A 115,343-nucleotide genomic window follows, 5' to 3' on the forward strand; every position below is an offset into this window, starting at 1 on the left:
ACGCAATTGGAATACCGCTGGCAGCGCTAGGCTGGATACCGCCCTGGGCAGCGGCGGTGGGTATGTCTTTGAGTTCCCTGCTGGTTGTGGGGAACTCCAGCCGTCTCCGCCGTCTGAACGCAGCTCTGGATCGCTAAGCGTGGAAAGTCTGTATCTCCTCATCCCGGTCGCAATCATTTTTTGCGTTATCGTCGTTCGCCTCCTCCTCTGGGCTATCGACAGCGGGCAATATGATGATCTGGACAAGGAGAGCTGGCGCATATTGGCTGACGAGGATTTTGAAGAAGAAAAGCCGGAGAGCAAAAGCGAGGATGATTAACGCCGATTTAGCTGCTGCCTTCGGCATTGGACTCGCCGGCGCAGGTCACTGCCTCGGCATGTGCGGAGGGATCGCAGCGGCGATCAATCTGGGAGGAAATCGAGGCACGTTAACTACCGTCGCCTATCACACGGGACGCCTGAGTAGTTACGCCGCTCTCGGCGCACTGCTGGGCGCACTGGCCGGCAGCATCAATTTGGCCCAATGGACCATGGTCCTGCGCTACCTGGCAGCGCTTCTGCTCATTGGAATGGGTTTGTCCATCGCCGACTGGTGGCGTGGCATGTCCGTGCTTGAGAGTGTTGGCGCAAAGCTCTGGAAACCCTTGCAACGCCTGTCCTCTCGGCTACTGCCGGTGCGGCATTGGTTTCAGGGTTACCTACTGGGACTGTGCTGGGGGCTAATGCCCTGCGGACTCATCTATAGCGCTTTGGCCTGGTCTGCCACCGCGCAGGACGCCGCACGCTCTGGACTCTTGATGCTCGCCTTTGGGGCCGGAACACTCCCGGCTATGCTCAGCACCAGTTTCGGTGCAGCAAAGGCGCAGTCACTTCTCAGGCGTCGCGGTTTAAAGCTATTGATTGCGATATTTTTGATTCTTTCGGGAATCTGGTCGCTTTTAATGACCTGGAACCACGGCAGCCACCTCAACCGTCCGATCTCGGCCGAGATACGGGGACAAACAGACAGCGCCATCCCTAGCGACGCGACCATGGATCATGCCAAACACTAATCGGAGTTACGCTCTGTATTCTCCTCTGAACTTTCCTCTGGACTTTCCTCTGCACTCTGCTCTCCACGCTGCTGTTCACGCGCCTGCTTACGCATTGCCTGCTTCTTGCGGATAGGCCCTAAAGTAGTACTCATCCAAAAGACGGTTCCGATAACGAACAGAACCAGAAAAACAGTGAGTCCAAGCGGCACAAGATTCATAGCGATTTCCAGCGTTTATGAGTGGCGTTTTGTACCCCTAAATTACCACGAAATGTTCACCAGGCAGTGCTCGGGTTCTCCAAAGAAATCTACGATGCTCAGGCAAAAAAAACCCCGCCAGAGGGCGGGGAATCACAGGGGGGCGACGTGCATGACGCCGCCTCATTCAAACCATCAGAACTTGTAAGCAACGCCTACGTTGTAAACCCAGGGATCGATGTCCACATCAAAACTTACCGTCGCATTCGCACCGCTCCCGGTGGTCACATCGATGTCCGCCGTCGTGCCAATGTCAATGTACCAAACACCCACATTCAAGGCCCATTGGTCGTTCAAGGGGATGTCTACGCCCGCTTGAGCCGCCAAGCCCACGGAATCCTCCAACGATAACTTTGCAGAGGTCACATCAAGTAAATCATCCAGTACCGCGCCAAGCTCACTATCCACCTCCTCGCTAAAGAAGATCGTGTAGTTCACACCCAAGCCCAGATAAGGCTGCCAGCCTTCCATACCGCCGCGGGGATACCACTGAATGCTCACCGTGGGCGGCAAGTGTTCTGTAGAACCCGCCGCGATTGGCAGGCCGGCAAGATCAATGTCGTGCTTAAAAGGAGCTGCTGCCAGAAGTTCCACACCCCAGTTATCCGACATCATCCAGGTTGCAATGAGGCTCACTGAGGTCCCGTCATCGACATCTACACCGCCGGGTAAAACCGTCGGTGGATCCGTGGGCAACTCGATTGCATCGCTGTCACCGCTGGGAGCAACAGTCGCGATACCAGCACGAAATATAATATCGCCTTGCTCGTAGGCCTGGGTCCCCAACGATGCAAGACTGATTCCTGCCGCGGCGACCGCAATGACAAGCTGTTTCTTCATATGATCTAACTCCTCTACCTGAAATTGATGCCCTTTCAGCACCGTAGGAGTCCATGGTAAGAGTCCTTCGAAATAGAAGCATTGATGTCAATCAAGGTTATGGTTTTGCCGTGTATAGTGCGTCTGGCATCGCTTTATTAGAGCCATGCGCAACACCACAGGGACACCAGCAACCGCTCATGCTTTTCAGAAATTCTAGAAGTTACTCAGTGTTGAACAATGCTGCATTGCTAGTGCTGACTATTGCATGTGGAGCAAGCGGCGCAGGTGCTACAGACACGCAAACAACGACTAGCCATGACAAGGTTCTTTTGAGCGTAGGCAAACTCCATGTCCCGGGACAGCGTTATGAGAACGGTTATGCCCGCCACTATGATGAAGACTGCTCGGCAACCCTCGTTAGCGACAGAGAGCACGCACCATCTTCATCGCTCATTGTGAGCGCCTGGCACTGCCTTGAGTTTTATCGCGACATCAGCAAGCCCCTCACCTTTGAAACATCTCGTGGTGACACCAGGAAGGCGCAGCTGATCAGCAGTGGCGGAGGCATGCACAGCGACTGGGCGCTCTTGCGGTTAGACGCCCCCTTACCCTCGCCGGTTGTCCTGGCCGACCACAAAGATCAAGCAGCCGAAGCACTGCTCATGGCAGGCTTTCCCCGGAGAACCTCATCGCAAACCAAGATTCTGGAGACCGCGTCTAACTGCTCGGTGACAGGCTCAGACGGTCGCGACACACGAAGTAATTGTGTCCTGCAAAAGGGCGCTTCGGGTGGCGCGGTTTTTTCCCGGGGGACTGAAAGTCAGTATCTCGGAGTGATCTCCCGCGGCGATGGAGAGTCCCAGAGCATTTATGTGCCTCTGAGTAGATTCCGCGCCAACATCAACGCCTATCTGAAAAGCGTCCGGCTACCCTAGTTAGAAAAGCCGTTCAATCCACACGCTGCACGGGATGGGCGACATCGTCCTCAGGGCTTTCACTGACATCTTCTCCACCGTGACTTGCAGCGCGTTCGCGAGCGCGAGTCTTTCCTGCCGAACCATCGCCCTGCGCCGCCCTGACGATTTCCTCTAGTTCATCTACCGCCCGGTCTATGGTCAGCTCACCACTATCAGCGTGATCGTCAAACAAATTGATCATACGATCCGAACGCCTTCCCAGAAGCATCAAACGCAGATAAAGACTCTTTTCGACTTTTGGCTTGGTGACAACATCAATAGCAAAAGCTGCAAGGCTCAGGGGACTCAACAAGAAGTCGCGTAGCGCATCGGCTGCAAGCTTTAGCTGGAAAACAAGTACGTGGCGGAAAGCAGCGGACGTGCTTACGTGCCCGTCATCATTACCATCTTCATTACTGAACATATTGGCTCTCTCCGGCGTGCGCGCCGTCAGTTAATACCAGCCCTTGACTGCGGCGCTAAGAAAAGACGACTCCGGCAACTCCAGCACCGTTGGGCGCCGACTATCCAGAGCGGTCCTCAGTGCAGCTTTGAGCGACTCCAGAGAATCCACCCGCAGCGCCAGACAACCCAGCGCAGAAGCCGCAGCCACAAAGTCGGGAGCGTCGATATCGACGCCCACCGGCTTAATATCGCTGGCCAACATACCCTCGCGAATTTCTCGATAACCGTTGTTGTTCCAAAGCAAAACAATAACCGGCAAATCTTCCTGCACCGCAGCTGCGAGCTCCATAAAGGTAAACTGCGCCGCGCCATCGCCAATCAGCGCCAGCACCGGGACCTCCTCCGGCAGCGCCCTGCGCGCACCCATGGCAGCTGGCAATGCATAGCCGAGAGTGCCCCCGCCTGTGGCTGAGTGAAAGTACCGTCGCGGTGCAGACGCTTCATACTGCCAAACGGCGTAATAGGTGGGCAGCGTGCTGTCGCCCACTAAGCAGAGCTCCGGCATCTCGCTTTGCAAGCAGTCAAACACTGCCTGCACCTCAGTGTTCCAATGGGGTTCGCTACCCAGCTTAGCGCGCGTCGCCGCGACTCGTTGAGCACCGTCTTCTGCCGGGGATACTTTTTCCTCAAGTAATTCCAGCAATGCAGCAAGGCTTTCCCTGGCATCACCACAAAGCGCGAGGTCGGGTCGTTGATTGCGGCACAGCTGCGCCGGATCAATGTCGATCCGCCCCAGCCAGAGAGGACTCGGCAAATCGCCCAGAAATAGCATGTCGTAGTCGGTCTCACCAAACTCGGTACCCACCGCAAGTACCGTGTCCGAGTCGGCAATCAGTTCTCGCACTGCGCTCAGGCTGGGACTCCCTCCTACCAGTAAGGGATGACCCCGGGGCAATAAGCCCTTGGCATTTATCGTCGTCACCACGGGCAGAGCCAGCGCTTCAGCGAGCGCCCGTGCTTCTTGCGCTGCGCCAACGGCGCCGCCGCCGAGTAACAATAGTGGTCGCTTCGCACTACTTAAGCGATCCGCAAGCAGCTTAATACCCGCAGCACTCGCGCAAGGCGCTAAGACCTTGGGCCAGGGTACTGTGGGAACGTCGCTAGCGTCCTGCGTGATGACATCCAGAGGAATCTGGATATGCACAGGGCCGGGTCGAGCGCTTGAGAACACGGCAAATGCACGAGCGAGTACTTTGGGTAACTCCTCGGGGCGCATTAGCGTATGACTGAAGCGACTGCATTGGCTGGCAAGGGCCGACTGGTCAGGAACCTCGTGCAGACGCCCCTCCCCCATGCCTAACTCCGAGCGAGCCGCTACCGCCGTCACAACCAACATGGGCACCGAATCCGCCAGCGCTTGAATCATAGGGGTAATCGCATTACCCAAACCGGGTCCCGAAATCAAAAAGCAGGCTGCAACCTTGCCACTTGCCCTCGCGTACCCGTCCGCCATAAATGCCGCGCCCTGCTCATGCCGAGGCGATATGTGACGGATATTACTGTTACCCAAACCGCGATATAACTGCACGGTGTGATTCCCGGGAATGCCGAAAACCGTATCAATCCCATAAGCCTCAAGCAGCTCTACCAGCCGTTCCCCGCAACTCACCGATGATGGTGTGTTCAATTTATAGTCCCTCGGCCTGCTCGGGATGGGGCTGGATCATGGGTGCCTCTCCAATGTGTTGTTCACCACGGGCTTTCGCCAACTCTACCTGGTGCTGCCTTTCCGCAAACCGTTCGCGCTGCTCATCCGACTGGATAGCAATGCAATGAGGGCAGCTAACTCCTTTTACGTAGTCAGGAGATTGCAGGTCTTCGTGACTCACAGGGTGGCGGCAGGCGAAGCATTGGTCATAACTCCCCCGTTCCAAGGCGTGATTAACAGCCACACGGTCATCAAATACAAAGCACTCTCCCTCCCAACTGCTGGACTGCTCCGGCACCTCTTCGAGGTATTTCAAAATCCCGCCCTTTAGATGGAATACTGTCTCGAAACCCTGTTCAAGTAGATACGAAGACGCTTTTTCACAGCGGATTCCACCGGTACAAAACATCGCTACTTTCGTATTCTTCTCGGGGTCAAGATTTTCCGCGACCCATGCCGGGAAGTCGCGGAATGTCGTTATCTCAGGATCCACGGCACCGCGAAAGCTACCGATAGCGCATTCGTAGTCGTTACGGGTATCGATCAGCGTGACCTCGGGATCCGCAAGGACTTCGTCCCAGTCAGTCGGCGCGACATAGGTACCCACGACTCGCCTGGGATCAACCTGAGGAACTCCCATGGTGACGATCTCTCGCTTCAACTTCACTTTCATGCGCAAAAACGGCTGTTCATCGTGCAGCGACTCTTTGTGCTCAAGATCCACGAGTCGGGGATCAGCACGCAACCAGTCAAGAACAGCATCCAGAGCTTCGCGGCTTCCGGCGACCGTGCCATTAATCCCCTCCTCTGCGAGGAGCAAAGTCCCTTTGAGTCCATGCTCTCTGCACTGCTCAAGCAAGGGCTCACGCAGGGATTCGTAATCTTCCAGGACAACAAATTTGTACAGTGCCCCTACCACTACAGACATTAGGACGCGTCCTCCGCTTCTGCCTTGCTACCCCCAAGACAGTTAGGTGAAGCAGGCGCCTCGTGGGTCTTGGCCTGCCATTCCTGCGGGTCGTAAAGATGCATAGCCAACGCATGAATCGGTCCCGCAAGTAAATCGGCGAGCTCCCCGTAAACCAGCTGATGGCGCGCAACCGCCCGCTTGCCGGAAAAAGCCTCTGAGGACATCACCAAGCGAAAGTGTGTTTCGGAATTTGCGGGCACACTGTGCTGATGACTTTCGTTGTCTAGTTCGAGCCAGTCGGGCGCAAAGGCTTTATTAAGACGGTCCTGCAACTGTTCTTGAACGCTCATAGCTTCTCCTGCGGTAGGCCGGCGATTATACGCCCGGCGGCCGCGTCTTTCAGCCGACTACGGGAAAGGATTTCCCAGGTCGCGGGGAAGCTCTATACTCACCGTATGGCTACTGAAACTGACGAGCGTTATGACATCGCCTTCGCTGGAGAGTGTCTCGAAGGGCACGACCCCCAAGCGGTACGCCAGGCGCTGGGTGACTTGTTTAATGCCGACGAAGGGACTCTCGAACGCCTGTTTTCGGGCACCCGCCAGCGCATCAAACGAAACTGCGACAAAGCCACAGCTCTCAAGTATCAAAAAAGTTTGGGCGCCGCTGGCGCTAAGGCCATTATCACAAAGGCCGACAACGCCAGCGTAGCTAGCAACAGCGCAACGGCAGTTCAGGACGCGGCTCCTACCGCCAATGCAGCGGCGTCCGACACCGCGAATACCGGCGGCAAAGCAATCGACGGTAGCGCCTTCGAGTTACTTCCCGGAGGCAGTGACGTTTTGCGGCCAGAGGAGCGAGCATCTCGGGAAGATGTCGCAATAGATCTGAGCCACTTGTCCCTGGGAGAAACTGGCGATCGACTTAGCGATGAAACTACAGGCGCAGAACCTGCCGTCACCGCACCCGACTATGACGTTGCTGAACCCGGAGCACGCATGGGCCCCGTCGATACCAGCACGGCGCCCGATGCCCCCGACATCTCATCACTGGATCTCGCGCCGGCAGGCGTGGATCTGGTCGATAGCAGCCTGCATACCTCTCCTGCTACGCAGGTGAATATTGATCACCTAAATCTGGCGGAGTCGGGGAGTGATTTACTCACCGAAGACGAGCGTAGCGTCAGTGATGCACAGGCTCCAGACACCAGCCATCTTAAGCTCGATGGCCCGGCGAATCCCTTCGACAGCTAATCACGACTATGACCACACCCGCTCTTCCTGCGCCGGCCCTACCCCGTCGTCTCGCCGCCATCGTCTACGACACACTGCTGGTGCTGCCATTGATCATGGTCTGTGTTGCCATAGGCCTGGGTATCCGTCATTTACTGGGAAGCGCAGCGGACAGTTTGCTTCCCTCCACGTTGGTGCAAACCATTGCTGTGCTGAGCTGCATCGGTTTTTTTGGCGTTTTCTGGCTTAAAAGTGGCCAGACCCTGGGCATGCAAGCCTGGCGAATAAAGCTTGTAGCGATGCCTGGCAATGAAATGACCTTTGGTCGAGTCGTAACGCGCTGCGTCTCAGCACTGCTATCAGCGGTTTGCCTGGGCATGGGTTATTGGTGGTGTATCTTCGATAAACGCAAGCGCTGCTGGCATGATTATCTTTCAGGAACCGAGCTCGTCTTACTGCCGAAAAAATCAAAGAAAAACAAAACAGCCGAAGAATAAGCCTTAAGCGACTCCGTTTAGGCCCGGCGAAGCAGATACAGACCCACGAGCACGCAAGCCAGAACCGGCGCGAGTGCCGCATAAAGCGGCGGAAAGCCAAACACCAGGCTCGCTGGCCCCAACAAGTCCTGGCTTAGCTGAAACAGTATCCCCACCATCACACCGGCGAAAATCCTGAACCCCAGAGTGCCATCCCTCAGCGGACCAAAAACAAAGGAAATCGCAATCAACACCAGAGCCGCTACAGCGGCGGGCTGCATCAGCTTGCGCCAGGTGGCCAGTTCGAAGTCAGCGACATCCTCGCCCTGGGAACGCAGGAATGCCGAATAGTCTATGAGGTCGACGAGGGGCAGCTGTGACGGCGCCACGTTCTCCAGCGAGAGTATTTTCGGCGTGATATTACTGGGGACAAAAATCTCGGACTCACGTCCTTTTGTGACGCCATCTTTCGAAAACTCGCTGCTTACAACATCGTTCAGAACCCAGCCTTGCTCCTCATAACGACCACTATCTGCAAACATCGCCCGGCGCATCCAGCCACCGGTCTCAAACTCATAAACCGTCACACCAAAGACTTCGTTATCACCAGATACGGCCTGCACATGCAAAAACACCGCACCATCGCGCCTCCAGATACCCTTCCCGGTATCAACCTGCTTACCGGCGTAGCGGGCAAGGGCTCGACCACTCTGCGCTTGCTGCTCCGCTGCTGGCGCGACATATTCGCCCAGAAGAAAGCCCAGAATGGCGATGAGTGCCGCCTGCTTGAGCACCATCCAGGCCAAACGGCTATTGGAAATGCCCGCCGCACGCATCACCACCAACTCACTTGTGGATGCCAACTGGCCCAGCCCGATAAGGGCGCCAATCAAAGCCGCAAAGGGGATAAATTCGTAGACGCGACGCGGCATCGTCAACATCACGTAGCGACCGATTTCGGCAAAGCCATAGCTGGCGCTGCGGCTATCGGATTCATCAATGAACGCCGACAAACCATCGATCCCTACGATCACCAGTAAAACGAGCAAGATCGACAACCAGACGGTGCGCGCTACATAACGATTAAGCTTTCGCACTCAGGAGCCCCGCAGGCGTCTGATGCGATCAGGGCCGAATAGCATCGCCAAGGCGAGAGCAAAGAAACCAAGATGCAAAAGATAAATCTGGCTCACCGCCGCATCACCCTCCGCGACACTCGTTCGGATACTGGCGAGCGCGAAAAGGTAGCCAAGATGCAGTAAGAGTGCAGGCGCCAGCTTGATATACCGCCCGCGGCGGTGGTTGGTCTTACTCAGGCTCAGCGCAAGCAGCGCCACAATCGGAACCATAAGCGCGACGGAGATTCGCCAGTGCAAGGCGGCTGTGTCCTCCGCATTCTGCGAGTCTAAAAGCTCCAGTGTGGACTTGGCATCAACCGGCTCGCTGCGTGCCAGCGAGGGCCGGTCAGGGAGCAGCTGTCCGAACTGCTCAAACTGCACAACGCGATAGTCGGCTCTCCCGGGGGTGCCGCTGAATCGATAGCCATCACTGAGCTCCAGATAACGCGCACCTGTCGTTTCATCGACAACTACCGAACCGCTTTGCGCGACGGTTACTCCCGCCACGTCGGAAGCACTGTCGGAGTCTCCGGGAGAGTACAAAAAGACTTGCTTAAGAGCTCCGGCGTCCGGGTCGATATCACCTGCATAGGTCACGGCACCCTCATCCCCTCGAGGCTGAAAGCGACCCGCGGCAAGGAGTTGCAAACCCTGGAGCGCCTGGGGCGCATTCAGTAGTGCCTCTGTCCGCGCTACGCCCTGCGGCGTTACAAAGAGCGACAAGCTGGCCACAACCAGCATCACCAGCAGCGCCGGTGCAAGGGTAAAGCGCGCCAACTTTGCGGGACCAACACCACAGGCACTGAGAATGACCATCTCACTCTCCACATATAGGCGGCCATAGGACATCAAAATGCCGATAAACAAGCCTAAGGGGAGAAGTAGTTCTAAAAATCCGGGGAGGCGATAAAACATAACCGGCAAAAGAATTTCTGCTGCAAGCTTTCCCGATGCCGCTTCTGCGAGATACTTCACAAAGCGGCCGGTAAGAATGATCGCCAATAAGACCGAACTCACCGCCAGGGTGTGCCCCAGGACGTCACTGGCCAGATAGCCGCGCAATCTCACCGGACAGCCCGTCCCGGCGAAAGAATAGAGTGTCTGGAGAGTTCAGTTTGCACGCTGTTCATCTTACACTAGCGCCTCTGATCTTTTAGAGAGAAATACCATGGCAGCACTTCGTTTTTCTACCAGCGATCCACAAAAAGTCTCGGGCAAGCGCACGGCATGTGCAATCCTGCCGGTTGGCAGCGCTCTCAAGCTTAACGATGCCGGCCGCGCCCTCGCGAAGGACAGTGCCGGTGTACTGGGAGCTGCGCTGAAGGCAGGCGAGTTTAACGGTGCCGTTGGTGAAACTCAGCTGTTGCACTGCCCGGGAATGGCCCAGCGGATTCTGCTCGTTGGCGTGGGCGATGGAAAACTGGGTAAAGACGACTATCTCAAGATGAGCCGATCCCTGGCTCGCGCCCTTCTCGCCAGCAAAGCGGGCGACGCACAGATGCATCTTGGGGCTTTGAAAGTCAATAATGGCGACTGGGATTGGCTTTGCCAACGCCTGGCAACGGATCTCGTGTATCACGGCTATCGCTACGCGCTAACGCTATCCAAGCCAAAAGAGGCGCCTACTCTCAACCGCTTTGCTCTGTTGTGCGCAGATAGTGCGCTAAGCCGCCGCGCAAAGTCCGCTCTCAAGCGTGGAGCTGACGCGGGCGCAGGTATCAATCTTGCGCGGGAGCTGGCCAATACTCCCGCAAACTACTGCACCCCTGAACACCTTGCCAAAGAGGCACGCAGATTAGCCCGAGGTCATGAAAAGGCCAGCTGCAAAGTGCTCAACGAGAAGGCTATGGCTGACCTGGGTATGCACTCCTTACTCTCCGTGACAGCAGGCACCGCAACCCCGGCCAAGCTCATCGTGATGGAATACAACGGCGGTAAACGCGGCGATGCTCCACACGTGTTAGTCGGTAAGGGAATCACCTTTGATAGTGGCGGCATCTCCCTAAAGCCTGGTGCCAAGATGGATGAGATGAAATTCGATATGGGCGGTGCTGCCAGTGTGCTGGGCACCATGCAGGCTGTAATGGCCATGGGACTGCCACTGAATATCGTGGCGATCATCGCAGCGGCAGAAAACATGCCCAGCGGGACTGCCACCAAGCCCGGCGACGTCGTCACATCAATGGCTGGAATAACCATCGAAATACTTAATACCGACGCCGAGGGTCGCTTGGTTCTCTGTGATGCGCTGACCTACGCGGAGCGTTTCAAGCCCGCAAGCGTCGTTGACATAGCCACACTCACCGGAGCCTGCGTCGTTGCTTTGGGAAGTCACGCCTCCGGCCTCTATGCGAACGACGAGAGTCTTGCTGCACAGTTACTGGATGCGGGTACCACCAGCCACGATCGCGCCTGGCGCATGCCACTTTGGGACGACTACCAGCGACAGCTCGACAGTAATTTTGCGGACATGGGCAACATTGGAGGCCCAGGGGGCGGAAGCGTCACTGCTGCATGCTTCCTGTCGCGCTTTGCCACCAAGTACCAGTGGGCACACCTGGACATTGCAGGATCGGCCTGGGACTCAGCGCCAAAAGGCGCTACGGGACGTCCCGTAGGCCTGCTCACGCAATACCTTTGTGACAGAGCGGCCGGCGGTTGACCCGCGTCGGCTTTTACATTGTTGAAAACACCGATGCCGACAGTCGGACGCGTTTGGCGCTTCGCCTGACGGAAAAGGCACATAAACAGGGGCATCGGATTTTTATCAACAGTGAAAACGAGGAACAGGCCAGGCAGCTCGATGAGCTGCTCTGGACGTTCCGTCCCGCGAGTTTTCTCCCCCATGCACTGAGCTGCGATGACGCCGAGGAGCAAATCTGCATAGGTTGGGGACAGGAGCCCAAAGGCCACGACGACCTGCTTATCAATCTGCAAAGCTCCGTACCAGAGTTTATTGGCAGGTTTCAGCGTGTGGCAGAGCTCGTCAATCAGGAGCCCGCCAGACTGGAAGCCCTGCGTCACTCCTGGAGACACTATCGCGAGCGAGGTTATGCATTGGAAGAACATCGGCTCCCCAGCGTATAATTCTCCACCGTTTTAAGATGTACCTGTATTTGCAAGTTCTCAAGCGCCCTCGACACGCCAACATACGCTCAAGCCGCAGCACCTCCTAGGTCTGCGCTTTAACCTCCTGTGAGACGAACACGTTAACTATGGACAAAACATTTCAACCCGCTGAACTGGAGCAACGCTGGTACAAGAGCTGGGAAGAAGCGGGCTACTTCGCCCCGCGAGGTGGCGACGAGCCCTACTCCATCATGATCCCTCCTCCCAACGTCACGGGCAGCCTGCACATGGGACATGGTTTTCAGGAAACCATCATTGATGCCCTCGTGCGCTATCACCGCATGGTTGGCTATGACACGCTCTGGCAGGTCGGAACAGACCACGCGGGCATTGCCACGCAAATGATAGTGGAGCGTCAGCTCGTAGCCGAAGGTAAAGACCGGCACGAAATGGGCAGAGACGCTTTCATAGAAAAAGTTTGGGACTGGAAAGCCAACTCCGGTGGCACTATCACACAGCAGCTTCGTCGTCTGGGCGCTTCTCCTGACTGGTCACGAGAACGTTTCACCATGGATGACGGCCTATCCGCTGCTGTGCAGGAGACATTTATACGCTTGTATCGCGAAGGCCTGATCTACCGCGGTCAACGTCTGGTTAACTGGGATCCGGCGCTGCACACAGCCATCTCGGATCTCGAGGTCGTTTCAGAAGAGGAACAGGGCAAACTTTGGCACTTCCGCTACCCCCTCGCTGATGGCTCAGGACACCTCACCGTCGCTACCACTCGTCCCGAAACAATGCTCGGCGATGCAGCGGTAGCCGTGCATCCGGACGACGAACGCTACAAGCACCTGGTCGGCAAAGAAATCGAACTACCACTGTGCGACCGCAATATTCCGATTATCGCAGACGATTATGTTGATCCGGAGTTTGGTACTGGCTGCGTGAAGATCACGCCCGCCCATGACTTTAATGACTACGAGGTTGGGCAGCGCCACGACTTGCCACTACTGAATATTTTTGATGATGACGCCGCCATCAATGAACACGCGCCCGAGTTTTATCGCGGCATGGATCGCTTCACTGCACGCGAAAAGATCGTGGATGATTTTCGCCACTTGGGCCTCCTGGACAAGATCGATGATCACGTTCTTAAAGTTCCCCGGGGCGATCGAAGCGGCGTCGTTGTCGAGCCCTACCTCACCCAGCAGTGGTACGTGGATGCAAAAGCTCTCGCCGGCCCCGCGATACATGCGGTCGAGAGCGGGCAGATTGAGTTTGTACCCAAGCAATGGGAGAACACCTACTTCGCGTGGATGCGCGACATTCAGGACTGGTGCATCAGTCGACAGCTTTGGTGGGGCCACCGCATTCCCGCCTGGTTCGATACCCAGGGCAACATTTACGTTGGGACTGATGAGGCAAGCGTTCGCGCAGAGCACGGGCTGGATGACTCATTACCCCTACATCAGGACGAGGATGTCCTGGATACCTGGTTCTCATCAGCCTTGTGGACTTTCAGCACTCTTGGCTGGCCCGAAGACACGGAAATGCTCCAGCGCTATCACCCCACAAGCGTTCTCGTAACGGGATTTGACATCATCTTTTTCTGGGTCGCGCGCATGATCATGATGACGCTGCATCTTCGTGGAGAGGTGCCTTTCAAACAAGTCTATGTGCACGGGCTGGTGCGCGATGCCGAAGGGCAGAAGATGTCCAAATCGAAGGGCAACGTCCTGGACCCTATCGATCTTATTGACGGCATCGATCTTAAGAGCTTGGTGGAGAAGCGCACCTCCGGTCTGATGCAACCCAAGAAGGCCGAGCAGATTCGCGAAGCGACAAACCGACAGTTTCCCGAAGGCATTAATGCCTACGGCACGGATGCACTGCGATTCACTTTTTATTCTCTGGCGGCTACCGGACGTGATATCAAGTTCGACATCGGCCGGATTGAAGGCTTTCGAAACTTCTGCAACAAAATATGGAATGCGGCGCGCTACGTGCTCATGAATTGCGAAGGTCAGGACTGCGGATTAGACCCGAGCTTGCCGGTAACACTGGGCACCTCGGAGCGCTGGATAGAAAGCGAACTGCAACGCGCTATTGCGCGATTTAGACAGTCCATCACCAGCTATCGCTTCGACCTCGCGTCGCAGGCGCTGTACGACTTTATATGGAATGAATACTGCGACTGGTATCTCGAATTGTCCAAAGTAGCCTTGCGTGACGAGAGTGATCCCGCCGCTGCCCGGGGCACACGCAGAACCTTGATCCGAACACTGGAACAAAGCCTCCGGGCACTGCACCCTTTGATGCCCTTCATCACCGAAGAGATTTGGCAAAGCGTAGCGCCTCTTGCCGGGGCAACGGGCGCATCTATCATGCTCCAGGAGTTTCCAAAAGACGACGCAAACCTTATTGACGAAAGCGCAAGCGCCGACATTAACTGGCTGAAAAGCTTCTCTTTGGCTGCTAGGACTATTCGAGGAGAGATGAATATCCCTCCCGGTAAACGGCTTCCCGTTCTATTGCGCGAAGGCGATTCAGAAGACCCCGCTCGCCTTGAGGCACTGGAGCCACAACTGAAACAGCTCGCGGGGCTTGCGACCATAGAATGGCTGGATGGCGAAGCACCTGCCAGTGCCACCGGCCTGTGTGGCACACTGGAGATCCTTGTGCCGATGGCTGATCTTATAGATCGCGACGCCGAACTGGCCCGCCTCGACAAAGCCATAGAAAAACTTCAGGGAGAGTTGAAACGCATAGAAGGAAAACTGAATAATGCAGGCTTCGTGGCAAAGGCACCCGCAGAGGTGGTCGCGAAAGAAAAAGAAAAGCTGCAGTCTCAGCAAGCATCGCTAGAAAAGCTGGTACAGCAACGAGAGCAGTTGGGTAACATTCCCACATAGACTGACCGGAGAGTCAGCTAAAAAAGTAATACCGGAGAAGCACGAATGAGCGAAAGAATTAACGGCACTGTTAAGTGGTTCAACAATGCCAAAGGATTTGGATTTATCACAGGCGAAAGTTTTGACGGCGATGTCTTTGTGCATTTTCGCTCGATTCAGGGAGATGGTTTTCGCACCCTGAACGAAGGCGAGGACGTTGAATTCACATTGACCGAAGGCCCCAAAGGTCTTCAGGCCGAAGACGTCGCCAAAATTTAGTTACTCGCCTCTCTGGGGCGACCACCTTCACTTTAAGGAGTCTCATGTCTATTCCAGGCAAAGTGCTGATCGCCCTGCTTTCAGCACTCGCGGTTTCAGCCATCGCAACAACATTCTACGAAAGCCACACCATCGGCAGTCTTTTTCCTGCTGCGGCGATCGCAGCAGTGCTGGCGGTAGTACTCAGTCACCGCGCACTACCCATGCCCGCCGGACTCAATAGCAATAGTCCCGCGGCAGAAAAACCGGCAAAGTCGACAAAGGCAAAAACCAACAAGAAACCTAAATCCGATAAGAAACCCGAAAAGAAAGCCAAGAAGGCCGTCGAGAGGTCGGTGGGCGAGGCTGAGAATGGCACGGTAAAGTGGTTCAATGGCACCAAAGGCTTCGGATTCATTATTCGCGACAACGGTGATGAAATCTTTGTTCATCACCGGTCCATAGTGGGAGAAGGTCGCCGAAGCCTCCGTGACGGTGCTGCGGTAAAATATCGCGTCGTAACGACTGACAAAGGTCCCCAAGCCGAAGAAGTTGAGGCTTTGGATTAGCCGTGGCAGCTCTTCAACAACACCGCTTTCGAGGCGTTGTACTTCCCACGTCCAGTCATCCGGAGATCCGACGCACAAAGCGTGAACAGGATGCCCCGTCTATCCACGGCAACAAACTCTGGAAGTCGAGTTGCTTGCTTATCGACTATCTCCACAAGAACCCTGACCCCGCCCCCAAGCGGGTACTGGATGTAGGCTGCGGCTGGGGCATTGGTGGCATTTGGTGTGCCAAAAAGTTTGGAGCTGCAGTGACTTCCGTCGATGCAGATCCCAACGTGTTTCCATTCCTGAACGTCACTGCTGAGCTAAACAAGGTCAGCACCGTGCCCCACGTTGCGCGCTTTGAAGCACTAAACGGTAAGTTTCTCGGTGGCTTTGACACCCTCATTGCTGCGGATATCTGCTTCTGGGATGAACTTGTCGGCCCCGTAAGTAACCTCGTCAATCGGGCCATCAAAGCCGGTGTAAAGCGCATCATCATCGCCGATCCCGAGCGCCCCACTTTTCATGAGATGGCTGCTCGCTGTGTGGATCGACATGGCGGTGAACTATTGGAGTGGAACACCAAGGGCACTCTCGCTGCCCGCGGTGCGCTTCTCGTGATCAACAACTATTAGAGAAGCACTCTGGGCTTTAGTGTGCATCAGCAGCGATGCGCACTGGATGCCCCTCTTGCTCTTTAATGAGTTCTAAGCAGTCCTAAATTAGCGCACAAACATCTTATAGCTTACGCTAAGGTCGTCGGCGGAAACTACTCGGCCGTCCTTCAATACCGGTCTGTAGCGGGTCGCAGCGATGCGTCGCTGAAGCCTGACGGCTGAGCGTTGCCAGCGCTTATCGGCCATAGAGACATCTGCAAAGGCCCGACCATCCTCCCGCACGCTTAGTCGTACCTCAATGGGACCCTCGCTCCGCTGCGAACCCGGCGGCAAGAAGACGCCGTTGTCCGGCAGAGGCACAGGCGCGGAGAACCACTGCTCAGCCACTGCTTGCATGCCCCCACTGTGAAGCTCACTCCAGATGCGCTCATACAGATCGCGAGCTTCTCTGGACGATCCATGCCATTGAAGCCAATCTGCCAAGGCAAGCAGGGCCTGTGCACGCAAACGATGTTCGTCGCCGGGAATCACCGCTAACAAGTCCGTTAAAAGCGTTCTGCCCGCGCCTCGCAGCGAGCGCTGTAGATTCTCCAAACGCTCCTGCTGCAGATTAAAGTTTCGTGGATCTTCAGAACCAGGAAATCCGTTTGATCGCTCACGGAAAACAGGTTGCGGCTGAATCAGGTCCTCAATCAGATACAGAGTTTTTACCTGACTGAAGGTCGCATCCGCGAGGAGCCTAAAATCCACACCTCCAACTTGAGAGACCAAGGTTTCAAGGGTGTCTTCGTGCAGGGCGTGTAAACGGAGCAAACGTTGCATTGGATCTCTGTCCAGTCGCAATCTGAGCGCCTCCCGCTGCCAGCGGAGGTACTCCAGTGTCGCGCTCCAGCGCAAACCGTCCCAGGGCGGCTGCCCTGAACCATAAAGCCGGAAAAAATAATCGTAGCGTTCATCAAGGGTTTCGAAGTCTCCTTCTCGGCGCAAGCTCTCCAACATTGCCCAAATCAGGGGGCGCTGCGCTGTGCTATAGAGCCCCTCATTCACACGAATCAAGTGCAGCGCCCTCGCTCGGCTGCGTCTGGCAAGCTCCACAGCACCCGCGGCATCCTGAGCACGCGCAAGCTCATCGAGGGTTTCTGCGAGACTCATGGCATAGGGCCCGTCTCGATACTCCTGTTCGACAAGTCGCTCACTGAGCGCTCGAATCAGCTCCTGGGCTTCAGCGCTTTCGAGTGGCTGTATCGCCAAGCTGGCTTCTGAAGGCGCCTCCTGGGGCCAAAATTGCCCTTCCTGTACGAAATACTTTCCGTATGGCTCGCCGGCTCCCCACACCGAGGCGGAGATGAGTAAAAGCTGGGCAAGGACGACTGACGGTAATAGACGCATAGAGTGGATATAATGACGGAACTTTATGCCCGACACACCTTTTGAAACCTCATGAGCAAAAAACAACGCCGGGAAATCCCTCGCTTCGCACACCCGATAATCGAAACCCACTGCCATCTTGACTACCTTGAAGCTGATGCCCTGGCCGATGAGCTGCAAAGCGCCCGGGACGTAGGCGTGGAAAGAATCATCACCATTGCTGTCAGTCCCGATAATCTCGATACAGTGAGGGCTATCGCTCAGCGCGAAGATCGTGTGTTCTGTACTCAGGGAGTGCACCCCCACGAAGCGGAAGCCTACTCCGTCGAGGTTGGCAACCGTATTCGTGACTTCGCTTCCAGCACAAAGGTTGTCGCCATCGGCGAGATTGGCCTGGATTATTACTACGATCACGCGGATCGCGCGGTTCAGCGTCGAGTGTTCGCGGATCAGCTGGCTATTGCCGCAGACTGCGATTTACCCGTTGTTATTCACAGCCGTGACGCAGATGACGATATGCAGTCGATATTGGCTGAGCACCTGGAAAGCCTCCCCAAGCGCGGCGTCATCCACAGTTTTAGCTCGGGACTTTCCCTCGCTGAATTCGCTCTGGATGCAAACTTTATGCTTGGCTTTAATGGCATGGTCACCTTTAATCGAGCTGACAACGTCAGGGAAGCTGTAGCGATAACTCCCGTGAAGCAACTCCTGCTTGAGACCGATGCGCCCTACCTCACTCCGGTTCCCTACCGGGGACGGAGTAATGGCCCGCGCTATATACCTTTTGTCGCCGAGAAGGTGGCTGAGATCAAAGATCTTCCCATCGACGATTTATTGAGGCAGTGCTACGTCAACAGCGAACGTCTGTTTTTCTCAAGGTCAGCAGAGGCGATCGCCTAATGAGTTATGCCATTGGGCAGCGTTGGCTGAGTCACGCAGATAGCGAACTTGGACTCGGTATCATTGTCGAACTGGACGGAAGACGCGTGAGCGTCCACTTTCCCGCGGTCGAGGAAGAGCGCACCTACGCTACAGAAAATGCGCCGCTAACCCGGGTAAGGCTTCGCGAAGGAGACGCATTGCAGACGCGAGATGGTCGCAAACTGCAGGTGCTCGCCGTACACGAAGAGCAGAATCTCCTCATTTACGAGGTTGCCGGCGAGGGCCAGCGGGAATTGCTGGCCGAGCTTGATATGGATGATCACATCGATCTCGCAACCCCCCGGCAGCGTCTATTAGCCAGCCAATATGATAGCCATGCGGCATTCGCTCTGCGCATGGCCACCTGCGAGCACATTCACAGACTCCAGCAGAGCGGCCTCCGTGGACTGCTGGGAACACGCACCGCCCTACTGCCGCACCAGCTGTACGTCGCCAATGAAGTTGGAAAACGTCATGCGCCAAGGGTGCTTCTGGCAGATGAAGTTGGCTTGGGCAAAACCATAGAAGCCGGCATGATCCTTCATCGACAGCTGCTCAGTGGTGACAGCCGTCGAGTGCTTATCATGGTTCCCGAGTCACTGCAGTTCCAGTGGCTGGTAGAAATGCGTCGGCGATTTAACCTGAACTTTGCGTTGTTCGATGAGTCCCGTCTCATCGAGGCCGACGAAGGCTTAAATCCCTTCGATGAGGAGCAGCTGGTCCTGTGTTCTACAACGCTGTTCCTGGACGCCAATGCGAGAGCTCTGGCACTCGACGCTGAGTGGGACATGCTCATCGTTGATGAGGTACATCGATTAGCCTGGAGTGCTGAGTCTGTCAGCGAGGAATTCGCGTTTCTCCAGAGCATGGCCGCCCAGGTTCCCGGTTTGCTGCTACTCACCGCCACGCCGGAGCAAGTGGGTCAGGAGGCGCACTTTGCGCGCCTGGCGCTATTGGATCCCGAGCGCTTTCACGACTACTCAAGCTTTGCAGACGAGGAATCGCAGTACAAACGTTGGAGCTTGATAATCGATGCACTGGATCGCGGCGAGCTCGCAGAGGGATTGCCGTCAGACATTGATCCCAGTGCGTCACCGGAACGGCAGATAGCGGCGCTTCTGGATCGCTATGGAACAGGTCGAGTGCTGTTTCGCAACGCGCGAGCGAGTGTTGGTGGCTTCCCGAACCGAGAAATGCTCCCGCACCCGCTTCCCGCCAATGACAACCCGGTGTATAAAAATCTCTATCCGGACTTGCACATCGATACAGAGCAGTGGCTGCAGGAAGATCCACGGGTAGCCTGGCTGGTAAGCCAGCTTAAGTCACTGCGGCCAGAGAAGGTTCTGGTCATTTGCGCCAAAGCAGAAACCGCACTGGCCCTGGAGAGTTATCTGCAACTGCGAGCGGGCATTCGCTCGGCAGCCTTCCATGAGCAGTTAAGCCTCGTGGAGCGGGACCGTGCGGCAGCCTACTTCGCCGAGCAGGAGCAGGGAGCTCAGGCACTGATCTGTTCGGAGATCGGCGGTGAGGGACGCAACTTTCAGTTCGCTCAACACCTCATCCTCTTTGATCTCCCGGAGCATCCGGACCAGCTGGAACAACGCATAGGACGTCTTGACCGCATCGGCCAAAGAGATCGTATTTTTATTCATGTCCCCTATATTGAGGGCAGCGCTCAGGAAACACTGATGCGCTGGTACCACGAGGGTATCGACTTATTCAGAGCGAGCTGCTCTGCCGGCGACATGATTCTGAATGAGTTCAGGACCGCGCTCGACGAGCAACTTATCCATCAAAGCGCGGGTTTTGACGCGCTGTTGGCAGAGACCGCACTGTTCACAACGCGCACGCGTAAAGAACTCAGCGAAGGACGAGACAAACTACTGGAACGCAGCTCCTGCAATGCGGAGGAAGGCACAGCGCTGAGCACAGCAATTAGCGACATTGAAGACCCGGAGATATTGAGCACCTATCTCGAACAACTCTGTGATGTTACCGGCGTGGAACATGAAGAGCACAGTGAGAACAGCAGCATCCTTCGTCGCGGCGAACAGGAGTCCCTGGAGGTTTTTCCGGAGGTTCCCGAAGATGGATGCACGGTCACTGTCTCTCGGGACCAGGCCCTGCAGCGCGAGGACTGGATTTTCCTGGGCTGGGAGCACCCCTGGATAGAGAGTGCCATGAGCACTGTCCTCGGGAGCGCTCTGGGGCAGGCAAGCGTCGGCGCCATGACCCTCAAAGGTGTTCCCGGTGGATCGCGTCTCTACGAGCTACTGTTCACCGTATCGCTCAGCGCCCCCAGGTCGCTGGGTTTGCATCGTTATCTACCACTGGCACCCAAGCGACTGCTGTTAGATGCCAATGGACGAGACCTGAGTCAGCTGTTAACGCACGAGCGCCTGAATGCGCGCGTGGAAAAATTACCACGAGGGACAGTAAGTAAAGTCGTGAAACAACTTCGGGAAGAAATCGAAACACGTATCGACGATGCCGAACAGCGTTTTGCGAGTGAGCTGGAGTCCCGTCAGGCAGAGGCATCCGCGCAGTACAGTGAGCAACTTGAAGACGAAATCGCCCGCCTCAGCTCCCTGCGAAAGGTAAACCCGGCTATTCGCGAAGAAGAGATCGAGAACCTGCGTGATCGCCTGGCAGCTGGCTTAGCTTCCCTGGGTACAGCTCGAGCGACGCTACAGGGCGTGCGCTTGGTGATTACGCAGTAAGGCGCGTCTGCGCGCCGATTTTCCTAGGAAGAAACGTCCTGCCCACCATCAAGGACGAGTACGTGGCCCGTGACAAACGCGGCCGCCCGGGAGCAGAGATAAATAGCAGATCCCGCCGCGTCTTCCGGCGTACCAATCCGGCGCCGGGGGATCGCCTTACTGAACTCCGCTTCGTGCTCCAACATATGCGCCGTCATCTTGCTCGGAAAAAATCCGGGGGCGATGGCGTTTACGTTGACATTGCCAGGCGCCAGATCGATCGCAAGCTGCCGCGTGAGATGGTGAACCGCCGCCTTGCTCGCCGCATAGGAATAGTTCTGGAGAGCCGCATAGGAGAGTCCGTTGATGGACCCGATGTTAATCACTCGTGATGGATCCTCGTCGCTGGCGGCAGCGCGCAAAGGCATCAGCAGTGCCTGAGTGAGAAAGAACACTGACTTGACGTTGAGATCCATGACTTTATCCCAGCCACTTTCGGGAAACTCATCCCCTGGAGCTCCCCAGGAGGCACCCGCGTTATTAACCAGAATATCGATTTTGGGCTCTCGGGCGAGCAATTCGTCCGCAAAGGCCTTAACACCATCGGAGTCTGCCAGATTACCCGCTATCGCGATGCACTCACCCAAGGCCGAGAGTTCCTCGGCCGTTGCCTGTAGCTCCTCTGCGCGGCGCGCTGTGATGTAGGTTTTTACACCGTTCTCCACCAGACCCTGAGCGATCATGGCACCGATGCCCCGAGACCCACCCGTGACGACTGCCACCTTTCCCTGAAGATTAAAGAGATCTTTCATTGCCGAGGAGTTCCTGTGCTTGCGGTTGCGGTTGCTCTGGTTGAACTTCTTCAACGGTACTCACTGTTACCTTAATGTTTAGTCGCAGGTGCATGGTACAGCGCGTGAATCAACTGTTCCCGCGTATCTGCGGGATCGATCACCGCATCGATTTCCAGATGCGCGGCGGCTTCGAGAGCTTTTCCTTTATCGTAGAGCTGGCCCAATAACTTGTCGAACAATTGTTGACGCTCTTCACCGTCGCTCACAGCTTCCAGTTCCTTGCGGAAGCCCAGCCGCACGGCGCCCTCCAGACCCATTCCGCCAAACTCCCCAGTGGGCCAAGCGGCTGCAAAATCGGGGACGGCAAAGCTACCTCCCACCAGGGCCATAGCCCCCAGGCCGTAGGCTTTGCGCAGAAAGACCGCGAGAATCGGTACACGCATGGAAGCCGCACTTTCGAACAAGGCAGACATGCGATGCACCGCCGCGGCGGATTCGCTGTCGGGACCCACCATAAAACCCGGTGTATCAACCAGTGACACCACGGGAATACCTGTACGATTGCAAAGATTCAGAAATCGCGATGCCTTGTCCGATGCCTCGCTGTCTACGGCGCCACCCAACTGCTGGCAATCACTGGCCAGGACACCCACGGCGCGGCCCCCAAGCCTTGCAAAACCAGTGATAACGCTGCGGCCGAATACGCGTCGTAACTCGGTAAAACTTTCAAGATCAAACAAACGCTCGATAATATCTCTTACCGGATAACCCCAGCGACGATCTTCGGGCAATGCATCACGTAAAGGCCTCTGATCCTGGGCATTACCCGGCGGAACGTCGCCCTGGAAATACCACAGAAGGCGTTTCGCCATAGCGGTCGCATCGGCTTCATTCTCCACAAGCACGTCGATGACCCCGTTTCGCCACTGTGTGTCTGCAGGACCAATCTCGTCGGGACGAAAACTGCCCAGACCGCCGCCCTCTATCATTGCGGGACCCGCCATACCAATGCTCGAGGCTTTAGTCGCAATGCGGATATCGCCCGCACCAAATAATGCGGCGTTGCCTGCAAAGCAGTATCCGTTATTCACCACAATGCGCGGCATGCCGGTGTTCAGAGAGGCCCAGCGAGCAAAGGTGTCCACATTCAATCCCGCAATCTGTGTGGTCACATCCGTATCGCCGGGTCGGCCTCCACCACCCTCGGTATACATAATCACAGGCAATCGCTGGCGCGAGGCAATGGACAAAAGCCGATCTATCTTTGCGTGATGGAAAAAGCCCTGAGTTCCCGCAAGCACACTGTAGTCGTAAACAATCAGAGCAGTGCGGGCCTCCCCGCTGGCAAAATGTTCGCTGTTAACGTCGCCAATCCCGGTAATCACTCCGTCGCCGGGGGTTTCCTGTTGCAACTCCACATAGTCTCGACGTTGGCGCTGCGCTGCCACCGCCAAAGCGCCGTATTCCACAAAGGATCCTGAGCCGAGTAAGTCTTCGAGATTTTCTCGCGCCGTACGAAAGCCCTTCTTCCGCCGCCGCTCTACGGCGTCAGGGCGCGCCGCATCACTGCCGCGAGCGACACGCTCACGAAGCTCTCGTAACGAGGAGCGTTCTTTAGAAGTCACAAGGCTAGATCTTGGCGATTAGACATTTGCAGATAAGCCCGGGTATACAAAGCGCTCAACACCGTTATCGGCCCTTAAAGGACGGTGGACGCTTTTCGAAAAACGCCATCACGCCTTCCATGGAATCCTCACTAGAAATGCAGATATTCTGCATAGCGGCCTCTTGAGAAATCATGTCGCCAAAGTTCAGCTCGGAAGCCATGGCAACAGCCTTCTTACTAAACTGCATCGCGAGGGGTGCCTTGCTGGAAAGCTCCGCGGCCCACTCAAGGCTTAGCTGCGTCTCCTCGCCCTCTTCTACAACGCGATTACAAAGGCCCCACTCAAGGCATTGCTCTGCGTAAATCCGATCTCCGCCAACAATCACTTCAAGGGCGCGCTTGCGACCCAGTGCACGTAACAGCTGCCAGGTTGCCCCACCGTCAGGAATGAGGCCAATCGCCGCGAATGCTTGATAGAGGTAGCTGCCCTTGGCCATCACCACGAGGTCGCAGGCCATCATGTAAGCGCTGCCAATACCCGCAGCAGGTCCGCTTACTTCTGCAATCCAGAGCTTGGGTGATTCGGTGATACCAAGAATGCTCGGCTTGTATTCAGTCTTAAGCATGTGCTCCGTGGCCGTTCCACGGTCTCCCGGGTCGCCGTCAAAGTCATCCTCTAAGTCAGCCCCTGCACTAAAAGCTCTTCCTGCACCGGCAAGTACGATGACTCTCAAGGCCGGATCGGCATTCAGCGCATTCACGGCGGCCAACATATCTCTGCGCAGCGCGGCAGAAAACGTATTTAGCTTCTCGGGCCTATTCATCACCAATCTGGCAACAGGTCCGTGTCTTTCGACCAAAACGGTTTCGTAAGCCTGTTCGCTCATAAACGTATCCTTTTTTGTTCTGCTATCTTTCTGAAAACCGCGTTAGGGCGACTCATCAGTTAATGGCGCCGGCATCGCGCAATTCGACAATCTCTTGCTCTGCAAACCCCATTGCCCCCAGTACCGACTGGGTGTCCGCACCGTTGGCATGGGCACTGTGGGCCACCTTGGCTACGGTGCGAGAAAAACGTGGCGCGGGTGCAGGCTGTACAACCCCATCTAGTTCAATATAGCTGTCTCGCGCGACCGCCGCTTGATGCTGAGCAGCTTCGGTAAAACGCAGCACTGGCGCAAAACAAACGTCTGTGCCTTCCATCAAGGCACACCATTCATCACGGGTTTTTTGACGTATAACTTCGCCCAGTGCCCGCTTTTGATCGGGCCATCGCTCAGGGTTGTTCTGCTCTCCGAAATCTTGTTCTGATAACTCGGCCTTCTCGATCAGCAGCGCGTAAAACTGAGGCTCGATTGAACCGATCGATACATACTCGCCATCTGAGCACTCGTAGGTATTGTAAAAATGCGTGCCGCCATCAAGCATATTTGCCTCTCTCTCCTCGGCGTTCCAGGCGCCGGCGGCGTGAAAGGTATGGAACATCCACATAAGCTGCGCAGCGCCATCCACCATAGCCACATCAATGACTTGCCCCTGACCGGAGCTTGCTGTTTCGAGAAGTGCCGCCAACACACCGTTCACCAGCAGCATGCCACCGCCACCCATATCCCCCACAAGATTCAGTGGTGGCATGGGGCGACCCGCACCTTCACCGTTCGCATACAAGGCCCCCGTGAGGGCAATGTAGTTTATGTCGTGACCAGCAGCAGTTGCCAAAGGTCCCTCCTGCCCCCAGCCCGTCATGCGCGCAAATATGAGCTTGGGATTCCGCGCAAGACAGTCCTCAGGCCCAATGCCCAACTTTTCGCACACACCAGGACGAAAGGGATCGATAATCACATCGGCGTTTTCCACCATGCGCAGCAGAGCTTCGACGCCCTCTGCCGACTTGAGGTTCAGGACGACGGATTTTTTACCTCTACCGCTGACGCTTTCCAGTGGGGAAGGCGCATCGGCAGCGGCCCTATCTACCCGAATGACCTCAGCACCCAAATCAGCGAGCATCATGCCACCCATCGGTGCGGGGCCAATGCCTGCCAGTTCAATGACGGTATACCCGTTAAGCGGTCCCATTCGCGCTGTCCCCCAGTCTAAAAGTTACGTGTGTTGAAGGGCTGATATTTGTCGCCCAAACAGTCTCTACTCACAATGATCTTCATCACCTCCGAGCTGCCCGCATACACGGTGGCAATTTTTGCGTCGGTGAACTGTCGACTGATGGGGTACTCGTCCATGTACCCCGCTCCTCCATGCAGCTGAACGCCTACATCTGCCACCTTGACCTGAAGCTCGCTGGTGACCAGCTTGGCCTTAGCAGCATCCACGGCCGTCAGCTCTCCAGCATTGAACGCCGCGACACATTGATCAACGTAGTTCTGAGCTATATCCAGGTCTGTCCGCAGCTCTGCGAGCTTAAACTGCGTGTTTTGAAAGGCTGCGAGCGGCTTGCCAAAGGCTTTGCGCTCCTTGACGTAATCGCAGGTAAGATCCCAGGACAACTGCGCGGCGGCCAGATAACCGCAGGCACCAATCAGGCGCTCCTCGGCCAGACCTTCCATGAGGTATATAAATCCTTTGTGGGGCTCTCCCAGTACATTCGCCTTGGGCACCTTCACGTCGTTGAAAAACAGTTCCGCCGTATCCTGGGCTTTCATCCCCATTTTCTCGAGGTTTCGGCCCCGTTCAAAACCTTCCATGCCACGCTCCACAATAAATAGCGTCATGGCGTGAGGATTGTTCTCCGGATCTGTTTTTGCAGCGACAATAACAACATCCGCGTTAATGCCGTTTGAAATATAGGTTTTCGAGCCCTTGAGCACCCAATGGTTCTCTTCTTCCACAGCGGTGCTGCGCATACCGGCGAGATCACTTCCCGCATCCGGCTCGGTCATGGCGATAGCCAGTATTTTCTCGCCACTGGCACAGGGGGGTAAAAAACGCTGGCACTGCTCCTCGGTACCAAACCGCGTAAAGTACGGCCCGACCAAACGGCTGTGGAGCGTGCTGTACCAGTCGCCCACTCGCGCATAGGCAGTTTCTTCGATAATCACCTGCTCAAAACGAAAGTCAGCATCTCCCATACCACCGTATTTCTCGTCCGGCCAAACCATGAGGAAACCCCGCTCCCCCGCCTTACGAAAGGCTTCCCGATCGACAATACCTGCCTCTCGCCAAGCTTCCATATGTGGCACAATCTCGGTGCTGAGGAATTTACGATAAGCATCGCGGAACATGACCTGCTCTTCGGTAAACGCGCGTGGCAACATTGGATTTTCCTTTGCTTTCCATTCCATAAATACAGCGCAGCAGTATGGTTTTCACGTCAAAGGGCAACAATGACTGTCATTAACAGAGAAATTGACCCCAGATGACAGCGCTAGGCGGACAGTTACACAGAGCACCCTGGGCAGCGATATGAGCGCCGCAAACAACAAGGTTTCTGTATCTGTTCACTTTGCCCGAGCGATCCTGAAACATTGCCTGGACGCCGGCATCGACACCCAGTCTCTCCTGCGCCGCCAGCGCATACCTCCGCGCCTGCTACTCGAACCCCAGGCGCGGATAAGTGTCCAGCAACTCGCCGATCTACAGACCAGTGCCATGCAGGCGCTGGGTGACGAGAGTCTGGGTTACGCCGATCAGTCAGTTCCCCTGGGCACCTGGGACATGATGTGTCACGCCGTTATCACCACCCAAACGCTGGGACAGGCGCTGCACCGTTACTGCCGTTTTTTTGAAATCATGGGCGGCGGTATGCCGGTCAAGCTAGTCATCGATGAAGACGCTAGCCGTATTGAGCTTGCGCCCTCCGCCAGTGCCCACGGTGCGTACTTTTCAGAACTCTGTCTTCTCAATACTCATCGCTTCGCTTGCTGGCTCGTGCAGGAAGAACTGCCCCTGCGGGAGGTCCACTTTCAACACCCCCCCAGCACACGAGCCTTCGATTACCGCTTAATGTTCATGGGTAACCCCGTGAGCTTTGAGCAAGCAGACACCAGTCTTATCTTTGGCACCTCACTCCTCGACAAGCCTGTGATGCAAACGCCGGAATCCCTGCGCCGTTATCTCAGGCACCCGGTGTTGACTATGCTCACCACTAGTTACGACTTTAGTTGGACCGCCCGGGTCAGAGCTCAGCTTCGTCAGAATCTCTTGTTTATGCCCGAACTTCCAGACGTGGCCGCCTCTCTGGATTTACACCCCCAAACCCTGCGGCGACGCTTGGCGGCCGAAGGCAATACATTTAAGCAAATCAAAAGTGATATTCGTCGTGATACTGCGCTACATTTCTTGGGTAAACGCGCTTTAAGTGTCGAAGAGGTCGCGCACCGTGCAGGGTTCTCCGAAGCCAGCGCTTTTATCCGTGCATTCAAGGGCTGGACCGGACTCACACCCTATGCTTATAGAAAAGGGCTATAACGGGACTGTAACAGGGCTTTAGTAACTCTCATCCAAGCTACCCGTGAAATGATCGTTTACAGGAACAGAACACATCATGCCATCAGCTTTTAGCACTCTGCTTCGTTGGATCTCTCGCAGCTATGCAGTCTATCTCTTACTGTGCCTTCTTGTGGTCATGCCCGCGCTCAACATTCTGGCGCCTCGCTTGGTCAATGATGCACTCAACAGGGAGTTACGCAGTGAGCTGCTGCTATTCAATCCCTTTACGCTGACCCTCGAAGCCCGGGGCGTCACGCTGACTGAGAGTGACGGTCACATCCCCCTGGGCTTTGATAAGCTGCAGATTAATCTATCGCTAGAGAGCATCTGGTATCCCGGCGTTGTGCTTGACGCTTTTTCCGTCGAGGAACTGGATATACACGTGTTGCGTCACGCGACGGGCGAGTTTCATTTTGCCGATCTCATGGATGACAACGACACGCCTGAGACCGAAACGGAACTTCCCGGAGTCACGATCCACGACCTCCTGATAGAAGCGCACACCGTGCGCTTTACGGATAAAACAAAACAGGTTCCCTACACAACGGTTCAGCGCGACTTCCGTGTGCGCACCCAAAACCTCACAACTGTGCCTGACCGTCAGAGCGATGGAGAGCTGGTGCTCACCAGTGATGGCGGTGGACTCCTGCGGTGGAGCGGTGAGATGCAGGTTGCGGCAGGCAACAGTTATGGGCGCATCACCCTGGAAGACATTGACCTTACCCACCTCTGGCGTTACGAGGCCGACACTCTGCCGTTTATCGTAAACAGTGCGAAATTCAACGCGGTTTTGAACTACCGCGTGGATTGGAGCGGGGCTCTTGAGGCCACCTTGAGCGACAGCGAGGTACAGCTTCGCGACACTGACATCAGCCCTGCGGATCCTCTCGGTATTCCAGATACTGCGCTAAAGCTGGGTGAAGTCGCTGTCACCGGAATCGGCCTCGACTTAGCCGCTCAATCAGTAGATGTCACAGCGATTACCGTAGATGGCTTGGACATCAGCGGTTATGACGTCGAGGGCGAACCCAGCCTCCTGCCTATGCTCACTCTGGATAGTGGCGAGGACAGCAGCGATGCGGTGACAAACGAAACGGCAGCGGCCGATGACACTGCAGCACCATGGACCGTCCGCCTTGCCTCTTTTGATCTGCAAAACAGTGGCCTCACATGGCGAACCGATTACCTCGCCCCGGAGGCACTTCGCGTGGAGCCGCTAACGGTGGGGGTAAAAGATATCCACTGGCCTGCGAAAGCGGGATCTGCCTACGAGGTCGCGCTGACGATCAATGACGATACAGCCTTTGATGCGGCGGGGAGTATCAACATTGGCAGCGGCGATGGTAACGCCAAGATTGCGCTCTCCGCCTGGCCCCTCCCCTGGCTAAACCCATTGGTGAACGAACAGGCGCGGGCTCATATTGGTCGTGGAGACTTTTCGCTGCAATCAACCGCCGACATCCAGGCCTTTGCACCGACGAGTATTCTTGCAGCGCTGCAAATCGCAGACTACAGCACCGTCCTTGACGAAACCGGTGAGGAAGCCTTCACCTTTGAGTCGCTAAAATTAGACGGTATTAGCGCCGATGTGAGCGAACAGTCTCTGGTGGTAGAAAGTTTTACTCTGCAGCGTCCGGCAGGCTCACTCCACATCCGAGAGGATGGCATCATCAACGTGAATGGCATCGTACGAAATGCTCCCGAGGCCGAAGCAGATCTCAACGAGCAAGAACCTGGAGAAGAGGAATCCCCCTGGCGAGTGCAGCTTGCCAACATCCACCTTCGCGACGGACGTCTGGACTTTGCCGATGCGTCCCTGCCTCTCCCGTTTAAAACACTCATCGATGGTATTGAAGCTGATATCAAGGACGTTGATACCGCCTCCGAAAAGCCACTCAACTTGGAGTTTAAAGGCGCGGTAGACGGCTATGCTCCCGTGGTCATTCTTGGCAGTGGAAAGCCCTTTGCCGAGCGTCGGGACGGTGAACTGCGATTTACATTTAGAGGCATGGATATAGCCACCATGTCACCCTACGCGGGCACTTATGCGGGCTATTCACTTGACAGTGGCACCCTGAGTCTTGACCTTCGCTACGCCCTTGACGGCCAGACCCTCGACGGCGACAACCGCATTGTTATTTCTCAAATGGAGCTCGGCGAACCGGTAGAGAGTGAGCTTGCCATAGACGCCCCCCTCAAACTCGGCATTGCCTTGCTCACAGATCGTGACGGAGTCATCGATCTGTCAGTGCCTATCAGCGGCGATGTGGATTCTCCGGACTTTTCTTTGGGCCCGATCATCGGCCGCGCCATAAGCAATGTTATTATCAGCGCGGTAACCGCCCCCTTTAGCCTGCTTGCAGGTCTCGTGGGGAGCGATGACGATCTTGAAAACGTCGCCTTCATGCCTGGCAGTAGCGTGCTGGATCCAGACGCAGGGCGAGCAGCCGAAGCATTGGGCAAAGCCTTAACCGAACGACCTCAACTCAACTTGCGCATCGCTGGCGGCGTGAACCCTGCAGACGACAGCATGGCCCTTAAAGAGCAGCTGCTGCGAGCATCGCTCTTGGCGGAGGGCATTGATGCAGCAATGATCGATGCACAGACTGAGGCGTTTCTGAGAACGCTGGAAGTGCGTTATCAGGCATTACCCCTATCTCAGGAAAGCGAAGACGCAGACAGCGCCGAGGAGTCTCCAGTGGAGCCCGAGGCTATGTGGCTAGCCCTGATAGATCATACGACCCTGCCCACGGGAGTTTTGCAGGATTTGGGCACCGCCCGCGCCGCAACAGCGAAACGCGAACTGGTGACCATCGGCGGCATTGATCCCGAACGTATCGCAATCAGCTTTGACGCCGAACTTGTCAGTAGCGGCGTGCAAATGATCGTGGACAGCCAGGCCTTAACCAGCATCGGCGAGAGCTAAAGAGTCCTGCAGCGCACGTTTTACAAACTTGCCGTTGGCATTGCGTGGCAGCGGCTCGTCAAGCAGCCAGATGTAACGCGGCACTTTGAAGGGCGCAACAATTGCTTTGCAATGCTCGCGCAGAGCTGCCGCTTCAAGTTGCTCACCGGGTTTCACATAAATAGCGGCGCCAACCTCTTCACCCAAACGCTCGTCAGGCACTGAGAACGCCACACACTCTGCCACGGCATCGTGGCTAAACAAGGCATTCTCAACCTCAGCGCAGTAAACGTTTTCACCGCCACGCAGCACCATATCCTTGGCCCGGTCCACCAGGTAAATAAAGCCGTCATCGTCGATGTACGCTATATCCCCCGTGCGAAACCAACCATCAACAATACTTTCTGCCGTAGCTTCAGGTCTGTTCAAGTAGCCCTTTATCACTGGGGCACCGCGCACCACTAGCTCACCGATTTCATTGGCAGGCAAGTCATTACCATCGACATCGATGCATTTTGCTTCGAAGGTTGGCATTGCCGGGCCAACGCTGGTGGGCCGGTCCAGAAAAAACTCCAGTGCCAGCGCTGCAATAATTCCCGAGGTTTCGGTCAAGCCATATCCCGTATTAGGACGGGTACCCGGCATCGCAGTGGGCACTTTGCCGACCAGGTCCGGCTGCATTGCAGCTCCGCCACCGCCAATGGTCTTGAGGGAGGAAACGTCACGCTCGGCAAAATCCGGATGGATAATGAGTTCTCGAGTCATCATGGGCACGGCGCTGAACGCAGAGATTTTCTCTTTCTCGATCAAACGCAGAGCCTCGCCCGCATCCCACTTGTACATGTGCACCAGGCAGCCGCCAACCAGCGTGGTGACCTGCGCCACGCAGTTGTTCGCGGTCACGTGGAACAGCGGCGTCGCAAGCAGAGCCCTGATGGGCGCATCGCTACCGGGAGCCGCTGGCTCCTCTCCTGCCGCATAGGCCAGCGCTCGAGGCTGTACTGAATTAATAAAGGCAACATTCATCACATTGTTCACACAACTGCGATGCGTCAGCTGAGCACCCTTGGGACGCCCCGTGGTGCCTGAGGTGTAAAAAATACAGGCGTCCGAGTCTGTATCGATCTGCACGTCCGGCAGCGCGCCCTCGCCCGCCGCCAAAGACTCCCAGGTTTTCGACCAATCCGGCGCATCGCCTTTAGGCCGCACCGCGATGGTCTGAAGGTCCATGAATTTTTCGCGAATCTCACTGAAACGCTGCAGCCGTTCTTCGTCAGCGATGAGCACCTTGGGGTCGGAGTCCTGCAGTGCGTATTCCATTTCATGGGGCACCCACCAGGCATTCATGCCCACGGCAACCGCACCCATAGTGGTGATTGCCCAGTAAGCCAGCATCCACTCGGGGTAATTGCGCATGGCAATTGCGACACGATCTCCGGGCTCTACACCCATTCCAGCGAGCGCGTTCGCAATAGCCGCAACGCGCCGATGCGCCTCGGTGTAACTGATACGCTCATCCTGATAGATCAGATAGTCGTTATCGCCGTGGCCCGCTGACGCCAACCAAAGATCGCGCAGGGAGTTTGGCGCATGCACATAACTAAGGATGTCAACGCCATGGACTTCCGCGCGCTGAACCTCAAACATTTGACCGGGAGAAGTAAACTCACCCCAAGCTCTCTTTAGCTCTGCGTACATGTGCTTATTCCTGTTTATTGTAATTTGACGATCAGGCGCTGCTACCGGCACCCGCATTCGGCCCGAGAGAATAGCGGCACGGCGGCACAGTGACAACTTTTCAGGCACTATCGCCAGCCACAAATTCCATGGCGTCTCAGGCATGAATTGCGTGCGAGGCCAAGCTGCGGCAAACTCGCCGGCTCGCGGGATAGACAGAGCTAAAGATGAGCACACAAACTCTTAACATTGAATCGCTTCAAAACTATCTGCAGGACAAGCTCCCCGGGTTTTCCGGGCAGCTGCATGCTGAGAAATTTGCGGGTGGTCAGTCGAACCCCACGTTCCTTATTAGCGATGACAGTCAAAAGTGGGTACTGCGCCGCAAACCGCCCGGTGAGTTGCTGGCGTCGGCGCACGCCGTCGATCGCGAATATCGCGTACTTACGGCCCTGTGGGAAACCGATGTCCCCGTGGCGAAGACTTATCTCCTCTGTGAGGACGAAAGCGTTATCGGCTCCATGTTCTACATCATGGAGTACCTTGAGGGTCGCGTATTTTGGGACCCGGAGTTACCGGAAGTTTCGTCAAATGAGGAACGGACCGCGATCTACAACGACATGAATCGGGTGCTCGCCGCGATGCACACTGTTGATCCCGTAAATGTTGGCCTGGAAGACTTTGGCCGTCCGGGCAACTACTTTGAGCGCCAGGTGGGGCGCTGGACCAAGCAGTATCGCGCCTCAGAAACGGAGCACAGCCCGGCGATGGAACGTTTGATTGAGTGGTTGCCGGCCAATATGCCAGAGGACGACGGTCTGGTAAGCCTGGTCCACGGAGATTACCGCCTAGACAACCTCATGTTTCATCCTACAGAGCCCCGCGTCATTGGTGTTCTTGACTGGGAGCTATCTACCCTTGGCCATCCCCTCGCCGACCTCTCCTATCAAGTCATGGCCTGGCAGATGCCCGTCGGCGATGGATTGCGGGGTCTTACAGGCTGCGATCGCGCCGCTTTGGGTATACCCTCGGATGAGGAATACATCGCAAGCTATTGCGAACGCACAGGACGCACCGAGATTTCTAACTGGAGTTTCTATCTGGTCTTTTGCTTCTTCCGCCTTGCCGCAATTCTACAGGGCGTCAAAAAACGCTCGCTCATTGGTACCGCGTCAAGTGCAGAGGCTGATGCCAAGGGTGCGCTCGTGGAACCCTTGGCTGAGATGGGCGTTCGCTACATCGACAGTTGATCAGGCGGCGTCACTCATCGACTCACCCTCTTTGGGTTTGCGCCCCGCAGCCTTAGATGCGGGGCCCTGACTTTTGGATGCCTTCTTGGGCGCCCTCTTCACCGGCTTCTTGCGCGCCACTTTAGCGGCTCCTGTCGCCGGGGGCTTGTCCAAACGCTGGGAGCCCGTCTCGCGCATCGCTTCACGGTCAGATCGGGTAGGCGCTGGACGCCTGCGCGAAGCTCTGGGTCGTTGATACTGGTCCCCCTGGGGACGCAGATCTCCGTATTCAAAGCGGTGCAGGATCTCTTCCATAGTCCGCGATATCTTGGTGCAGGTACGAATTGACTCCACGGCAGGAAACGCCGAACGCTCCCCCGCTTCCATCAGTTCCATGAGCTCTTTTTCTGAGAGGTGCGCCAGAATTTTGCCCGGGTTGTACCAACGAAAACTGGGCACAATGTTGATATCCCCGCTGTACTCCTGATCCATGAGGGCATGCACACCGTTGAGCAGCAGATTGAAACGCGGCCAGGTATCGCCTTGGCGTTGGGCAACACCGCGATAAAAGTTCAGCATCTCCCGGCCCATACCGACACCAAGAGATCCCAGAGCACGGGTCAACTGGCTGCGCTCTTTGCCACCATTTAGAAAGGGCGTGGCAATGGGGTTCACCATACTCACAATGTAGTGATTGGCACTGTACAAGCGCGAAAGACGCTTGGCAGGCAAGTCATCAGCAATACTGCCATCCACCCAACGACGGGTGGGGAGATAGGGCTGCGCTTCGCCGTGAACATTCCTCGCCATCAAGGTAACTGGCGGGAAAACCCCGGGAACCGCGCAGGAAGCCATCACCGCCGAGCGCACGAAGACATTCGGTGAGGTAATGGCATTGAGCAGTCGCGAGCGTTGATGCGGCTCGGCCGGCGCCACGGTGATACTGATCTGCCGGCCCGTCTTTTCATAGGCTTCCTGAAACGTCAGATCGGGCACAAGGCGCGCTACGATTTGCTCAAGGTCACCTACATCGATTTGCGGGTTAGCCCCCAAAAACATCCGCGAGAACACGCTGGCCTCGCGCTCAGCCTCAAAATGCACATTTGCAGGGTCGTAAAAGCGCGTGAGTTCCTTATCGGTGTGCGTACCAACGACCCCCGCCACCAAAGACCCGGCACTGGCACCCGAAATAACCCGAGGCAGCAGGTTTTGCTCTAACAGAGTCTTCACGACGCCAAGGTGATAGAAACCCAGCACCCCGCCGCCGCTGAGCATCAAGGCGGAACGTCCGAAACAGATGTTTGCCCGATAAAAGAAATCCATCTTCTGCTGAATATCGATCTCTTTGACATCGAGATCCGCAAGGTAACGAAGTGCGTCATCGATCTCATCGATGTACTGCTCAATGAGCTGTTTAGTGCCGAATTTGGCCCGACGGTAGAGAGAGCTACGCCCCATCCCTCCCATATTGCCGTGAATGCCTTCATTGAGGGTAAACAGCAGGCCCTGATAATCGTTGCGTACGCGCAAACTTCGCAGTCGATCAAGGCGCAAACGTATCTGTGCGTAGTCATACTGTCGGCTTTGATCGACGTTCCGCCAGCGTTTGGCGCCGCTCTGCTCATCGTGCTCTATTGCGGCTTCAGACCATTCCTCATAGGTGAGGGCAGCGTCCATGTTCTTTTCAATCTTCTTAAGCTTTCGCGACGACATCCGTTCTCCTACTGCGCGAACTGGTATGGGCGTAGCATAACGCACCTTCAGCCTCCATAAACATTACCTAAGGTAACAAATGGACGCGCTTGGGCTTGTGGCAATTGACTTTAGCGGGATGCATTTAGGGGCACCAGACTCTACACTCTGACGAATAACGCCGGGACTGCTCCACAGCCAATGACCGGCTATCGCAAAAAAAGGACACTGCTTTGCGCGCCTATCTCGTCGCAGCCGGACTACTGCTGTTCCTCCTGGGGGGCACGGCCTTCTATATCCAGCAACGTTTCGCCGCTGTGGCCTCGGGGAACTATGCAGCGCCTCCCGCGACCATAGCCGCCGGCACAGCGGAATCTCGACTATGGCGAGAGACCATCGATGCCGTGGGAACTATCAGAGCGGCGCAAGGGATATTGCTCACTGCGGAGACCACGGGCGATATCACGGCGATGCATGCGGGATCCGGTGACAATGTCGAACTCGGCGCGCCCTTAATCGGCATCGACGAAGAGTTTGAAGTCGCCACCCGCAAACGCCTGGAGGCCAGGCTACTCCTCGCTGATCAACTGTATCAGCGTGATGCGCGTCTCATTAAGGAAAACTCGATCCCCCAAAGTCAGCTGGACCAGTCCAGGGCTGACCTGCAATCGGCCGAGGCTGAACTCGCCGAGATCGACGCCATTCTCAAAAACAAGCGTATCAGTGCGCCTTTCCAAGGACGGCTCGGTATCTTTCAAGTCCGCCTTGGCGATTACGTAGAGGCGGGAACGCCCCTGGTGACGCTTCAGGATGTCTCCCAGCTGGAGGTTGATTTCTCGGTACCCGATCGCTACGCACCCCTCATGCAGCCAGGACTGAGGATCACCCTTCGCACTGCGGCCTTTCCAGAGCGACTCTTTAGCGCGACGTTGCAGGCAGTAGATTCACAGATTGACGAAAACACCAGAAACCTTCAGATACGGGCGACTATCAGTGACGGTGAAGGTTTGCTGCCTGGCATGTTTGCCAGCCTGATCATCGACCTCAATCAAGAAACAGAGCGCGTTTTCGTACCAGAGACCGCCGTCAGTTATTCACTTCAGGGCAATCTTGTCTACGTGATCGAAGAGGATGATGACGGGCTCTTTGTCAGCCCACGGGTAGTGAAGACGCTTGCCGCCAACAATGGGGACGTGGCTATTGTTAGCGGTATTGCCGACGGAGAGCGAATAGTTATCGCGGGGCAAAATAAGCTTTATCGCGGGGCTCGGGTTGAAATTGACCCGAATGCAGGCATCTGATCATGCGTTTCACCGATGTATTCATACAGCGCCCCGTACTCTCTATCGTACTTAGCGCCCTCATTCTCATTGCGGGTCTGGCGTCTCTTGGAAAAATTACGCTGCGTGAGTTTCCGGAACTGGAACGCAGCGTTATATCCGTCACCACCGTATACCCGGGTGCCAACTCCCGAACTATCCAGGGCTTTGTCACCACCCCTCTGCAGGTCAATATTGCCGGCGCCAGGGGTGTCGAGTACATCAGCTCTTCCAGTAACCCGGGCGTATCTTCTATTCAGGTGCACGTGCGCCTCGGCGAAAATACTTCGAACGTGCTCACCGAAGTCATCGCAAAGGTCAACGAAGCGCGGGACGAGCTTCCGGATGATGTACTCGATCCGGTGATCTCCACCGCGGGCAGCGGCGATGCCATGATGTATCTCGCCTTTGTCAGCGATCAAATGACGCCCTTTCAAGTGACGGACTATCTTTTACGCAGCGTCCAGCCAGAACTTGCGACCATTGACGGTGTCGGTAAGGCTGGCATTTTCGGCCGTTATCTTGCCATGCGCATCTGGCTTGATCCCGTCCGTATGGCAGCCCTTAATGTAACCGCCAATGATGTGAACTCGGCCATTCGCCGGGACAACGTGATTAGCACCGCGGGCGCCACCGAGGGTGAATGGGTGCGCGTGACAGTCGATGCTGTAACCGGCATGCGCACAGCCAAGGAGTTCCAGGCGCTCGTGGTACGCCAGGATGAAGATCGGCAGGTACGCTTGGGGGATGTAGCCGAAGTAGAACTGGCTGCAGAGAACAACCAATCACGCCAGTCCACCAGCGGCCGAGACACCGTATTCATGTCTATTACCACCGCTCCCGACGCCAACCCCCTTTCTGTCTCCGGTGCTGTGCACGATATTCTTCCGGCGATTGCTGCAAACCTCCCCGCGGACATGGAGCTCATCATGGACTGGGACAGCTCCGTAGCCATCGACGATGCGCTCCAGGAAGTTGTCAACACGCTGCTGGAAGCCGGAGTTATTGTGATCCTCGTGATCTTCCTGTTTTTGGGCTCACTGCGCGTTGTACTGATTCCCCTGGTCGCTATACCCCTGTCGCTTATCGGCGTGGTTTTTATCATGCTGAGCATGGGATTCTCACTGAATCTGCTGACACTGCTCGCCATGGTGATCGCCATCGGCCTGGTCGTGGATGACGCAATCGTAGTCGTCGAGAACGTCCACCGACATATCGAAGAGGGAGCGACGCCACTGCAAGCGGCTATCGATGGCGCGAGAGAAGTCGCATTACCCGTGATCGCAATGACCTTAACACTGGCGGCCGTTTACGCACCTATTGCCTTCATCGGCGGCCTCACCGGCGCCCTCTTCAGCGAGTTCGCTCTGACACTCGCCGGCGCAGTCCTGGTGTCCGGTGTGGTCGCACTCACCCTGAGTCCGATGATGGCGTCACGTTTTTTACAGGGACACGAAGAGCAGGGTCGCCTGGCCGACTCTCTTGACAGTTTCTTCCACCGCATGAACAACGGCTACCAAGGCGCACTACAGCACTGCCTCAACAATCGCGGCGCAGTGCTGATGTTTACCGGAGGGATTTTACTCAGCCTCCCCGCCTTGTTTCAAATCAGCCAGCGTGAGCTCGCCCCGGAAGAAGACACAGGATCGCTCTACGTTGTGGGCGCCGCGCCAAGCTATGCCAATCTCGACTACGTCAGTGTGTTTTTAGATCAGGTCGTGGATATCTGGAAGGGCATCCCGGAGATTCAGTCGTCCTGGCAGGTCGCACAACCGGACAGCAACTTTGGCGGCCTGAACATGACGAGCTGGCGCGAACGCAGCCGATCGCAGCAGGAGGTACAGCGGGAACTGCAAGGCAAGCTGAGCGCTGTGTCAGGCATGGAGATGTACACCTTCGGTAACCCCTCACTTCCCGGGTCTGACTCAGGACTACCGCTAAGCTTTGTGGTTGCGTCTACTGCGGCCTACGACGAGGTGGAGCGCGTTGGAGAAGAGCTGTTACGCGCAGCTCGTGAGTCGGGTTTGTTCATTTTTGTGAATCAAAGTCTCGACTTTAATCGACCGGAAATCAGCGTAGATATTGATCGGGAACTGGCGTCACGCCTGGGTATTTCCATGCAGGACATCGCAAACACTCTCGCGGTGATGCTCGGCGAGGCCGAGGTCAATCGATTTACCCGGGAGGGTCGCAGCTATAAGGTTATACCCCAGGCGGGAAGAGACTTTCGTCTGACCCAATCCGAACTCGAGAAGTACTACCTGCGCACCACTGGCGGCGATCTGGTGCCACTGTCCAGCGTCATTAGTCTGCGTACCCGAGTCGAGCCCAATACACTCTCACAGTATCAGCAGCTGAACAGTACAACGCTTCAGGGGATGATGATGCCGCCCAACACCCTGGGCGACGGCCTTGAGTTTCTGGAACTCAAATTGCAGGAGATTGCCCCCCGAGGCTTTCGTGTCGGCTACACCGGAGCGTCAAGGCGATACGTGCAGGAAAGCGCAACCTTCCCCATCCTTTTTGGCATGTCACTGCTGCTGATCTTTCTGGTGCTAGCCGCGCAGTTCAACAGCTTTCGCGATCCCTTTGTCGTGTTGGTCGCCGTCCCGCTCTCGATTTTTGGTGCCATGCTACCCATTGCCATGGGAGTCATGACGCTCAATATCTACACCCAGATAGGTCTGCTGACACTTATAGGGCTCATCGCCAAACACGGGATTCTTATCGTCGAGTTTGCCAATCAACTGGTGCAGCAAGGGGCCGATAGACGCAGCGCGGTACTGCAAGCGGCAACCTTACGCCTGCGTCCGATTCTTATGACAACCTTTGCTACGGTACTGGGTGTGCTACCGCTGGTGCTTGCCAACGGACCGGGGGCAAACGCACGATTTGGAATTGGCCTGACCATCACAGGGGGCATGCTCATCGGAACGCTGTTTACGCTGTTTGTCCTGCCTGTTTTTTACCTGCCCTTTGGGAAGGAAGCGCTTAGTGATGTCGCCACAGACACAGCTGTCCCCCAAAGCGCTTCATAAACTGCTTAGGTCTGGAGTGGGAAGCTTTACCCCGCTCGGTTATTCAACTCCAGAGTCATCTCTCGCCGCCGCTCGATACTCTTCGACGAGGTGGCGCTTGTAGAGCTTGCCGTTATCGAGGCGCGGGAGCTTTTCATTGAAATCAATGGAACGGGGAATCTTGATATGAGAGAGCCGTTCCCTCAGCCACTCCATCAATTCAATAGCGACTTCATCGGTAGCATCCACCCAGTTTTGAGGCTGGATCACTGCTTTCACTTCCTCACCAAACTCTTCGTGGGGAATACCAAAGACCGCGACGTCTGCTACTTTGTCGTGGGTAAGGAGCAGGTTTTCGACTTCCTGTGGGTAGATGTTCACGCCGCCACTAATGATCATAAAGTGCTTTCGATCCGTCAGATAAAGATAGCCCTCCTCATCCAGGTAACCCACATCGCCAGTGCTGGCCCAGCCCTGCTCGTTGTAGGATGCAGCGGTCTTCTCCGGCTCCTTGTAATACTCGAAGGTCGCCTGTGGTCCACTGAAGTAAATCGCGCCTATATCTCCCGGCGGTAACTCACGACCCTCATCATCCACGACATGTACCGTGCCAAGCATGGCTCGACCGACGGACCCTTTGTGAGTCAGCCACTGAGGCGAATCGATAAGCGTCGCCCCAACAGCTTCGCTCGCCGCGTAATATTCAACGATGACAGGCCCCCACCAATCAATCATGCGCTCTTTGGTTTCGATGGGGCATGGTGCGGCAGCGTGAATCGCAAACTGCATGGAACTCAAATCATATTTGTTACGAATGTCTTCGGGCAGTTTTAGCATCCGTACGAACATGATCGGCACCCACTGACTGTGAGTCGCGCGATGCTCCTGAATCAGAGCGAGCGCCTGCTCAGGATCAAATTGCTCCATCACTACGGTGGTACCGCCCATGTACAAAGTCAGCATGTTGTAGTGCAGCGGCGCCGCGTGATACAGCGGCGCTGGCGAAAGATAGACTGTCTCTTCGCTAAACCCAAAAGCCGCACCCAAAGATGCAGCGAGAAAGTGTGGTGCGTGCACATCATCCGATTCCGGTGCGACGAAAACGCCCTTGGGCTGCCCCGTGGTACCCGACGAATACAGCATCGGAACGCCATTTGCTTCATCGCCAATGGGCGTTGTCAACTGGCCATCGATCGCTTCTTCCCAGGACTCAAAATTCACGCGGATCCCGCCGACCATAAAGTGGTTGTCCACGCCCTGAGCAGTCTCAATGGCTGCTTCCGCCACTTTTGCAACCCTGGGGGAGGCAATGAACAACTTGGCTTCGCAGTTGCTGAGAATATAAGCCGTCTCCTCGGCCTGAAGATGACTACTGATCGTCGTGTAGATCAAACCTGCTCGTTGAGCCCCCCAGCAAATCTCCAGGTATTCCCGCCGATTCTCCATCATCAGAGCAATGTGATCGCCCTTTTCCAGCCCCAGAGACCGAAACAACTGCGCCGCCTGATTGGATCGCTCATCGAGTTCCCGGTAAGTCACCATGGTGGTGTCACTCCCCGCCACAGTGCCGCTGCCCGCTACAATAATGGCCGGCTTATGAGGGTAAAGTTTGGCGGTTTCACTGGGATGAGGCATCAGAAACTCCTTGGGATTTTTAATTCGTATAGCTAGAGATACTATAGAAAAGATGCTCTCTCAGGTACTCTGCTTTTTGCTTTATTCTAGGCCCCATTCACGGACACAACCCCAGCTCATTGTAAGGTCGTCATATTGAAAGCACAGGCAGACTTGTCACCCTCCGCGCTCCGCGAAAGCATCCGCAGCGGAAACTTTACGGGCAACACCTCCGGCCTCGCGCCTGGGTACGTTCAGTGCAATATCGTGATACTGCCCTCGCAATGGGCGTCTGACTTTTTGCGCTTTTGCCAGGCTAACCCAAGACCCTGCCCGCTCATTGCCTGCAGTGCTGCGCCGGGGGACGCTGGACTTCCAAAGCTTGGCGATATTGATATACGTCGCGACGTTCCGTCTTACCGGGTCTTTCATGATGGTGCATTTGTGGAAGAGCGCGCTGACATTGTTGATCTTTGGAGCGACGATTTCATGGCCTTCGCATTGGGCTGCTCCTTTTCATTCGAGGAGGCTCTGATGGGCGCTGGGCTTGATGTTCGTAATCTCAGTGAAAACGTGAACGTACCCATGTACCGCACCAACATCCCCTGCGAAAAAGCAGGCCCTTTCAAGGGAGACATGGTCGTGAGCATGCGCCCCTTTTTGCCAGCCGATGCGATACGAGCTATTCAAATATGCAGTCGTTTTCCCTCGGTACACGGCGCCCCCGTGCATATTGGCGACCCGGCAGCTATCGGAATTGCGGATATAGGCTCCCCTGATTACGGCGATTCTGTGACCGTTAACGATGGCGAGCTGCCACTCTACTGGGCCTGTGGTGTTACCCCCCAGGTGGCGCTTGAAAACGCAGCGCCGCCATTGGCCATCACTCACAGCCCGGGTTATATGCTGGTCACAGACATGCTAAATACCGAGCTGGCTATTTTTTAGGAGATTGTTGTGCTGTTGAATTGCGACCTGGGAGAGAGCTTCGGCAATTGGCGCATGGGGCTGGATGAAGACGTCATGCCCTTTCTGGATCAAGCGAACGTCGCCTGCGGTTTCCATGCTGGCGACCCTCTCACAATGGAAAAGACCTTAAGGCTGGCTGCGCAGCACAAGGTGTGTGTCGGCGCACACCCCGCCTACCCTGATCTTGTGGGGTTTGGGCGCCGCAGTATGGCGCTGTCCGAGGACGAGCTGCGCAGCACCCTGCTCTACCAAATCGCCGCCATCGATGGCATGGCACAAACTTTAGGCGTGAGTATTCAATACGTGAAACCTCACGGCGCTCTGTACAACGACATGATGGCGAAGGACAGCGTGCGCGCCACGGTCATGCGCACCATCGCAGACTATGCAAAACCTTTGCATCTCATGCTTCAGGCCACTGCCGAAGCAGACCGACATGAAGAAGAGGCATCCGCGCTGAACTTACCCCTGTGGTTCGAAGCCTTTGCAGATCGATGCTATGACGATGACGGACGTTTACTGTCACGGCGTAAGCCCGGTGCCGTACATGACCGGAGCCGTATGCTGGCGCAGGTCGAACAGTTGGCACGCGACGCCACGGTAACAACGGTGTCGGGCACAACACTTGCCCTAAAAGTCGATACCCTCTGTGTGCATGGAGACAACGCCGAAGGGGTACAGGCGATTCGGGAAATTCGGCAGATGTTAGCGAATGCCTGATAAAGCGCGGATTCAGTGCGCCGGAGAATCGGCGCTCATTGTTTATCTGGGGACCGAGAGCTCACCCGCAGTTGCTGCAAAGGTTCAGGCACTGGGCGACGCGCTGCGCTCCGCGCTGGGTTCTGTGCTGGTTGATCTGATTCCCTCCTACGCATCGCTGCTCGTACTTTTCGACCCTCTACAGAGCGATCGCTACCACGTCAGTCAGTGCATTCGATCGTGTTTGCCAAAGCTCACCAGCACCGCTAGCAGTGGTGGTCGGCTGGTAGAGATTCCCGTGTATTACTCTCCGGAGAGCGGCGCAGACCTAGAGGCTCTCGCGCTGAGCAAAGGTCTCTCAACCCAGGAAGTAATTGATATACACAGCGAGCAGGAGTACCGCGTTTATGCCATAGGCTTTGCGCCTGGCTTTGCGTATTTGGGCGATGTCGATACCCGCATCGCGGCTCCGCGTCTTAGCACACCAAGACAAAGCGTTCCCCGAGGAGCCGTTGCTATCGCCGACCGGCAAACTGCCGTGTATCCATCGCCGTCACCCGGAGGCTGGAATCTTATCGGATTGTCGCCGCTAAAAATGTTTGACCCCCTGGCCGAAGAACCCATGCCGGTGCATGTGGGTGATCGGGTGCGTTTCACAGCTATCGATCGATCCGCATTCCTCCTCGCGGGAGGAAGTCTGTGAGTAGCATGGAAGTCCTTCAACCGGGCTTGCTGAGCCTGCTTCAGGACCGCGGTCGCTTCGCTCAGGCCGCAATTGGTCTCACAACAGGAGGGCCCATGGACCCTCTTGCAGCGTCTTTGGCAAACCGCTTACTCCAAAATCCCATCAACGCGACGCTCATCGAGGCAAGTTTTGGCGGCTTGTCATTACGGGCGTCTGCGGAAATTCAGATTGCTGTCACCGGCGCCACGCTGCCCCTCAGTGTCAACGGCAAAGAGCAGCCTTTGTGGACAGTGATCGACATTCCGGCTGGTGCAGAAGTTACCCTGGGCTATAGCGAGACAGGCTGTCGCAGTTATCTTGCCGTGCGCGGCGGCTTTGATATTCCCGAAAGTTTTGGCAGCAGCTCCACGGTTGTACGCGAAGGCATCGGCGGACTTAACGGGCAACGTCTCGGCGCCGGAGACAAGCTCCCGGTGCACCAAACTAATACTGTGCGTCGCCTTTGGCTGGCTCCGCGCATGCGTCCGAGTTATCACCATCGCGCTACTATCCGGGTGATTCCCGGCTATCAGCAGGAACACTTTCCGCGTCTTGAACAACGACGTTTTTTTGGCAGCGAATACACGGTGAGCGATCGCTGTGATCGCATGGGCTACAGGCTGGAGGGGCCAGCCATTCACTGTGATATTCAGGGCATTCTTTCTGAGGGTATAGCTCCCGGAGCCATACAGATCCCCGCCGACGGCCAGCCCATAGCGCTGCTTAACGATCGACAAACCATTGGCGGTTACCCGAAGATCGGCTGCGCACTGTCCCTCGATTGCGCGGCCCTTGCTCAGCTACGCCCTGGAGACACCGTTAACTTTTCGCCAATTTCTGAACACGGTGCGCATAACGCCCTGCACCTTGCGCATAACTTTGAGCGTTCCCGCATGCTGGAAGCCGCACCGCAATGAATCTCGCTGCATTCGCCGAGGCGGTAGAGTTGCTGCTGGTTGAGAGAGATCTCAGGCAAATGGCCGAGCTGCGCCCGGCCCTGACACCTGGATACTCGCTCCGAGCAGGGGAATTGCTTGCCAAGGGGCAACGCATCCTCATCGGTACGGGTTTCCCTGTATTGGACACCTTTGAAACCGACGGCCCCTTAGGTGCAATTGCCCTTTATCAGGCGCTGGAGCAACTGGGTAAGGACTGCCATCTTGCCTGCGCCGACCCCTTGGCCAGCGTCCTGTCAGCTGACTTTAAGGTCATTAAGCTGGAAGCCTTTGAGCTCGAACAGGGACGCGTCGAAGCGCAGAATCAGCTTGCCAAACACAAACCCGACGTCGTGGTGTCTATCGAACGACCAGGACTCGCCGACGACGATCGCTACTACAATATGCGCGGTGAGGACATCTCGCACCGCTGCGCAATATTTGACTATTATCTGTCCCTGGCAACTTGCCCAAGTATAGCGATCGGTGACGGGGGCAATGAGATTGGCATGGGTAAACTTCGAACAGCCGTCAGTGCTCTGGACATTCACCCTGCGGCCACCAGCTGCGACGAGCTTCTCGTCGCAGACGTCTCTAACTGGGGTGCTTACGCTCTGATTGCCATGTTAGAGGGGCTGACACAGGCCCCACTGCTGGCTTCGGTACGGCATGAGGAGACCCTTCGCTACCTCTCAGATCGGGGCAGCGTAGACGGCGTTACGCGGGAAAACACGCTGACAGAAGATGGTTTGCCCACCTCCGCTGGAGCGGATTTACTCGCTAATCTACAGCGTTTAGCAAATAAACTTGATGTATCAAGGGAGAGTCCAACAGCATGAATCAGGTGTATCTCAATGGCGCATTTATGCCCATGAGCGAGGCAACAATATCTCCCATGGATCGAGGTTTTCTCTTCGGTGATGGTATTTATGAAGTCATCCCGGTTTACAGCGGCAAAACCGTCGGACTTGGCCCCCACCTCGCACGCATGCAGGAAGGGCTGGATGCCATTGAGCTGGCTTTGGCTATTGATCACAGCGAGTGGCGTGAGATTGTCGAGGCGCTGGCGGCATCGCACGAAAGCGACAATCTCGGCATCTACATCCAGATTAGTCGCGGTGCCGACAGCAAACGCAATCACGCTATGCCCGTGGGACTAGAGGCGACTCGATTTGCCTACGCCTTTGAAATTCCCGCGCCCCCGGTCGCTGACAAGTCTAAAGCCAAACGCTATGAGGTATCAGCAACCCGGGATCTTCGCTGGCAGCGCTGCAATATCAAATCCACCTCCTTGCTGGGAAATGTTCTTCATTATCAGCACGGGCACTCTCAAGGCCACCACGAGACGATACTTTTCAACGCCAATGACGAACTTACCGAAGCCGCAGCCTGCAATGTTTTCATTGTCAAAAATGGCGCTATCTCAACGCCACTTCTTGATCATCAAAAGCTACCCGGCATCACGCGGCTGATGTTATTGGACATTTTAAGAAAGCACTCCTCCCGGGACGTACAGGAACGCGTGATCACCCGTGCGGAAGTCGACAGTGCGGATGAAGTCTGGCTAACCAGTTCCAGTAAAGAAGTCGCGCCTGTGGTCGCCATCGATGGGCAGCCGGTGGGCAGCGGCGAAGTCGGCGATGTGTGGCTTGAGGCCGAAACACTATTTAGCCAGCACCGTTACGAGTACTAGGGTGGCCCGTCCCACGCTGGCCAGAGTTTCTCCCGAGAACATTCGGCACAATGCACATCGCGTGCGTGAGCTGGCACCACAATCTCGCATCATGGCCTGCGTCAAAGCGGATGCTTACGGTCACGATATAGTCACTGCCGCCAAAGCACTGAGTGGGAACGTAGATGGATTTGCCGTTGCCTGCATCGAAGAGGCCTTGATTCTTCGCAGTCACTCCATTGATAAACCTGTCTTGTTACTGGAGGGACCGCAGAGCGCGGATGAGATCTCTGAAGCCGCTGCACAAAACCTTACCCTCTGCATCAACGAGTGGCACCAACTTGCGTGGCTCGAACAAAGTGCTTTGCCCGCTCCCCTACGTTGCTGGTTGAAAATTGATACAGGCATGCACCGACTGGGGTTCAAGCCGCAATCGGTTCCCGGGGTTCTGGCGCGCCTAGAAGCCAACAACAAAGCATCGGATCTTGTGCTGTGTACGCATTTTTCCAGCGCAGACTTACCCGGTGAAAACGGCGTCCCTGAGCAGCTTGAGTGCTTCGATAATGCGATTGTTGACACAAGCTATCCCCAAAGCACGGCCAATTCGGCGGCGATACTGCGTGCGCCGGCAAGCCACAGAGAGTGGGTAAGGCCCGGCTATATGCTCTATGGCGGCTCCCCCTTTGCCAACGTAAAGCCCGCGGAGCTAGGCCTCAAGGCCGCAATGGAGTTCAGTGCCGAAGTTATTAGTATCAGGGATGTGCCGGTTGGAGATTGCGTCGGCTACTGCGGCCGCTGGGAAGCTAAACGTCCCTCCCGAATTGCGACTATCGCAGCGGGCTACGGCGATGGATACCCACGGCACGCCCCCGATGGTACACCCGTATTCATTGAAGGAATCCGTCTGCCATTGGCCGGTCGAGTGTCCATGGATATGATAACTGTCGATGTGACAGAGCACCCCGGAGTACACATCGGGTCCCGAGCGGTGCTATGGGGCGATAATCCCGGCGTCGATGAGATTGCCCGGCTCGCTGACAGTATCGGCTATGAACTGTTGGCGGGGATGCCCAAGCGTGTTCCGCGAATCACATCGGGCTAGAAACGCTTGAAGTGTTGTCTTTTTAGGTGCGACCCAGCCTGCTCTTCGATAGACTGGGAACTGTTTAATAAGATGGGTTGACGCGGAATCTTGGACGAATCACAAACAGCTCAAAAAGACCCTTCCGACCCCAGCGATAACCCCGCAGCCCTTCGAGACGGTAGCCTACTAGCCGCTGTTGATTTGGGCAGTAATTCCTTCCATCTCCTGATCGCTCGCATTGAACAGGACGAGATTCGCCCTACCCAGGCGCTTTCCGAAAAAGTTCAGCTCGCCGCCGGTCTCGACGGCGACAAACTCACGCAGGAAGCCATCGATCGTGGCCTGGAGTGCCTGAGCCGTTTTGCCCAGTTACTCCAAAGCGTTGAGCCCCAGCGTATTCGCGTCGTGGGCACCAATGCCCTGCGCCGCGCCCGTAATCGGCGCAAATTCACCGAACCCGCCAGACGCATTCTCGGCGCTCCCGTCGATGTAATCTATGGCCGGGAAGAAGCTCGCCTGGTGTACCTGGGCGTTGCCCATACCCTGGCCGACGACACGCAGTCACGATTGGTGGTGGACATTGGCGGCGGCAGCACGGAGTTCGCCATCGGCGAACGCTTCGAACCGCGAAAGCTCGAGAGCCTGCAGCTGGGTTGCGTCACCTATAGTCGCGACTGTTTCAAAGATGGCTTGCTCAGCAAATCGAACTACAAGTCTGCTTACAATCGCGCCTGTGTGGAGGTCTCCCACATACGTAAGCAGTTCCGCAGCAAACATTGGGTAGAGGCCGTCGGCTCCTCTGGGACGCTGCAAGCCATAGAAGGCATTCTCACCACCCAGGAATGGTCCGAGGGCATGATCACCCGCAAGGGTCTCAACCGCATGCGCAAGGCGCTCCTGGAGTTTAAGCACTTTGATGACATCAGCCTTGACGGTCTGAATGATGCCCGTCGATCCGTCATTGCTTCTGGCGTAGCGATTACCGAGGCTATCTTTGATGTTCTGGAGATAGATGAGATGCGCAGCTCCCGGGGAGCTTTGCGCGAAGGCGTTGTCTATGACCTTGTGGGACGTCTCAGCCATGAAGACGTGCGTGAACGCAGCATTTTAGGGCTTATGCAGCGATATCACGTTGATGAAGAGTCCGCCCAGCTTGTGGCACGCCGCGCACGCATGCTCTTCGACGCCACTTATAAGTCATGGGATCTCGCACCCGGTGACAGAGAACTGCTCGTCTGGGCGGCACTGTCCCAGGAAATTGGCAAAGCCATCGCCCACAAGCATTATCACCGTCACGGCGCCTACCTTTTGCGCAACTCAGATCTCCCCGGCTTTCCCCAGGATGAGCAGGAGGATATGGCGACGCTGGTAGAGGGACAACACGGCAAAATCCGCCAGGGTTTGTTTGGTGACTGCGAAGGCGCCCTATTGCTGCGGTTACAACGGCTGGTCGCGCTCCTGCGGCTCGCGACACTGTTTAAATACGTCGAACCCCTGGAGCAACTGCCGGAATTCGCCATCAAAGCCTCGGCGAAGGGACTTCGGCTTGATTTCCCCAGCGACTGGCTGGAGCAACATCCGTTGACCGCTCAGGAGTTGGAGCAGCAACAGGAAATTTTTAAGCGCATGGATCTCCGTCTCGAGGTCAACTAAGCCCCTTTGCGATCCATCGCTTCTTCTTTGGGTTGATAGCGTTCGAGTTTAAAAGTTCGATTCCGAAATTGGGCCTAAAGGTTGACCCAACTATTCAGTGCCCGCAGTCTGAAGTCCGTGCTATCAAAGCGAAGAATCACTGAGTCCGAGAGAATTTCACGCACCTCCACACCCCGAGTGCGCTGTGTGGGCCTTAGATTCTCGCCATTGATCGTCACGGTCGACGTTCCCGCCGCGTTGTAGTCGTGACGAGAATACATCAGCGTCGGCACTCGATCTTTAAACTGCTTGCTCAGCTCTTCTAACAGCGGCACAGGATGCGGCTGTAAAGTATCTTTTGCCGCCTCAACACGAAGTTCGCGAAGTACGCGCTCGACATCAATCGCTTCTTCTACTACCGGCTCAACAACCACCGTGGGAATTGTTTCGGAGGCGACCGTCGCTTGAAGCTGCTGTGACTTCTGCACTGGCTCTGCCGCAGCTCGCTCCGGCTTTTCGGCATAGAGGGCTGCGACCGCAGCAGCGCTTTTCCGAGTTTCCTCTTGAGGCTCTGGCATCGAAAGAGGCTGCGACGAGGTGGTTACTGACGGCGGAGGCAAGGACGGTCGAGGCGGCGCTCTCTCCCGGGAAATCACCGCTGCAGCGGAGCGATCCTCTGACGCGTTTTTCGCCGCTCCCGGCTGGGGTCGCAGCGGTGGCTCTTCTCGAAACAGCCAGAATGAAAAAGCACCCGCAGCAATTATTACCAGCACAGTAAACGCAAGGATCCAAGCGCCCTTCCCTGCGCCTGCGCCTGCGCGCTCAGACTTGATCTCCTGGGATAAAATGCTCGGGGCTACCGCCGCCTGCTCACGTTTCTCCCGCTCCGCGCGACTCAAAGCGTCAAGTATCAGAGACATGAGTCATCACGTTTCAGATGGAGGACCAAGCCGCGTAGCCATAGCTTCATGAGCCAAGCCCCCCCTGCTCAAACTGCGTATCTGCCCAGGCACGGGCGTCAGAAAAACCCAGATCATCACCCACAGCCAGTGACAAAGCACGGAGTGTTTTTTCACCCAACACGCCATCTGCCCGCAAGTCGTGTTCCTGCTGAAACAATTTCACCCGCGACTCCAGTCGATCGTCAAAGACGGTATCTGTGAGTGGCTGATCTTGTCCGTCCAAGCGGGCAAAGAGCATCGCGACCCTGGCCACATCGTCTCCGGCATCACCGAGCTTAAGCGTTCGGTCGACGCCGATTGACGGCCGCCACAACTGCCAGACGGTACCGGTCCATAGCGGCGCAAGCTGCTCCAGAGACACCCGTCGTGTCCCTGACGATGTCCCCAAAAGAGCGGCATCACCCTCAATAGCCAGCAGAAGCGCTCTTTCCTCGAAGCGGCGCTCATCAAGCAGATTCAACAGCGCGGGCCGCCCCTCTCTGAGTAATTGATTCCAGCTATTGAGCTGGCGTTTCTCGCAGCGTAGTTCGACATCCAGATCCGTGGCACAGGGGTTGGCGAGCATCGGTCCTCGCGCACCATAAAGCGCTCCCAGAGCACGGGCTCCGTCCTCAGGCGATAGACGCCAAGTGTCTGGCTGCGGCCTTAGGATCTCCGGAGACGGCAGCTCTGCCTCGGGCCGAGAGCCGGAAACGGCTTGCTCCGACGGACGCGATGCGAGGTCACTCTCCACCTCATCATCCATCATGGGTATCAGTGCGGCTACCGCCAGCCAGCCGATGGCCGCGACACCCAGCACTCCAAGTGCTGCAAACAACAGACCCTGAGCGCCGCTGCGCTCTTGGCTATGCTCTACGCCCCCACTGCCAAGGACCTCTTTTACTGCCTGCCTAAGGAGCGCACGATCCAGCCGATCACTATCACGACCGTAGGCGCCTAAAAGCATCCGATCGCAAATGAGGTTAATGATACGCGGGATACCACGACTCTCTTTGTGAATTGCCCGTGCCAGTGCAGGAGAAAACAACTCCCGTCCCGCTGGCATACCGCCCACGTGGAGCCGGTGTCGAATGTAGGCTCTTGTCTCGTCAGCCGTCAGGGGCTGTAAGTCAAAGCGCGCTGTGATGCGTTGATTCAACTGTCGCAGTTCTGGCCGCGCGAGTTTCGCGGCGAGTTCCGGCTGGCCAATGAGAATAATGTGCAGCAGTTTCTCGTCGCTGGTTTCGAGGTTTGTCAGTAGGCGTATCTGCTCGAGCACGTCAAAACTGAGGTGCTGAGCCTCATCGATCATGAGCACCGTTTTGCGACCTTCCCCGTGGTTGTCGAGTAAAAAACGGTGCAGCGAATCAGTGAGCTCCTTCAAGCTCGGATGCTCTGCATCAAAACTGATCCCCAGTTCCTGACAAACCGTTGCCAGCATATCCTGAGAATCCAGCGCGGGATTCAACACAATTGCGATATCCGCGTTTTCGGGTAGTTGCTCGATGAGGCAGCGATTAATCGTGGTTTTGCCGGTGCCCACTTCGCCGGTGAGCAAAATAAAACCGCCCCCGGCTCCAACCCCATAGAGCAGGTGCGCCAAGGCATCGCGGTGCCGCGGGCTCATGTAGAGATACCGCGGGTTAACCGCAATTGAGAAAGGCGCTTCGCTTAAACCGAAATACTGGTAGTACATACCGGGCTCTGGAGGACAGTGGTTTCCGCCGGAAACCAAGGGGGCATTATGCCGTATCCGCCGCTCTGGTAGAAAGACCATGATCATCAACTGCTTCAGCCAGAAGCTCCAGGGCTTCGTCACACCAGGCCAGGTACTGCTTGCCGCCGTTTATGCCGCCCAGCAGAGCCAGATAAACGCCTTTTCGGCGCAGGGGCAGCAGCTTTGGATCGGCGTAATGTCGTCGCCGAATACGTTCGTAGAGGTACAGGCGTTGCATCATCGCTTCGCGGCGCTCCAACAACCGCGTACGCAGATAATCAATGTTGTTCTCGGAGAGGTTGTACAGCTTGATGTACAACTCATCCTTTGTCTCCTGCAGACGCATGCGATCTTTAGTGAGCACCCATTCGTCGAGTGCTTCTCGGCCAAGGTCTGTCAGTGCATACAAGATTCGATCAGGGCGCCCCTTTTGGCTCTCTGTTCGTCGAGTAACCCAGGCCCACTCGCTGAGCTTGCCCAGCTCGCGATAAATCTGCTGGTGGGAGGCGTGCCAGAAGAACCCCAGAGACTGGTCAAAGGACCCCGCAAGATCATAACCCGAGAGTTCGTCGTCTATTAACGCGGTCATAATCGCGTAGCGTAAGGCCATGCCGGTCCCTAATCACGTCGATGAGAGCTTATTGTGCACCCATACGACATGTTATGCAAAATGTTGCATATTGATCTTCCTTCTACTAATCTTTGCACCGTTTTTCGTTGACCACTTATTTCACACAAGGAGTTTTTCATGGCATTGCCAGAGTCACTGTCCTCACGCCTGCGTTTACCTGCTGTTGCGGCCCCGCTGTTTATCATTTCCAACCCTGATCTAGTGATCGAGCAGTGCAAAGCCGGCGTCGTGGGTTCGTTTCCCTCGTTGAACGCTCGCCCCCTGGAAGAACTGGACCGCTGGCTTGATCGCATCACCACGGAGCTGGCTGAGTACGATGCGGCAAACCCCGACACGCCTTCGGCGCCCTATGCGGTCAACCTGATTGTTCACGGCTCAAACAATCGCCTTCAGGAAGATCTTGAGATGTGCGTGAAGTACAAGGCACCCATCGTGATCACATCTCTGGGCGCAAAAGAATTCGTCAACGATGCTATTCATTCCTACGGTGGCATCGTTCTCCACGACATCATCAATAATCGCTTTGCGAAAAAAGCCGTGGAAAAAGGCGCCGACGGCCTCATCGCTGTTGCCGCAGGCGCGGGCGGACACGCAGGAACACTCTCACCCTTCGCATTGATTCAGGAAATCCGCGAGTGGTTCGAAGGTCCCCTGCTGCTCTCTGGTTCCATCGCCAGTGGTGATGCAGTCCTCAGTGCGCAAGCCATGGGCGCAGATCTTGGCTATATTGGATCTGCCTTTATTGCCACAGACGAAGCAAACGCAGAGGAGGCCTACAAGCAGGCAATCGTTGACTACAACTCCTCCGACATCATCTACAGCAACCTGTTCACCGGTGTTCATGGCAACTACCTGGCGCCGTCTGTAGAGGCTGCGGGGCTGGATCCTAAAAACCTTCCGGAGAGTGATCCATCGGCCATGGATTTCGGCTCCGGTGGAAACACCGATGCAAAAGCCTGGAAGAACATTTGGGGCTGTGGTCAGGGTATCGGTGCGGTTAAGAGCGTTGGCCCCACGGCGGCATTAGTGGAGCGCTTGAGAGCTGAATATGCATCCGCCCGATCACGATTGTTGGACGCAGCCTGAACAAAGTCGTGGAGACGGGAACCTATCCCCGTCTCCACTGCCAAAGATGTAGCTAATTGGAGAAAACGCATGTCCCGTCACGCTACACAATGGTCTTTGAGCAATACCCTCGCGTCTGTCGTTACGGCCCTGGGCCTGACATCAGCTGTTTTTCTGGGCGCCCCGGCTCAGGCCGAGGAACGCACTGCCAGCTTTGCCGGTGGCTGCTTTTGGTGTGTGGAGTCAGACTTCGCGAAACTGGAAGGCGTGATCGACGTGGTCTCAGGCTTTACCGGCGGAACGCTGCAAAACCCGACCTACCGAGGCAATCATGAAGGTCATTACGAAGCGGCAGAAGTGACCTACGACAGCGACAAAATCAGCTATAACGAACTGCTGGTACATTTCTGGCGTACGGTGGATCCTCTAGATGCTGGCGGGCAGTTCTGCGATCGCGGGTTCAGCTATAAAACCGCGATTTTCGTTGGCAATGATGAGGAGCGACTCGCCGCCGAGCGCACCCTGTCGGAGGTGGATGCCCTGTTCCCTGATGACGCTGTCGCCACGGTGATTTTGCCCGCGGGCCGATTTTGGCCTGTTGAGGAATACCATCAGGACTACGCGGAGAAGAACCCTCTGCGCTACAAGTACTACCGCTTCGGCTGTGGCCGTGACAAACGCGTCGAAGAGCTGTGGGGTGACAAGGACTGGGGGTTAGGTCAAGAGCCAACGCCACAGTAAAGAGCGCACGCACTTTATCGTGTTGAGCACTCCGTCTATCGCATAAGAGCGCGAGACGCTTGAGCGCATTACCCATTCATCACGATACTTCGCCCTTCTACAATTCATAACTTACTCAGGAATCGCACTAACGACACGCCGATCTTTACTAGAAAGGTGGTGAACGGAACAGGACTCTTTAACGCCCATGAACACATCTACCCAGGTACTGGTGTGCACTGCACTACTCTCTGCGCTTACCGCTTGCAACAAACCCCCTCAGGTCACAAAGCCCGCAAGTTCGGTCATGAAAACCAGTTTAGCCTCGGGGGTGGATATCGAAGGTATGAATCGAGAGGCTCGACCTCAAGATGACTTCTTCGAGTATGCCAATGGCCGCTGGCTAGCGGAAACAGAGATCCCCGCCGCGGAAATCGGTTGGGGGAGCTATATGACACTTCGCAAAGACTCGCTGGAGCAATCTCGAGTCATCGTCGAAGAGCTGTTATCCGAAGGGTCCGATCTTCCCCATGCAAAAATGCTCATTGATTTTTATCGGGCGTGGATCGATGAAGATCAGGTGGAAGAGCTTGGAATAACGCCTTTAGCAGACGATCTTGCACAGATTTCCGCCCTCAGTACCCACGATGATGTCGTCGCTTACCTCGCAGATATGAACGCCGCTGGACTAGACGGGCCTTTCAACTTTTCGGTCGGGCAAGATGCAAAAGACTCCACGCTTTACGTGGTCAACTTCACGCAGTCTGGCCTCGGCATGCCCGATAGAGACTTTTACTTTGACGATAGCGATCGAGGTAAGGAACTCATCGCCGCTTACAAAGACTATGTAAGCACATTGCTCAGCCTCGCAGACATAGATGACGCAGAACAAACGACGGAACGTGCCTTCGCGCTGGAGACCGCACTCGCAGAGCACCAATGGGACAAGGTAAAAAACCGCGAAAGAGAGCTCACCTACAATGCCATCGACCACGACGAGCTCGCGTCAAAACTCGAAAACATATCCCTCGATCGCTTCCTTCAAGGCATAGGTGTGAGCGCCCAGCCTTATTATGTAGTGAGACAGCCCTCTTACTTTGACGCTGTAAACACACTCTTTCGAGAAACCGATATTGCGACCTGGAGAGCCTATCTCTCTACCCGCTTGCTGACCGCCTATGCGGCCTACATGTCGTCAGACTTTGTCAACGCGCGCTTTAATTATCAAAAAGCCGTCTTTGGCCGCGAAGAACAAGTGGAACGGTGGCGAAGAGCCTTGAGCTCTGTAAACAGCCATATTGGAGAAACCCTGGGTCAACTCTATGTAGAAAAACACTTCTCTCCCGAAGCCAAAGAGAAAATGGATGAGATGGTCGCCTATCTCATCAAGGCTTATGAAGACTCGATCCGTAAACTCGACTGGATGGGCGAAGAAACGCGAGAAAAAGCGCTGCTAAAGCTTTCCAAATTTACACCCAAAATCGGCTACCCCGAGGAGTGGGAGGACTACACAGCGCTGACGGTGACCTCCGATGACCTGGTGGGCAATATCAAACGAGCGCGTGTATTCAGCCACAACGAAAATGTTGGCCAGCTGGGCAAGCCCATTGATAAGAACAAATGGTTTATGGCGCCGCAGTCCGTCAATGCCTACTACAATCCAGGACTTAACGAGATTGTGTTTCCTGCTGCCTTTCTTCAGCCACCAAACTATGACCCCGCCGTCGAGGATGCTTTTAATTACGGCGCGATCGGTGTCACCATCGGCCACGAAATAGGTCATGGCTTTGATGATCAGGGTAGTAAACTTGATGGCGACGGCAACCTTATATCTTGGTGGACCGAAAGCGATCGCAATGAATTTGAAAAGCGCACACAGGGGCTGGTAGCTCAGTTTAACGCCTACGAAGTTAAACCGGGACTGAGTGTTAACGGCGAGCTAACTCTTGGGGAAAACATCGGCGATTTGGGGGGCACAGCTATCGCCTTAAAAGCCTACCGCATGTCTCTTGAAGGCAAAGAAGCACCGGTCATTGATGGATTTACGGCAGAGGAACGGTTCTTCCTGGGTGGCGCCCAATCAAGTCGAGTGAAGTGGCGTGAGCAGTTTTTGGAATACCTGATCAAAAACGACCCCCACGCTCCCGACAAGATTCGCGTCAATGGCGTCCTGTCCAACTTCTCTGATTTTTACGATGTTTATGATGTCAAAGAAGGCGACGGGCTCTACATCGCTCCCGAAAAACGGGTTTCCATCTGGCAATAGAGCGCTATCCTACGATGCTATCGGGGCATGCACTAACTCAGATCTTTGAGCTGCAGTCCCTTTCCCCGCTTAGCGATGTGGGCAAGCAACAATTCGGCAGTCGCCATAGCGTCGCCCAAAGCGTTGTGCGCATTGTGCGTAGTAAGCCCGTAGCGCTCTCGGCAGACTCCCAAACGCAAATCCCCCTGGGCAACAGGTCTCTCCTGACGTTGCAGTAACTTTTGCTCCAAGAGCAGGGTATCAATGGTTGGGAGTAACAGTGGCGCGCCGTATACGTCTTTCGCCGCGCAATCTAAAAACGCGGTATCCAGAGCCGCGTTGTGAAAGACCAACACACAACCGGTCGCGGCTTCCAGCAACATGTTTAGCGCCTCTTCGACATCTTCTGCGCCGCTCAGCTCGCAGTCTCGCAACTGGTGAATGGCCGCACTTTGCCCCACAGACCGCTGGTTGCGAATGAGTTTGTGAGCGGCGCTACCCAAGGCAATCTCCAGCCCTTCAATACGCACCCATCCCAGGCTGAGTAGCTCAGCCTCACGGGGATCAAGTCCCGACATCTCCGCATCACAAACGAGAAACTTTACTTCCTCAACAGGCAAACCAAGAGACGGTAGCGGCGTCTTCCACACCTTCGCCATGATGCCTGGCAAATTCGTCCGTTGAGACCAACGCCAGCGACGAAGCTTAAGTCGCCACATCAGGCCATGCCGGCACGATAGTTCTGGCGAACCGATGCCTGCGCTTCATCAATAATGGTGAACGCATCGCGAAGTTGTTCCTTGGTGAGCCGTGGTAAAGCACGAGGGTTGATGTAGTTATCAACCGCATCGCCTCGTTGAATTTGTGCGCACTGATGATCCATGCGTATCCCCTGAATAAAATGCAGCGCATCCGTCAGGTTCCGCGAATCGACAATCGCCATATGCCCAGCTTCGTTCAAGGCCTTTAAGCGTGCGCTAGTGTTGACCTCAGGCAGCCTTCTGGCCAGTGCATGAAGTCGGGCAATCTCAGTGACGGGTAACACGCCGCGCTTTTTTATATCGAGACTATCGCGGTGTTCGCCATCACGATCCACAACAAAACGCCGAAATACCCCCAGTGGTGGTCTATTGTCGAGCACGTTCGCCGCCAGGGCCGCTAGAAATATGGAGTTACTACTCGCCTCATGGAGCATGGCACTTTGTATTGCTTTCCCTAAATCACGATCACCATAAAGGGGCCGGATATCAAAGAAAATACTCACGCGCATCACGGCGTCCTCCGTGGGGGTTCGGGCCCAGCTTCGAACGGTGTCTAACCAACCAGCCAAGGGTAATCGCCATTCGTCATTGCTCGCCATGATGTTGCCGGGGCAGTACTTGTAGCCACACAGTGCAAGACCATCGCATACCCGAGTCGCTAAACTGCGATACCAATCCAGTTGCCCATCCGTAACGCTATCCGCAATCACAATGCCATTATCCTGATCTGCGCCCAGCAACTGCTCACCCCTCGCCTGGGAGCCGAAACTGAGCCATGCCCAGGGAGCCGGCGCTTTCCCAAGATCAGCCTCCGCGAGTTGTATCAGGCGTATAGCCACCGCGTCGGAGATCGCGGTAAGAATCTGCGAGACCTGCGTTGCTCGCATACCGCCACTGACCCACTCCACCATAAGGTTGCCCATAGACCCAACGAGTGTCTGGATACCTTCAACACTGTCTTGACGGGCGATATGACTTACCAGGTAAACCGGGTCGTTCTTTTTCGCAACGATGAGATCAGACGTGGTTACGATTCCCGCCAATCGGCCATCCTCTAGCACCGGAAGATGATGGAAGCGCCGCTGGGTCATCATCAGAGTCGTCTCGAAAAGCGAATCATCGCTGGAGATCGTCTCGGGGTCCGGCGTCATGACCTCTCCTACGAGCACGCCCCCATCGAGGCCCTCCGCCAGAACGCGGGTGCGCAAATCACGGTCCGTTAATATCCCGACCAGGGCCTCGCCCCTAACAATGAAGGCGGACGATACTCGACGCTCAGCCATCAAAGTTGCGGCGTGCATGACCGTGTCATGGGGCGCCACGGACAAGATGTCGCGGGTCATCACCGAGCGCACCGGGGCAAGCATGGCATTGGGTTCGGGCTGGTAACGGGCCGCCCGACGTAATCGTCGACTGCGCTGCCCACTAAAGTATCGGTCAAAGGCACGGTTAGCACCCCGGAGGGATTGGTAAGCATCGTCGGGGAGCCGATAAATCAGCGCATCTTCTATAACCAGAGCACACACTTGCCCACCATCCGCATTTAAACCGCTAATGCTAAAACTCTCCCCCTCTCCAAGGCGATCTAATAGCTTGTTATCACCATCTCGGATGTCCACGGCCCCGCTTCGCAAAACCCTCAGGCCCGAATAAGCGTTGTCCCTGGAAAAGCGTTCACCATGGGGGTGATAGGAAACCTGTATAGCGGATACTGCTTCCGCTAGCTCTTCATCACTTAACTCGTTAAACGGAAGCGAGCCTCGAAGAAACTCCTCTGCCGCGTCCAATTCAGAGGAACCCGGGTTTTTCGGGGGTCTTGTCAAAACTAGCCCTCTTCCTGCATAAAGAGCGTGGAGGCATCAGCGAAATAGCCGCTATCCTCGATAGATACAACGACACGAATACGCTCATCAGCCCCGGGAATGTTTGTCAGGGGCAAACGCCACTTCAGACCTTCTGCATCGGCAGCCTGCATGGGCCGGGGACCCGGGTCGCTTTGAGGGTGAGACACCGACATCAGTACCGCTTCGACCGCATGAGAAGTGGTGAGCTCCAGCGCCAAGCCCACCGACTCATCCAGACGTAAGGCAAGCTTAACGTCCTGATTCTCAAGCTCGCACATACCGCTTGCATAACGGCAGTTACTTTTTTCCACCAGAGGATAAGCCACTCCGGGTTTGGCTGGTTCCGCTTGCTCGCCGGTTAAACTCCCCACCGCAAACCAGGCCATGATCGACAACACCGGTGCCACGAGAAGTGCAACTACCACATGCTTGTTCGTAAACATTCAAACTCCTTTGATCCTGGTTAGACACCCAGTCTACAGACAAGAAAACAAAAAAAGGGAGGCACCGTCACCGGGCCTCCCAACTGTGAACCTGTCAGTTACAACAGCCCTTGTTAATGATCAATCGCCGCTTCTGCCCCTGCGGGTACACGAATACTCTCGACCATGTCCCGGATTTCCGCTGGAGGCGCTGCTGTCACCTTGGACACTGCAATGGCAACTGCAAAGTTAACAATCGCACCTACAACGCCAAAGGCATTGGGCTCAATACCCAGGAACCAGTTAGGCGGCGTGTCGCCCAGGAACGCAGTCGACGCGATGAACATGATTCCCTTGTGCTGGAACACATAGAACAGCGTGATACCAATGCCTGCCAACATACCGGCGATGGCGCCCTCTTTGGTGATGGTCTTGCTGAAGATGCCCATCATAAGTGCCGGGAAGATCGAGGATGCCGCCAGGCCAAAGGCGAGAGCCACGGTGCCCGCGGCAAAGTCCGGAGGATTGAACCCCAGGTACCCGGCCCCTGCGATTGCTAGAGCCATGGCAATACGACTTGCCCGCAACTCCTGCTTCTCACTGATGTTGGGAGCAATAATTCCCTTTAGCAGGTCGTGGGAAATTGCCGAAGCAATCGCCAGTAGTAATCCGGCGGCTGTAGATAATGCTGCGGCCAGCCCACCTGCAGCGACCAGAGCGATAACCCAGTTAGGCAATTGAGCAATCTCCGGATTAGCCAGAACGATGATGTCCCGGTCGACCTTCACAAGCTCATTCTTACTTTCGTCCGCGGTGTACTGCATGCGGCCATCGCCGTTCTTGTCTTCAAAGGCAAGGAGACCTGTCTTCTCCCAGTTCTTAAACCACTGAGGACGCTCTTCGTAGACCAGATGGTTTCCGGCCTCAGGTTCGATGGTTTGCATGAGGTTCAGGCGCGCCATGGCTGCAACCGCGGGTGCAGTGGTATAGAGAATCGTGATGAAAATCAGCGCCCATCCAGCCGAAGAGCGCGCATCGCGTACTTTCGGTACGGTGAAGAAACGGATGATAACGTGCGGCAGACCCGCAGTTCCGAACATCAATGATGCGGTATAGGCAAACATGTTAATGCCCGAGATTCGAACGTCGGTGGTGTATTCGCGAAAGCCTAGTTCCACGACCACCTGGTCCAGCTTATCCAGAAGAAACGTGTCCGTTCCCACCAGCGTACTCCCTAACCCCAGTTGCGGAATGGGATTACCCGTAAGCTGAAGACTGATAAAAATCGCTGGAATCGTGTAGGCCAGAATAAGCACGCAGTACTGAGCTATCTGCGTGTAAGTAATGCCCTTCATGCCGCCGAGCACCGCGTAGAAGAATACGATACACATGCCGACCAGCAGCCCCGTGTTGTAATCAACTTCCAGAAAGCGGGAAAAAGAAACCCCGATGCCTTTCATCTGACCTATCACGTAGGTTACTGAACAGATAATCAGACAGACCACAGCAACCACGCGCGCAGTTTGCGAATAAAAGCGATCTCCGATGAACTCCGGTACGGTGAACTTCCCGTACTTGCGAAGATACGGTGCCAGCAGCATCGCCAGAATCACGAAGCCACCGGTCCACCCCATGAGGAATACCGAACCACCATATCCCATAAAGGCGATAAGCCCCGCCATACCAATGAACGACGCGGCTGACATCCAGTCCGCCGCAGTAGCCATGCCGTTGGAAATCGGATGCACGCCACCGCCGGCGACATAAAAGTCTTTGGTGGATCCGGCTCGAGCCCAGATAGCAATGCCGATGTACATGGCGAAGGTAATGCCAACTACGATGTAAGTGAGTGTTTGAAGTTCCATTGCGAGGCCCCCTAGTCTTCTTCGACGCCGAACTCGCGATCAAGTGCTTCCATTCGCGAACGGTAAATGAAGATCAGAACCACGAAAACGTAGATCGACCCCTGCTGTGCAAACCAGAAACCAAGCTTGTAACCACCGATTTGAATTTGATTGAGGACATCTACAAACATGATGCCGCAGCCGTAGCTAACAACGAACCAGACCATCAACAGCTTTACCATCAGCGACAGATTTCGCTTCCAGTACTGCTTAGCCTGCTCCTCGGTCATTTTCTTGACCATCTAACACCTCCCCGGTGCTCGTAAGTATTTTTATCGTTAGTGCCCGCGACTTTAACAAAGCACGAGCCCAGTGCCTCTTGAACTTTGGTCTATAGCCTCAGAAGACATACTTCGCCGCAAACTGAAGCCGGTACATGTCGCCGTCCCGTCCGTCTTCCAACTCCTTGACTCCGTACAACAGCTCTCCGCCCAGGAGCAGCTTTGGCGTAGGTAGATAATTAAGGTTGACGTGCATGGACCGATAGTACTTCGCAAGACTCCCCGCAGCATCATAGTCGGCGAGACTGGGGTTACTGGCCTGCGAGGCTGACAAGGAAATATTGCTGCGCCAATGATCTGACCAGTAGTGTCTGTATGCGATGAACCCACCCCACTGGTCAATGGTGTCGATATCGCCATTGGCATCGATATAGCCGTCGTTAAAAGAGTTGAGCCCCATATAGCGACCTAGTGCATCACCGTAACTCGCCATAAAACGCAGGTCATCGCGCCCGAGGTTCCATTTGCCCGCCAGAGAAAGTCCGTAGCCATAGGTCTCATCACTCGCCACCTCTTCACTCGCTATAGGCCTCTTCTCGTAGCTCAGTTGTCGGCCTATGGCTGCGATGGACCAATTCAATGTGCCCGCTTGCGCATCGTAGCGCGCCACAAGATCGGGCATCAGTTGACCATCCACCACAAGAGAGCCACCGCCGGGCATATTTACCCGGGTTGTCTGGTTCTCCACCGCAAGCTGCAGAGGGCCACTTGTCCAACGAATCATGGGCTGACGTTCAAACACCGTCCCTACAGGTCCTACAAAATCGATAAGGTCCGGGAGGGCCCCCACATTGAAAAATGTTGACCAGGCCTGACCCGCCAGGAGACTTTTGTTCTCTGCGTAGTCCCACTTCAGATAAGCATGACGGATCCGCGAGCTAAAGGAGTTCGATACACGCTCATCGCCCTGTCCCGAGAGAATGAAATCAAGCTCGATGAACGATGATATTTTTCCAGCGTCTGTCCCCGTTTCGGTACCAAAATAGAAACGTGAAGACTTCGCATGAATATTAGTACTGGTGTAGGAATCACCCGACCCTGTCAGAGGTTCGACCGGAATCAAAGAAGGGACAAATAAATCATCCATAACAGCGGCGGGCTTACCCTCACTGTAATCACTGGCAATCGCATCAAGCTGCACATAACCGCCGTATTTAAACTTTGTACCCTTTGCCATGGGGCGAGCTTCTTCGATGTCCTGGGTCTGAACTTTAAGCGTTTCAATATTGCTGGCGATGCTCGTTTTATTATTGACCACCAAAGACTTGAGCTCGGCGATCTGCCGCTCAAGCTCCGCGATGCGATCATCCACCTCCGCCGCTTGCGCTTGACCAAATACAGCGCCGACACCGACTAGTACGACTGCGAGACCCAGAGGCTTCTTCAAAAACATAGCTGCTACTCCAATTAGTGTTATTGAGCAGGCATGTTTTATCCCGCAAAACTGCCATGGGGCATTCGACCTTGGTCAAATTAGGGTCTTTTCTTCGACCAAAGTCAGTATAAAAACGAGGAACTTTTGATTTTTTAAGGCACCAACCCGTCATAGCTTTACTTCGGCCGGGAATACCTCACATTGTGGCTATGAGATAAAAACAGGTGTGTAACTCGATGAAATGCGTGATTGCAGACGACCACCCTTTGTTCAGAGAAGCCCTGTCGATGCTAGTCGCTGGTGGTGATATAGCCGCCGAGGTCGCGAACGCCGAAAACGTGGCCGAGCTCCATGAGCTTGTCGAAAAAAATGGTGCCCCGGATTTACTGCTCCTCGACCTACACATGCCGGGTGCAAGCGGTTTTTCTGCACTGAGCTGGTTTGTGGGCAACTTTCCGGATAAGCTGGTTATCGTCGTATCTGCCAATACCCAGCCGGACACCGTGCGACGAGCCATCGATCATGGTGCCGCAGCTTTTCTCTCCAAGTCTTCGGACACTGGGGTTATGACGCAGTGTATTCAGCAAGTGCTCTCCGGCAGCCGCGGAATGCACCCGGGACTCGATATCAGCAACACCGGCGCCAGTCTAAAGGCGCTGGATGTAGCTGAAGCCCTGGCAAGCCTCACTCCGCAGCAGTTTCGCGTCGCCTCGATGCTTGTCGAGGGTTTGCTGAATAAAAAAATCGCCTATGAACTCGGCGTAAAGGAAGCGACGATCAAAGCACATATGACTGAGGTTTTTCGAAAACTGGGGGTGCAATCCAGAACACAGGCAGTGCTGGCGATTGGCAACTTGCCCGTTACGCAGGGCGCGGAGGCGGAAGCGACTTCGTAAAAAATCCGAGGGCCGAAGAGACTCGCGGACAAAGCAATGAGGCTCACCCAACCGCTGTGCCCCTAAAGCGAAGTAGACGCCTCCGTCGCCAGGGCAATAATCAGCGCTTTAAGACGCTCGGGATTAACCAGCTAAGGCAGTGACCGATAGCCCGCCTCTCTAGCCAGTTCACGAACATTCGCACCGTCGTCCGCGCTTACCATAATGCAGGGGCTACTCCAGCCGAGGCTTTCAAAAGCCCATTGAAGAGCATCGACACCGGTATCGCCATCATCGAGATGGTAGTCAGCGACAATGACATCGGCGCGAAAGCGCTCCAGCTCCGCCAGCAACGCCTGTCGATCAGCAACGGCTCTGACGTCACAGGCTTCAGCGGATAGCATCGCCGTCATAGCCTCACGTACCCGAATATCGTTGTCGATACAGAGAACACGCAAGCCCTTTAGGCGGCCCTCTACGTCGCCTGGGCCCTTAAGGCTCTCATCAATAGTTATCGGTCGCCCTCTGGAAACTGTCAGTGAGAAGAGGCTTCCACGACCGGGTTCAGAACTCAGCCGTAGTGGTAAGTCGAGTAAGCTCGCATAGCGACTTACAATCGCCAAGCCCAATCCCAGGCCTTCTTCTGACTTGCCGCTACTCCCTGGCAATCGTTCAAACTCCGCAAAAACACGCGCTTGTGCCTCCGCCGGAATACCGGGACCCTGATCAATAACCTGGACCTCCAGGGCACCCGCGCGTCTTCGCGCTCCGAGTAGTACCGAGCCTCGCTCACTGTATTTTATCGCGTTACCCAGGAGGTTCTGTAAAGCGCGGTAGAGCAGATTTCGATCGCTGTGCACCCACAGCGATGTACTGCGCAAACGTAAGTGCAAACCGGCCAACTCTGCCGCCGGTTCAAACTCCGTATACAAATCGCGCAGAAGTGTATCCAGAGAGAAGTGCTCCATATCGATCTGCTGCTTGCCCGAATCCAGTCGTGCGATCTCGCGTAATTCAGCAATGAGGTTTTCGGCACGTCCCAGAGATTGATCAATCTTTTCTACCAACTCCGCTGTATCGTGTTCACTTTCCGTGCGCGGCTTTAACGCGGCAACAAACAGACGTGCAGCACTGATGGGCTGCAGAAGATCATGACTGCTTGCGGACATAAACCGGGTTTTCTATACGCCCGCATCCCTCAGCTTGCTTTCAGCCTCGGCGCGTAAGCGGTTCTCTCGCCGCAGCTCTGCGTTAGTGTCCGCAAGACTTTGACTGCCGCTCGCGACACGGTCCTCCAGCTCGAGACGCACTTCTTCGAGGTGTGTCACCATTTCACGATAGTCGGTGATATCAATGTAGGTCGTCACAAAACCACCTCTGGGCAGCGGAACCCCGTGGATATCAATCACGCGACCATCAGGAAGCCGTCGTTCAAGACGATGCGGATGCCCCTGGCGCAGCCAATCCAGTTTCTTCTCCACTTCGTGATCAACAGACTGCCCCTGCACTCCCATTACGCCGCGCTCAGCGTTAAAGCGGTACAGCTTTGCTATTGGCATTCCCACGTAAAGGAGACGCTGGGGATAGGCAAACATCGTTTCGTAGCGCGTGTTCCAAGCGACCAAACGCATCTGCGCGTCGACCACCGACACCCCCTGGAGCATCGACTCGACGGTTGTCTCCAGCAGATCACGATTGAAGGTCTGCTGCCTCCCCGCCTCGGACACCAGCGACGCAAGGCCTGCAAAGTCGACCTGCCGACTCTCCGTTAACTCAGAAAAAACCCGGCTCGATGAAGCTGCCCCAATAACACCGGCCAATAATGACTCGGCTTCGCGGACCGCAAACAAGGGCAGACGGTCGGCTGGCAGCAGGCGTTGCTGATAACGCTCTTCGAAAGAACGCCATAACTCTTGCAGACGGGCTTCTTCCAAAAATGGCGGCAGGAGTGCGCGAAGCTGTCCTGCTCTTACGGGAGAGAGATTGAAGTCATCGCCCTGCCCCTCGTTAGTATCATGGGTATTCATAAACACAGCGGCTTGACGCTCGTCGGCAGCCGTAGCCTTATAAAAACGTGATGTGGCTACCAGCAGAAGGACATTCACACCCAGACTCCAGAACGCGGCATAGCTTAGAGGGCCGGGGCCCTCCCAACCGAAAATAGCCTGGGGCTTCAGCCAGTTCAGTCCGAATGGGCCTGAGCTTCGAAGCGTACTCTGTGCCGATAAAACCTCCGGCAGCACCAAACAGTAAAACCACAGAAACAGGCCTGCAGCCAAACCTACCGTAACGGCAACGCCGTGGGCTCGACGCCAATAGAGACCCGCCAGAAGACCCGGTGCAAGTTGCGCGGCGGCCAGAAACGACATGAATCCGATTTCCGTGAGCCAGGGAATCCTGCTCAACTGAATCGAGACCAGCCAGGCAGCCGCCAATATGAGGAGGATGGTAAAAGGAAAGCCACTAACTTTACAACCGACTCCAGAGCGATGGCGCTCATCATTCCCCGATGCCTCTCGCGGCCGTCCAGCCTTCGCGCCCCAAAGAGTACGGTGAACGCTCCGAGCACAATCGCAATGGCAAGTCCCGAATCTGTGGGACTCAGGGAGGGTCCCGTCGCATCGCCCGCAATAATCGACCAGGCCTGCGTCAGCGCTCTAAACTGCAGCGCTACGTAGGGCAGCACCGCGGCGGTAGCGACTACGGTCACTAGAATCGACAGTTTCTGACGCTTGCCAAAGCGCGCACCGAAGTAATCGGCAATCGATGTTACCCGGTGCCGGGCACCGAGACGCACCAAGCGACGAAGCATGGGCCAACCCAGGATGAAAACAAGTATTGGGCCCAGAAAGATGGGTGCATGACTCCAGGGCGATGCCGTAGCGCTGCCTACCGCGCCATAGAAGGTCCAGGAACTGCAATGCACGCCCAAGGACATCGCATAAACGAGGGCCTGACGCCGCGGCGAACCCGAGGGTCGCGACACATCTGCGCGTCTGTCTACAATCCAGGCCAGGCCGAACAGCGCGCAGATATACAGCACTGCGAGGCTCAGCAAGTAGGACGGCGAATTCACAGTTACAGCGCTCCGAAACTGCCCCGAAGTGAGTTTATGACCCTAACATAGTGGTCCGTGCCACCGGCAAGCTACAGATTCTTTAACTAAGGCTGCGTCGCTGCCGTACCGCTTCTGCCAGCCCTTGCAGCACCTGTTCAGTGGCTGACCAGTCGATACAGGCGTCGGTAATACTCTGGCCGTAAACCAGCGGCTGGCCCGGCACGACATTCTGGCGCCCCTCAACGAGATTGCTCTCAATCATAATGCCAAAAATACTCCGGCTACCCCGCGCGACCTGCGTGGCGATATCTCCGGCAACATCTACCTGTCTTGCAGGAATCTTTCGGCTGTTAGCGTGGCTGGCATCTATCATGATACGGGCTGGCAATCCCGCTTTGCTTAACATCGAGCTCGCATCATCTACCGAAAACATGTCGTAATTTGGATGCTTCCCCCCACGCAGAATAATGTGGCAATCGTCATTGCCCGTGGTTTGAAAAATCGCGGAGTGCCCTTGCTTGGTGACTGAAAGGAATCGATGCGGCTGAGACGCTGAGTTAATCGCGTCAATCGCAACCTGCACATCGCCGTCCGTGGCATTCTTAAAGCCCACAGGACAGGATAAGCCCGAGGCCAGCTCACGATGAGTCTGGCTCTCTGTAGTTCGAGCACCAATAGCTCCCCAGGAAACCAAATCCGCCACATACTGCGGACTGATGAGGTCGAGATATTCAGTGCCCGCAGGCAAGCCCATCTCCGCAAGGTCTCTCAATAGCTCCCGCGCCAGATGCAGTCCCTTGTTAATTTGAAAAGTGTCATTGAGATCCGGATCGTTTATGAGCCCCTTCCAACCTACGGTAGTTCGTGGCTTTTCGAAGTACACCCGCATCACAATCTGCAGATCAGAGCCATGTTTTTCCGCCAGTTCCTTCAAGCCCCGGGCATAGTCCCGGGCCGCATTGGGGTCGTGGATCGAACAAGGGCCCACCACAACCAAAAGGCGATCGTCTGCTCCGCTGAGAATGTTTGAAATAGCACTACGGGCACCCGCGACCGTCTGAGCTGCTTCGTTACTCAGCGGAATATCGCTGACCAGCGACTCCGGAGAGATCAGCTCATTGGTTTTAAGAATACGTAGATCATCGGTCACGGAGGGCATGATTTATCACTGTCGATAGCTAAAAATGGCGCGCAAGTTTAGCACGGTCAACGCTAGACCTACTGTCTGCCGCGGCGCGCGTACTACTGCCCCCCGCGACGCCGTCATCTGCCTCCCACTACCATGGGGAGAGGCATTGTGCCGCCCTCGCAATTTCTAGCGACGGTGATAGCATCATCCACAATTCAAAAAAGAGATTCAGCATGCGCTCCCACACCTTCGGAAGATTCACTACAGCTATCCTCGCACTCTTGAGCACGGCGCTAAGCGCGTCCTTCACGGCAACGCTTGCATCAGCGCAGAACCCGCAAAGTCCGGAATTTTTTAGTGCACTGGATATTTTTGAGCTGGAATGGGCGCTAAACCCGCAGATTTCACCGGATGGGCAGTTAGTGGTTTACCGGCGCATGGGCTTTGACATCATGCAAGACAAGCGCCGCGGCGATCTTTGGCTGGCCGATGTCAAAAAGAAAACTCAACGCAAGCTCAGCAGTTTTGAGGGTAATGAGTCCAGCGCCGTGTGGTCTCCAGATGGCGCACGTATTGCCTACGTACGCAGTGCAGGAGAAGGTGAAGGATCCGAGATTTACCTCCATTGGCTCGCTGAAGGTCAAAGTGCGCGAGTCACTCGACTACCAGAGACGCCCAAAGATTTGCAATGGAGTCCCGATGGCAAACAACTCGCTTTTGTCATGGACGTCAAAACCGACGCTCCAAAAATTGCTACGCGACCGGAAAAGCCCGAGGGGGCCAATTGGTCAAAGCCGCCACGACTCACCGACAGGATGTATCACGAGCGAGATGGTAGCGGTTATCTTGAGGCAGCCTTCAGTCACGTGTTTGTCGTGCCAGCGGATGGCGGAACCGCAAGGCAAATCTCCTCCGGAAACTTTCATCATCACCAGCCCAGTTGGACAGCCGACGGCAGTGGCCTGATTGTCTCGGGAAACCGCGCTGAAGACTGGGAGTACGACTATCGCAACTCCGAGCTCTACCGCATCGCCCTCGCTGACGGCGAAACCACGGTCATCACTACCACCGACGGTCCGGATCGCCATCCAGAATTATCCCCAAATGGTAAACATCTTGCCTGGCTGGGCTACGCCGACAAAAAGGAGGCTTTTCAGGTCACCCGTTTGAGAATCGCTGATCCGGACGGATCCAATGTGCGGGAACTCCTGGGTGAGCTTGATCGCAGCGTGAAGGCCATTGTCTGGTCTGCAGACAGCTCCGGGCTTTACTTTCAATACGACGACAAAGGACGCACTAAAGTCGCCTTTGTCAGCCTTAAAGACAAACTGAAGACCCTCGCGGACAACCTTGGTGGCACGAGCATAGGCCGCCCCTACGCGGGCGGCTCCTTCAGTGTCTCCAACTCAGGTGTCGTTGCCTACACGCACACGCGCCCCGAATATCCTGCTGAGATAGCCATTTATCAGCGCAGCAAAGTGTCGTTAATCACTCAGCTCAATGAGGACCTTCTGGGCCAACGCAGCCTGGGAGAAACTCGAGAAATCTGGTGGAAGAGTTCCTACGATCAGCGGGACATTCAGGGCTGGATGGTGCTGCCGCCCGACTTTGATCCCGCGCAGAAATATCCGCTCCTGGTGGAGAACCATGGTGGCCCCATTCTGAACTATGGCGAGCGTTTCTCACCGGAGATGCAGCTGTTTGCCGCAGCGGGTTACGTTGTGTTTTATCCCAATGCCCGAGGCAGCACCAGTTATGGCGAAGAGTTCGCCAACCTCCTGTACCACAACTATCCTGGGCAGGATTATGACGACACCATGAGTGGTGTGGACGCGATGATCGATCAGGGCTTTATCGACCCCGAGCAACTGTATGTAACCGGAGGATCTGCCGGAGGCATAATGACAGCCTGGATGATTGGAAAAAGTGACCGTTTTCGCGCCGCTGCAGCTATCAAGCCCGTTATGAACTGGTACAGCAAAACCCTGAATGCTGATAACTGGTACAACTACTATCACACGCGCATCCCGGGAACGCCCTGGACCAATCCCGATGACTACCTTAGGTTCTCTCCCATCTCCCTGGTGGGCAACGTGAACACCCCAACCCTGGTTATGGTGGGATTGGATGATTTGCGCACACCACCATCACAGGCGAAGCAGCTTTACCATGCCCTCAAGTATCGTAAGGTTCCGACTACACTGGTAGAGCTACCCGGCGCATCGCACTTCATTGCAAAAAAACCCAGCCAGTTAATCGACAAGATCGGTCATATACTCGGCTGGTTTGAGCGCTATCGCTGATTACGACTGCGGGGATAAGCCCCGCGCTTAGAAGCCTTAAGCAGCAAACCGGGATTCAAGCTGTCTGGGTGTTGGTCACCCAGCGAATGATGTGTTCTTCGAAATCATCTTCCGCAACTTCATTTTCGCTGACGCTGCGGCCTCGCACCGACATGCCCGACAGATGTACCGAGTTGGGATCTCCCGTGACCAGCGGATGCCACTCTGGCAGCGGCTTACCTGCGTCCACCAAGCGATAAGCGCAGGTATCAGGTAACCAGGCAAGATTCTCACGATCGTCGGGAGTAAGCACAACGCAGTCGGGAACAAGCTTTTGACGCGTCGCATAGCTCGAACATTGGCAAGTAGTCTCGTCAAGAAGATGGCAAGCCACATCGGTGTAGTAAATACCCCCGCCATAAGCGTCTTCGAGCTTGTGCAAACAGCAGCGGGCACAGCCATCGCATAGCGACTCCCATTGCTCCCGGCTCATATCGCCAGGCGCTACAGATTCCCAGAACGGTGTTTCATTCATGACGCGGGCCCTCAGGTCCCGGGCTACTGCAAGGGTCACGGGCTTGAGTTCTACCCAATACCAAGCGCACGGGCTAGTTCCTGGGATCGCGCACAAGCATGCGATTGTTCTGGCGGTCGATTTCAAAGAGATCAGTGGCTTTCACCAGATCACTGAGCCGACGGTAGCCATAGTTCACAGAAGAAAAAGAGGCGTTGTTATTGGAGATGTAACTACCTACGCGGGACATCTCTGCCCAGCCATCGTCATCGGCCGTTTGATCAACCGCCGTACGCAGGAGTTTCACCAAGGCGCTGTTTTGCCTTAAACGTGCCTTGGGAGTACGTTCAGGAAGCGACTCAGTTTCACCGCTCCCCTTTTTAGAGGGGATGAGGTTTTCGATGAAAATAAATGGAGAGCAGGAGTCGACAAACGGTGAAGGCGTTTTCTTTTGTCCAAATCCGTACACCGGAAATCCGCTCTCGAGAATCCGCAGTACCAGCGGCGTAAAATCACTGTCGCTGGTCATCAGGGCAAAAGCATCTATATTGCCGCTGTAGAGTAAATCCATGGCATCAATAATCATTGCCGAATCCGTCGCGTTCTTACCCTTGGTATAGGCGAACTGCTGCATGGGACGAATGGCGTGGGGATGGAGCTTCTCAGCCCACCCTGAGAGCGACGGATTATTCCAATCACCATGGGCGTGGCGAACATTCACCGTCCCGTGCTTTGCCAGCTCCTCAAGGACACCTTCAATGGCAATGGGAGTGACGTTGTCACAATCGATGAGTAGCGCTATTCGCTTGGTTTCGGACACCACATCCCTCCTCCAGAAAAGACTAAGCAGATGAGCGCACTGTATCGACTTATTGAAGCAAAAACGAATAGTTACGATCTACGCGCGTGGCATCAGCGATAGAACCCTGTATCCTTCGCCGCCCACGAACTGAAGTAACCATAGGAAGCATTTTTCCGTGTTCGACACCATCCGCCAGGACTGGCTTGGCAATATTCGCAACGACCTTTTAGCAGGCCTGGTCGTTGCCCTAGCACTCATTCCCGAAGCTATCGCCTTCTCTATTATCGCCGGCGTAGACCCGAAAGTCGGGCTCTATGCGTCTTTTTGTATCGCGGTGGTCATTGCTTTTGCCGGCGGACGGCCTGGAATGATCTCAGCGGCCACAGGCGCGATGGCGCTGGTCATGGTGGTCCTGGTAAGAGAACACGGCCTGCAATATCTTTTGGCTGCGACGGTACTCACCGGCGTTCTGCAAATTATCGCCGGCTGGGTCCGACTCGGCAGTCTCATGCGCTTCGTCTCAAGATCAGTGGTCACGGGCTTTGTAAATGCTCTGGCGATCCTCATTTTTATGGCTCAGCTTCCAGAACTCATAGACGTTAGCTGGCATGTCTACGCCATGACGGCCGCTGGCCTTTGCATCATTTACGGCCTGCCGTACATCACCCGCGCTGTCCCCTCCCCGCTTATTACTATTGTCGTGCTAACCATCGTCGCGATATGGCTGGATCTGGACATACGTCGCGTAGGTGACATGGGGGAACTGCCCGACAGCTTGCCAATATTTCTTATTCCGGAAGTACCTCTGAACTGGGAAACGCTCGGCATCATTTTTCCCTACGCACTGACATTGATGGTGGTGGGACTTTTAGAATCCTTAATGACCGCCACTATCGTTGACGATCTCACGGACACCAAGAGCAACAAAAACCGCGAGTGTGTAGGACAAGGAGTTGCCAACATCGCCAGCGGATTCATTGGTGGCATGGCGGGCTGCGCCATGATTGGCCAATCAGTTATTAACGTGAAATCCGGCGGGCGAGGACGACTCTCTACGCTGGTCGCTGGTGTCTTTCTCTTGATCATGGTGGTATTTGCCGATGCCTGGGTGAGCCAGATACCCATGGCGGCCCTCGTAGCAGTGATGATCATGGTATCCATCGGCACCTTCAGTTGGTCCTCCATACGTGATCTCAAGGATCACCCACGAAGCTCCAGTGTCGTCATGCTCGCAACCGTCGCAGTGACGGTTGCCACCCACGACCTGGCCCGGGGTGTGCTCACCGGCGTTTTACTATCGGGCTTCTTCTTTGCCCACAAGGTCGGGCAAATCCTATATCTGCGCTCCATGGTGGATGACGATGGTCGTGCACGAACCTACCGCGTGTTCGGACAGGTATTCTTCGCCAGTGCGGATAGATTCATTGCCGCGTTTGATTATCAGGAAGTCATCGAGCGGGTTTGCATCGATGTAAGTCGAGCTCACTTTTGGGACATCACGGCGATCAGTGCCTTGGATAAGGTGATTTTGAAGTTTCGTCGTGAAGGCACCGAAGTCGAGGTCATCGGTCTTAACGAAGCGAGCGCCACCATGGTGGATCGCTTTGCTGTGCATGACAAAGACGGCGCTGATGATCTACTGATGGGGCACTAGGACGATGGCTATCAATGATTCAGAAAAAATCCTCGCCTGCATCGATCAGTCTCATTTCGCGGACTACGTCACCGATTACGCCGCCTGGGCCGCGCGACGTATTCAGGCTCCCATGGAGTTGCTGCACATTATCGATATTCACCAGACCCCCCCCTCGGGTGAGGATCACAGTGGCGCCATCGGCTTTGATGCACAGGAACAGTTACTGAGCAAACTATCCAGCGAGGACGAAGCGCGTACCCGCGCAGCCCGGGAAGCAGGCCGATTATTCCTGAACAAACTCAGGGAACGCGCGAGCGTTGTGGGTGCGCCACAGGTTGATACCCGGCAACGCTACGGACAGCTGGTAGAAACTCTTCATGAGCAGGAAGATGGGGTCCGCCTTATGGTCCTTGGTCGCCGCGGAGAGTCTGCAGAAGCGACCCAGAGGGACCTTGGCCGGAATGTCGAGCGTGTCGTTCGAGCCGTCAGCAAACCCATACTGACAGTCACCGAGGGTTTTCGAGAACCGGAACGGGTAATGTTCGCCTTTGATGGCAGTGCCGTTACCCGGCGGGGAATCGAAATGGTCGCAAACAGCAAGCTGTTCCGTGGCTTACCTATCCTGCTGCTGATGTCCGGCAAGGTAAACCCTGATGGATCCAAGAAACTCGATTGGGCAGAAAAGAAACTAAGCGATGCTGGCTACAGCGTTACCAAACGACTGCAACCAGGCGATGCCGAAGCGGTCATTGCCAAAACCGTACAAGACGAATCTATCGATCTTCTGATAATGGGTGCTTTTGGCCACTCGCCTCTGCGCACCTTGCTGTTTGGCAGCAAGACCGCTGACCTATTGCGCTCGTCGGGCATTCCCACTCTGCTTCTTGGCTAGCCACGCTCTCCAGACAAAACAGGAACGACGACCATGACAACGATCAAATACTACTCATGGAGCCAGATTTTCTTCAGATTCGTCGCTTTTGTCTTTAGCCTGAGTTTTACCGTCAGCATCGCAGCGCTGGAGCTCCTTCCCGTTGACGGACAGTTCACCATCGATAACTTCAGCTACGAAGATGGCAGCACCGAGTCCTTAACCCAACACTATCGTACTCTGGGGACTCCCCGACGTAACGCCGAGGGCGAAGTGACCAACGCCGTACTAATCATGCACGGCACTACGGGCAGCGGTGCAGGATTCCTGCGGGACAAATTTGCAGCTGTGCTGTTTAGCAGTGGAGGAATTCTGGACGCTTCCCGCTATTACATTGTGCTTACGGATGCGATAGGACATGGACAGTCGAGCAGACCCAGCGCCGGGTCCGCGGCAGCCTTTCCAAAGTACAGCTATAACGACATGGTGCGCTCGCAACACAAACTCCTGACGGAGCACTTAAACATCAATCACCTGCGCCTGGTCACGGGCACATCCATGGGTGGCATGTTGAGCTGGGTCTGGGGCTATGAACATCCGGACTATATGGATGCGCTCATGCCCTTGGCCAGCCTGCCGGTGGAAATCGCGGGCCGCAATCGCATGATGCGAAAGATGATTATTGATGGCGTGAAAAATGACCCTGACTACCAGGATGGGTTCTACAGCGCCCAACCCGCCGGTCTTCGCGAAGCGCTGTATCCCTTGATCTTTATGGTTTCCAGCCCGCTAAACTATCAAGCAGTCGCTCCCACACGCGTCGCTGCCGAAACCATGCTTGAGGCCGCTCTCGATCGCTATAGCGCCGCCATGGATGCAAACGATCTCATCTATGCCTTTGACGCGTCACGAGACTACAACCCCGCACCGCGGCTTAAGGACATCACAGCCCCGCTACTGGCTATCAACTCTGCCGATGACCAGGTAAACCCTCCGGAGCTTATGCTCCTGGAATCTCATATCAAACAGGTGCCCCAGGGCAAGGCTGTCACCTTGGGTATTACAGAGCTGACTCGCGGCCATGGCACTCATTCTCTGCCCAGTATCTGGGGGCCTTATCTGGCGCGTTTTCTTGAGGCAACGGAACCTGAACCCCGTTCGCCCAGAGACTATAGCGCGCTAGCAGACCCCAATGCCGAGATCTGGTCGGCACGCGCTCCCGATACATTCACGGCGCGCTTTGAAACCACAGAGGGTGGCTTTAGCGTTGCTGTTGAGCGGGATTTGGCGCCTCTCGGAGCCGATCGTTTTTACCAACTGGTGAGCGCGGGATACTACGATGGTGTCCACATTAATCGTGTTGTTCCAGGATTTATTGCGCAATTCGGTGTTCATGGCCAGCCGTCTATTCAGCAAACCTGGAAAGAGCAAATGATTCGGGATGACGAGGTTCGCAGCAGTAACGTGCGAGGCAGCATAGCGTTTGCCATGACCGGGCCAGATACTCGCAGCACGCAAGTGTTTATTAACACTGTCGACAACACGCGACTCGACGATGGGGGGTTCGCGCCCTTTGGTTCGATCTCAGATGGAATGGAAGTGGTAGATCGTCTGTACGGACTTTATGGCGAAAATGCCGGCGGCGGCCTTCGCGGCGGCAAGCAGGGTCCCATAGAAAGAGGCGGCAGCGAGTACCTGAACGACAACTATCCCCTCTTGGATTTCATTACCCGCGCTACGGTTCAGTAGACGCCGCGGAAAAGGCGAGATCTGGCTATCTCAGAGCGCTAGTCAGAAGGATAGATAGTGACCCGTCCGATTCGGTTACTGCTACTTTGATGTATCAGCAGTTCTCCTTCGCGTGTCACCCATACATGTCTCACGATGCCGACACCCGAAGGAATAGCCCAGCTCTGAAAACGCTCCGTCGAGGGATCAAAGCGCACCAGTGCGTCCGGCCGCATGCCCGATTCGTTGTACCAGACCACATCGTCAATGATCGCAATGGCATAGGGGTGGGACACGGCTGTTTCTTAAAATTGCTAAACTTCAGCGATTCACTTGTTTGGAGACCTGAATGCGCCCCCTACACTCACTCATGATCGGCCTGCTAACGCCGTTGCTCCTGGCCTCGCCCCTTAGCCACAGTGCCGATATCGAAATAGAAGTCGACTCGCCTAGTGCCGAAACCTCGATACCCGCAGCAACTGAGTTTGTCACCGAGCACAGCGGGACTTTTAACGGCCAAAAGCTGCGCTATCGCGCACGGGCTGGTGAGACTTATTTACAGGATGAGAACGGAGAGCCTAGCGCCGCTATCTTCAGCTTCGACTATGTTGCGCTCAACGATGGCAAGGACCGACCCGTAACCTTTGTCTGGAACGGCGGCCCCGGTAGCGCATCACTGTGGCTACACATGGGCACCTTTGGACCCAAACGCGTAGTCGTACCATCAGACGCCGGTCATGCCGGCGCCCCGCCCTACCCGATAGTGGACTCAACAGAGACCATCCTGGACGTCACAGATCTGGTGTTCGTAGATCCGGTAGGCACCGGCTTCTCTCGAACTTTGGGAGAACATGACGGCAAGGAATTCTGGGGATTAACCGAAGACGCGGAATCGATGGCCGCTTTTATTCGTCGCTGGCTGAATGAGAATAATCGCTGGAACTCCCCCAAGTTTTTATTAGGGGAGAGCTATGGAACTACCCGTGCCGCGCTAGTTGCCGACATACTCGAAACTGAACACCGCGTGGCACTCAACGGGATCGTGTTTATCTCGCAGGCGCTCGACTATGCTGGCTCTACCCCTTATGTCGCTGACAACCTCATTTCGCACATCACTTATGTGCCAACCATGGCGGCCACCGCCTATTACCATGAGCGTATTGATGCCCAGGGTGCCAGCCTTGAGGAATGGGTTCAGAGCGCACGGGAGTTCGCGGTAGATGAACTGCTTCCCGCTCTTTTTAAAGGCAACACCCTTGATGCTGAAGATCGATTGCGGGTCCGTGACGAGCTCGCTCGCCTCACCGGTCTGACGCCCGAGTACGTTGAGCGTGCCAACCTACGAGTTCGCGGCAACCGTTTTGCTAAGGAACTCTTACGCGATGAAGGGAAAATTGTCGGCACCCTGGATGGTCGCTATATCGGTGACCCGGTCGATGACCTGACGGCACGAGCCGACTTTGATGCGGCAAGCAATGCTATTTCCGGTGCCTACAAAGCCGCGATCATGAGCTATGTGCAAAGTGACTTGGCGGTTAATTGGGATCGAAGGTATCTTTCACCCGCTGACCCCAGGCTCAGTGACGAGTGGAACTGGAACCCCAAAGGACGAGATGCAGACTGGGAACCCCACTGGGTTAACACCTCGCACAATCTTGTAAGCGCGCTCGAAGCGAACCCAGGGCTAAAGGTGCTTGTCGCCTCAGGCTACTACGACCTGGTCACCCCGTTCTTCGATGCGGAATATACGCTGAATCGCTATGGCATCACGCCGGACCGTGTCGACTATCGCTACTACGGCGGCGGCCACATGATGTATGTCAACGAAGACGCGCGACTGGAGTTACTCAGGGATGTACGCGCGTTTCTGGAAGAGCAACTACGCTAGTCGCTATGCAGAAGCCGGCGCGAGAAATCGCTGCCGGCTTCCTCAAGCATGAGCTTTAAAGGCGACTGCAGCGTGTTAGCTGCGCTCGCCGACCCTCGCAGGGAAGCGCCAAGCCCCGTAGCAAGCATGCGTTGGTAATAGGGAAGTTCCCGTCGATATCCTGGCAGGTGATCCGCCAGCGCATCGTCACTGTCGAAACCCGTCATAAACGCATCGATCAGAGTACTCAAGGCGTTTTGAAGACGCGGATTTTCTGCCATGGCCTCATCGGGCGTGATCGCCCAGGTCATGTCTGGTCTCAATTCGCAGGTACCCAGGCAGTCACCGACTTCACGATCTCCCCACTCAGACGGCCCCACCAGTGATAGCTGCCAGTTACCCTCTCGCGCATACAGGTAGTAAATCTGCCCCAGAGCGGGCTTGAACTGAAATTTTGCAGACAGTACTAATACCGAGGCGAACCAATCGAAAAGTAGCTCGGCGGGGGCTTTAGCGCCAGCGTAGGCGGGGCGGGTCTCGCCCCAGTGAGCAAGCACTGGAACGACGCCCTTTCCTTGGGGGTTGGGATTCTTATGAGGATTGCGTGACATGGGGATCTTACGCGCAACGGTCGCACTCGGTTCTGCGTGTGGACAACTTTGTGCCGCGCTCTGCTTTACCTCACCGCCTGGGAGGGGGGCAAGGAACAATCAGGCTCCGCCCAGTACGTATCCAGCATCCGACCCACGGTATTCGCCTCAACTAAATGCGCCGCATACCAGGTATGCAGGCAGCGAATACGCTTGAAGTCAGCAATGCCTCCGATACCACGCTCAGCTAGCGCACTCCACTGCCCTCGACTTTCCAGTAACGCTCGCTCTTCCCTTTGGAGATAAGATTCTCGCAGGCGAATATGCTCTTGATGATCTGCCTCCATGGCTCGCTGCAGCGCGGCATCGGCGTCAATACGCGATTGAAAATCTCTGATGCGACCATTTGCTTCCTCTCGATCGATACGAAGATTGAGCTTGGGGTCTATTAGCCAGAAAAGCGTAGGAAAGGGCTTACCTTCGACCAAAGACGCGACCCGAATAACCGCAGGCAGGCCATCTTCGTCCAACGCCGCTACGGCCCGAAACCCTCGGGGACGACGACCAAGACGCGTCTCTACGACCGCCAGCATTGCCTCGTCTACGGGGCTAACTTTATCAGTAGTACTCATGTCGCAAAGATACCCTCTGCTGGGGGCGTATCCCAGCCTTGACGGCGCGACTCAGAAATTGTCGGTGTTTGCATCACAGCTTTTGCAAGTCCCAATGTTTGACAATATCCGGACAGCGACCTACTCTGCTCCCGCCTTGGGTGCCTGTCGATACGCGAAAGTGTCGGGACAGGTTAAAAGGGAAGCAGGTTCACGATCATCAAGAGCGTCTGTTTTTGCTTGGTCTATTCCTGCGCTGCCCCCGCAACGGTAGGTAGTGTGAACGCACTACGAGCCCGATACCTGCCCTGGCAAATAGCACCGATGGAGCGGAGGGCTTCATTAAGGGTCGCTGAATGCAGTCCTCACCTGTCTACGCGCGTCGCTCGTAGACCGCAAAAAGGTGCAGGCGGTGTTTCGTTTCCTTGATCCCCTCCCTCAATCGCCCTTTGGCAATTGAGGACAAATACATGCACAACTCTAAGTTACCCAGGCCGCCGCATCCGCGCCGCACCCTGCCCCTAAAGACCTCTCTTGCTTTTGGGCTTCTCGCTCAAACTCTGGGAGTCAGCGCCCAAAGCCTGCTGGAAGAGGTAGTCGTGAGCTCTTCCCGCGTACCCATCCCTCTCAGAGAGGTTGGCGCATCAGTCACCATCCTCTCTGAAGACGAGATTATTCAGCGCGGGTTTTTGAACCTGCCCGATCTTCTTCGCACGCAAGCCTCCGTCGCGGCAACAAACAATGGCGGTCCGGGCAAAGCCACCAGCCTTCGTATTCGCGGTGAGGAAGGCTACAGGACTCTGGTGATAGTAGACGGAATTGATGTCAGTGATACTTCAAGCCCACAGGTCAGCCCTCGACTGGAGCAGTTATTGACTACCGGGATCTCACGCGTAGAAATACTTCGTGGCCCGCAGGGTCTTAGCTACGGCGCGGACGCTGGCGGTGTCATCAACATACATACCGCCACCCCGGGCGAGGGACTGGGCGGTGGAGTCGCGATTGAACAGGGCCGGTACGGGACACAACAATTGAGTGGCCGTGTAGGCGGCAACTTCGACGCCGTGGACTTTCTCGTCAGTGGCGCGGACTTTTCTACCGACGGCTTCAACGCACGCAACACAGACGCGGATCTACGCGACGCAGACGGCTACGACAACCAAACGATTCATGCCAGAGCGGGCTGGGACGTCAGCGATAGCTTCCGTCTTGAAGGCGTGGTGCGAAAGGTCGAGGGAGAAAACGCCTTTGATGGCTGTTTTAACGCCGCTTTTCTGCCTACTAACGCTTGCGACGACAGCTTCGAACAAGACAGCTGGCGAGTGTCCGCGGCGCTAAGTCAGGACCGCTTTTCCCATGAGCTCGCCTATAGCGAAAATACTACGCAGCGAGACTTTTTCGCAGAAGACGCGTTGTTCTTCAAAGCGGAGGGCGCATTAGAGCGTCTCAGCTACGTCGGCCAGTGGCGAGACTCCGATGCTCTCTCACTGGTCTATGGCGTTGATCGAGAAGAGGAGTCTATCGATGACGGCAGCTTTGATCGCGCCCGGCAACAGACCGGAGTCTACGGCGAATATCAGGGCCGCTTTAGGGAGCAGCTCACAGTCACGGCTGGCCTACGACATGATGACAATGATGACTTTGGCGAATATCTGAGCTACCGCCTCAGTGGCGCATGGAACACCGACCTTGCCAGCGGTGAACTCAAGCTCAAAGGCGCCTACGGCACGGGCTTTCGTGCCCCAAGCCTGTATGAAATCAGCTACAACAATGGCCCCTTTGCCGCACCACCAGCATCAGACACGGTGCTGAGCGAAGAAACCAGTGAGGGCTATGACATTGGCGTAGTCTGGGCCTCAGAATCTGGCATCTATCTGGAAGCCACATGGTTCGATCAGGAGATTGACGATCTCATCACCTTCGATGTGGTCGCTTTTTCCGGCTACTTACAGAACGCAGGGCTTTCGGACTCTACAGGGATCGAGCTTATTGCCGAGCTGCCTCTGGCCATGGGTTTTCGCATTTCCGGCAACTACACCTGGAACGAAACTACCGCACCCACCGGTGAACAGCGTCCCTTTCGGCCCGAGCAATTAGCCAACCTGCGGCTTGCCTATCTGAGTCCGACGTCCAAGATTAGGCTGGGGCTGAACGTCCGCTCCTCCGCCGAGGCCGTAGATACCCTGGGAAACGCCTTGGATGACTATGTGCTTTTAGATATGAATGCGAGCTTAGAGCTTTTCCCTGGCCTCACAATCTACACCCGCCTGGAAAATGCGCTGGACGAGGAGTACACAGAAATCCCCACTTATAATACTGCCGGGCAATCTGCTTACGCAGGAGTACGCTATGAGTTCTGATGCCAAAAAGGATGCTCGCCACAAGGCGGCTATGGAGAAACAAAAAGAGTCGGTTGATGCCTCTATTGCTGCGGCCGACATCGAGCGCGGTGTTGCCCTGCTTCTTACCGGCAACGGCAAAGGCAAAACCAGTTCAGCTTTCGGCATGGTCCTGAGAGCCCTGGGCTATGACCAGAAAGTCGGTGTCGTTCAGTTCATCAAGGGACAGCAGCTCTCGGGCGAAGAGATCTATGTTCGGGATCGCTGCCCCGATGTCGCCTTTTATCAAATGGGTACCGGATTCACCTGGGATACGCAGGATCGTAGCTCCGATATCGCGGCCGCCCGCACTACCTGGGAGAAGGCCTTGGCGATGCTTAGCGACTCCAGCTTCGATCTGGTGGTCCTGGACGAGCTGACGTATATGCTTTCCTTCGATTATCTCAGCGAAGACGAAGTGATTGAGGCCATCCAAAATCGGCCTGCAGAACAGAGTGTGGTTGTGACAGGTCGTGGAGGCGGCACAGGTCTCAGGGAAATCATGGACACCGTGTCCGAGGTGAAGGACGTCAAGCATGCCTATAACGCTGGCATTAAGGCCCGTCGCGGCGTCGATTACTGAGTCGTGTCCTATTCCGGTCTGGGATCCCCGTCAGCCTTAGCACTGCTGTTGCTTTTGGCGATCTTTGCAGCGCTCGTGCTGGGCGCAGTGCCTCTTAGCGTTAATGAGGTTTTCGCCGTGATGATGGGCAACGGCGACAGCCTGCACAATGCGCTCCTTTTGCAACTGCGTTTACCCCGTGTTCTTCAGGCAGCAGCCATCGGCGGCCTGCTGGCACTGACGGGCGCAATGTCCCAGGGAATGTTCCGCAACCCACTTGCCGACCCCTCCCTGATTGGAGTGACCGGGGGTGCATCTCTGGGGGGCGCCCTGGTACTTGCATTGGGCATCAGTGCAGGTGTGGGGGGTGACGTTTCCATTGCAGTCGGTGCCTTCTGGGGAGGACTCGCTGCCACTACCCTTGTTTATCGCATTGCGCGCACGACCGAAGGTACCTCGGTATCAACGTTGTTGCTCGCTGGCGTTGCTATCACCGCTCTGGCAGGCGCCATGGTCAGTATTCTGGAAATGACTGTTGATAACAGCACTTTGAGGCGCGTTGCACTTTGGCGTCTAGGCTCCCTGGCGGGGGCGAGCTATTCCAGCTTAGGCATAGCCACCACGGCACTCGCGCTTTTAACCCTCGCATCAAAGCCCCTGCGCGATGTGCTCAACGCTTTTTTATTGGGCGAGGCAGAAGCCGGACACCTGGGTTACAACGTCGACCGAAGCAAAGCCATCCTCACAACGCTTATTGCAGCGGGTATGGGCGTTACCGTGGCCCTGGCGGGCGCTATAGCCTTTGTGGGACTCGTGGTCCCCCACATGGTTCGACTCTATGCGGGCCCCGAGCACCGAGCACTGCTCCCTCGGTGCACCTTGCTTGGGGCACTGGTTCTCGTACTGGCCGATCTTCTGTCACGCACCTTGCTGGCACCCGCTCAGATACCTCTGGGCATTGTCACCGCGCTATTGGGCGTGCCCTACTTCCTGATTCTCCTGCGCCGCTACCAGGCGCGACTCGTCATCTCATGAATAGTCCACTACTGGAAATGCGGGCGGCAGGACTGTGCATCAAGGGCAGCACGATACTGAGCGATGTTAGCTTGACCTTGGGCGCAGGTACGATCCTTGGAATCGCAGGGAGTAACGGTGCGGGCAAAAGTAGCCTTCTGCGATTGGCCTGCAACGACTACTCACCCTCCAGCGGCGAAGTGCGTTTTGCCGGCGAGGCGCTAGGATCGATTGACGCCCAGCGGCGAGCCCGACGAATGGCCGTACTACCCCAGAGCATGGGACTGCAGTTTGACTTTACAGTGCACCAGGTCATCGCTCTGGGACGCTCGCCCCATGGAGACATGGGCGGCTCTGGTGAACAGGTGATTGAGCAGGTAATTGGAGACTGTGCGCTCACTGCCCTCGCCCACCGAAGTTTCTCGTGCCTGAGCGGTGGTGAGAAACAACGAACCCAATTTGCCCGAGTTCTCTCGCAGCTGCTGCCACACCAAAAGTCTGAACAATCTGCGCAGGACTTAACAGGACAGATTTTGATTCTTGACGAACCCACCGCCGCACTGGATGTTCGCCATCAAGAAGCTTTTTTGAGGGTTCTTGGTGAGCTCCGAGAACGGGGCTGCGCCGTACTTTTGGTAATGCACGACATCAATCTCCTGAGTCGCTGTGCGGATCGACTGCTGTTTCTCAAAGGTGGCAGAGTGCTATCGCTTGGGGATACCGACGATCAGCTTACGGAAGACTCGCTCAGCGAGCTCTATGACTTCCCGATAAAGATTCGGCGCAGCAGTAATGAAGAATCACTCCTCGTTTATCCAGACCCCCATGCTTCCGGTTTCTAAACTACGCTACCTTTTGCTGCCCGCGGTCTGGCTGCTCCTTGCCCTGCCCCACGCCCACGCTGCCGTCCACGCCAGCGATGCCGAGGGACGTCGGGTAGAGCTTTCCGCGCCAGCTACACGCATTGTCGCGCTAGCGCCGCATATCGTGGAGAACCTCTCTGCAATTGGTGCTCAAGACACGATCGTGGGCACCGTTCAGTACAGCGACTACCCGGCGTCGGCTAAGCGCATCCCTCGTCTTGGCGGCGTGGGCTCTGTGAGTCTGGAGCATATCGTTGCCCTGCAGCCCGACCTCATCATTCTCTGGGGGTCGGGAACGCCCACCGGTTTGCGTTCGAGTATCGAACGTCTCAAGCTGCCCTACTTTGTCGACGAGATTCGATCCCTTAATGAATTGGGCAATAGTTTTGAAGCGCTGGGAGCCTTGACGGGACATTCAGCAGAGGGAACGTTGGCAGCCCGGCAACTGACGCAATCTCTAACGCAGCGGGAAGCTATCCAGGCAGCTCAAACCACTGACGACCGTCCAGGCGTGTTCTTACAACTATGGGACCAGCCCTTGCAAAGTATTGGCGGCGAACACCTGCTAAACGAAGTTATCGAACGCTGCGGCGGCCAAAGCATCACCCGCAGCATCTCTGGTCTAGCGCCCCAGGTAAGCATGGAGGCTGTCCTTGCTGATGATCCAGCGCTGATCATCGTGGAGAGTCCAGCGCAGGCAAAACACTGGCACAACTATCCGAGACTTCAGGCCACGCGCAACGACAACATCGTCATCATCAATCCCGACCTGCTTCACAGACCAACATTGCGATTGCTGGATGGCATGCGACAAATTTGCGAGCGCATAGCCCCAATTCGCAACAAAGCCGACCTCAATTAAGTAGCCTGACGCTCACCGATTCGAGCGTGCTCAGCGGCATAGGTATAAACCACATCGGTACTGGAATTGAGCGCGGTCTCTGCAGAGTCTTGAATCACGCTGATAATGAAGCCCACCGCAACGACCTGCATGGCTATGTCGACAGGAATACCAAACAGGCCGCAGGCCAAAGGAATCAACAACAGGCTGCCCGAAGGCACTCCGGATGCCCCGCAAGCCGCCAGTGAAGCGACAATGCAGAGCAGTAATGATTGTGCAAAAGAAACCTCTACGCCTAGCGTGTGCGCCGCCGCAATGGACAAGGTGGTTATGGTGATGGCCGCTCCCGCCATATTGACGGTCGCCCCCACGGGAATCGTCACTGAATAAAGCTCCTCGCTGATTCCCAAGCGTTTCGCCAAAGCAAGATTCACAGGGATGTTGGCCGCAGAGCTGCGGGTAAAAAATGCCGTCACGCCAGACTCTTCAAGACAGCGAAAAACCACGGGATAAGGATTCTGTCGTGTGAGCAGCCAGACATAGAGTGGATTCACCAACAAAGCCACGATCAGCATGGCCGCCACCAAAAGCCCGGCAACGCTTAGATAATCGGCAAGCACCTCAACGCCGGTGGTTGCCACAGTCAGACAAACCAGGCCAAAAATACCGATAGGCGCAAGCGCAATTACGTATCGGACGACGTCCGCCACGCCATCCGCCAGGGTTTGCAGATTTTGGCGAAAAGCCTCCGAGGCGCGACGAAAGCTTAAACCCAGCAAAATGGCCCAGCTGAGGCAGCCCAAAAAGTTACCTGTCAGCAAGGCATTGATCGGATTGTCGACAAGCTTGAACAGGACATCACTGAGCACGCTACCCACCGCGGCCGGGGGCGCTCCATCCGCAGCACCACTCAAGGCAAGCGTCTGCGGGAATGCGCTGGACAATAAGAGCGCAACAAGGGCTGCGCTCATTGTGCCGACGAAGTACAGCACGAGGGTAATCAAGATTCGCCGGGAATCCGCAGACCGCTCATGGCGATTCGCAATCGCGGACATAACCAGCAACATTACTAACAGGGGCGCCACAGCTTTGAGCATGGCCACAAACAACTGACCTAGCAGCCCCAGCTCTGTGGCCACACCGGGAAACAACATACCCACCACAGCACCAGCGATAACCCCAATCACAATGCGCGGAACCAGACCTATTTGCGACAACTCCACAGCCTATCCTCATTCTGGAAAGGCGCCATTGTACGTCAGCGCTGGTTTTTATGATGCGCGCACTAAAGAAAAAGCCCGGCACGGGGCCGGGCTTTGGGTACTGCGCAATCAGTGCTTAGTCGAGCAAATCAGGCTGCTCCGCGACAATAACGTCATAGAGCGGCTGAAAGCTGAACCATCCCGCGAGATGCGAACCCACCTGCTCAGCGGTGCTGGCGGCGACCTCATGGGGAATAGGCTTGGGCGTGCCGGCGGCTTCGGCCATAAGCTGTGCCTGACAGCTGCGCTCCATGGTGACAAACCACCAGCAGGCTTCATCAACGCTTTCCCCAACGGTCAAAAGCCCGTGGTTTTGAAGGATCACAGCTTTATTGTCGCCAAGCGCATCAGCGATCCGGTCACCTTCAGATACATCCAGTACAACGCCAGTGAAATCCTCAAACACGGCGTGGCTATCGTAGAACGCACAGGAGTCTTGTGTGAGTGGATCCAGTTTACGACCGAGACTCGACCAGGACTTCCCGTAAACCGAGTGGGAATGCGCCGCCGCAGTAATCTCCGGGTGGTTCATATGAATGCGTGAATGAATCGCAAATGCCGCGCCATTGAGAAGGCCCTCGCCCTCTACGACATTACCGGAGTGATCTACTTTCAGCAGATCACTCACGCGCATTTGCTTGAAGGAGCGACCCATGGGATTCACCCAAAAGTGATCCGTGTGCTCGGGATCACGCACGGTGATGTGTCCGGCTACGCCTTCATCAAAACCAAACTTTCCGAAAATACGCAGAGACGCGGCAAGGCGCTGTTTGCGCTTGAGTCGCTCTGCTGCAACGTCATCGAGCACGGTATTCATGGTCACCGTGTCGCCTTGATTCATTACCAGGTCAGCAGCTGCTTCACCCATGGTCGTTCTCCTTTCTGTTTCGCGTGTAGTAATTCGATGTTATAGACTTTAGTCAATGCTAGCGCATGACCATACAACTCTCTAGTTGGACTCCCGGTCGAGGTGCGGGAAAGCGGGTAAGGATGTCTCTCCCACTCGCACCCCTTTTACGTGGGTTGCCAGCGCGGGGCCCACCATAGGCGTCACGTGCTGAGGACGAAGGTCTTCATGACACTCACTGCAGGTCATTACCGGCACTGTCTTCTTGCCACACTGTTGATGAAAGTACTCCACCGGCGCGCCATCGCCGCGATCCATCCATTCGTCGCCCCAGCGGCCCAGCATCATTAACACCGGGTACAAGCCCAATCCCTTGCGGGTCAAGCGGTACTCATGGCGCGGCGGCTTTTCACTGTATTGAACCCGGGTGAGGACGCCTTGATCAATGAGCTTACCCAAGCGCTCGGATAGCCTGTGTCGCGTAATCCCCAAATTTGACTGAAACTGATCAAAACGCCGCGTGCCAAAAAACGCATCTCGCAAAATGAGCAGCGTCCAGCGCTCCCCGACTACCGACAGAGCGCGGGCCACGGAACAGACCTGAAGATCAACATCATCCCAACGCATGGACTACTCCTCTGTTGGTCACATTAGGTTTTATGGGTCGCAGCGTGCACTTTCTCGCAGGCACAAAAAAAGGCAAGCCATTTCTGGCTTGCCTCTTTAGAAAATACTGTGCCTTATACGGCGACAATGTTCTCGGCTTGAGGACCTTTCTGGCCCTGAGTGATAGTGAACTCAACTGCCTGGCCTTCAGCCAGAGTCTTGAATCCAGAGCCAGTGATCGCGCTGAAGTGAGCGAATACATCTGGGCCGTTTTGCTGCTCGATAAAGCCAAAGCCCTTAGACTCATTAAACCACTTCACGGTACCGGTTACTGTTTCGGACATAACGTCATTTTCCTGTAAATAATAAATTAAAGCTGCGTCCAAGAGACACTCGATCAGAATGCCGTCGTTTGGAGGCGATAGTAGCCGCAAAAAAGACTGTTGTTAGAACCTGCAGGACGACGAACTACTGAGAGAACACGTAACGAAGAACATAAACATGAGACTTGCTTTTAGCTGCGCGCAAGGTACAGGGCGCTCTCCCCCAAGTCAAACGATTAAAAGCGCCCGCTAGCCCTAAAATCCGCTGGTTTTATCCTTTTACGCCAAAACGATTTATCAGCCCGCCAATGAGTCGCTCAGCCGCTGGTAAAAGCGCACTCCCGCGCTGAGTTACGATCACGCCGGGCACATGTTGTGGCCAGCGTAGAGGGGCTTTTTCGACCAGCTCTCCTGCTGTCAATGCGAGCCGCACATCTTCGTACATCGCCGCCATTATTGCTTCGGAACTTCTCAGCATTGAAATCAGCGGGCCGGTGTTATCCGCTGAAAGGAAGTAGTGCTGCTGTAGCGCATGAGACGCCCCGGCGTTCTCAAACTCTTCTTCGGCCCAGCTCGTGTACCACTGGGCAATAGGCCCTTGAATAACCGGATACTTCAGGTACTCCAGTAAATCCGGTGTCTTCGACTCTGTTAAAGGGTGGGTAGGCGCCATCACCACCCTGGGGGCAGTGAATTCCAATGCAGTCGTGTGGAAGCGCGTCCCAATAGAGTGATGAGGAAAGCCGACGTAGAGATCAAGCTCGTTACGCTCCAGTGCTGGTAACAGCTCGCCGGGGGGACCACTTCGCAGCCGGAGACTCAGCTGAGGATGGGCTTCGAGGAGTTCCACAAAGACCGGACTCAGCACTTCGGCGGAGATCATCGGATCAGCGCCAATGGATAGCTCGCCGATATCCAACTCACTCATCAACTGAATACGGCGGGAGGTGTCATCGAGTCGATCAATGATGATTCTTGCGTCATCCAACAGTACTTCGCCTAATGCCGTAGGACGAACACCGTCTCGCTGGCGATCGAAAAGTGCTACGCCGTAATGGGACTCAAGCCGGGCGATGCTCTGGGTCAGTCCCGACTGGGTAATACCAATGGCGTCTGCCGCTTTTCCAAAGTGTCCGTATTCAGCCAGCGCCAACGCACATTGAAGTTGTCTTAAGTGGTACATGATAAAAACCGTCACCGTTCTGGCTATTACATTTTCTTATTATATAAACAAAATGATTAATTTTATTTTTTACAGGTTTAATTGCAAACTGAAGACCGATTCAGAACATTCCAGAGCTTAATAACAATGAGCAATGTAGATATTAAGGACCTTGAGAAAAAAGCCCTCGAAGCAGCCATCGGGGAAATGGGCCGCCCCGCTTCGTCAACACTGGTTTTTATAGCCGCGATAAGCCTGAGCATCATCGCCGTTACCTGGGCCGCTCTCGCCGGACTCCTGCGCTACGGTGTATTTCTGGTTATCGCGTCCTATCTTTACTTTGCGGCTTACACACCGCTTCATGAGTCCGTGCACCGCAATGTGTCAGGAGGACGACCCACGCTAGCCTGGATGGACGATTTGACAGGCTGGCTCGCAGGAACAGTTACTGGCATCTCCTACACAATGCACCGCACAGAGCACCTGGCCCATCATCAGGCCACCAACGATTCTGAAAGAGACCCGGATCGAGTTTTTGGTAAGGGATTGCTGGGGCTTATCGCCGGTACTCTTTGGATTGCGCCAGCCCAATACCGCTGGTATTTCGGCCGCTGGGCGTCACTAAAGCCGAAGCAGCGACGGCGCTTTGTTTTCGAAACCGTCGCCATTCTTGGATTGCGGGTTTTGCCGGCGCTCGCCGGATTTGGTCAAGAGGTTCTCTGGTACTTCGTGCTACCCAACGTACTCGGCATCGTAATCACCGCCGTTTTCTTCGCCTGGATAGTTCACCATCCTCATGAAGACACCAGTCGCTGGGGATCCACATCAACGTTTCACGTTACCGGCGCGGCTCGCTGGCCAGTAACGGCACTGTGGCTTTGGCAGAACTATCACTCTATCCACCACCTGTACCCGCGGGTGCCCTTTTATCGCTACCACGCCGTGTTCGATCAAATTGAAAGCACTATGATGACGCTGGGCTCCCCGATCCATCGGCTCAATGGCAAGGCGCCGAACGCACAATATGAAGGTGTTTAGTCAAGAAAAAAGAAGAGGACTGCTTTTCGTAGTAAAGCCCGGCTATCGCTAGCCGGGCTTTGTTGTCGAGAAACCCTTCGCTTTAGCCGAACTGGTTCATCGTGTTGTCTTCGCCAGCGGCCTTAAGCGCTGCATCACCGGCGAAGTATTCCTTGTGATCATCACCCATGTCAGATCCAGCCATGTTTTGGTGCTTAACACAGGCGATACCCTGACGGATTTCCTGACGCTGAACACCTTTCACGTAACCCAGCATGCCTGCTTCGCCAAAGTATTCCTTGGCCAGGTTGTCCGTCGACAGTGCCGCGGTGTGGTAAGTCGGCAACGTGATCAGGTGATGGAAGATACCTGCTTCTCGCGCGGCATCAGCCTGAAAGGTACGGATGCGTTCATCAGCTTCCAGCGCCAGATCCGTGGCGTCATAGTCCACAGCCATGAGTTTGTCACGATCGTACGCAGATACGTCCTGCCCCGCTTGGCTCCAGGCATCAAAAACTTGCTGACGGAAGTTCAGGGTCCAGTTAAAGGACGGCGAGTTGTTGTATACAAGCTTGGCGCTTGGCACAGTCTCGCGAATGGTATTGACCATTTCGGCGATCTGCCCTACGTGGGGCTTCTCTGTTTCAATCCACAGCAGGTCGGCGCCGTTTTGCAGCGAGGTAATGCAATCCAGAATCACACGCTCTACACCCGTATCCTTACGGAACTGGTAAAGGTTCGAGGGCAGACGCTTTGGACGCAACAGCTTGCCACCTCGGTTGATAACGACATCGCCGCTAGCGAGTTCCGAGGCTTCAATTTCATCGCAATCGAGGAAGCTGTTGTATCGATCACCCAGGTCACCCGGGGTATGCGTTACAGCGATCTGCTTGGTCAGGCCAGCACCCAGAGAGTCAGTACGCGCGACAATGATGCCATCGTTCACACCCAGCTCCAGGAAAGCGTAGCGAACCGCACGGATCTTAGCGAGGAAGTCCTCGTGAGGCACAGTCACCTTGCCGTCCTGGTGTCCACACTGCTTCTCGTCAGAGACCTGGTTGTCGATCTGAATAGCGCAGGCACCCGCCTCAATCATTTTCTTGGCTAGCAGGGACGTAGCCTCGGCGTTACCGAAACCGGCATCGATGTCCGCAATGATCGGCACAACATGTGTCTGGAAGTTATCAATCTGGTTTTCAACAGCCTTCGCAGCCACTTCGTCACCGGCTTTGCGCGCTGCATCCAACTCTCGAAAAAGGCCACCTAACTCTCGGGCATCGGCTTGACGAAGAAAGGTGTAGAGCTCTTCGATGAGACCGGATACCGACGTCTTCTCGTGCATAGATTGATCAGGTAAGGGACCAAATTCGCTACGCAGCGCTGCAATCATCCAGCCAGACAGATAGAGGTAGCGTCTGTTGGTATCGCCAAAGTGCTTCTTGATAGCAATCAGCTTTTGCTGGCCGATAAAGCCGTGCCAGCAACCCAGCGACTGCGTGTACTGCGCAGTGTCGGCATCGTAGTTAGCCATATCCTTGCGCATGATCCCGGCAGTGTATCGGGCAATATCGATACCGGTCTGAAAGCGGTTTTGGAGGCGCATGCGCGCTGCATGCTCTGGATTGATATCTTTCCAGCTCTCGCCGTTGGTGGAAACAATGTCCGCCGCCGCCTGGATTTCCTGTTGGTAGGTCATAGATCCCGTCCCTTAAAAACAAATCAAATGGGTCAACCGCTGTCGCGGCCTCAGTAACGGGATGAAGTCTAGGACATTAGACCACTATAAGCCTAATCGATGTTTTGTATTTGTGGTATTCACTACGTGAATTATATAAGAGAGCTGCCCAAGGAGCCGCGACACCCTAGTTAAGCTCCCATCGATGGGCCCTCAGCCAAACAGCCGCCGCCAGAGCAATGCCCGCAAACGCCAGCCCCGCCGCTACGCTCAGCAGATCCAGGGCCATCCAATCGGGACCGAACAGATAGAAGCCTACCGCCGAACTGTCGGAAAAATGCGGGAAGTGGCGGCTCACTGCATTATCGACAACTTCGGTACCCAGAAAGATACCTTCTGCGGCGAAGAGCACAATGAATGGAGTAACTGCCATAAGAAACGGCGACCGTCGCGCCAGTGCAGAAGCACAGAGTAACCAGGCATACACTGGGGCGATAAGTAAGGCTGTCATGACCCAGCCACTCATGGGATCAAGCATCAGCGCCGCAAAGTCGATGTTGTTGACCACAACCGCAAAGGGGTCCTGATCCATGCGCGCGACCAACAACATCATCAGCAGCACGTAGGCCAACTGCAGTAGCAGGCTTATGGCAATGTAAATGAGCGGCGCACAAATCAAGGCCACCACAAACTTGGAGAGTACGATTTGCCACTCTGTCACGGGCATAGAGCGCCAGAACAATACGCTACGATCCTTTCGATCATCATAGAGCGAGCTAAGCAAATAATTCGCAGTTGTCAGGAGCAGTATTAGAAGCAGGATTCCATGCACAACACTGAGCATAACGTTGAGTTCTCGTCCCGAGAGCTCATCCGCCATATCATCGCCGTCTTCAGCGGTGGGGCTCTTATCGCTCTTGGGATTAAAACTCCACTCCCTGGAGAAGTTCCATAACTCCTCGGAACTGTCTTTCTCCACAAACACCTGATAACCGGGCGCCGAAGGAGCAGCGGGCGCTTGCGGCATGCCGCTGCCATCCACATCCTCGCCGTCTGATAGCACGGGCTGCGTCACTTCTACGATAGTGAACTCTTCCTCTCCGTCCTCACCAATAGTGATGGAGATGTTTACGTTATCACCACCTTTGCGCATCATCGCTTCGAGAATCGTATCTCCAATCACACTGACGCGATTGACCAAAACGACGCTACCGAGCATCAGCACCGCAAGCACCACGGCGGTGATAATTGGCGTCCAGAAGAGCGAGTTTTTGTATTCACGAAACTCGCGCTGAATCAGGGTTACAAACTGGGAAGTTTGGGTGGTAGTCATTGTCTATCCCCCCACCTTAGCTATAAAGAGATCCGAGACCGACGGCGTCCGCAGTTCGCCGAGCCCCGCAATCTCACCGGGACTCATGGACTCGAAGATGAACGCCTTGCCCCCCAGAATGTTTCGCTTGCCAATGTAAGGGAGCTGCTCTGCTCGGGCCGCGGCTTCGCCTAAGGCATGAACTTCCTGAAAACGGTCCTCAATATCCAGAAGTGACTCGTGAAGAATCAACTTACCGTGGTGCATAAACATAACGTGCGTCAGGATGTTCTGTATCTCTTCGACCTGATGGGTAGACACCAGAATAGTTCGCTCGCCATCGAAGTAGTCATTGATTAACTGCTCATAAAAACGCTTTCGAAACAGTATGTCCAAACCAAGGGTGGGCTCATCGAGAATTAGCAAACGGGCATCGATGGCCATGACGATCGCCAGGTGCAACTGCACGGTCATTCCCTTGGAAAGATCACCCACGCGACGATTTTGCTCAACATCCGTGGATGCGAGAAACGCCTCGGCCTGATCCCGGTTAAACCGCCGGTGCGTGCCGGTCACGTAGTCCAGTAATTCACACACGCGCATCCAGCGAGGCAACACCGCTGTATCTGCAATAAAACAGACGTCTTCCATCATGCGACCTCGATCGGCCATGGGCGAGAAACCCATGACCGACAGCTCACCCTCACAGGTCGTAAGGCCAAGCAGTGCTTTTAATAAGGTGGTTTTACCCGCGCCGTTGGGGCCAATTAAGCCGATGACATTTCCCGACGAAATTGACAAATCCACGCCATCCACCGCGCGAAGGTCACCGAAGCTACGCCGCAGGTCCTGCGCCTCAATGATGGTCTGCATTTACATTCCCCTGCATTGTCATAAGCTGTTCCATCACATCTTCCATAGTGAGCCCCAGCACCCGCACCCGGGCAACAAAGGCTGGTAGCTCGTCATCCAAAAACTTTTGCTGTTCGTCATCGGTGAGCGAATGTCTCGCTCCGGACGCCACAAACATGCCCAGACCCCGACGCTTCTCCAGCAAGCCCATCTCCACCAGTTCCTGGTAAGCCTTACCCACCGTCAAATGATTGATGCGGTAATCTGTGGCCACCTGCCGAACCGATGGAATAGCCTCCCCTTCGGGAAAACTACCATCCATCACGCGCTGAATAACCAGGTCGCGTAATTGGCGGTAAATAGGCTGTCCTTCTGTCCATTCCATAATTTATCCCGTCACGCGACCTAGTCGCGGCGACGAACTTCTCCGCTACCCAGCTCGACACGTTCAACTTCCGGTGACCCGCCGTAGACGACATCGCCACTACCCAGTATTGAAGCATTCAATTTCTCGCCGACCTCGCCAATGGACGCCGCGCCCGAGCCCACGATATTGGTCTCCGCGCGTCTGCTGTTCACTCCCGACATACGAATGTCGCCGGAACCCACGACATTTACCTCGATGGTGTCCACAAAGCCGTCCTCGGTCACTCGCAGATCACCTGAGCCGGTGACGATAAACTCTCCGGTTTCAGCCCTAACCGTCTCGACAAACAAATTGCCGCTGCCCGACACGACGGCTTCTAAATCTTTCACATCTATGCTCACCGCTCTGAAGTCACCGGAACCCTCGACGTCGATTTCAATTGAAGAACCTACGAGTTCAAAGGCATTAATCTCTCCGGATCCGTCTACGGACAGCTTCAGGGGAGCAATGCGCCGCGGCTCATCAAAAACAAAGGGTTTGATGTAAACCGTGCCAGACCCTTTGACCTGAAGTTCCTCAAGGTTTGGCATCACCACGCGAAAGCGCAGTCGATTCTTTTTGCCGCGGGAGTTTTTCCGCGCGCCAAGGACCAAGGTATCGCGCTTTACGTAGAACGGCTCCGAGTCCAGAAACTCTGCCGGGCCGCGTAACTGCAAGAGATACTCATCGCCCTGGTTGATTTCCACTTCGGCATCACCAAAAACCATAACCTCATCGAAATCCAGACCCTCCACACGGCGGGTTTCTTCTTCGGCCAACAGCTGGAGTGATACGGCCGACAAAGCAAGGACGCCGCTAAGGGCTGACATTGTGAGTAACTCACGCATCTTGAACCCCTTCCGCAGGATCCCTGCGGTCGTTACTGCGAGCTGCTTCGATAGCAAGGCCCGCAGGTACCAGGCAAAGAGCAGCGATGGCGCCGCCGCCCGCAGCACTCATTGATGCGCATGCGAGGAAGACTAATGCCGGCAGCAGCATGCGTCTTGACGTTGAGCCGGTCATTCCCTTGCGTAGGCTAATCATGATTCTGTTCCGTAGTTCCGTGGGTGTTATGGTGGACTATAACACCCAAATCCGCGTCTGCAAGGCACGAAAATATAGCAAAAAATGATCATTTTATTATTATATTTCAGTATCTTGCCTGATTTATATAGAAACTACTTTAGGTTTAAGCCCGAAAACGCTCCAGATTCTGTCGCATATTCACTGCAACTCGTCGTGCCAGTGTCAGAGCACGCTCGCTAGACGCTCCAAGGGGGTGTTTTTCGAGGGTATCTTCAAAGAGCGTCAGCCAACGCTGGTAGTGCTCAGGAGACAAGCGCTGCCGGTAGTCGACTTCACGATGACGCTGCATCATGTGCCGCTGATAATCGCTATGCCCAAGCAGCATCTTTCGCCAGTAGGCCTTGATCCTCGGCAGGTGCTCCACCAGATCGATCTTGGCTACGTCCAGAAACACCGGCGCAAGTAGAGAGTCTGCAAGTATCCTCTCGTAGAACGCATCCACGAACCGACCAATCTGCTCACTGGCCTCTGCATCGTTAGCTGGCATGACCTTATCGACGTTTTTTCTGTTGCTTGCTCTTTTTGGCTTGCTTGACGTGAGCCATCAAGCGCCGTTTTCGATTGATCTGACGGTTGGTCAGCTTGTTCCGCTGCCCGGCAAAGGGATTATCACTGCTACGAAACTCAATACGCAGGGGCGTACCGGTGAGCTCCAGGCTTCGGCTAAAGGTTTTTTCCAGGTACCGCTGATAGCTGTTGGGCACTTTATCGGTTTGATTACCGTGCACCACCACGCGCGGTGGATTGCGGCCTCCCGCATGCGCGTAGCGCAATTTTATGCGCCGACCGCTGACCAATGGGGGCGGATGATCTGCGACGGCATCCTCTAGAATCCGCGTAAGACGACTGGTCCCCATGGGCTGCATAGCGGCGGCGTAAGCCGCGTCAATAGAGCCAAACAGTGTGCCCACACCAGAGCCGTGTAAGGCTGAAATAAAGTGCGTGTCCGCAAAGTCCACGAACCTGAGCCGTCGATCCAACTCTGAGCGCACCATTTCTCTCTGATCCGGGTCCAGGCCATCCCACTTGTTCACCGCCAGAACCAATGCGCGACCCGCTTCCAGGCAATGTCCAAGAAGATGCAGGTCCTGATCCACAAGCCCTTCCTGACCATCCACCAGAAGCACAACCACATTGGCGTCGCTAATGGCGCTGAGGGTCTTAATAATGGAGAACTTCTCTACTGCCTCGCGTACATTCTTGCGGCGCCGCACGCCGGCAGTATCAATAAGGGTGTAAGGTCGCCCCTCGCGCAGAAAGTTAATGTAGACGCTGTCTCTTGTGGTTCCCGGCTGGTCATAGACCACGACGCGGTCCTCACCCAGAATGCGGTTAACCAGCGTGGACTTCCCAACGTTTGGACGTCCCACCACGGCAACCCGGGTACCTTCCTGCTCTTCTTCTGCAGTGTCGTCGACTTCTGGCAGCGGCACGGTCTCAAGTACCGACTCAATCATCTGGCGCACACCGCGACCGTGAGCGGCTGCTATAGCGTGCATCGATGCGATGCCGAGGGAATGGAACTCACTCACCGCCACATCGGGATCACGGCCATCAATCTTGTTAACCACAAGATGGAAGTCCCGACCTTGCTGGCGAAGATACTTCACCAGTTGCTCGTCCACGGGATTCAAGCCGTCTCGGGCATCCACAAGCAGTAGCACGATATCTGCTTCATCAATAGCGAGCAGTGATTGCTCGGCCATCACGGCATCGATCCCCTCCTCGTCACCGCTAACACCACCCGTGTCGATGACAATAAAGGCACGATCCTCGCTGCGCCCCTCACCATACTTACGGTCCCGCGTCAGACCGGATAAATTCGCCACCAGCGCATCGCGAGAGCGCGTAAGCTGATTGAACAGCGTCGACTTACCGACATTCGGGCGCCCTACCAATGCGATTGCCGGTAACACGCTGATCAGGATCTCGGTCTGATGTCGTAGGCGATGAGCTTTCCACCATTGGTGTAGACGTACAGCATGGTACCGTCAGCGAGCATATCGGCCCTGACCCCGTCCTTGCCCGGCCGAACCCGGGCCAAAAACTCGCCATCCACCTGAGACAGCAAGTGCAGATGGCCTTCAAAGTCTGCGACGGCCAAATAGCTACTTACGGGTATGGGTCGGGTTAAACCGCGCCACGCGAGTGCAGGCTGCTCCCAGCGAATCCCCTGTCCATTGCGTAAAAACGCCGTGACAGTGCCGCTTTCTTCGGTGATATAGACGTTGCCGAACCCCTGAGAAACGCCATAAAACGATGACACATTCCGCTGCCAGAGTTTGCGCCCTGTACGCGTATCCAGAGCGGCCATACGCCCCTGATAACTCGCGACGTACAACTCCGTACCGACCACCGCCATGGTGCCGTCGACGTCAACGATACGCTCGATCTCGGACCGGCCCTGGGGGATCGCCACACGAGCTTCCCAGCGCACAGAGCCATCGAGGGCATCAAAGGCCAACACTCGTCCCGTCGCAAAACCTGCATACACGACGCCACCGTCTAAAACCGGGGTACTGGTTCCCCGAATCGTCAGCACTGGCAAGTTGCTGTCATAGCGCCACATGCGCTCTCCGGTTTCATAATCAAAACCGTACAGCCTTCCATCGTAAGTTTGAACGACCACGACCCGTCCGTTGCTCTGCGGCGCAGCCAGCACCTCACCGCTAACTTCACTGGTCCACAAGGTCTCCCCCGTGTCTGCGTCAAGACGCATCACCAGGCCGTCGCTGCCGCCCAGAAACAAGCCATCCTCATAATGGCCGACACCACCGGACAGTCCCAATTTGAGCTTCTGCCGCCAGATCGTATTGCCACTGCTGCGCTCAATGGCGCGCACTTCGCCTTCGGCCGCTGCGACGTAGATGATTTCGCCATCGATCACCGGCTGGAGTTTATACAAACCATCGCCCTGACCATCGCCGACGCCCACGGACCACAATTTGCGGACATTCAGTTGCTGCTCTATATCCAGAAGCTCCGCAGGTTGCTGCGGATCTTCGTCATCGCCCATTTCAAAAAAGCCCGATATCGTTTCACAGCCAGCGAGGGTGGCGAGTAAAAACAGCAGAGCGATATTGCGCAGGAATCTCACCTCAGCTTGCCTCCGCTACCGCGGCCTGTAAGCGGGCACCGAGGTACTCCAATTTGTCTTGCAGGGTCTGTGGTACCGGGGCGCCCTCTTCAAGGGCTGCCAAAGCACTTTCATAGGCAACCAACGCATCCGCCTCCTTTCCTTGGCTCAAGAGTATGTCGCCTCTAGCGAGGGCATAGGACGCCACAAAGTCAGTAGTAGCTCCCTGCAGCATAGCGAGGGCCTCCTCCTGCTTGTCCTGGTCCGCCAATACGCGGGCGAGACGAAGCTGAGCAATCTGATAAACATCATCATTGACATCAGCCATAGCCAGCGTCCAGCGCAACTCCTGTTCTGCCAGCGATGGCAGTCCCTCATTCACCGCAAGTCTCGCCAGATGCAGGGCAGCAAACTGCGCGTAAACGGAACCTCGATGGCTATCCTTTAGCTCCGTGGCGATCTGCCGTCCAACAGTGGACGCTCCCTGCCCCTCCTCGATGGAGAGTGCCTGAAGCATTTGCTGGTATAGATTTGAGGCACTTTGCGCAGCCACTTCCTGACTCTTTTGCCAGGCTTGCCACCCAAAGCCCAAGCCCAGCGCGAGCACAACGCCGACCATGGTGCTGCGCCCGTTCTCTTTCCACCAACTCTTGAGCGCTTCAACCTGTTCTTCTTCTGTACGATAACTTTCCACGTGCTAATTCCTGCTTAATGCGATTGTTTTAAAAGTGATGCCACCGTCTCGGAAAGAGACGCTACCGGCAGACGCATCTGCTCCTGCCCATCACGTAAAGGTTTTACCGTTACTTCACCGGCTGCTGCTTCGTCCTCTCCCCACAAGAGCGCCAGCGCCGCACCACTGCGATCGGCTTTTTTCATCTGGCTGCGAAAACTGCCGCCACCTAACTGCTGAACAATACGCAAATGGGGTTGCGCATCTCGAAGGGTTTCTACGGCGGCTATGGCCGCCGTCTGAGCATCCTGGCCAGCTGCCACCACAAACAAATCGGGCACCTCAGCGTCTGGCAATTGCCCGCAGGCTTCGAGCATAAGCAACAGACGCTCCATACCCATGGCAAAGCCCACACCCGGCGTGGAACGCCCTCCAAGCTGCTCCACGAGCCCATCGTAGCGCCCGCCGGCGCATACCGTACCCTGCGCGCCCAGCTTATCGGTGACCCACTCGAACACCGTCTTGTTGTAGTAATCCAGCCCCCGGACCAAGCGAGGGTTGACCGTGTACGTAACCCCTGCCGTATCAAGATAGCTTTGCAGCATCGCAAAATGCTCTTTCGACTCCTCGTCCAGGTAGTCCTCCAGCGCCGGCGCATTATCAAGCAATGCCTGCGTATCAGGGTTCTTACTATCGAGTATGCGCAAGGGGTTAGTCTCCAGACGCCGCTGGCTATCTTCGTCGAGAGACTCTCGATGCTGCTGCAGATAGGCTACCAGTGCCTCTCGATAAGCGGCCCGGGCTGCGGAGCTACCGATACTGTTGATTTCCAGGTTCACCGCATCAGCAATACCAAAAACCCGCCATAAACGAGCAAGTAAGATAATCAGCTCCGCGTCCGCATCAGGCGTCGCATAACCAAAGATCTCGGCACCCATCTGGTGAAATTGCCGCTGACGCCCTTTCTGTGGGCGCTCGTAGCGAAACATGGGGCCGCTGTACCAAAGCCTGCAGGGGTTCGCGATCAGGTTGTTTTGAATCGCCGCGCGCACACAGCCCGCCGTACCCTCGGGACGCAGGCTGATGCTATCGCCATTGCGATCTTCAAAACTGTACATCTCTTTTTCGACGATATCGGTAACTTCGCCGATCGAACGACTGAACAATGCCGACGACTCAACAATAGGCAGGCGCACCTCGCCATAGCCGTAGCGCTCCAGGAGCTCAGCAACACGGCTTTCGAGAAACTGCCAATGGCTCGTGTCCGCTGGCAAAATATCGTTCATGCCGCGAATCGATCGCAGTGCATCCATGTGGGTATGTTGGTCCTGTCAGTAAAATTTGAGGGCTAGTCGCCGCGACCGCCCGTCACGATGCTGAGCGCACAATAAGCTTTGCATCAGCTTCGGCTCGCTCGTCGTCCAGTTTTGCCGCCCGCGCACGGATCACGCTTTCGAGGTGATCCACAAATTCCGAGTTGCTAACTTTGTGGTCAGGCTCGCCATCCACATAGATCAGGTTATTCGGCGTCGCCCCCGTTAAACCCACGTCTGCTTCCCGTGCCTCTCCGGGCCCGTTCACAATGCAGCCAATAACCGCCACATCCATGGGCGTGCGAATATCATCCAAACGCTGCTCAAGCTCGTTCATGGTCCCGATAACATCAAAGTTTTGTCGCGAGCAGCTGGGGCAGGCGACAAAATTAATACCATTACTACGCAGCTTGAGACTCTTGAGAATATCGAAGCCTACCTTGACCTCCTGCACCGGATCTGCCGCGAGGGAAATGCGAATCGTGTCACCAATACCCTCATACAAGAGCATGCCCAGACCAATGGAAGACTTTACGGTACCGCCGCGAAACCCACCGGCCTCGGTGATACCAAGGTGCAAAGGCTGATCGATTTCCTTAGCCAGCAAGCGGTATGCGTCTACCGCCATAAATATCTCCGAGGCCTTCACGCTGACTTTAAAGTCCGGATAGTCGTGCTTATCCAGAATGTCCACGTGATGCATTGCAGATTCGACAAGCGCCTCGGCGGTAGGTTCTCCGTACTTGCGCTGAAGCTCTTTCCCGATGGATCCGGCATTGACGCCAATGCGGATAGGTATTCCCTTGTCCCGGGCTGACGCGATTACTTCCCGAACCTTGTCATCCCGTCCAATATTGCCCGGATTAATACGCAGGCAATCGACGCCATACTCGGCCACTTTGAGCGCGATATTGTGGTCAAAGTGAATGTCGGCGACCAATGGCACGTTGGCCTGCTCGCGGATAGCCTTAAACGCTTCGGCGGCATCCATACTGGGTACGGAAACCCGCACGATATCAGCGCCGGCAGCCTCCAAAGCTGCGATTTGTCCTACGGTCGCCGCGACATCGCAGGTCTCAGTGTTGGTCATACTCTGCACGCTAATGGGTGCATCGCCACCGACAGGGACATTTCCCACGTGAATTTGCCGACTCTTTCGTCGCTTTATCGGTGAGTGCTTATTCATAACTGCTACTCTCCTGCTGTCCTGCTTTGAAACACGCTACCCGAGCACAATTGCGGTATCGCTTGGCCAATGCTGAGCTTTTTCTTAACAAACATGCCATCTAACCCCGCTCGTTTGCGTCGATAGATCGGCGATAGGCTTCGTAATCGGGAGATTCGGGATACAAATTACGCAGCGCCAGCGCATAGCTACTCTCTGCATCCGAGTCTCCGGTCATCCGTGCCAGTCTAATGCCCAACCACAGGCCTCGGGAACTCTGCTGCTGCACCAGATCCCGATACTTATCATAGTAGAGCGTTGCATTGCGGCTATCCTCAGCATCCACTCGCAGCTGCGCCACCTCCAGCAAAGCGGTCGTGTTTGCAGACTGCATCGCGAGGGTCCGTAAAAACGCTTCCTCGGCGCCTCGTTCATCAAAGAGCTTGAGTCTACACAGGCCAAGGTTCAAAAAAGCCTGAGGCCTGGCGCTATACAGGGTGTCTTTTACCACCTCCCGAAGCTGTGCTTCGGCCTCGCGGTAGCGCTCCTGGCCATAGAGAAACGCTGCATAGTTGTTTCTGGCACGAGAAAAAGTCGGATCAAAAGCGATTGCACGCTGAAAGCTATCTTCCGCTAGTTCGAATTCCCCGGTGCTCTGATATACCAGCGCAAATGCTTCGTAGACTTCGGGATTCTTGCTGTCGAGCTCCGCGGCTGCCTTTAAATTGCGCTTGGCATCTTCCCAGTTACCCTGACCAATGTATTGTCTCGCAAGCGACACGCGCGTTTCCATGGCCTTCTGCGGCGAAGGGGGCTCAGTAAAAACAGTCTCAGTCTCGGTCACGCACCCCGCAAGGGCGAGTACTACTATCAGCGGTAGAGCGCGAATCATGTACCTATCTCCAAAGCGGCTTCGGCGTTCTGACGATACCTGGCACTGCGCCGCGTTCTATCCACGACCTCACCGACAAGCTGTCCACAGGCTGCATCTATATCATCTCCGCGAGTGGTACGCACGGTCACCACAAAACCCGCATCCACCAGAACCTGCCAGAAGCGTGATACGGCATTGCCACTGGGACGCTCATAACCCGAATTTGGAAAGGGATTAAAGGGAATCAAATTGATCTTACAGGGGAAGTCAGCCAAAAGTATTGCCAGCTCCCGTGCATGATCCTGCTGGTCGTTGATACCCGCCATCAACGTGTATTCGATGGTAACAACACGCTTTTTGTCTTTCTGGGCGTCGATGTAACGACGCGCGCTGTCAAGCAGCTGGGCAATGGGATAACGGCGGTTCACAGGCACCAGTTGACTGCGAAGCTCGTCATTGGGAGCGTGTAAGGACACCGCCAGACTCGCTTCACTTACTTCGGCAAGCTTGTCCAAGGCCGGCACTACACCCGAGGTGCTCAGTGTGACGCGACGTTTCGATATGCCATAACCCAGATCGTCCATCATGAGATTCATGGCCGTAACAACATTCTCAAAATTGAGAAGGGGCTCGCCCATTCCCATCATGACAACGTTGGTCACCACGCGACCGTTCCCCGACTGAAACGCATCGTAGGACTTAATCGCCAACCAGACCTGACCGATAATTTCCGCGGCACTCAGGTCTCGCTGAAAACCCTGCTTGCCCGTCGAACAAAAACTACAGTCGAGGCTACATCCCACCTGCGAAGAGACGCATAGCGTCGCGCGATTGCCATCGGGTATCAGCACGGTCTCTACGAGACCACCGCCATCCACGTTGACTAACCACTTGCGAGTGCCGTCACTGGAGTCATGCTGCGACTCCACCGCAGGGGGGCGCACCTCGGCGATGTCCGCCAGGCGCTCGCGCAGAGCTTTACCCAGATTACTCATTGCCGAGAAGTCGCACTCACCTTGATGATGCATCCACTTCATGAGTTGCTGGGCGCGAAAACGCCTCTCACCCATCTCGAGGAAGAACTCCTCAAGCTGCGTGCGGCTCATGCCAAGCAGATTGATACGCTTGGCGGGCTCGCTGCTGGCAATGAGTTGGGTCACAGAGCCCTAGTCGCGATCACAAACTTCGCTGGAGGCGAAGAAATAGGCAATTTCCCGAGCTGCTGACGTCGTGGAGTCAGAACCGTGTACCGCATTGGCATCGATGGAAGACGCGAAGTCCGCTCGAATAGTGCCCGCAGCGGCTTCCTGCGGGTTAGTCGCACCCATGAGATCGCGGTTAGCGGTGACCGCATTCTCACCTTCGAGCACCTGGACAACGACAGGACCCGAGGTCATAAACTCGATAAGCGCCGGAAAGAAAGGACGCTCGGAGTGCTCTGCATAAAAACCGCCGGCAACCACATCGCTAAGACGCATCATTTTAGATGCGACAATGCGTAGCCCTGCGGCTTCAAAGCGTGCGTAAATCTCGCCAATGTGATTTTTTGCCACTGCATCGGGCTTGATAATTGAAAGGGTGCGTTCCACCGCCATGTGCGTTCTCCAGAACTCAATGTAAAACCAATAGATACCGCCACAGGATGGATATACCCGTGGCGAAAAAGTGCGCGGAATTATACGGACTTTGCGACGCTATAGCACCCTACTTGAGAGCACTTAAGTGGCTGAGTATTCGAGCAAAAATACTCAGGCGGCTTCCCGCCGCAGTCGCGGCACCACCTCATGGAGACGCTCGCTAAACAGGCGCACGTCGTTTTGATCACTAAAGCGGCCAAGACTCACCCGAAGAGAGCTGTGCGCGAGGGCGTCGGACAAACCTAAAGCCCGCAACACATAAGAGGGTTCGAGACTCGCCGAAGTACAGGCCGACCCGGTGGACAATGCGAATTCGGGCAGTGACAGCAGAAGGGCTTCCCCCTCCACGTCACTGACGCTGATATTGAGAGCGCCGGGGAGACGCTGACTGTGATGGCCGTTCATACGAAGTCCATCAATGTCCGACAAAGACGACCACAACTCCTCGCGCAACGCACTGAGTCGCTGCATTTCTGAGGGCAACGCTTCCTGAGCAATGGCTGCAGCACAGCCCATGCCGACGATCTGGTGCGTGGGCAGGGTCCCTGCTCGCAAGCCGCGCTCGTGCCCGCCCCCGTGCATTTGTGCAGTCACTGGCACTTTTGGACTCCTGCGCTGATAAAGGGCGCCAATCCCCTTGGGACCATAGAACTTATGTGCCGACATGGAGAGCAGGTCGATATCCAGCGCTTTGACGTCCAAAGGGATTTTGCCCACGCTCTGCGCTGCGTCGACATGGATGGGCACGCCGGCATTGCGGCAAACCGCGGCGATGGCTGCAATGTCGTTCACCGTGCCAATCTCGTTATTAGCATGCATTACGCTGACCAGGCAGCTATTAGCTCGCAGCGCTTCCTGCACGGCCGACGCTTGAATCAAACCCTGCTGATCGGGGGGCAGATAGGTCACCGCAACGCCTTGGGTCTCAAGATAGTGGCAACTATCCAGGACAGCCTTGTGCTCTATGGCCGAGGTCACAATGTGCGGTGAATCATTGCCCGCCTCCCGAGCTGCCTCCACCACACCTTTGATCGCCAGGTTGTCGGACTCCGTCGCGCCCGAGGTCCAGGCGATTTCCCGAAGATCGGCGTTAAGCAGTGCCGCAACTTGTTGCCGTGCCGCCTCTACCGCCATCTCGGCTTCCCAGCCAAAGCGGTGAGACCGCGACGCCGGATTCCCGAAGGTGCCCTCCAAGGTCAAACAGCTGGCCATGGCTTCGGCGACCGCAGGATCCACGGGCGTTGTGGAAAGATAGTCAAAGTACACGGGTGTTGGCATCAGGAGTCGCTCCTGCCTTGCTGGCTCCAATCGACGGGCTCACTGCGCTTTTGGGTTTCTGTGAGTATGCCGCGCAGAATATTCAGCTCCATCTCGTCCATGCCCAGCCGGTTGTAGAGGCGTCTCAACCGCGGCATGAGCTTTCGAGGCGCTGCTGGATTCAGAAACCCGATCTGGCTCAGGGTTTCCTCTAAATGCACATAGAAGCGCTCAATATTCTCCTGCGTCGCCAGGGGTTCATCCCACTGAGCATTGCTAGCATCAGGCAAACTGTCTCCTGCCACCAGCATATGCAGCTCGTAGCAGACAATTTGCACCGCCATAGCCAGATTTAGCGAGTTGTAAGCGTCACTGGTCGGTATGGCCAGGTGTAGATTGCAACGCATGAGTTCTTCATTGGAAAGACCGTTGTCCTCGCGCCCAAAGAGTATTGCTACATTTCCACGCTGTGAGTTCGCAGACACATCAAGCGCTGCCCGGCGGGGATCGAGAACCGGCCATGGGAGGCGCTGATCCCGGGCACAGGTACCTACAACAAACCCACAATCCGCGATGGCCTCATCAAGGCTGTCAACGACCGTCGCGGCTTCCAAAACATCATTAGCCCATACGGCTCGCCAGGTCGCCTGCTCGTCAGGAAACTTTTCCGGCGCGACGAGCACGAGCTTCCCGAGCCCCATAGTCTTCATGGCGCGGGCAACGGCGCCAATGTTGCCGGGGTGACTGGGTTCGACGAGCACGATCCGAATATGGTCGGGATTCATGAGTTATTTTGAGGCCAAATACGAAAGCGCGTATTGTAGCAAAGCAGTGCGGCCCCAGACCCGCTCCTCTGGTATACTCGCGCGCCTTTTTTATCTCCATCTACAGGTCTTTGTTTCATGGAACCGATGACTAACATCGCACTCCGCGCCGCGCGAAAAGCCGGTGAACTCATCGTGCGCGCCTCCGATGATCTCGAACGTATCGGCGTGCGCAAAAAAAGCGCCAATGACTTTGTCTCCGATGTCGACGAGATGGCGGAGCAGGAAATTGTTCGTCAACTGCAGCGGGCCTATCCCGACCACGCCTTTTTGGGTGAAGAGTCCGGCCGCAGCGGTCCTGAGGACGCTGAGTATCTTTGGATCATCGACCCCCTTGATGGAACCACCAACTTTATTCGCGGCATCCCCCACTACGCGGTGTCCATTGGCTGCATCCATCAGGGACGACTGGAGCACGCTGTGGTTCTGGACCCGGTGCGCAGGGAAGAATTTACCGCTTCCAGAGGCCGCGGCGCGCAGCTAAACGGCCACCGCATTCGCGTGAGCAAACTTGCCTCTCTCGATGGCGCCCTGCTGGGCACCGGAATTCCGTTTAAGGGACATCACGACGATCACCTTCCCGCCTATGCTCAAGGCCTTGCGAACCTCGCCGGGCAGTGCGCCGGTATTCGTCGAGGCGGGGCTGCATCCCTGGATCTGGCCTATGTGGCTGCAGGTCGACTGGATGCTTTTTGGGAAAAAGGATTGTCGACCTGGGACATGGCCGCTGGGGCACTGCTCGTGCGCGAAGCGGGAGGCCTGGTTTCAGACTTTGACGGCGCGGAGAACTTCCTGGACAACGGCGACATCGTCTGCGGAAACCCCAAGTGCTTCAAGGCCGTACTTAAGGCGACCCAAACGCTACGCGCGTAAACATCGCCTTTACGGACTGCCCCTGGAGCCTGGCCCCTAGGGCATCAGATCATCCTGCTCGGCACCTTCGCGAACAGGAATCATCAGGTCTTCTTTACTCACACCCATACTCAGCAGCACATTTGAGGCTACATAGATGGATGAGTAGGTTCCGATCATCACGCCTACCAGCAAGGCCACGGCAAAACCGAAGATCATTTCTCCGCCGAACAAGGCCAATGCCAGCAACACCAGCAAAGTCGTCAGGGACGTTACCAGAGTCCGCCCCAGGGTCTCGCTCAAGGAGATATTAACCACTTCAAGGGGCTCGGCTCGACGCAATTTGCGGAAGTTCTCACGGATACGGTCTGACACAACGATGGTGTCGTTCAGTGAGTAACCGATCACCGCCAGCAAAGCCGCCAGTACCGTGAGATCAAACTCCAAACCGATTATCGAGAAAAAGCCCAGAGTGACAATCACGTCGTGAATCAACGCGACCACTGCGCCCACGGCAAATTTAAACTGGAAGCGAAAGGCGATATAAAGCATCACTAAACCCAGAGCCAGAAGCATTGCCAGCCCGCCCTGCTCCCGTAACTCATCGCCTACCTGAGGGCCGACAAACTCGATGCGGCGCAGCTCTACGTTGACGCCCGAGGAAGCCTGCAAGGTTTGCAGCATTTCTGTGCCCTGAGCATCAGAGTAGCCGTCGGGAAGACGAATCAGCACATCTTTATCCGTACCGAAACTCACGACAATGGCTCCCGCGTAACCCGCATCAGCCAGCGTGGTGCGAATCTCATTGAGGTCTGCTGAATCCTCGTAGTGAACCTCTACCAGAGTACCGCCGGTGAAATCGAGACCCCAGTTAAGCTGTTTTACCGCTAGGGAACCAAGGGCTGTGAGTATGAGTAATACGGAAAACGCCGCAGCGATCCGTCGTTTACCCATGAAATCAATCACCTTCATGCGGCATCTCCCATCTTAGGTATTCTGCCAATGGCCAGGGTGCTCACGCGTCGGCCTCCGTAAATCAAATTCACCAGAGAGCGCGTACCCATGATCGCAGTAAACATTGAGGTAATGATGCCCACCGACAGCGTCACGGCGAAGCCTTTCACCGGGCCCGTGCCTACGGCATAAAGAATAATAGCCACGATGAGCGTTGTAATATTGGCGTCAAGAATCGTCGCTACTGCCCGCTCAAAACCCGAATGGATAGCCATCTGAGGTGATAGACCGTTGCCCAGTTCTTCGCGAATCCTCGAGAAAATAAGCACGTTGGCGTCCACCGCCATACCCACCGTGAGCACAATACCGGCAATACCAGGCAGCGTCAGGGTTGCTCCAAGCAATGACATGATCGCCACCAGTAATACCAGGTTAGCCGTCAATGCCGTTACGGCGCAGAGGCCGAACACGCGGTAATACAGGACCATAAAGAGCACAACAAGGGCGAGACCGTACTGCACAGATTTGACGCCCAGACGAATATTCTCCGCACCCAGAGAAGGCCCAACGGTACGCTCCTCAACGAAGGTGATCGGTGCCGCCAAGGCCCCCGCGCGAAGCATCAGGGCCAGCTCCGAAGACTCCAGAGGGTTGTCGAGACCCGTGATCTGAAACTGCGCACCCAAGGCGCTCTGAATCACGGGCGCGGTAAGGAGCTTCCTCTCGTCGTAGGGAACCTTAACCGCGACTTCCTCGCCGTTCTCATCCGTTTCGTAGCGAGTTCGGTACTTACGCTCGATGAACAAGACGCCCATTCGACGCTTGATGTTACTGCGGGTCGCGCGGGACATCAGCGTGCCGCCCTCGCTATCGAGGCTAATCTGCACGTTGGGACGGCCGTTTTGATCAAAGCTCGCCTGGGCATTGGACACCCGCTCGCCGGTAATAATGACATCCCGCTCGAGGTACTCCGTCGCCCCCTGACGATCTGCGCTTCGGTACTCAAAGCGCTGCCGCTCGCCGGCGGGTGCGTCGGCATTGGCCACGAGGCGAAACTCGAGGTTCGCCACCTTACCCAAAATCCGCTTGGCTTCTGCGGTGTCCTGAATACCCGGCAACTCCACCACGATTCGATTTCTGCCCTGACGCTGCACCAACGGCTCTGACACCCCAAGTTCATTCACGCGATTGCGCAAGGTGGTCAGGTTCTGGCTGACGGAATAGTCGGTAATCTCATCGACGGTCACGTCAGTCATTCGGGCGTAGATCAGGAATTCATCGTCTTCATCGACGCGATCGAGGAGCAGCTCCGGAAAGGCATCAGAAATGAGGCTGCGCGCCTGCTCGCGAAGGTCCTCACTGCGAAAACGACCAACCACGGCGCGATCACCATCAAGGCCGACAAAGCCGCGCACACGCTCTTCACGAAGCGAGCGCTTGGTCGCATTGAGGTAGTACTCCATGCGCCGCTCGACCGCGGCTACGGTGTCGACTTCCAGTTTAAAGTGCACACCACCCGAAAGATCGAGTCCGAGCTTCATCGGCTGTCCGCCAAGCCCCGTCAGCCAATCAGGGGTCGTTTCCGCAAGATTAAGGGCAATGATGTAGCCGTCGCCCAATGCTCGGGAGACTACCGCCTGGGCTCGCAACTGTGCCTCTTGCTCTTCGAGCCGAATCAACGCACTGCGCCCGCTGGGCTCCAGCACCTCACCAAAGTGCGTGATACTGGCCTCATCGAGGGCATCAGTAGCGCGCTTGAGCAGTCGCTCATCGATGAGCGTACCGCTGCTTTCTCCAGCAATCTGCAATGCCGGGTCAGGTGCATAAAGGTTAGGCGAGGCATAGAGTGCTCCGCCAAGCACAACGATCAAAACGATCAGGTATTTCCAAATTGGGTAACGATTGAGCATGCCATGGTCTGCAGTAATGCGGGGGCAGCAACAAACGAACACCGTTTGAGCCAAGGCCACCGCGTAAAGGGGGCGCATTATAGACGCTGGTCGCTAGGTCTCAAGGGCCGCTGCGCGCGGGCGACACAGAATTGCTGACACTTAAAGCCCCGGTTTTTTAGGCAAGCGCCTAACCAAGATGCTTGCGCGCGTTTTCAAACAAGCGAAGCCACGGAGAGTCATCGGTCATGGAATCGGGCGCCCAAGAGAATTGACGCCGACGAATCACCCGCTCTGGATGGGGCATCATGATAGTTACCCTGCCGCTTTCACTGCAGACGCCGGTGATTCCGCCGGGGGATCCATTGGGATTCGCCGGGTACCGCTGCGCGATCTCGCCGTTGTTTTCGATGTAACGTAAACCTACCAGCTGTGCTGTTTCACAGCGTTCCTGAGTCGAGGCATCGGCAAACACTGCACGGCCCTCGCCATGAGCGACAGCAATGGGTAGGCGAGAGCCTGCCATACCCTGTAGAAACACCGACGGAGAATCACCGATCTCAACCATAGCGAGACGCGCCTCGAATTGCTCTGAACGATTACGTCGGAACCAGGGCCAGTGCTCACTCCCCGGTATCAAATCCCGAAGCACAGATAACATCTGACAACCGTTACAAACCCCAAGGGCAAAACTGTCAGGCTGGGCAAAAAACTCGCTAAAGCTATTTCGCAGCCCGGAATTGAACAAAATTGATTTTGCCCAGCCCTCGCCCGCGCCCAGGACATCGCCGAAGGAAAAACCGCCGCAAGCTACCAGACCATTGAACGTGTCCAGACTGACGTCACCGGCAATGAGGTCACTCATCGTGACATCCACCGCGGTAAATCCGGCGCGATCAAAAGCCGCGGCCATCTCCACCTGCCCATTCACGCCTTGCTCCCGAAGTACCGCCACCCGAGGTCTGGCTCCGGCATTAATCATGGGTGCGACAGCGTCTCCCTGCCCCTCGAAGCTTTGGTGTACGGACAGACCTGGATCCGGCGCGCTGATACGCGCCCGCTCTTCATCGGCGCATTCGGGGTTATCCCTGAGCCGCTGAAGCTCATAACTGCACTGACTCCAGCGCTCCTGCAAAGCACCGCGCATGGTGTCTACGAGCAAGCTGTCTCCCGCCCAAATACGGACCTGCTCATGGGCTCGTGCGTGACCAACAGCTTGCAGGCAGTCGCCGATTCCCAGGGCGTCAGCACGCCCGGCCCAGTCCGCAAGCTGTGACTTGGGGATTTGCACGACGGCGCCGGCCTCTTCACTAAACAGTGCCGCTAAAGCATCAACACCACCCGGTAGCGTAACTTCGAGGCCGCAACGCCCTGCAAAGGCCATTTCCAAGAGGGTCACCCCCAGGCCACCGTCGGAACGGTCGTGATAGGCAATCACGTCACCTCGCGCTTTACCCCACTGAAGCAAATCAAAGAACGCCAGAAGATCCTGCGGACTATCGAGATCGGCAGGCTGTGAGCCCAGCTCCCCGTAAACTTGTGCCAGCGACGAGGCACCCAGACGGTTCTTGCCCCGCCCCAAATCAACGAGGACAAGAACGAGTTCGGCATCAGTTTGCAGCATGGGAGTTAGCGTTTCGGCGGTGTCGCCCACCGGTGCAAACGCAGAGACGACCAATGACCTGGGTGCTGTGACGGCCCGAGGTTCCCCGTCCTGATCCCAGCGCGTTTGCATGGACATGGAGTCTTTGCCCACGGGAATCGCAATACCCAACGCGGGACACAGCTCCTCGCCGATCGCGTGAACAGCATCAAAAAGCGCCGCTCCCTCACCGGGGGTATCCGCTGCACACATCCAGTTGGCCGACAGTCGGATATCACTCATCTGCGCCACAGGCGCTGCACAGATGTTAGTGATCGCCTCGGTCACGGCCATTCTGGCCGACGCAGGGCCGCTTAAAAGGGCAACCGGCGTGCGCTCCCCCATGGCCATGGCTTCACCCATGTTGGCGTCATAGCTCGTCAATGACACTGCGCAATCAGCCACAGGGACCTGCCAGGGTCCGACCATTTGATCGCGGGCGACAAGCCCGGTTACGGTTCGATCTCCAATGGTGATCAAAAAACTTTTGCTGGCAACAGTCGGCAGGCCCAGTACACGATGCAATGCTTCATCCACGGCGGGCGTCTGGGTAAATGGACTGGAGTGATCAGGGAGCCTGCGGTCCTCGCGATGCATCTTCGGTGGTTTGCCAAACAACACCGACATGGGCATATCGACGGGCGTATCGTCAAAGGTACTGTCTTCTACGGCTATTTGTTTGGCCTCTGTGGCCTCACCCACCACGGCAACCGGACAGCGTTCACGCTCACAAATCGCCATAAACTGCGGCAGCTGCTCAGACGTGACGGCCAACACATAGCGTTCCTGGCTTTCGTTGCACCAAATTTCCAGCGGCGACATGCCGGGATCATCGCAAGGCACATCCCGCAGGGAGAACAAACCGCCGCAGCCGCCATCTTTAACCAGTTCGGGCAAAGCGTTGGACAGGCCTCCAGCACCCACATCATGAATAAACGCGATAGGATTTTTGTCGCCAAGCTGCCAGCAGCGATCAATGACCTCCTGACATCGACGCTCCATTTCTGGGTTTTGGCGCTGCACCGAAGCAAAGTCGAGGGACTCCTGACCGTCGGCGCTGGCCATACTGGAAGCTGCCCCGCCACCAAGACCAATGAGCATTGCTGGACCGCCAAGCACCAATAACGCGGCGCCAGGCTCAAACTCGGGTTTATCAACGTGTTCCGCAGAAATATTGCCAAAGCCCCCGGCAATCATGATGGGTTTGTGGTAACCCCGCACCGCATAATCTCCACCGCTCGACCCATCACTCTGGGGAACTCGCTGCTCGTAACTGCGAAAGTAACCACAGATATTGGGGCGTCCAAACTCATTGTTAAACGCCGCGCCGCCAATGGGCGCTTCGAGCATAATATCCAGCGCCGACGCGATACGTCCCGGTTTACCGTTATCCAGTTCCCACGGTTCCTGCAGGGAAGGAATGCGCAAGTTAGAAACGCTAAAGCCCGTGAGACCTGCTTTGGGCTTGGATCCCCGCCCCACCGCGCCTTCATCACGAATTTCACCACCCACCCCCGTGCCCGCACCGGGAAAGGGCGCAATAGCCGTCGGGTGATTATGCGTCTCGACCTTCATCAATAAATGTACGGGCTGAGGCTGCGCCGCATACTCTCGATTGGGCCCCACAGGCGCAAATCGGCTGGCCTCATGCCCCGCGACTACCGCCGCGTTGTCCGAATAGGCTGACAAAACGCCCTCGGGAGAGTGAGTATGAGTATTGCGAATCATTGCAAACAGGCTCTTTGCCTGATCATCGCCATCAATGGTCCAGCTCGCATTAAAAATCTTGTGTCGACAGTGCTCGGAGTTGGCTTGGGCAAACATCATCAACTCTACGTCCCGGGGATTGCGCTCCAGACTGCGAAAGCTCTCGCACAGGTATTCAATCTCATCCGCCGCGAGCGCCAGACCCAGTCGGCTATTGGCGGCCTCGAGTGCAGAGCGTCCCTGACCAAGAATATCTACAGAGGTACTTTCTGTGGGGGACAGATGCGTAAACAAGGCCTGCAGACCGGCAAGGCTCTCCGAAGTCGCTTCGACCATGCGGTCATGAAGCTCTGAAGCCAAGTCCCGCCAGTCGGATGATCCGGGATCCACGCCCGCTAGTTCATAGGCACAGATGCGTTCGATCCGTCGGATGTTATGAAAGCCACAACCACGAGCAATGTCAGTCGCCTTGCTCGACCAGGGAGAGATCGTGCCCGGCCGCGGCATTACAAACAGCCAGGTGCCTGCGTCTAAATTCGCTCGCTGACAAAAGTCCTGAGTGGCAGCCTGAGCCAGCAGCGCCTCCAGGCGGGACCGCTCGTCGCCCACCAGGGGCTCGCCATCGACAAGATGCACATAACCACTGCGAAGCAGTGCCACATCAGGCCATCGATCTCGTAAACGTTGCTCCAACGCTTGTTGTCTAAAAGGTGACAAAGCCGAAGCGCCGGGGATAACAAGCATCAGGGGTGAATCTCTCGGTTAGCAAAAGGGGCGGTAAGGTGGCGAATTGTACCGCTACGGCCAGACGGCGTTAAGCCAAAAGCAAGTCTTTCGGCAGCTTTTAAGTCGGTTAGAATCACAAGATGACTCGCGCTTCCAATCTGCTTCTTGCCCTGACGCTCTTGTCCGCTTTGCTGCTGGGATCCTGCGGCAACAATGGTGAGACGACACAGGCGATTCAGGAGCGTGGCGAGCTGCGTCTCATTACACGCAACAGCCCCACCACCTACTACCTGGGACGCTCCGGGCCCCGCGGTTTTGAATACGACCTTACTGTGCTTTTGGCTGAAGAGCTGGGCGTCGAACTGGTGGTAACGCAGGCTTTCACTCTTGATGAGATTTTTGAGGCGCTGGAGCGTGGAGAAGCTGACATTGCAGCCGCAGGCCTAACCTTCACAGAAACCCGCAACACAGAATTTGCTGCGTCGAGAAGCTACGCAAAACAAACACCGCAAGTCATTTACAAAGTGGGCCGGAAGAAGCCCCGTAAACCAGCGGATCTTAAAGGCCTCTCCCTGGCAACCATAGCTGATAGCAGCCACGAAGAAGTGCTTCAGACATTGCGAGATCAGGGCTTGGATTGGCTTGAGTGGGACAGCGTGATCGCCAGCGATACGGGTGAAATCCTTGCGCGTGTCGACGAGGACCGCAGCGATCTGGCGGTCGTTGATTCCCGAGACTTTTTTATTCAGCAAAACCTTGTGCCGCGACTGGAGGTGGCTTTTGATCTGGCGGAAGCAAAAGACATTGTTTGGTATCTCCACCCCTCGGCTCGAGATACGCCATTACTCGAGATGATCAACGAATTTCTGGAGCGTCGGCAGGCCGATGACAGCATTGCGCAAATTCAGTCCCGGTACTTTGATCGAGACGACGATATCTCCCGCGTGGACTCCCAGAACTTCGTGGGCAAAGTGCGCAGAGACCTGAGCGACTACCAACAACTCATTGAAATCGTAGCTCGGGAGCAGGATATTCCCTGGGAACTCCTCGCCGCCATTAGCTATCAGGAGTCGCACTGGGACCCGCAGGCCACATCCCGCACCGGCGTGCGCGGGATGATGATGCTTACCCTGGCCACCGCAGAAGAGATGGATGTAGATGACCGAACAGATCCTGCGGAAAGTCTCCGCGGCGGAGCGCGCTACTTTAAAAAGCTCCGCGGCCGACTCCCTGATGACATTCTGGAACCCGACCGTAGCTGGCTGGCGCTCGCGGCATACAATATCGGTATGGGTCATCTGGAAGATGCGCGGGTGCTGACCCAGCGCCGCGGCGGCGATCCGCATCTTTGGGAGGACATCATGGACACTCTTCCG

103 protein-coding genes and 1 riboswitch (1 of these 104 running past the window's edge) are annotated in these 115,343 nt (G+C 55.7%); of the genes, 43 read left to right on the forward strand and 60 right to left on the reverse strand.

Annotation, left to right across the window (positions count from 1 at the left end; translation table 11 throughout):
- Nucleotides 1-139 precede the first annotated feature (139 nt).
- Complete coding sequence (gene ccoS / locus ACTG39_RS04485; RefSeq protein ID WP_439106337.1) at nt 140-319, forward strand: cbb3-type cytochrome oxidase assembly protein CcoS; 180 nt, start codon at nt 140-142, stop codon at nt 317-319.
- Nucleotides 312-1,052: a sulfite exporter TauE/SafE family protein gene (locus ACTG39_RS04490; RefSeq protein WP_439106338.1), complete on the forward strand. Its 741-nt coding sequence runs from the start codon at nt 312-314 to the stop codon at nt 1,050-1,052. Before ccoS ends, ACTG39_RS04490 begins: the two co-directional genes overlap by 8 nt.
- On the opposite strand, the gene ACTG39_RS04495 is transcribed toward ACTG39_RS04490, so the two are convergent.
- Nucleotides 1,049-1,252: a hypothetical protein gene (locus ACTG39_RS04495; protein WP_439106339.1), complete on the reverse strand. Its 204-nt coding sequence runs from the start codon at nt 1,250-1,252 to the stop codon at nt 1,049-1,051. The two genes, ACTG39_RS04490 and ACTG39_RS04495, sit on opposite strands and share 4 nt — an antisense overlap.
- A 174-nt stretch (nt 1,253-1,426) precedes the next feature.
- The gene (locus tag ACTG39_RS04500; RefSeq protein ID WP_439106340.1) at nt 1,427-2,131 is read right to left on the reverse strand and encodes an OmpW/AlkL family protein; all 705 of its coding nucleotides are present in this window, start codon (nt 2,129-2,131) and stop codon (nt 1,427-1,429) included.
- 311 nt (nt 2,132-2,442) lie between these two features.
- Between ACTG39_RS04500 and ACTG39_RS04505 the strand changes: the two genes are divergently transcribed.
- Nucleotides 2,443-3,048, forward strand: coding sequence for a trypsin-like serine peptidase (locus ACTG39_RS04505; RefSeq protein WP_439106341.1), 606 nt, complete (start codon nt 2,443-2,445; stop codon nt 3,046-3,048).
- Between the two features lie 13 nt (nt 3,049-3,061).
- Here the strand turns inward: ACTG39_RS04505 and ACTG39_RS04510 are convergent, their stop codons facing one another.
- From ACTG39_RS04510 to ACTG39_RS04525, 4 genes are read right to left on the reverse strand one after another with little or no spacing between them, the layout of a single operon-like run.
- Complete coding sequence (locus ACTG39_RS04510) at nt 3,062-3,493, reverse strand: hypothetical protein (protein ID WP_439106342.1); 432 nt, start codon at nt 3,491-3,493, stop codon at nt 3,062-3,064.
- 30 nt (nt 3,494-3,523) lie between these two features.
- Nucleotides 3,524-5,161: a 5-guanidino-2-oxopentanoate decarboxylase gene (locus tag ACTG39_RS04515; protein WP_439106343.1), complete on the reverse strand. Its 1,638-nt coding sequence runs from the start codon at nt 5,159-5,161 to the stop codon at nt 3,524-3,526.
- A 1-nt stretch (nt 5,162) separates the two neighbouring features.
- Nucleotides 5,163-6,110 carry an oxygen-dependent tRNA uridine(34) hydroxylase TrhO gene (gene trhO, locus ACTG39_RS04520; RefSeq protein WP_439106344.1) on the reverse strand — a complete coding sequence of 316 codons (948 nt, stop codon included), beginning with the start codon at nt 6,108-6,110 and terminating at the stop codon, nt 5,163-5,165.
- Complete coding sequence (locus ACTG39_RS04525; protein WP_439106345.1) at nt 6,110-6,442, reverse strand: BolA family protein; 333 nt, start codon at nt 6,440-6,442, stop codon at nt 6,110-6,112. The genes trhO and ACTG39_RS04525 overlap by 1 nt, the downstream gene beginning before the upstream one ends.
- Nucleotides 6,443-6,547: 105 nt before the next feature.
- Between ACTG39_RS04525 and ACTG39_RS04530 the strand changes: the two genes are divergently transcribed.
- Both ACTG39_RS04530 and ACTG39_RS04535 read left to right on the forward strand, forming a co-directional pair.
- The gene (locus ACTG39_RS04530; RefSeq protein ID WP_439106346.1) at nt 6,548-7,345 is read left to right on the forward strand and encodes a hypothetical protein; all 798 of its coding nucleotides are present in this window, start codon (nt 6,548-6,550) and stop codon (nt 7,343-7,345) included.
- Between the two features lie 8 nt (nt 7,346-7,353).
- Nucleotides 7,354-7,821 carry an RDD family protein gene (locus ACTG39_RS04535; RefSeq protein WP_439106347.1) on the forward strand — a complete coding sequence of 156 codons (468 nt, stop codon included), beginning with the start codon at nt 7,354-7,356 and terminating at the stop codon, nt 7,819-7,821.
- Nucleotides 7,822-7,838: 17 nt separating this feature from the next.
- Here ACTG39_RS04535 and lptG read toward each other — a convergent pair whose 3' ends face one another.
- Both lptG and lptF read right to left on the reverse strand, forming a co-directional pair.
- On the reverse strand, nt 7,839-8,897 hold the full coding sequence (gene lptG, locus ACTG39_RS04540; protein WP_439106348.1) for an LPS export ABC transporter permease LptG: 1,059 nt from the start codon (nt 8,895-8,897) through the stop codon (nt 7,839-7,841).
- Nucleotides 8,898-9,986, reverse strand: coding sequence for an LPS export ABC transporter permease LptF (lptF, locus tag ACTG39_RS04545; RefSeq protein ID WP_439106349.1), 1,089 nt, complete (start codon nt 9,984-9,986; stop codon nt 8,898-8,900).
- A 100-nt stretch (nt 9,987-10,086) separates the two neighbouring features.
- On the opposite strand from lptF, the gene ACTG39_RS04550 reads away from it, so the two are divergent.
- The 6 genes from ACTG39_RS04550 (at nt 10,087) to ACTG39_RS04575 (ending at nt 16,322) form a co-directional block, all read left to right on the forward strand.
- Nucleotides 10,087-11,580 carry a leucyl aminopeptidase gene (locus ACTG39_RS04550; protein WP_439106350.1) on the forward strand — a complete coding sequence of 498 codons (1,494 nt, stop codon included), beginning with the start codon at nt 10,087-10,089 and terminating at the stop codon, nt 11,578-11,580.
- The gene (locus ACTG39_RS04555) at nt 11,577-12,005 is read left to right on the forward strand and encodes a DNA polymerase III subunit chi (RefSeq protein ID WP_439106351.1); all 429 of its coding nucleotides are present in this window, start codon (nt 11,577-11,579) and stop codon (nt 12,003-12,005) included. The genes ACTG39_RS04550 and ACTG39_RS04555 overlap by 4 nt, the downstream gene beginning before the upstream one ends.
- Before the next feature lie 128 nt (nt 12,006-12,133).
- Nucleotides 12,134-14,899: a valine--tRNA ligase gene (locus ACTG39_RS04560; RefSeq protein ID WP_439106352.1), complete on the forward strand. Its 2,766-nt coding sequence runs from the start codon at nt 12,134-12,136 to the stop codon at nt 14,897-14,899.
- 45 nt (nt 14,900-14,944) lie between these two features.
- Complete coding sequence (locus ACTG39_RS04565; protein WP_439106353.1) at nt 14,945-15,157, forward strand: cold-shock protein; 213 nt, start codon at nt 14,945-14,947, stop codon at nt 15,155-15,157.
- Between the two features lie 44 nt (nt 15,158-15,201).
- Entirely contained in the window at nt 15,202-15,705 is a 504-nt protein-coding gene (locus ACTG39_RS04570) for a cold-shock protein (RefSeq protein ID WP_439106354.1), read from the forward strand.
- Nucleotides 15,706-15,707: 2 nt separating this feature from the next.
- The gene (locus tag ACTG39_RS04575; protein WP_439106355.1) at nt 15,708-16,322 is read left to right on the forward strand and encodes a class I SAM-dependent methyltransferase; all 615 of its coding nucleotides are present in this window, start codon (nt 15,708-15,710) and stop codon (nt 16,320-16,322) included.
- A gap of 87 nt (nt 16,323-16,409) precedes the next feature.
- Here the strand turns inward: ACTG39_RS04575 and ACTG39_RS04580 are convergent, their stop codons facing one another.
- Complete coding sequence (locus ACTG39_RS04580) at nt 16,410-17,555, reverse strand: hypothetical protein (RefSeq protein ID WP_439106356.1); 1,146 nt, start codon at nt 17,553-17,555, stop codon at nt 16,410-16,412.
- A 189-nt stretch (nt 17,556-17,744) separates the two neighbouring features.
- Between ACTG39_RS04580 and ACTG39_RS04585 the strand changes: the two genes are divergently transcribed.
- Together ACTG39_RS04585 and rapA are read left to right on the forward strand one after the other, a co-directional pair.
- Nucleotides 17,745-18,572: a TatD family hydrolase gene (locus ACTG39_RS04585; protein ID WP_439106357.1), complete on the forward strand. Its 828-nt coding sequence runs from the start codon at nt 17,745-17,747 to the stop codon at nt 18,570-18,572.
- Nucleotides 18,572-21,313, forward strand: a complete 2,742-nt coding sequence (gene rapA / locus ACTG39_RS04590) for an RNA polymerase-associated protein RapA (protein ID WP_439106358.1) — start codon at nt 18,572-18,574, stop codon at nt 21,311-21,313. Before ACTG39_RS04585 ends, rapA begins: the two co-directional genes overlap by 1 nt.
- Before the next feature lie 23 nt (nt 21,314-21,336).
- Here the strand turns inward: rapA and ACTG39_RS04595 are convergent, their stop codons facing one another.
- The 5 genes from ACTG39_RS04595 to ACTG39_RS04615 all read right to left on the reverse strand — a co-directional run bounded on the left by ACTG39_RS04595 (nt 21,337) and on the right by ACTG39_RS04615 (nt 26,961).
- Nucleotides 21,337-22,104, reverse strand: a complete 768-nt coding sequence (locus tag ACTG39_RS04595) for an SDR family NAD(P)-dependent oxidoreductase (RefSeq protein WP_439106359.1) — start codon at nt 22,102-22,104, stop codon at nt 21,337-21,339.
- Between the two features lie 71 nt (nt 22,105-22,175).
- On the reverse strand, nt 22,176-23,711 hold the full coding sequence (locus tag ACTG39_RS04600) for an acyl-CoA carboxylase subunit beta (protein WP_439106360.1): 1,536 nt from the start codon (nt 23,709-23,711) through the stop codon (nt 22,176-22,178).
- Nucleotides 23,712-23,775: 64 nt separating this feature from the next.
- Nucleotides 23,776-24,579, reverse strand: coding sequence for an enoyl-CoA hydratase/isomerase family protein (locus tag ACTG39_RS04605; protein ID WP_439106361.1), 804 nt, complete (start codon nt 24,577-24,579; stop codon nt 23,776-23,778).
- Between the two features lie 55 nt (nt 24,580-24,634).
- Nucleotides 24,635-25,768, reverse strand: a complete 1,134-nt coding sequence (locus ACTG39_RS04610) for a CaiB/BaiF CoA transferase family protein (protein ID WP_439106362.1) — start codon at nt 25,766-25,768, stop codon at nt 24,635-24,637.
- 17 nt (nt 25,769-25,785) lie between these two features.
- Nucleotides 25,786-26,961 carry an acyl-CoA dehydrogenase family protein gene (locus ACTG39_RS04615; RefSeq protein WP_439106363.1) on the reverse strand — a complete coding sequence of 392 codons (1,176 nt, stop codon included), beginning with the start codon at nt 26,959-26,961 and terminating at the stop codon, nt 25,786-25,788.
- 148 nt (nt 26,962-27,109) lie between these two features.
- On the opposite strand from ACTG39_RS04615, the gene ACTG39_RS04620 reads away from it, so the two are divergent.
- Both ACTG39_RS04620 and ACTG39_RS04625 read left to right on the forward strand, forming a co-directional pair.
- Entirely contained in the window at nt 27,110-28,114 is a 1,005-nt protein-coding gene (locus ACTG39_RS04620; protein ID WP_439106364.1) for an AraC family transcriptional regulator, read from the forward strand.
- Nucleotides 28,115-28,190: 76 nt separating this feature from the next.
- The gene (locus ACTG39_RS04625; RefSeq protein WP_439106365.1) at nt 28,191-31,061 is read left to right on the forward strand and encodes a DUF748 domain-containing protein; all 2,871 of its coding nucleotides are present in this window, start codon (nt 28,191-28,193) and stop codon (nt 31,059-31,061) included.
- Here ACTG39_RS04625 and ACTG39_RS04630 read toward each other — a convergent pair.
- Nucleotides 31,038-32,738 (reverse strand): class I adenylate-forming enzyme family protein, encoded by a 1,701-nt coding sequence (locus tag ACTG39_RS04630; protein ID WP_439106366.1) that lies wholly within the window; start codon nt 32,736-32,738, stop codon nt 31,038-31,040. The two genes, ACTG39_RS04625 and ACTG39_RS04630, sit on opposite strands and share 24 nt — an antisense overlap.
- Nucleotides 32,739-32,944: 206 nt before the next feature.
- Between ACTG39_RS04630 and ACTG39_RS04635 the strand changes: the two genes are divergently transcribed.
- Complete coding sequence (locus tag ACTG39_RS04635) at nt 32,945-33,967, forward strand: phosphotransferase family protein (RefSeq protein WP_439106367.1); 1,023 nt, start codon at nt 32,945-32,947, stop codon at nt 33,965-33,967.
- Here the strand turns inward: ACTG39_RS04635 and ACTG39_RS04640 are convergent, their stop codons facing one another.
- Complete coding sequence (locus ACTG39_RS04640; RefSeq protein WP_439106368.1) at nt 33,968-35,659, reverse strand: DUF3336 domain-containing protein; 1,692 nt, start codon at nt 35,657-35,659, stop codon at nt 33,968-33,970.
- Nucleotides 35,660-35,871: 212 nt separating this feature from the next.
- On the opposite strand from ACTG39_RS04640, the gene ACTG39_RS04645 reads away from it, so the two are divergent.
- Both ACTG39_RS04645 and ACTG39_RS04650 read left to right on the forward strand, forming a co-directional pair.
- A complete protein-coding gene (locus tag ACTG39_RS04645; RefSeq protein WP_439106369.1) occupies nt 35,872-36,939 on the forward strand; it encodes an efflux RND transporter periplasmic adaptor subunit in 1,068 nt (355 codons plus the stop codon).
- A 2-nt stretch (nt 36,940-36,941) separates the two neighbouring features.
- Nucleotides 36,942-39,995, forward strand: a complete 3,054-nt coding sequence (locus tag ACTG39_RS04650; RefSeq protein WP_439106370.1) for an efflux RND transporter permease subunit — start codon at nt 36,942-36,944, stop codon at nt 39,993-39,995.
- 39 nt (nt 39,996-40,034) lie between these two features.
- On the opposite strand, the gene ACTG39_RS04655 is transcribed toward ACTG39_RS04650, so the two are convergent.
- Nucleotides 40,035-41,609, reverse strand: a complete 1,575-nt coding sequence (locus ACTG39_RS04655; RefSeq protein ID WP_439106371.1) for an acyl-CoA synthetase — start codon at nt 41,607-41,609, stop codon at nt 40,035-40,037.
- A 135-nt stretch (nt 41,610-41,744) separates the two neighbouring features.
- Here ACTG39_RS04655 and ACTG39_RS04660 point away from each other — a divergent pair, with 135 nt between their 5' ends.
- The 8 genes from ACTG39_RS04660 to ACTG39_RS04695 all read left to right on the forward strand — a co-directional run bounded on the left by ACTG39_RS04660 (nt 41,745) and on the right by ACTG39_RS04695 (nt 49,324).
- The gene (locus ACTG39_RS04660) at nt 41,745-42,536 is read left to right on the forward strand and encodes a putative hydro-lyase (RefSeq protein ID WP_439106372.1); all 792 of its coding nucleotides are present in this window, start codon (nt 41,745-41,747) and stop codon (nt 42,534-42,536) included.
- Nucleotides 42,537-42,545: 9 nt separating this feature from the next.
- On the forward strand, nt 42,546-43,277 hold the full coding sequence (locus tag ACTG39_RS04665; protein ID WP_439106373.1) for a 5-oxoprolinase subunit PxpA: 732 nt from the start codon (nt 42,546-42,548) through the stop codon (nt 43,275-43,277).
- Entirely contained in the window at nt 43,270-43,959 is a 690-nt protein-coding gene (gene pxpB, locus ACTG39_RS04670; protein WP_439106374.1) for a 5-oxoprolinase subunit PxpB, read from the forward strand. The genes ACTG39_RS04665 and pxpB overlap by 8 nt, the downstream gene beginning before the upstream one ends.
- Before the next feature lie 5 nt (nt 43,960-43,964).
- Entirely contained in the window at nt 43,965-44,897 is a 933-nt protein-coding gene (locus ACTG39_RS04675; protein ID WP_439106440.1) for a biotin-dependent carboxyltransferase family protein, read from the forward strand.
- Nucleotides 44,894-45,754 (forward strand): glutamate cyclase domain-containing protein, encoded by an 861-nt coding sequence (locus ACTG39_RS04680; protein WP_439106375.1) that lies wholly within the window; start codon nt 44,894-44,896, stop codon nt 45,752-45,754. Before ACTG39_RS04675 ends, ACTG39_RS04680 begins: the two co-directional genes overlap by 4 nt.
- Nucleotides 45,751-46,608: an aminotransferase class IV gene (locus ACTG39_RS04685; RefSeq protein WP_439106376.1), complete on the forward strand. Its 858-nt coding sequence runs from the start codon at nt 45,751-45,753 to the stop codon at nt 46,606-46,608. The genes ACTG39_RS04680 and ACTG39_RS04685 overlap by 4 nt, the downstream gene beginning before the upstream one ends.
- Before the next feature lies 1 nt (nt 46,609).
- Nucleotides 46,610-47,689: an alanine racemase gene (gene alr / locus ACTG39_RS04690; protein WP_439106377.1), complete on the forward strand. Its 1,080-nt coding sequence runs from the start codon at nt 46,610-46,612 to the stop codon at nt 47,687-47,689.
- Between the two features lie 90 nt (nt 47,690-47,779).
- On the forward strand, nt 47,780-49,324 hold the full coding sequence (locus tag ACTG39_RS04695) for a Ppx/GppA phosphatase family protein (RefSeq protein ID WP_439106378.1): 1,545 nt from the start codon (nt 47,780-47,782) through the stop codon (nt 49,322-49,324).
- Nucleotides 49,325-49,398: 74 nt separating this feature from the next.
- Here ACTG39_RS04695 and ACTG39_RS04700 read toward each other — a convergent pair whose 3' ends face one another.
- The 3 genes from ACTG39_RS04700 to ACTG39_RS04710 are packed head-to-tail and all read right to left on the reverse strand — an operon-like array spanning nt 49,399 to nt 52,571.
- On the reverse strand, nt 49,399-50,223 hold the full coding sequence (locus ACTG39_RS04700) for a general secretion pathway protein GspB (protein ID WP_439106379.1): 825 nt from the start codon (nt 50,221-50,223) through the stop codon (nt 49,399-49,401).
- Nucleotides 50,224-50,269: 46 nt separating this feature from the next.
- Nucleotides 50,270-51,940, reverse strand: coding sequence for an AAA family ATPase (locus tag ACTG39_RS04705; RefSeq protein ID WP_439106380.1), 1,671 nt, complete (start codon nt 51,938-51,940; stop codon nt 50,270-50,272).
- 46 nt (nt 51,941-51,986) lie between these two features.
- Nucleotides 51,987-52,571, reverse strand: a complete 585-nt coding sequence (locus tag ACTG39_RS04710) for a PadR family transcriptional regulator (RefSeq protein WP_439106381.1) — start codon at nt 52,569-52,571, stop codon at nt 51,987-51,989.
- A gap of 138 nt (nt 52,572-52,709) precedes the next feature.
- On the opposite strand from ACTG39_RS04710, the gene ACTG39_RS04715 reads away from it, so the two are divergent.
- The 3 genes from ACTG39_RS04715 (at nt 52,710) to ACTG39_RS04725 (ending at nt 56,643) form a co-directional block, all read left to right on the forward strand.
- A complete protein-coding gene (locus tag ACTG39_RS04715; protein ID WP_439106382.1) occupies nt 52,710-53,678 on the forward strand; it encodes an NAD(P)H-dependent flavin oxidoreductase in 969 nt (322 codons plus the stop codon).
- A gap of 69 nt (nt 53,679-53,747) precedes the next feature.
- A complete protein-coding gene (msrA, locus tag ACTG39_RS04720; RefSeq protein ID WP_439106383.1) occupies nt 53,748-54,398 on the forward strand; it encodes a peptide-methionine (S)-S-oxide reductase MsrA in 651 nt (216 codons plus the stop codon).
- A gap of 187 nt (nt 54,399-54,585) precedes the next feature.
- Nucleotides 54,586-56,643 (forward strand): M13 family metallopeptidase, encoded by a 2,058-nt coding sequence (locus ACTG39_RS04725; RefSeq protein WP_439106384.1) that lies wholly within the window; start codon nt 54,586-54,588, stop codon nt 56,641-56,643.
- 32 nt (nt 56,644-56,675) lie between these two features.
- Here the strand turns inward: ACTG39_RS04725 and ACTG39_RS04730 are convergent, their stop codons facing one another.
- The 6 genes from ACTG39_RS04730 to ACTG39_RS04755 all read right to left on the reverse strand — a co-directional run bounded on the left by ACTG39_RS04730 (nt 56,676) and on the right by ACTG39_RS04755 (nt 63,227).
- The gene (locus tag ACTG39_RS04730; RefSeq protein ID WP_439106385.1) at nt 56,676-57,341 is read right to left on the reverse strand and encodes a 3'-5' exonuclease; all 666 of its coding nucleotides are present in this window, start codon (nt 57,339-57,341) and stop codon (nt 56,676-56,678) included.
- Nucleotides 57,341-59,206, reverse strand: a complete 1,866-nt coding sequence (locus tag ACTG39_RS04735; protein WP_439106386.1) for a putative nucleotidyltransferase substrate binding domain-containing protein — start codon at nt 59,204-59,206, stop codon at nt 57,341-57,343. Before ACTG39_RS04735 ends, ACTG39_RS04730 begins: the two co-directional genes overlap by 1 nt.
- 2 nt (nt 59,207-59,208) lie before the next feature.
- Nucleotides 59,209-59,670 carry a hypothetical protein gene (locus ACTG39_RS04740; RefSeq protein WP_439106387.1) on the reverse strand — a complete coding sequence of 154 codons (462 nt, stop codon included), beginning with the start codon at nt 59,668-59,670 and terminating at the stop codon, nt 59,209-59,211.
- Nucleotides 59,671-59,783: 113 nt separating this feature from the next.
- Nucleotides 59,784-61,514 (reverse strand): sodium:solute symporter family protein, encoded by a 1,731-nt coding sequence (locus ACTG39_RS04745; protein ID WP_439106388.1) that lies wholly within the window; start codon nt 61,512-61,514, stop codon nt 59,784-59,786.
- A gap of 11 nt (nt 61,515-61,525) precedes the next feature.
- Nucleotides 61,526-61,795 carry a DUF4212 domain-containing protein gene (locus ACTG39_RS04750; protein ID WP_439106389.1) on the reverse strand — a complete coding sequence of 90 codons (270 nt, stop codon included), beginning with the start codon at nt 61,793-61,795 and terminating at the stop codon, nt 61,526-61,528.
- Between the two features lie 97 nt (nt 61,796-61,892).
- Nucleotides 61,893-63,227, reverse strand: coding sequence for a DcaP family trimeric outer membrane transporter (locus ACTG39_RS04755; protein WP_439106390.1), 1,335 nt, complete (start codon nt 63,225-63,227; stop codon nt 61,893-61,895).
- Between the two features lie 218 nt (nt 63,228-63,445).
- Between ACTG39_RS04755 and ACTG39_RS04760 the strand changes: the two genes are divergently transcribed.
- Nucleotides 63,446-64,105, forward strand: coding sequence for a response regulator transcription factor (locus tag ACTG39_RS04760; RefSeq protein ID WP_439106391.1), 660 nt, complete (start codon nt 63,446-63,448; stop codon nt 64,103-64,105).
- A gap of 131 nt (nt 64,106-64,236) precedes the next feature.
- Here ACTG39_RS04760 and ACTG39_RS04765 read toward each other — a convergent pair whose 3' ends face one another.
- The 4 genes from ACTG39_RS04765 to ACTG39_RS04780 form a co-directional block, all read right to left on the reverse strand.
- Entirely contained in the window at nt 64,237-65,253 is a 1,017-nt protein-coding gene (locus ACTG39_RS04765; RefSeq protein WP_439106392.1) for a hybrid sensor histidine kinase/response regulator, read from the reverse strand.
- Nucleotides 65,254-65,265: 12 nt separating this feature from the next.
- A complete protein-coding gene (locus ACTG39_RS04770; protein WP_439106393.1) occupies nt 65,266-66,453 on the reverse strand; it encodes a PAS-domain containing protein in 1,188 nt (395 codons plus the stop codon).
- 32 nt (nt 66,454-66,485) lie between these two features.
- A complete protein-coding gene (locus ACTG39_RS04775) occupies nt 66,486-67,160 on the reverse strand; it encodes a hypothetical protein (RefSeq protein WP_439106394.1) in 675 nt (224 codons plus the stop codon).
- 82 nt (nt 67,161-67,242) lie between these two features.
- Complete coding sequence (locus ACTG39_RS04780; RefSeq protein WP_439106395.1) at nt 67,243-68,301, reverse strand: 3-deoxy-7-phosphoheptulonate synthase; 1,059 nt, start codon at nt 68,299-68,301, stop codon at nt 67,243-67,245.
- Between the two features lie 203 nt (nt 68,302-68,504).
- Between ACTG39_RS04780 and ACTG39_RS04785 the strand changes: the two genes are divergently transcribed.
- Nucleotides 68,505-70,574, forward strand: coding sequence for a prolyl oligopeptidase family serine peptidase (locus tag ACTG39_RS04785; RefSeq protein ID WP_439106396.1), 2,070 nt, complete (start codon nt 68,505-68,507; stop codon nt 70,572-70,574).
- Nucleotides 70,575-70,629: 55 nt separating this feature from the next.
- Here ACTG39_RS04785 and ACTG39_RS04790 read toward each other — a convergent pair whose 3' ends face one another.
- Complete coding sequence (locus ACTG39_RS04790; protein ID WP_439106441.1) at nt 70,630-71,088, reverse strand: YcgN family cysteine cluster protein; 459 nt, start codon at nt 71,086-71,088, stop codon at nt 70,630-70,632.
- 73 nt (nt 71,089-71,161) lie between these two features.
- Nucleotides 71,162-71,887 (reverse strand): NYN domain-containing protein, encoded by a 726-nt coding sequence (locus ACTG39_RS04795; RefSeq protein WP_439106397.1) that lies wholly within the window; start codon nt 71,885-71,887, stop codon nt 71,162-71,164.
- A gap of 157 nt (nt 71,888-72,044) precedes the next feature.
- Between ACTG39_RS04795 and ACTG39_RS04800 the strand changes: the two genes are divergently transcribed.
- From ACTG39_RS04800 to ACTG39_RS04810, 3 genes are read left to right on the forward strand one after another with little or no spacing between them, the layout of a single operon-like run.
- Entirely contained in the window at nt 72,045-73,523 is a 1,479-nt protein-coding gene (locus ACTG39_RS04800) for a SulP family inorganic anion transporter (protein WP_439106398.1), read from the forward strand.
- Nucleotides 73,524-73,527: 4 nt separating this feature from the next.
- Entirely contained in the window at nt 73,528-74,397 is an 870-nt protein-coding gene (locus ACTG39_RS04805; RefSeq protein WP_439106399.1) for a universal stress protein, read from the forward strand.
- Nucleotides 74,398-74,430: 33 nt separating this feature from the next.
- The gene (locus tag ACTG39_RS04810; RefSeq protein WP_439106400.1) at nt 74,431-76,125 is read left to right on the forward strand and encodes an alpha/beta fold hydrolase; all 1,695 of its coding nucleotides are present in this window, start codon (nt 74,431-74,433) and stop codon (nt 76,123-76,125) included.
- Between the two features lie 38 nt (nt 76,126-76,163).
- Here the strand turns inward: ACTG39_RS04810 and ACTG39_RS04815 are convergent, their stop codons facing one another.
- Nucleotides 76,164-76,400, reverse strand: a complete 237-nt coding sequence (locus ACTG39_RS04815; protein ID WP_439106401.1) for a hypothetical protein — start codon at nt 76,398-76,400, stop codon at nt 76,164-76,166.
- 53 nt (nt 76,401-76,453) lie between these two features.
- Here ACTG39_RS04815 and ACTG39_RS04820 point away from each other — a divergent pair, with 53 nt between their 5' ends.
- Nucleotides 76,454-77,992: a S10 family peptidase gene (locus ACTG39_RS04820; RefSeq protein WP_439106402.1), complete on the forward strand. Its 1,539-nt coding sequence runs from the start codon at nt 76,454-76,456 to the stop codon at nt 77,990-77,992.
- Here the strand turns inward: ACTG39_RS04820 and ACTG39_RS04825 are convergent.
- Complete coding sequence (locus tag ACTG39_RS04825) at nt 77,989-78,582, reverse strand: DUF2452 domain-containing protein (RefSeq protein ID WP_439106403.1); 594 nt, start codon at nt 78,580-78,582, stop codon at nt 77,989-77,991. The genes ACTG39_RS04820 and ACTG39_RS04825 overlap by 4 nt on opposite strands.
- Nucleotides 78,583-78,647: 65 nt before the next feature.
- Entirely contained in the window at nt 78,648-79,193 is a 546-nt protein-coding gene (locus tag ACTG39_RS04830) for a DUF501 domain-containing protein (RefSeq protein WP_439106404.1), read from the reverse strand.
- Nucleotides 79,194-79,314: 121 nt separating this feature from the next.
- A riboswitch (cobalamin riboswitch) is annotated at nt 79,315-79,497 on the forward strand.
- 145 nt (nt 79,498-79,642) lie between these two features.
- Here ACTG39_RS04830 and ACTG39_RS04835 point away from each other — a divergent pair.
- From ACTG39_RS04835 to ACTG39_RS04855, 5 genes are read left to right on the forward strand one after another with little or no spacing between them, the layout of a single operon-like run.
- A complete protein-coding gene (locus tag ACTG39_RS04835) occupies nt 79,643-81,532 on the forward strand; it encodes a TonB-dependent receptor plug domain-containing protein (protein WP_439106405.1) in 1,890 nt (629 codons plus the stop codon).
- Nucleotides 81,522-82,133 carry a cob(I)yrinic acid a,c-diamide adenosyltransferase gene (gene cobO / locus ACTG39_RS04840; protein WP_439106406.1) on the forward strand — a complete coding sequence of 204 codons (612 nt, stop codon included), beginning with the start codon at nt 81,522-81,524 and terminating at the stop codon, nt 82,131-82,133. Before ACTG39_RS04835 ends, cobO begins: the two co-directional genes overlap by 11 nt.
- A 3-nt stretch (nt 82,134-82,136) precedes the next feature.
- Nucleotides 82,137-83,147 (forward strand): FecCD family ABC transporter permease, encoded by a 1,011-nt coding sequence (locus ACTG39_RS04845; RefSeq protein WP_439106407.1) that lies wholly within the window; start codon nt 82,137-82,139, stop codon nt 83,145-83,147.
- Nucleotides 83,144-83,968: an ATP-binding cassette domain-containing protein gene (locus tag ACTG39_RS04850; RefSeq protein ID WP_439106408.1), complete on the forward strand. Its 825-nt coding sequence runs from the start codon at nt 83,144-83,146 to the stop codon at nt 83,966-83,968. The genes ACTG39_RS04845 and ACTG39_RS04850 overlap by 4 nt, the downstream gene beginning before the upstream one ends.
- Nucleotides 83,919-84,851, forward strand: coding sequence for a helical backbone metal receptor (locus ACTG39_RS04855; protein WP_439106409.1), 933 nt, complete (start codon nt 83,919-83,921; stop codon nt 84,849-84,851). The genes ACTG39_RS04850 and ACTG39_RS04855 overlap by 50 nt, the downstream gene beginning before the upstream one ends.
- On the opposite strand, the gene sstT is transcribed toward ACTG39_RS04855, so the two are convergent.
- The 5 genes from sstT to ACTG39_RS04880 all read right to left on the reverse strand — a co-directional run bounded on the left by sstT (nt 84,848) and on the right by ACTG39_RS04880 (nt 89,051).
- Nucleotides 84,848-86,053 (reverse strand): serine/threonine transporter SstT, encoded by a 1,206-nt coding sequence (gene sstT / locus ACTG39_RS04860; protein ID WP_439106410.1) that lies wholly within the window; start codon nt 86,051-86,053, stop codon nt 84,848-84,850. The two genes, ACTG39_RS04855 and sstT, sit on opposite strands and share 4 nt — an antisense overlap.
- A gap of 115 nt (nt 86,054-86,168) precedes the next feature.
- Nucleotides 86,169-86,993, reverse strand: coding sequence for a class II aldolase/adducin family protein (locus tag ACTG39_RS04865; protein ID WP_439106442.1), 825 nt, complete (start codon nt 86,991-86,993; stop codon nt 86,169-86,171).
- A gap of 48 nt (nt 86,994-87,041) precedes the next feature.
- A complete protein-coding gene (locus ACTG39_RS04870) occupies nt 87,042-87,566 on the reverse strand; it encodes a winged helix-turn-helix transcriptional regulator (protein WP_439106411.1) in 525 nt (174 codons plus the stop codon).
- A 113-nt stretch (nt 87,567-87,679) separates the two neighbouring features.
- Entirely contained in the window at nt 87,680-87,889 is a 210-nt protein-coding gene (locus tag ACTG39_RS04875; RefSeq protein ID WP_439106412.1) for a cold-shock protein, read from the reverse strand.
- 250 nt (nt 87,890-88,139) lie between these two features.
- On the reverse strand, nt 88,140-89,051 hold the full coding sequence (locus ACTG39_RS04880) for a LysR family transcriptional regulator (protein ID WP_439106413.1): 912 nt from the start codon (nt 89,049-89,051) through the stop codon (nt 88,140-88,142).
- A 126-nt stretch (nt 89,052-89,177) separates the two neighbouring features.
- Here ACTG39_RS04880 and ACTG39_RS04885 point away from each other — a divergent pair, with 126 nt between their 5' ends.
- The gene (locus tag ACTG39_RS04885; RefSeq protein ID WP_439106414.1) at nt 89,178-90,068 is read left to right on the forward strand and encodes a fatty acid desaturase family protein; all 891 of its coding nucleotides are present in this window, start codon (nt 89,178-89,180) and stop codon (nt 90,066-90,068) included.
- An 82-nt stretch (nt 90,069-90,150) separates the two neighbouring features.
- Here ACTG39_RS04885 and ACTG39_RS04890 read toward each other — a convergent pair whose 3' ends face one another.
- The 17 genes from ACTG39_RS04890 to ACTG39_RS04970 all read right to left on the reverse strand — a co-directional run bounded on the left by ACTG39_RS04890 (nt 90,151) and on the right by ACTG39_RS04970 (nt 106,158).
- Nucleotides 90,151-91,743: an isocitrate lyase gene (locus tag ACTG39_RS04890; protein ID WP_439106415.1), complete on the reverse strand. Its 1,593-nt coding sequence runs from the start codon at nt 91,741-91,743 to the stop codon at nt 90,151-90,153.
- Nucleotides 91,744-91,909: 166 nt separating this feature from the next.
- Complete coding sequence (locus ACTG39_RS04895) at nt 91,910-93,055, reverse strand: hypothetical protein (RefSeq protein ID WP_439106416.1); 1,146 nt, start codon at nt 93,053-93,055, stop codon at nt 91,910-91,912.
- A 3-nt stretch (nt 93,056-93,058) separates the two neighbouring features.
- Nucleotides 93,059-93,907, reverse strand: a complete 849-nt coding sequence (locus ACTG39_RS04900; protein WP_439106417.1) for an ABC transporter ATP-binding protein — start codon at nt 93,905-93,907, stop codon at nt 93,059-93,061.
- Nucleotides 93,891-94,271, reverse strand: coding sequence for a GntR family transcriptional regulator (locus ACTG39_RS04905; protein ID WP_439106418.1), 381 nt, complete (start codon nt 94,269-94,271; stop codon nt 93,891-93,893). The genes ACTG39_RS04900 and ACTG39_RS04905 overlap by 17 nt, the downstream gene beginning before the upstream one ends.
- 20 nt (nt 94,272-94,291) lie before the next feature.
- Nucleotides 94,292-95,122, reverse strand: a complete 831-nt coding sequence (locus tag ACTG39_RS04910; RefSeq protein WP_439106419.1) for a GIN domain-containing protein — start codon at nt 95,120-95,122, stop codon at nt 94,292-94,294.
- A 10-nt stretch (nt 95,123-95,132) separates the two neighbouring features.
- Entirely contained in the window at nt 95,133-95,336 is a 204-nt protein-coding gene (locus ACTG39_RS04915; RefSeq protein WP_439106420.1) for a hypothetical protein, read from the reverse strand.
- Between the two features lie 145 nt (nt 95,337-95,481).
- Nucleotides 95,482-95,865 carry a group III truncated hemoglobin gene (locus tag ACTG39_RS04920; RefSeq protein ID WP_439106421.1) on the reverse strand — a complete coding sequence of 128 codons (384 nt, stop codon included), beginning with the start codon at nt 95,863-95,865 and terminating at the stop codon, nt 95,482-95,484.
- A 4-nt stretch (nt 95,866-95,869) separates the two neighbouring features.
- Complete coding sequence (gene der / locus ACTG39_RS04925; RefSeq protein WP_439106422.1) at nt 95,870-97,294, reverse strand: ribosome biogenesis GTPase Der; 1,425 nt, start codon at nt 97,292-97,294, stop codon at nt 95,870-95,872.
- Between the two features lie 5 nt (nt 97,295-97,299).
- The gene (gene bamB, locus ACTG39_RS04930) at nt 97,300-98,475 is read right to left on the reverse strand and encodes an outer membrane protein assembly factor BamB (RefSeq protein ID WP_439106423.1); all 1,176 of its coding nucleotides are present in this window, start codon (nt 98,473-98,475) and stop codon (nt 97,300-97,302) included.
- Nucleotide 98,476: 1 nt separating this feature from the next.
- Nucleotides 98,477-99,148 (reverse strand): YfgM family protein, encoded by a 672-nt coding sequence (locus ACTG39_RS04935; RefSeq protein ID WP_439106424.1) that lies wholly within the window; start codon nt 99,146-99,148, stop codon nt 98,477-98,479.
- A gap of 14 nt (nt 99,149-99,162) precedes the next feature.
- A complete protein-coding gene (gene hisS, locus ACTG39_RS04940) occupies nt 99,163-100,440 on the reverse strand; it encodes a histidine--tRNA ligase (RefSeq protein ID WP_439106425.1) in 1,278 nt (425 codons plus the stop codon).
- 55 nt (nt 100,441-100,495) lie between these two features.
- On the reverse strand, nt 100,496-101,626 hold the full coding sequence (gene ispG / locus ACTG39_RS04945) for a flavodoxin-dependent (E)-4-hydroxy-3-methylbut-2-enyl-diphosphate synthase (RefSeq protein WP_439106426.1): 1,131 nt from the start codon (nt 101,624-101,626) through the stop codon (nt 100,496-100,498).
- 100 nt (nt 101,627-101,726) lie between these two features.
- Nucleotides 101,727-102,497 carry a type IV pilus biogenesis/stability protein PilW gene (pilW, locus tag ACTG39_RS04950; RefSeq protein WP_439106427.1) on the reverse strand — a complete coding sequence of 257 codons (771 nt, stop codon included), beginning with the start codon at nt 102,495-102,497 and terminating at the stop codon, nt 101,727-101,729.
- A complete protein-coding gene (gene rlmN, locus ACTG39_RS04955) occupies nt 102,494-103,639 on the reverse strand; it encodes a 23S rRNA (adenine(2503)-C(2))-methyltransferase RlmN (protein ID WP_439106428.1) in 1,146 nt (381 codons plus the stop codon). The genes pilW and rlmN overlap by 4 nt, the downstream gene beginning before the upstream one ends.
- Nucleotides 103,640-103,645: 6 nt before the next feature.
- Entirely contained in the window at nt 103,646-104,074 is a 429-nt protein-coding gene (gene ndk, locus ACTG39_RS04960; protein WP_439106429.1) for a nucleoside-diphosphate kinase, read from the reverse strand.
- Between the two features lie 153 nt (nt 104,075-104,227).
- Nucleotides 104,228-105,394, reverse strand: coding sequence for an IscS subfamily cysteine desulfurase (locus ACTG39_RS04965; protein WP_439106430.1), 1,167 nt, complete (start codon nt 105,392-105,394; stop codon nt 104,228-104,230).
- A complete protein-coding gene (locus ACTG39_RS04970) occupies nt 105,394-106,158 on the reverse strand; it encodes an RNA methyltransferase (RefSeq protein WP_439106431.1) in 765 nt (254 codons plus the stop codon). The genes ACTG39_RS04965 and ACTG39_RS04970 overlap by 1 nt, the downstream gene beginning before the upstream one ends.
- 117 nt (nt 106,159-106,275) lie before the next feature.
- Between ACTG39_RS04970 and ACTG39_RS04975 the strand changes: the two genes are divergently transcribed.
- A complete protein-coding gene (locus ACTG39_RS04975; protein ID WP_439106432.1) occupies nt 106,276-107,070 on the forward strand; it encodes an inositol monophosphatase family protein in 795 nt (264 codons plus the stop codon).
- A 36-nt stretch (nt 107,071-107,106) separates the two neighbouring features.
- Here the strand turns inward: ACTG39_RS04975 and secF are convergent, their stop codons facing one another.
- The 3 genes from secF to purL all read right to left on the reverse strand — a co-directional run bounded on the left by secF (nt 107,107) and on the right by purL (nt 113,985).
- Nucleotides 107,107-108,021, reverse strand: coding sequence for a protein translocase subunit SecF (secF, locus tag ACTG39_RS04980; protein WP_439106433.1), 915 nt, complete (start codon nt 108,019-108,021; stop codon nt 107,107-107,109).
- Entirely contained in the window at nt 108,018-109,913 is a 1,896-nt protein-coding gene (gene secD / locus ACTG39_RS04985) for a protein translocase subunit SecD (RefSeq protein ID WP_439106443.1), read from the reverse strand. Before secD ends, secF begins: the two co-directional genes overlap by 4 nt.
- 169 nt (nt 109,914-110,082) lie before the next feature.
- On the reverse strand, nt 110,083-113,985 hold the full coding sequence (gene purL, locus ACTG39_RS04990; protein ID WP_439106434.1) for a phosphoribosylformylglycinamidine synthase: 3,903 nt from the start codon (nt 113,983-113,985) through the stop codon (nt 110,083-110,085).
- A 122-nt stretch (nt 113,986-114,107) separates the two neighbouring features.
- On the opposite strand from purL, the gene mltF reads away from it, so the two are divergent.
- Nucleotides 114,108-115,343 carry the 5' portion of a membrane-bound lytic murein transglycosylase MltF gene (mltF, locus tag ACTG39_RS04995; RefSeq protein ID WP_439106435.1) on the forward strand. Its footprint extends 204 nt past the window's final position, so the window shows 1,236 of its 1,440 coding nt (coding positions 1-1,236); the start codon lies at nt 114,108-114,110; its stop codon lies off the right edge, out of view.

The sequence above is a fragment of the Congregibacter sp. genome, assembly GCF_965662665.1.
In the GTDB taxonomy this organism is placed as follows: Bacteria; Pseudomonadota; Gammaproteobacteria; order Pseudomonadales; family Halieaceae; genus Congregibacter.

Coding starts and splice junctions, on each gene's coding strand:
- ACTG39_RS04830 (WP_439106404.1), bottom strand. CDS start 79,193: ATGAGTACTACTGATAAAGTTAGCCCCGTAGACGAGGCAATGCTGGCG.
- ACTG39_RS04805 (WP_439106399.1), top strand. CDS start 73,528: ATGGCTATCAATGATTCAGAAAAAATCCTCGCCTGCATCGATCAGTCT.
- ACTG39_RS04965 (WP_439106430.1), bottom strand. CDS start 105,394: ATGCCAACACCCGTGTACTTTGACTATCTTTCCACAACGCCCGTGGAT.
- ACTG39_RS04975 (WP_439106432.1), top strand. CDS start 106,276: ATGGAACCGATGACTAACATCGCACTCCGCGCCGCGCGAAAAGCCGGT.
- ACTG39_RS04765 (WP_439106392.1), bottom strand. CDS start 65,253: ATGTCCGCAAGCAGTCATGATCTTCTGCAGCCCATCAGTGCTGCACGT.
- secF (WP_439106433.1), bottom strand. CDS start 108,021: ATGAAGGTGATTGATTTCATGGGTAAACGACGGATCGCTGCGGCGTTT.
- ACTG39_RS04770 (WP_439106393.1), bottom strand. CDS start 66,453: ATGTCGTTTCTGGCCGCCGCGCAACTTGCACCGGGTCTTCTGGCGGGT.
- ACTG39_RS04910 (WP_439106419.1), bottom strand. CDS start 95,122: ATGTCAGCCCTTAGCGGCGTCCTTGCTTTGTCGGCCGTATCACTCCAG.
- ACTG39_RS04750 (WP_439106389.1), bottom strand. CDS start 61,795: ATGGTCAAGAAAATGACCGAGGAGCAGGCTAAGCAGTACTGGAAGCGA.
- ACTG39_RS04915 (WP_439106420.1), bottom strand. CDS start 95,336: ATGATTAGCCTACGCAAGGGAATGACCGGCTCAACGTCAAGACGCATG.
- ACTG39_RS04550 (WP_439106350.1), top strand. CDS start 10,087: ATGGCAGCACTTCGTTTTTCTACCAGCGATCCACAAAAAGTCTCGGGC.
- ACTG39_RS04525 (WP_439106345.1), bottom strand. CDS start 6,442: ATGAGCGTTCAAGAACAGTTGCAGGACCGTCTTAATAAAGCCTTTGCG.
- ACTG39_RS04560 (WP_439106352.1), top strand. CDS start 12,134: ATGGACAAAACATTTCAACCCGCTGAACTGGAGCAACGCTGGTACAAG.
- ACTG39_RS04760 (WP_439106391.1), top strand. CDS start 63,446: ATGAAATGCGTGATTGCAGACGACCACCCTTTGTTCAGAGAAGCCCTG.
- ACTG39_RS04605 (WP_439106361.1), bottom strand. CDS start 24,579: ATGAGCGAACAGGCTTACGAAACCGTTTTGGTCGAAAGACACGGACCT.
- ACTG39_RS04790 (WP_439106441.1), bottom strand. CDS start 71,088: ATGAATGAAACACCGTTCTGGGAATCTGTAGCGCCTGGCGATATGAGC.
- ACTG39_RS04905 (WP_439106418.1), bottom strand. CDS start 94,271: ATGGAATGGACAGAAGGACAGCCTATTTACCGCCAATTACGCGACCTG.
- ispG (WP_439106426.1), bottom strand. CDS start 101,626: ATGAATAAGCACTCACCGATAAAGCGACGAAAGAGTCGGCAAATTCAC.
- ACTG39_RS04680 (WP_439106375.1), top strand. CDS start 44,894: ATGAATCTCGCTGCATTCGCCGAGGCGGTAGAGTTGCTGCTGGTTGAG.
- ACTG39_RS04820 (WP_439106402.1), top strand. CDS start 76,454: ATGCGCCCCCTACACTCACTCATGATCGGCCTGCTAACGCCGTTGCTC.
- secD (WP_439106443.1), bottom strand. CDS start 109,913: ATGCTCAATCGTTACCCAATTTGGAAATACCTGATCGTTTTGATCGTT.
- ACTG39_RS04620 (WP_439106364.1), top strand. CDS start 27,110: ATGAGCGCCGCAAACAACAAGGTTTCTGTATCTGTTCACTTTGCCCGA.
- ACTG39_RS04855 (WP_439106409.1), top strand. CDS start 83,919: ATGAAGAATCACTCCTCGTTTATCCAGACCCCCATGCTTCCGGTTTCT.
- ACTG39_RS04900 (WP_439106417.1), bottom strand. CDS start 93,907: ATGCAGACCATCATTGAGGCGCAGGACCTGCGGCGTAGCTTCGGTGAC.
- ACTG39_RS04895 (WP_439106416.1), bottom strand. CDS start 93,055: ATGACTACCACCCAAACTTCCCAGTTTGTAACCCTGATTCAGCGCGAG.
- ACTG39_RS04655 (WP_439106371.1), bottom strand. CDS start 41,609: ATGCCTCATCCCAGTGAAACCGCCAAACTTTACCCTCATAAGCCGGCC.
- ACTG39_RS04850 (WP_439106408.1), top strand. CDS start 83,144: ATGAATAGTCCACTACTGGAAATGCGGGCGGCAGGACTGTGCATCAAG.
- ACTG39_RS04880 (WP_439106413.1), bottom strand. CDS start 89,051: ATGTACCACTTAAGACAACTTCAATGTGCGTTGGCGCTGGCTGAATAC.
- cobO (WP_439106406.1), top strand. CDS start 81,522: ATGAGTTCTGATGCCAAAAAGGATGCTCGCCACAAGGCGGCTATGGAG.
- ACTG39_RS04725 (WP_439106384.1), top strand. CDS start 54,586: ATGAACACATCTACCCAGGTACTGGTGTGCACTGCACTACTCTCTGCG.
- ACTG39_RS04890 (WP_439106415.1), bottom strand. CDS start 91,743: ATGACCTACCAACAGGAAATCCAGGCGGCGGCGGACATTGTTTCCACC.
- ACTG39_RS04535 (WP_439106347.1), top strand. CDS start 7,354: ATGACCACACCCGCTCTTCCTGCGCCGGCCCTACCCCGTCGTCTCGCC.
- ACTG39_RS04970 (WP_439106431.1), bottom strand. CDS start 106,158: ATGAATCCCGACCATATTCGGATCGTGCTCGTCGAACCCAGTCACCCC.
- ACTG39_RS04625 (WP_439106365.1), top strand. CDS start 28,191: ATGCCATCAGCTTTTAGCACTCTGCTTCGTTGGATCTCTCGCAGCTAT.
- ACTG39_RS04495 (WP_439106339.1), bottom strand. CDS start 1,252: ATGAATCTTGTGCCGCTTGGACTCACTGTTTTTCTGGTTCTGTTCGTT.
- ACTG39_RS04700 (WP_439106379.1), bottom strand. CDS start 50,223: ATGTCTCTGATACTTGACGCTTTGAGTCGCGCGGAGCGGGAGAAACGT.
- ACTG39_RS04885 (WP_439106414.1), top strand. CDS start 89,178: ATGAGCAATGTAGATATTAAGGACCTTGAGAAAAAAGCCCTCGAAGCA.
- ACTG39_RS04920 (WP_439106421.1), bottom strand. CDS start 95,865: ATGCCAGCTAACGATGCAGAGGCCAGTGAGCAGATTGGTCGGTTCGTG.
- ACTG39_RS04755 (WP_439106390.1), bottom strand. CDS start 63,227: ATGTTTTTGAAGAAGCCTCTGGGTCTCGCAGTCGTACTAGTCGGTGTC.
- ACTG39_RS04730 (WP_439106385.1), bottom strand. CDS start 57,341: ATGTGGCGACTTAAGCTTCGTCGCTGGCGTTGGTCTCAACGGACGAAT.
- ACTG39_RS04870 (WP_439106411.1), bottom strand. CDS start 87,566: ATGCGTTGGGATGATGTTGATCTTCAGGTCTGTTCCGTGGCCCGCGCT.
- ACTG39_RS04570 (WP_439106354.1), top strand. CDS start 15,202: ATGTCTATTCCAGGCAAAGTGCTGATCGCCCTGCTTTCAGCACTCGCG.
- ACTG39_RS04745 (WP_439106388.1), bottom strand. CDS start 61,514: ATGGAACTTCAAACACTCACTTACATCGTAGTTGGCATTACCTTCGCC.
- hisS (WP_439106425.1), bottom strand. CDS start 100,440: ATGGATGCACTGCGATCGATTCGCGGCATGAACGATATTTTGCCAGCG.
- ACTG39_RS04835 (WP_439106405.1), top strand. CDS start 79,643: ATGCACAACTCTAAGTTACCCAGGCCGCCGCATCCGCGCCGCACCCTG.
- msrA (WP_439106383.1), top strand. CDS start 53,748: ATGTCCCGTCACGCTACACAATGGTCTTTGAGCAATACCCTCGCGTCT.
- rapA (WP_439106358.1), top strand. CDS start 18,572: ATGAGTTATGCCATTGGGCAGCGTTGGCTGAGTCACGCAGATAGCGAA.
- ACTG39_RS04825 (WP_439106403.1), bottom strand. CDS start 78,582: ATGTCACGCAATCCTCATAAGAATCCCAACCCCCAAGGAAAGGGCGTC.
- ACTG39_RS04630 (WP_439106366.1), bottom strand. CDS start 32,738: ATGTACGCAGAGCTAAAGAGAGCTTGGGGTGAGTTTACTTCTCCCGGT.
- ACTG39_RS04715 (WP_439106382.1), top strand. CDS start 52,710: ATGGCATTGCCAGAGTCACTGTCCTCACGCCTGCGTTTACCTGCTGTT.
- ACTG39_RS04685 (WP_439106376.1), top strand. CDS start 45,751: ATGAATCAGGTGTATCTCAATGGCGCATTTATGCCCATGAGCGAGGCA.
- trhO (WP_439106344.1), bottom strand. CDS start 6,110: ATGTCTGTAGTGGTAGGGGCACTGTACAAATTTGTTGTCCTGGAAGAT.
- ACTG39_RS04640 (WP_439106368.1), bottom strand. CDS start 35,659: ATGTCGTCGCGAAAGCTTAAGAAGATTGAAAAGAACATGGACGCTGCC.
- purL (WP_439106434.1), bottom strand. CDS start 113,985: ATGCTTGTTATCCCCGGCGCTTCGGCTTTGTCACCTTTTAGACAACAA.
- ACTG39_RS04585 (WP_439106357.1), top strand. CDS start 17,745: ATGAGCAAAAAACAACGCCGGGAAATCCCTCGCTTCGCACACCCGATA.
- ACTG39_RS04490 (WP_439106338.1), top strand. CDS start 312: ATGATTAACGCCGATTTAGCTGCTGCCTTCGGCATTGGACTCGCCGGC.
- ACTG39_RS04500 (WP_439106340.1), bottom strand. CDS start 2,131: ATGAAGAAACAGCTTGTCATTGCGGTCGCCGCGGCAGGAATCAGTCTT.
- pxpB (WP_439106374.1), top strand. CDS start 43,270: ATGCCTGATAAAGCGCGGATTCAGTGCGCCGGAGAATCGGCGCTCATT.
- ACTG39_RS04565 (WP_439106353.1), top strand. CDS start 14,945: ATGAGCGAAAGAATTAACGGCACTGTTAAGTGGTTCAACAATGCCAAA.
- ndk (WP_439106429.1), bottom strand. CDS start 104,074: ATGGCGGTGGAACGCACCCTTTCAATTATCAAGCCCGATGCAGTGGCA.
- ACTG39_RS04595 (WP_439106359.1), bottom strand. CDS start 22,104: ATGAAAGATCTCTTTAATCTTCAGGGAAAGGTGGCAGTCGTCACGGGT.
- ACTG39_RS04810 (WP_439106400.1), top strand. CDS start 74,431: ATGACAACGATCAAATACTACTCATGGAGCCAGATTTTCTTCAGATTC.
- ACTG39_RS04705 (WP_439106380.1), bottom strand. CDS start 51,940: ATGTACTACCAGTATTTCGGTTTAAGCGAAGCGCCTTTCTCAATTGCG.
- ACTG39_RS04875 (WP_439106412.1), bottom strand. CDS start 87,889: ATGTCCGAAACAGTAACCGGTACCGTGAAGTGGTTTAATGAGTCTAAG.
- ACTG39_RS04675 (WP_439106440.1), top strand. CDS start 43,965: ATGGAAGTCCTTCAACCGGGCTTGCTGAGCCTGCTTCAGGACCGCGGT.
- ACTG39_RS04650 (WP_439106370.1), top strand. CDS start 36,942: ATGCGTTTCACCGATGTATTCATACAGCGCCCCGTACTCTCTATCGTA.
- ACTG39_RS04530 (WP_439106346.1), top strand. CDS start 6,548: ATGGCTACTGAAACTGACGAGCGTTATGACATCGCCTTCGCTGGAGAG.
- ACTG39_RS04635 (WP_439106367.1), top strand. CDS start 32,945: ATGAGCACACAAACTCTTAACATTGAATCGCTTCAAAACTATCTGCAG.
- ACTG39_RS04740 (WP_439106387.1), bottom strand. CDS start 59,670: ATGTTTACGAACAAGCATGTGGTAGTTGCACTTCTCGTGGCACCGGTG.
- ACTG39_RS04785 (WP_439106396.1), top strand. CDS start 68,505: ATGCGCTCCCACACCTTCGGAAGATTCACTACAGCTATCCTCGCACTC.
- ACTG39_RS04710 (WP_439106381.1), bottom strand. CDS start 52,571: ATGGCCTTACGCTACGCGATTATGACCGCGTTAATAGACGACGAACTC.
- ACTG39_RS04510 (WP_439106342.1), bottom strand. CDS start 3,493: ATGTTCAGTAATGAAGATGGTAATGATGACGGGCACGTAAGCACGTCC.
- ACTG39_RS04780 (WP_439106395.1), bottom strand. CDS start 68,301: ATGCCCTCCGTGACCGATGATCTACGTATTCTTAAAACCAATGAGCTG.
- ACTG39_RS04615 (WP_439106363.1), bottom strand. CDS start 26,961: ATGTTGCCACGCGCGTTTACCGAAGAGCAGGTCATGTTCCGCGATGCT.
- ACTG39_RS04610 (WP_439106362.1), bottom strand. CDS start 25,768: ATGGGACCGCTTAACGGGTATACCGTCATTGAACTGGCAGGCATTGGC.
- pilW (WP_439106427.1), bottom strand. CDS start 102,497: ATGATTCGCGCTCTACCGCTGATAGTAGTACTCGCCCTTGCGGGGTGC.